The organism is Sinosporangium album (assembly GCF_900100605.1).
Classification (GTDB): Bacteria; Actinomycetota; Actinomycetes; order Streptosporangiales; family Streptosporangiaceae; genus Sinosporangium; species Sinosporangium album.
Window position 1 is genome coordinate 227,267 of record NZ_FNCN01000004.1, and the last position, 95,675, is coordinate 322,941.

A 95,675-nucleotide genomic window follows, 5' to 3' on the forward strand; every position below is an offset into this window, starting at 1 on the left:
GGGTGATGGTGGTGGGCGCGGCCCTCGGCGTCGCCGTCGCGGCACTTGCGGTGGTCACCCTGCCCGACGTCTACACTGGCAAGGCGACCGTTCTCGTCACCCCTGAAGACCCCGAGAGCCGTAACACCGAGATCAACCTCGACACCGAGTCGGGGCGTGTGCGCGGGGTCGAGGTGGTCAAGCGGGCGCAGGCGATCCTCGGCACCTCCGAGGGCTTCGAGACGCTGATCGAGCGGGTCACGGTGAGCGCGCCGCGCGACTCGTCGCTGCTGGCCATCTCCTACACGGCGGCCGATCCCACGCGTGCCCGCGACGGCGCCAACGCCTTCGCCAACGCCTACCTCGCCCACCGCAAGGCGCGGGCCGAATCACGCCTGAAAAGGCAGGTGAACAGCCTCCAGAGCCAGGTCGACAAGCTCAAGGAGAGGCTTGAAAGGGCGCCCAAGGACGACCTTGACGAACGCAACCTGATCAACGGCGAGCTCCAGGCGTACTCCTCCAGACTCGCCGATGTCCGGATCGATGCCGCCGATGTGTCGGTGGGCGAGATGCTCACCCTGGCCGCGATGCCGAAGCAGTCGTCGTTCCCCGACCCGATGATGTTCCTGCCCGCCGGGTTGTTCGGCGGGATCCTGCTCGGCGCGGCCATCGCGCTCATGGTCGACCGGGCCGACAACCGGGTGCGTGCGGCCTCCGACGTGCGCCGGGTGCTCGGCGCGCCAATCCTGCTCAACCTCCCGCGCAGCCGCAAAACGGCCGCGCTCGGCATCCAGTCGGCCCGCAGCCGCATCGGGCAGCGCTTCCACGAGTTGAGCCACGCGATCACCGCCCGGCTCGGCGACGGGCCCGGCAATCAGGTCATCCTGGTGACCGGTGCGAGTGAGGGCATGGGCTCGAACATCGTGGCCGTCAACATTGCCGCCGCGCTGGCCCGGACCGGCTCCGACGTCATGCTCGTCAACGCGGACCTGCGGTCGGAGGTGAGCAGCAGGCTGCTCGGGGTGGCCGAGCAGCAGGGCCTGTCGGAGGTGCTGCTCGGCACCTCCACGCTGTCGGAGGTGGAGACGCGGGCCGCGATGCCGCCCTCGTTGCGTGTGTTGTCGCGCGGGCACGAGACCGAGCTGGTGGTGGACATGCTGCAAGGTGAGCGCATGTCGCGTCTCGTCGACTCGCTGCGCGACAGGTCACGCTATGTCGTGATCGAGGCGCCTTCGACCTCGGCAGGGGCCGACGCCCAAGCGCTCGCCCAGCTCGCGGACCTCGTCCTCATGGTGGTCGAAGTACCGAAGACCCGCTTCACCGACATCCGCGATGGCCTGCGGCAACTCGATCAGGTCGGCGCTGAACTGCCCGGCGCGGTGGTCATCCCGTCGCAGTCGGACGAGGGTCTGGCCGGCGCCGTACCGCCCTCGGTCATGACCTACGAGGGGAACGAACCGGGCGGTAAGAAGGCCGGCAAGCGCGGCAAGCCCGGAAAGAGGGACAGGGAGCTGATCGAGGACATCGTTGAGCGGGGCGCGGTCGGCTCCGACGAGGACGGCCTCAGCACCGCGACCTTCCCCGCCGTGCGGAACGGCGACCTGTCCATCATCAAAGACCACGTCAAACGCTGACACCCAAGGCGAGGGCCCGGCGGACGAGCGTCCGCCGGGCCCTCGTGTTCTCGTGTCCTCGGCGCGGGGGCTAGCCGATGCGCCAGGTGTCTCCGGACATGAGCAGGTCCGACAGCGTGCCGGCGCCGCGCTCGCTCTTCGCGGCCTCGACCTGCACGGACATCTCATGGTCGTAGGACGGCCGCTCGACGCTGCGGAACACCCCGACCGGCACGTGCGCGAACCACGGCTCGTCGAGCCGGGACAGCGCGAACGCCACCGAAGGGTCGGGGTTGTGGGCGTCATGCACCACGATCTCGGACTCGTCCACGCCGTCCCGGTCGACCACCTCAAGGGAGCCGTCCGGTCGGCGGCGCACGGCCTTGACCGCCGAGACGATCGGCTGACCGTGCTCCAGCCGGAGCGTGATGTTGTCCCGGACCTCCGGGTCCTTCAACGGCTCGAAGGCGTTGTCGTTGAAGATGTTGCAGTTCTGGTAGATCTCCACCAGCGAGGTGCCCCGGTGGGCGGCGGCCTCCCGCAGGACCGACTGCAGGTGCTTGCGGTCAGAGTCGATCGTGCGGGCGACGAAGGATGCCTCGGCGCCGATCGCCAGCGAGATCGGGTTGAACGGCTTGTCCAGAGACCCCATCGGCGTCGACTTGGTGATCTTGCCGACTTCGGAGGTCGGGGAGTACTGACCCTTGGTCAACCCGTAGATCCTGTTGTTGAACAGCAGGATGTTGAGGTTGACGTTGCGGCGCAGCGCGTGGATCAGGTGGTTGCCACCGATCGACAGCGCGTCGCCGTCACCGGTGATCACCCAGACCGACAGGTCGGGCCTGGAGGCGGCGAGCCCCGTCGCGATGGCGGGGGCGCGCCCGTGGATCGAGTGGAAACCGTAGGTGTTGAGGTAGTACGGGAAGCGCGACGAGCACCCGATGCCCGAGACGAACACGACGTTCTCCCGGCGCAGCCCCAACTCGGGCATGAAGCTCTGCACCGCGGCCAGGATCGCGTAGTCACCGCACCCCGGGCACCAACGCACCTCCTGGTCGGACTTGTAGTCCTTCATGGTCTGCTTGGCGTCGGACTTGGGGACGAGGGCGAGGCCCTTGCCGTTGAGAGACTCAGTCACTGTCGATCACGTCCTGGATCACGCCGGCCAGTTCCTCCGCCTTGAACGGCAGGCCGCGCACGCGGTTGTAGCTGATCACATCGACGAGGAAGCGCGCCCGCAGCAGCAGCGCGAGCTGGCCGAGGTTGATCTCGGGCAGCAGCACCTTGTCGTAGGCCCGCAGCACGTCGCCGGTGTTGGCGGGCAGCGGGTTGAGGTGGCGCAGGTGCGCTTGGGCGACCTTGCCGCCGGCCTTGCGCACACGCCGTACGGCTGCCGCGATCGGTCCGTAGGTCGACCCCCAGCCGAGCACCAGCACACGGGCCTCGCCGTCGGGGTCGTCGACCTCCAGGTCGGGCACGTCGATGCCGTCGACCTTCGCCTGGCGCAGCCGCACCATCAGGTCGTGGTTGTTGGGGTCGTAGGAGATGTTGCCCGACCCGTCGGCCTTCTCGATGCCGCCGATCCGGTGCTCGATGCCCGGCGTGCCGGGAACCGCCCACGGGCGGGCCAGGGTCTGCGGGTCGCGCTTGTAGGGGAGGAAGGTCGTGCCGTCCTCGCCGTTCGGCTCGGTGGCGAACTCGACGGAGATGTCGGGCAGCTCGTCGATCTCCGGCAGTCGCCACGGCTCCGATCCGTTGGCCAGGTAGCCGTCGGAGAGCAGCATGACCGGCGTGCGGTACTTCAGCGCGATGCGCGCCGCCTCGATCGCCGCGTGGAAGCAGTCGCTCGGCGTGGACGGCGCCACGATCGGCACCGGGGACTCGCCATTGCGCCCGAACATCGCCATGAGCAGGTCGGTCTGCTCGGTCTTGGTCGGCATGCCGGTCGAGGGACCGGCCCGCTGCACGTCCACCAGGATCAGGGGCAGCTCGGTCATCACCGCGAGGCCGACCGTCTCCGCCTTGAGCGCCACGCCCGGGCCGCTCGTCGTGGTCACGCCGAGCGCTCCGCCGAAGGCGGCGCCGAGGGCCGCGCCGACTCCGGCGATCTCGTCCTCGGCCTGGAAGGTGCGAATGCCGAACCGCTTGTGCTTGGACAGCTCGTGCAGGATGTCCGACGCCGGAGTGATCGGGTAGGACCCGAGGAACAGCGGCAGCTTCGACTGGACGGACGCCGCGATCAGGCCGTAGGCGAGGGCCTGGTTGCCCGCGATGTTGCGGTAGACGCCGGGGGTGAGCTTGGCCGGCTTGATCTCGTAGGAGACCGAGAACGCCTCGGTCGTCTCCCCGTAGTTCCAGCCCGCGTTGAAGGCCGCGACGTTGGCCTTGGCGATGTCCGGCTTCTTGGCGAACTTGCTCTCCAGGAACTTCACCGTCGCGTCGACCGGCCGGTGGTAGAGCCAGGACAGCAGGCCGAGGGCGAACATGTTCTTCGCGCGCTCGGCGTCCTTCTTGGAGATGTCGAAGTTGTCCAGCGCCGTGACCGTCAGCGAGGTCAGCGGCACCGGGTGGACCCGCCATTCGGCGAGCGTGTCGTCCTCCAGCGGATTGGTCGTGTAGCCGACCTTCTGCAGGTTGCGCTTGGTGAACTCATCGGTGTTGGCGATGATGTCGGCGCCGCGCGGCAGGTCGCCGAGGTTGGCCTTGAGCGCGGCGGGGTTCATCGCGACAAGGACGTTCGGAGCGTCACCGGGGGTGAGAATGTCGTGGTCGGCGAAGTGGAGCTGGAAGCTCGACACGCCCGGCAGGGTGCCTGCCGGGGCGCGGATCTCCGCGGGGAAGTTGGGGAGCGTGGAAAGGTCGTTGCCGAATGAGGCCGTCTCCGCGGTGAAACGGTCTCCAGTCAACTGCATGCCGTCGCCGGAGTCTCCGGCGAACCGGATGATGACCCGGTCGAGTTGCTGAACCTGCTTTGTCACAGCTCGGTCCTCCTCGACGCGGTGAGGCGCCGATAATCGTGGCACGTTCTTGGTTCCATGCTAGGTCCCTTGGGGTTTCGCGCTTGTGGGGTCACATTCCAGTCGGCGTTGTCGCATGGTGCTTTCCATGCGATGCACGCTGTGAAGATCTCGCCGGGTGGCGGACTGGATGGCAGCAGGGCGCCGATAAGCGGCGCGGGACGGATTGCGGCAGCACGGGCCGGGTGGGGACAGCCATCGGCGGACTGCGATCGGCGGGTGTCAGCGCTCGCTCACGACCGGAAGTGGTTAGCGCGACACAGTCCAGACGCGAGCCGGCACAGGTCAACGTGCAGACGGGCGAAGAGGACGGTAAGGGTCACCTGCCCAACTATATGTCCCCGTCGCGCGTGACTGAGCGGGGGTCACACCACCACCTCGCACCGCAGGTCACGCGGTGGTGGGCGGGCTGAAGCCTCTTCTGCCCGAAAAGTGCCACATGAATGGGCATACGATTTAGGCGCTTGTTGTCGGAATCGACGATCCCTGCCTTAGGTGTTACAGACCGTACCTGCCGCAGGGTTTCCGGGCCCTATCCAGGACTGTCGCCTCCGCTGTGCCCACCATGCCCACCATGCCCACCATGCCCACCATGCCTATTGTGCCCTTGATCGCTCGTGCGGTCGGGCGCCTCCCGCGGTGGGGCCTGCGTCGGCGTCACATGCGGACCCGCCGCGTAGATCCGGCCCGGCTCCATCACGGCGTTGCCGTACAGCTCAGGGATGGTCACGAACGCGTAGCCCTGGTCGCCGAGCTCCCTCAGGATGTGGGGCAGCGCCTCCACGGTGCCCGGCTGCGTATCGTGCAGCACGACGATCGAACCGTTCCGCGTCTGCTCCGTCACGGCCTTTCGGATCGTCGCGCTGTCGTAGCGCGGCAACTTGTGCGTGTCGATGTCGCCCGTCACGATCGCGAGCCCCATTCCCCTGGCGACGTCAGCCACCTCTTGGTCCACCTTGCCGTACGGCGGGCGCAGCAGCGCCGGCCGTTCCTGGGTGGCCGCGGCCACCGCGTCCTGGGTGCGCTCCACCTCGTCGAGGATCTTGCTCGCCGGCATGGTCGTAAGCGTGCGGTGCGACCACGAGTGATTGCCGATCAGATGGCCCGCGTCACGCATCTGCCGGAGTATCGCCGGATGCACCGACGCGTTGGGCCCGTTCACGAAGAAGGTCGCCCGTGCGTCGCGGGTCTTCAACGCCTTGAGGATCTTCTCCGTGGTCGGCCCCGGGCCGTCGAAGGTGAGAGCGACGCACTTGGTCGCGCGGCAGTTCACCGAACCCGCGCCGGAGCTCTTGGACGGCGGGCGCGGAGTGGCCGCCCCGAAGGCGCGTTCCACCTCGCCGGGAGAAGGTTCGCCCTGCGGCAGGTCGCTTCCGGCTCGGGAAGCGCTGGCGCGCTGTCCGGCCGTCGACAGCAGCGGCGCGATCTCCTGGCGGTCTATGGCGACGGCCACGCGACCGGTGCTCTTTCCCGACACCTGGTAGTCGTCGAACTCCACGATGAGGTCGCCCCTCCGGTTGAAGACCAGGGAGTCGAACATAGTGCGGCTCGCCACGACCCTTCCGGGAGTGATCTGCGCATGGCGCTTTCCCCCCTCGGTCCGCACCATCCTGGCCAGTTCGCTCAGCGCCTGGCCTTCTTTCAGGAGGTCGGCGGAATCGAGCGGCTTGTCGGCGGACTTGTCGTACCAGATTGTGCGGTGAGAGTTGAACCAGCGCCCGTCGGTGAATTGGCCGGTGCGCAGGCGGATGCCCACCATGGAAGGGGAAAGGCCCACGATGCGCCAATCCATGGTCAATTCCGGAAGGGTTTCCTGGCCGGCACGTGATTTCGCCGCGGTGAACGTGGCGACCTGGCGTTCGATCTCGGCCTGGAGATGTTTGTTCAGGGCGGCGGTGTTCTTGAACTGGGGATAGGAGATATGGATGTGACTGCCCTTGTCCCTGGTGAGCTTGACCTGTGATGACAAACCCTCGACCTCGGTGGGGTCGATGTAATTGATCAACGTGGGGTCTGAAGGGACCGGGCGGTTTTCGGGTTCGGATACATCGGTTGCGCTATAGGCCACTGCTGTGATGGCTATCAGCGCCAGTCCGCCGATGCCGAGCAGTCTGCGCATGCTCGCCACGTTAACGGTGAAATATGCGTTTTTACTGGTCTTTGAGGGGAAGGGGGGGTGGTCTTTGACTGCGTACCGTGACGCCTAGGTCACGGCGGCTCACCGGGTTAAGATCCGAGCATGAGCTCCTATGCTCCCGTGATCGCCCTGTTCGCGATCGGCGTGGCCGTCTTCGCCGGGGCTCTGCTCGTCAACCGGCTCCTGCGCCCCACCCACTCCACGCCCGACAAACTCACGACCTACGAATGCGGCGTCGACCCCGTCGGCGAAGGCTGGGCGCAGTCGCAGGTCCGCTACTACGTCTTCACCTACCTCTATGTGGTCTTCGCCGTGGACGCGGTGTTCCTCTTCCCCTGGGCCACGGTGTTCGCCCGCCCCGGCTACGGCATGACCACCCTCGTCGAGATGTTCGTCTTCCTCGGCGTGATCGCCCTCGGCATCGTCTACGCCTGGCGAAAGCGCGTGCTCACCTGGACCTGACCCGGCCACGGACCCACACCGGCGCCCCGCGCCGGACCGGGGCCACCCGCGCCGGACCCGGACGGGCGACTCGCCTTGACCTGGGAGGGAGAGGAGAATGCGAGATATGGCGGATCTCCCAATGCCCACCGTTCGCGTGGGGCCGCTCTCGCGGCTCGCTCCCAAACCCATGCGCTTCATCCTCAACTGGGGACGGCGCTACTCCCTGTGGGTGTTCAACTTCGGCCTCGCCTGCTGCGCCATCGAGTTCATCGCCACCTCGATGAGCCGCCACGACTTCATCAGGTTCGGAGTCATCCCCTTCGCCAACGGCCCCCGCCAGGCCGACCTCATGATCGTCTCGGGCACCGTCACCGACAAGATGGCCCCGGCCGTCAAGCGTCTCTACGAGCAGATGCCCGACCCGAAATACGTCATCTCATTCGGAGCCTGCTCCAACTGCGGCGGGCCGTACTGGGACTCCTACTGCGTGACCAAGGGCGTCGACCAGATCATCCCCGTGGACGTCTACGTGCCGGGTTGCCCGCCCCGGCCCGAGGCCCTTCTGCACGGCATCATCAAGCTCCAGGAGAAGATCGCGGCCGAGTCCCTCGACGAGCGCTACGCGAGCCGCACATGAGAGCCGCCCTCGAAGAACGGTACGGCTCGCGCGTCCGCCTGGCCGAATCCTTCGGCGAGACCACGGCCGACGTCGAACCCGCCGACTGGTACGGCGTGGCGGAGTTCGCCAGAGACACGCTGGGATGCGTGTTCTTCGACTGGCTGACCGGCGTCGACGAGCCGCCGGAGGCCCTGTCGGTCGTCGCCCACCTCTACGATCCCGCCGGGCACCGCCACCTGCTGCTCCGCACCCGGGTGCCCTCCGCCGACCCCGTGCTCCCCACCCTCACCGGGCTCTACCGGGGGGCGAACTGGCACGAACGCGAGACGTTCGAGATGTTCGGCGTCGTCTTCGACGGCCACCCGAACCTCGTGCCGCTGCTCCTCCCCGACGGGTTCGAAGGCCATCCCCTGCGCAAGGACTTCATCCTCGCCTCCCGGGTCGCCAAACCGTGGCCGGGAGCCAAGGAACCCGGCGAATCCGGCCATGGCTCACCCAGCCGCCGCAAAACCCTGCCGCCGGGTGTGCCCACCGACTGGGCGCGCGAACACCCCCGCCCTCCCGCGGGCGGTGACCCGGAGAACGAGCCGCAAAGCTAGGAGGAAAGTGGCCGAAGTCCTCGACCTCGCGATCAGGCTCATCCTGATCGTCGCCGCCTTCCTGGTGCTGCCGCTCGTCATCGGGCAGACCGAGCACAAGGTCATGGCGCACATGCAGTCGCGCCTCGGCCCCATGTACGCCGGAGGCTTCCACGGCTGGGCCCAGCTCATCGCCGACGGCGTGAAGTTCATGCAGAAAGAGGACGTCATCCCCGCCGCCGCGGACCGGCGGATCTTCGCCATCGCCCCGGCCGTCGCGCTCGTGCCGTACCTCGTCGTGCTCGCGGTCATCCCCGTCGGCCCGGGACTCGTCGGTGCGGACCTCAACGTGGGGCTGTTCTTCGTCCTCGCCGTCATGGGGGTCGGCGTGCTCGGTTCGATCATGGCCGGATGGTCGTCGGGCAACAAGTTCAGCCTTCTCGGCGGCATGCGGTCGGCCGCCCAGCTCGTATCGTACGAGCTGCCGCTGGTGCTCGCCACCTCCTCCGTCGCCATGGCGGCCGGCACCCTGTCCCTGCCCGGCATCGTCGAAGCGTGGGAGTGGTGGTGGCTGCCGTGGCAGGCGATCGGGCTCGCCGTCTTCTTCATCGCGGGTCTCGCCGAACTGCGCCGCCCGCCGTTCGACATGCCCATCGCCGAATCCGAGATCATCATGGGGCCGATGACGGAATACACCGGCATCCGGTTCGCCCTCTTCATGCTGGCGGAATACGCGGGAATCGTCGTGCTGTCGGCCCTTACCACCGTGCTCTTCCTCGGAGGCTGGCACGGCCCCGTCCTGCCCGGCCCGGTCTGGACACTGATCAAGGTCTTCGCGCTGGCCTTCATCGTCATCTGGGTCCGGGTCAGCTACCCGCGGCTTCGCGAGGACCAACTGCAGAAACTCGCCTGGGTCGGCCTCGTGCCCCTCGCCCTGCTCCAACTCGCCATCACCGGAGTCGTCAGAGTGTTCACGGCGTGAGCCGATGAGGCTGGTAGTTCACGATCCACGCCAGGTGCGACATGATGAGTAGCGTGGCGCATATCCCAGGAGAAGGGCTGGCCAAAGGGTTGGCTGTGACCCTGCGGCACATGCTCGACAAATCGGTGACCCAGCAATACCCCGAGGTCCAGCCGGATCTGCCTCCCCGCAGCCGGGGCGTCATCGCCCTGGTCGAGGAGAACTGCACCGTGTGCATGCTCTGCGCGCGCGAGTGCCCGGACTGGTGCATCTACATCGACTCGCACAAGGAGACGCTGCCCGCCCCCGAAGGTGGCCGGCCACGCGCCCGCAACGTGCTCGACCGGTTCGCGATCGACTTCTCGCTGTGCATGTACTGCGGGATCTGCATTGAAGTGTGCCCGTTCGACGCCCTGTTCTGGGCGCCGGACTTCGAATACGCCGAGCACGACATTCTCGACCTCCTCCATGAGAAGGAGCGGCTGGGGTCGTGGGTCGAATCCGTCCCCCCGCCGCCCCCGCACGAGGTGGGCGCCGAGCCGCCCAAGGAGGTCGCGGGCGGTGGCCGTCCCGCCCGCGAGAGCCGTACGGCCCCGGCCCGCGCGGCCCAGAGCCCCGGCGCGTCGCAGCCCGTCGAGCAGCCTTCCGCGGAGGAGGCGGCCTCCCCGCGGGAGCGGCCCCGCGCAAGGACCGCCCCCCGCGACGTGCGGGGCATCCGGCCGCCGGGCGCGTTGCCCGCCAAGCCTGCGCCGGACGAGTCGGTGCCGGACGAGCCTGAGGCCGCCAAGCCTGCGCCCGCACCGCCGTCTGACCGGGCGTCCGGTGAGGAGCGGCCTCGGCGGCGTCTGAGCCCGCGGGATGTGCGGAACATCCGCCCCCCGGGCGCGTTGCCCGCCAAGCCGCCCGCCTCGGAGCCCGAACCGCCCGGCGGATCCGGCCCACCTGACCCCGGGGCCTCGAAGTCCCAGGAGCCGCCGGAGGACTCCACGACATGAGCGAGGCGCCGTCCTACCTCTCCCCGACCGGGCATGAGATCGTTTTCCTGCTGCTGGGCGTGGTGGTCGTAGGGACGGGGCTGCTCGTGGTGACGACCCGGCAGGTGGTCCACGCGGCGCTCTGGCTGGTGGTGTGCCTCGGCGCGCTGGCGGGGTGCTACCTGGTGTTGACGGCGGAGTTCGTGGCGTGGGTCCAGGTGTTGATCTATGTCGGCGCGGTGGTGGTGCTGCTGCTGTTCGGCATCATGCTGACCCGGGCGCCGATCGGGCGTTCGCCCGACCTGGACAGCCGGAACAGGCCGGTGGCCGCGGTGGTGGCCCTGGCGACGGCGGCGGTGCTGGTCACCGTGGTGGTGGATGGCTTCCGCCATGCATATGTGGATTTGTCGCCTGGGAAGGGGACGGCTGAGGAAGTCGGCGTGGCGGTGTTCCGCTACTGGGTGCTGCCCTTCGAGGCGCTCTCGGTGCTCCTGCTCGCCGCGCTGGTCGGTGCCATCGTGATCTCCCGTACGGACATCAGGGGGAGATAAGTGCACATTGTCTATCCGGTCGTGGTCTCGGCGCTGCTGTTCTCGATCGGGGTGTACGGCGTGCTCGCCCGGCGCAACACGATCCTTGTGCTGATGTCGGTCGAGCTCATGCTCAACGCCGTCAACCTCAACCTGATCGCCTTCGACGTGTGGCTGGGGGACCGGCTCCACGGCGGCCAGGTGCTCACTCTGTTCGTCATCGTCATCGCCGCCGCCGAGCTGGGACTCGGCCTCGCCATCGTCCTCGCCGTGTTCCGCAACCGGCGGACCGTGGACCTCGACAGCCTCCGGGACCTCGCCGAGCCCGGCCCCGATTGCGACGCGGCGGGCCCTGATCGCGGTGTGGCGGGCCCCGCCCCCGCGCCGGGGCCGCGCCGCGGGACCGGCCAGGAGGGGGCGGCGACATGATGGTCATGGTGGCCTGTGCCGTACTCCTGCCGTTTCTCGGGGCGGTGGGCGGACTGCTCGGCCCGAGGGCGGTGCGGTTCGCGGCGCGGCGGGCGGCGTGGCGGGCGGTGCGGTTCGCGGCGTGGTTCGCGGTGGTGCCGACGGCGGTCGCCGCCATCCTGGCCGGGGTGGCGGCCGTGCGCGTGCTGCGCGGCGGGACGGGCGGGACGGCGGTGGCCGGAACGCTGACCGTGGTGGAGACCGGCTCCCTGCCGGTGGCCGTCGGGCTTGAGGTGACGCGGCTGTCGGCACTGACCGGGGTGCTGGTCACGGTGGTGGCACTCGCCGTACAGGTGTACTCGGTCGGCTATATGCGCGACGACCGGCGGTATCCGTCCTACAGCGCCTTCATCAGCCTGTTCACGAGCGCCATGCTCCTGGTGGTCTACGCGGCCGACCTGATCGTGCTGTACGTCGGCTGGGAGATCATGGGCCTGTGCTCGTATCTCCTGATCGGGCACTGGTGGGAGGACCGCGCGAACTCCCGGGCCGCGGTGAAGGCGTTCCTGGTGACCCGCCTCGGCGACGTGGGCTTCCTGTTCGGGATCTTCGTCCTCGCCGTCGGTGCCGGCAGCTTCCGCATCGACGACGTGGTCACGAAATATCCGGCGATGTCGACGACTGTCCTCACCGTCGGCACCCTCCTCCTGCTCGTCGGTGTCGCCGGCAAAAGCGCCCAAGCCCCCCTGCACACCTGGCTTCCCGACGCCATGGCGGGCCCCACCCCGATCAGCGCCCTCATCCACGCCGCCACCATGGTCGCCGCCGGTATCTTCATCGTCGCCCGGCTGTTCCCCCTCTTCCTCGCCGCGCCCACCACGCTCGCCGTACTCGCGATCATGGCCGCGCTCGGCATGCTGGGCGCCGCCCTCGCCGCGCTGGCGCAAGACGACCTCAAACGCGTGCTCGCCTACTCGACCATCAGCCAGCTCGCCTTCATGGCAGGCGCGCTCGCCGCCCGCGACGACGACGCCGCGATCTTCCACCTGTTCACCCACGGCGCGTTCAAGGCCCTGCTCTTCCTCTGCGCGGGCCTGATCATCCACCGCGCCGCCACCAACCTCATGAGCGGCATGGGGGGCCTGCGCCGCGCCATGCCGATCACCTTCGCCACCACGACCATCGGCTTCGCCGCCCTCATGGGCCTGCCGCCCGCCAGCGGCTTCTTCAGCAAGGACGCCGCCCTCGCCGCCATGGGCGCCGCGCCGGGTGCCGCGCCCGGCACGGCGCCCGGTGCCGTGCCCAGTGCCGTGCCCAGTGCCGTGCCCGGTGCCGTGGGCTGGATCCTGTACGGCACAGCCCTCGCGACCGTCGCCGTCACCGGCGCCTACGCGACACGCGCGTGGTTGCGCACGTTCTTTGGCGAACCCCGCGCACAGACAGGCGACCACGCCCGAGAGGGCCCCGCCTCGATGCTGTGGCCGGTGATCCTGCTGGCGGTGCCCGCCCTGCTGCTCGGCTTCGCCGTACCCGCCGCGCCGCACTGGGGGACGGCGGCGCTCAGCGTCGCGCTGGCGCTGCTTGGAGCGGGCGCCGTCTACGCCACCTGGCGCGGCGCCCCCGACGCCGACCCGGCCCGCCTGCTCGGCCCGCTACGGCGCGCCTGTGAACAGGCGTTCTACGTGGACACGGCCTACAACGCCCTGTTCGTGCGCCCGGTGCGGTGGCTTGCCCACGCGGTCGTGCGCGCCGACGACACGGTCGTGGACGGGGCCGTGCGGGGCTCCGGCCGTACCGCCCGAGGGCTGTCGGGCGTGCTGCGCCTCGCACAGAACGGCAACGCGCAGATCTACGTCAGCGGCCTCGTGGCCGGACTGCTGATCATCGTGGTGGGGGCGGTGGTGCTCGGATGACACCCGTGCCGGCCCTGGCCGTGCCTGTCCTGATCGTCTCTGTCCTGATCGTGCCCGCCCTCGGGGCCGCCCTGCTGCTCGGGCTCCGCCTCCAGGTCAGGGCGCTCAAGATGTACGGGCTCGCCGTCTCCGGGCTCACCCTCGTGCCCGTCGTCGCGATGGCCGTCACCTTCGACTACCGGCGGGCCGCGCAGATCCAGCACGAGGTGGACCTGCCCTGGATCCCCGGCCTCGACCTCAGATTCCACCTCGGCGTGGACGGGATCTCCCTACCGCTCGTCGCCCTCACCGCCCTGCTGACCTTCCTGTGCTTCGTCTACCTGTCCGGCGATCGGCGAACCGAGCGGCTCAGAGCGATGATGTCCGCCCTGCTCCTGCTCGAAGTCGGGATGCTCGGCACATTCCTCGCCCTCGACCTTCTGCTCTTCTTCGTGTTCTTCGAAGTCGTGCTGATCCCGATGTACTTCGTCATCGCGATCTGGGGAGGCCCCGGCCGGCGCGCGGCGGCGCTGAAGTTCATCCTTTACACGCTGCTCGGGTCCGTGGTCCTGCTGCTCGGCCTTCTGCTCATCTGGTCGCAGACCGGCACACTCGACATCGTCGCCCTAGCCCACAGCCAGGGGGCGGCCCTGCCGCGCGCCGTGCAGATCGTCGCCTTCGTCACCATCGGTCTGGGCCTGGCGGTCAAAACCCCGATGTGGCCGCTGCACACCTGGCTGCCCGACGCGCACACCGAAGCCCCCACCGTCGGCTCTGTCCTGCTCGCCGGGGTGCTCCTGAAAATGGGCACGTACGGCTTCGCCCGCATCGCCATCCCCGTCCTGCCCGACGGCGCCCACGCCGTCGCCCCCTGGCTCGGCGCGTTCGCCGTCGTCGGCATCGTGTACGGCGCGCTCGCCTGCCTGGCCCAGCGCGACCTCAAACGGATGATCGCCTACTCGTCCGTCGGCCACATGGGCTTCGTCCTGCTGGGCTTCGCCACCCTCACCCCCGTCGGCGTCAACGCCGCCCTGTTCGGCAACATCGCCCACGGCCTCATCACCGGCCTGCTGTTCTTCCTCGCCGGCGCCGTCAAGGACAGGTACGGCACCGCCGACATGGCCGAGCTCGGCGGAGGGATGCTGGGGCGTCTGCCGTACCTCGGCTCACTCCTCACCTTCGCCTGCATCGCCTCACTAGGGTTGCCGGGCCTTGCGGGGTTCTGGGGGGAGATGTTGGCGCTGTTCGGCGCGTTCGAGCCCGCCGAAGGGCTGTCCCGGCCGCTGTTCCTGGTGTTCATGGCGGTGGGTGGCCTCGGCACGGTCCTCACCGCGGCCTACTTCCTGGTCATGCTGTCCCGCGTCACCCACGGCCCGCCCGGCCCCCTCACCCCCTCGGCCGTCGGGGACGTCCGCACGTTCGAGCTGAGCGCCTGGGTGCCGCTCGTGCTGCTCATCCTGGTGTTCGGCCTCTGGCCGAAAGCCCTCCTCGCGATCACCGACCCGGCCGTGCAGACCTTCCTGGAGGCGCGATGACCACGACCTCCGCCACCCACGCCGCCTCCCACGTCGCCTCCCATGCCGCCACCGCCTCACCGCACGCCGCCACCGCGGTCCAGGCCATCGACTACGCCGCGATCGCGCCCCCGCTCGCCCTCGCGCTCACCGCCTGCGCCGTGCTGCTCCTCGATGCTTTCCTCCCGCACAGCTCGCGCAGCTCGCACGGCCCGAGCGTCAGAGGCGCCCTCGGGTTCACCGCCCTCGCCGGCGTGATCGCGGCCGGCGCCCTGCTGGTGGCGCAAGCCGTACACGGAGGCACCCTGTCGACCTTCTGCGTGCCCGAGCCGGCCGCCTGCTCATACGTCGTCGACCACATCACCCTGGTCTTCGGGGGATTAACGCTGGTCGCCGGAGTCGTGGTGATCCTGATGTCGATGGGCCAACTGTCCGACGGCGACATCCCGGTAGGGGAGTGGTACTTCCTCCTCCTCTGCGCCCTCATCGGCGCGATCACCCTGCCCGCCTCGCGCGACCTCGTCATGCTCGTCGTGGCTCTCGAACTCGTCTCCCTGCCCGTCTTCGCCCTCACCGCCCTGCGCCGCTACGACGGCCGCGCCTCCGAGGCCGCGGTGAAACTCTTCCTCGTCTCCGTCGTCTCCACCGCGATCACCCTGTTCGGGATCTCCCTCCTGTACGGCGCGAGCGGCACACTCCACCTCAGCCACATCGCCGGAGGCCTCGCGAAAAGCCCGATCCCCGAAGCCCACGGGGTCGTCACCGCCGCCGTCATGCTGGTCATCGCCGGGTTCGCGTTCAAGGTCGCGGCAGTGCCGTTCCACTCATGGGCGGCCGACGTCTACCAGGGGGCGTCCGTCCCGGTGGCGGCGCTCCTATCGGTCATCTCCAAAGCCGCCGGATTCGCCGGGCTCATCCTGGTGCTCGCCGTCACGCGACCCCTCTACTCCGAGGTCTGGGTGCCCGTCGTCGCCGTGCTCGCCGCCCTCACCATGACCATCGGCAACCTGCTGGCCATGCGGCAACGCCACGCCGTACGGCTGCTCGCCTGGTCGTCGGTCGCGCAATCGGGCTACATCCTCGCCCCGCTGGGCGTCGGCCCGGAAGGCGCCGGCGCGGCCGTCGTCTACCTCGTGTTCTACGCCGCCATGAACCTCGGCGCGTTCGCCGTCGCCATGCTCGTCGCCCGAGGCGGCAGCCTCGCGGACTACCGCGGCCTCGTCTTCCGGCGGCCCGCCGCCGCCCTGGCCCTCGCCTTCTTCCTCGTCTGCCTGGCCGGCCTTCCCCCCGGCCTCGCCGGGCTGTTCGCGAAGGTCGCGGTGTTCCGCGAACTGGTCGACGGCGGCGTGGGCTGGCTCGCCGTGGTCATGGCCGTCAACACGGTCATCGGCCTGTACTACTACGTCACCTGGGCCGCCGCGCTCTTCACGCCGGCTCCCGCGCCGGTCGAGGCTCGGGAGGCTCCCGCCGTACGGCTCGCGCCCGTCGCTGTGGGCGTCGCCGTCTCCGTCGTGATCACCGTGGTGTTCTCCGTGGCCCCTCAGGTCGTCTTCGACGCCGGTTTGCTCTCCGCTCTGGGGTGACCACTGCGGGGAACGTTATCTTGCCGGACAGACGTTGTAGCCGATGAACCCAGACCTCGAAAGGGGGACAATGCACCACAACGGCCTGCGCACAGCGGTCCTTCTCGGAGCGATGTCCGCCCTGATCATCGGGCTGGGCGCCTGGCTCGGGGGCGGCGGCGCGCTCCCCGTCGCACTGCTCGCCGCACTCGGCATCACCGGTGCCGCCTACCTGTTCGGCGATCGCATCGCCCTCACCGCCCTCCGCGCCCGGCCCGTCGGCGAGGTCGAACAGCCCACGCTCTACCGCATCGTGCGCGAGCTCTCCACCGAGGCCAGGCAACCTATGCCCCGCCTCTACATCTCGCCCACCATGCAGCCCAACGCCTTCGCGACCGGTCGAAACCCCCGCAAGGCCAGCATCTGCGTGACCTACGGCCTCACCGGCCTGCTCAACGAGCAGGAGCTCCGCGGCGTGGTCGGCCACGAGCTGTCCCACATCTACAACCGGGACACCCTCATTTCATGCGTCGCCGCGGCCCTCGCCACGATGATCACATTCGTCGGCTACGTCGCCGCCCTCTTCGGCGGCTCGGACGACGACGAGGGCCCCGGCTTCCTCGGCGCGGTGCTCATGATGGTGCTCGGTCCCGTCGCGGCCGGCCTCATCCAGTCCGCCATCGCCCGCGCTCGCGAATACCAGGCCGACGAGGCCGGCGCCTTCCTCACCGGCGACCCGCTCGCCCTCGCCTCCGCACTGCGCAAGATCGAGATGTACGGCCGCCGGCACCCCCTGCCCGAGAACGCCCGCCTCGCCTCCGCCGCCCATCTCATGATCGCCAACCCGTTCCGCGGGCGCGGCCTCGGCCGCCTCTTCGCCACACACCCCGCCACCGCCGAACGCGTAGCCCGCCTCGAACGCATGGCGGGCTACCGCCGCTGACACCCGCGGCCGACCGCCGCCCGTTCCCCCTTTTTAGCCTTCTATTCGCCTGGCAGCTGAAGCCAGGAGTCGCCGGCCTTGTCGGGAATGCCGAAAGAGTCCTTCTTTCGGGTATCGCCGTTCCTCGGGTCGACCGCATAGCGCGCCGCCCCCGCGAATGCCCGATCGCCAGTCGACAGCCTCGTCCACAGAGTGAGGTTTCCCGAGGCGTCGAAATAAAGGCTGTGCGGATGTTCCTGCCGCGGATAACCGAGCTTGACCGCCGACGAAAATACACCTGTCGACAGGTTGTAATGCCGCAGCCCCGTCTTCGCCCCGGCCCGCGAGTATCCGACCACCAGCGCGACCGTCGCCCCGTCCTCCGCCAGCGCGACCGGGCCGTTGCTCGCCACCTCCCGCGGAACCATACGGCTCACCTGCTTGCGGCCGTCCGCGCCGAACACCGCGAACTCCGCCGCGCCTTTCGATGTGAACCGGTTCACCAGCAGACGAGAACCGTCGGGGCCGAACCCGAGGATCTCGTAGGCCGCCGGGATCTCGGCGTGCGTGCCCCGTTCGAGATCGACCAGCACACTTGGCCTCGTGCCCTTCTGGTCGCCCCTATCGTCCCCGTAGTCGAGCACGAGATACCGCCCGTTCGGGGAGAGCCTCGGGTCGATGTCCATCATCCCGAGCCCCTTGGGAGGCTTGGCCACCGCATCGGGAAGTGCCTCCACCGCGCCCGTCGCGACGTTACGCACCACCATCGTGTCGTCCGCCTCGCGGAAGTAGTGGATGAACCGGCCATCCCCACTGACCGCCGTCGGCGCCGGCCAGTACTTCACCGACGTGCCCTTCGCGTCCTTGGCGATAACGCGGACATCCGCGAGCTTCACCACCTTCCCCGACCGCAGCGTCATTTTCCACGGCCCGCAAGGAGCGGTGAAGGTGTTCTTCTCGCATGCGTCGGCCCAAGTGAAGCGCACAGTGTCGTCCGCATTCGCGGTGAAAAGCGCCTCTGGCATGGAAAACGCTCCCGCTTCGGCGGGCACACCCAATGCCATTCCCGCCGCCACGACCACCCCGAACACCACCGGCCTCTTCCCCATGGCTCCTCCTTTTCGCTTGTTCGACCATCACCTTGATGGACGCGAAAAAGCCCGGGAAAGTTGATTACGGACCGGCTACGGCATTGCATTCTCAGCCATCAACGGACCGCTGATCACAGCCTGATCGGCCCCGGCATGCAGGGCGAGATTCCACACGCAGGTGCCGCCGGCCGCCTCCGGCGGCGCGAGCCGTACGCCGCACCGGGCCGTCCCCCGGGGGCGGTGGCCCGAGGCACACGACGGCGTGCGCCCTCGTGGACGACGCTCCCGGCCGTGTGCCCCGGACATGCCTACAAGACCCCGTACGGCGGCAGCCGCCCCCTGAGCCTTGCCCACCCCGCCGACTAGCGATAGTTCGTGAACTGGAGGGCGATGTCCAGGTCCTTGCCCTTCAACAGGGAGATGATCTCCTGCAGGTCATCCTTCTTCTTCGAGCTCACCCGGAGCTCGTCCCCCTGGATCTGAGCCTTGACCCCCTTCGGCCCTTCATCCCGGATGATCTTCGAGACCTTCTTCGCATTGTCTTGGTCGATCCCCTCCTTGAGGGCGACCCCCAAGCGATACTCCTTCCCCGACAGCCGCGGCTCGCCCGGGTCGAGAATCTTCAGCGACAGACCCCGCTTGATCAGCTTCTCCTTGAACACATCGAGAACCGCGTTCGCCCGCTCCTCGGAGTTCGCCCTGATCTCGATGTCCTTCTGCGCCCCCGCCCGGGCGATATTCGCCCCGGTGCCCTTGAAGTCGAACCGGTGCCCGATCTCCTTGAGCGTCTGGTTCAGCGCGTTATCGACCTCCTGCTGGTCGATCTTCGAAACGATGTCGAACGACGAGTCAGCCATACACGACCTTTCCGAGAAGGAAAAACACACCCCCGGCGCCCCCGCCCCCACACCGTCCAACAAACAGCGCGAAGCCAACGCCAGGCCACCCGCATGCACCACACGCCACGGGCCTGATCAGCCTAGCTACCATCCCGCTTACACGGGAGCCGCCGTCCCCACCATCCACCGGCCCCACCGGCCCCTCGTCCCCCACCGTTATGGATGTCACGCCACGCCCAGAAGTCCGCTATTCTTCTACCTGTCGCCGCGAGAGCGGCACACCCCAGGCAGGTTGCCCGAGCGGCCAAAGGGAGCGGTCTGTAAAACCGTCGGCTCAGCCTACGATGGTTCGAACCCATCACCTGCCACCAGCAGGGAAAAGAGCCCCTGACCAGCGGAGACGCGGTCAGGGGTTCTTTCGTTGATATCCGCTGTCCACGGCTGTCGGCGGCTCCCTACGGCTTGTCACGGCGAATGTGCGGCCAAGCTCTCGTTATGCCGGCCAAGTGAGGCGGCTCGATCGCCGACTTCAAGATCACGGTCGGCGGAGAGTCGCTGAAGGCCGTTGCCGCGGAGGTGTCGGACAGGTGGTTTGTCCAGAGCATCTTGCCGTATGCCCCTGGAGAGGTGCCGGTCTGGGCGGATCCGAAGCGGGAGAAGCGCGCAGAGCAGCAGAAGCCCGCAAGAGGCGATGGCTGCGGCACGTCGTGAAGCCCACGTTCGCCGCACGTGTGAACAGGGAGCGACCGGCGCCGCCCGAGGCATGTGGCGCCGTTCGCGGCCTCCTGTTGATGAGGGCGTCGAAGTCGCGTTCGATGCCGTTGGCGAACGAGCGCAGCGGGGCGACGTCGGCGGCGTGGACGGCACTCAGCCAGGGCTTGAGGGCGGCGGCCCGTGCTGTCTGTGCGAACAAGGATCTTGAGCGGCGGCCTGGGATCAGGTGAATGCGCGGTCGACGTTATTCGAATTCGCTCGACGGAGGGGACTCGTGCTGTGCTCCCCAGTCCCACAGTGCTTGGAGCACAGGGCCGAGACGGCGTCCGTGTGCGGTGAGTGTGTAGTGGACCCTGGGCGGCCAGCTTGGTAGGCGGCGGCGTTCGAGCACTCCGGCATTTGTCAGGTGAGCCAGCCGGTCGGAGAGGACTTTGTCCGACAGTGCGGGCAGGGTGTGGCGGAGCTCGGTGAAGGTGTGGTCGCCTCGCAGGAATTCCCGGATCAGCAGGGTCGTCCAGCGGCCGTGCAGGGTGGCGAGGGTGATCTCCACAGGGCAGGAGGGGGTGGGTTCGGTGACGTTTGCACGAGGATCGTCGGGTAAGCCCGGTTGGGCTGTGTAACCAACCGTTTGGTGAGTCACGAAGGCGTCTCCTAGCGTTATCGCGTCCGATTGATGTCGCCCTGCTGGAAGGACGCACATCGATGCTCTGGCAGCTCGCTGAACGTCCTGAGTGACGTGCCCATGGTATTCGCCGAGAGGTTCAACGCCGGTGATGCGGCGGTGGCGCCGGTCCGCAACGCGGCGACACGGCATCTGACGGATTGATGATCTTTCGTACGGGGGCCTGAAGTGGCCCGGACATCGTCCGGGCCACTTCAGCACATCTCCTGTGTCACGCTACTGCGCTACCGACAACGCGTCGGAACGCCGGACGTAGACGCGGCAAGACACCGTTGCCCTGCTTCGCTAGCCCTGTTTCGCTAAAGGCCAGAGCGACACGGCCGCGTGCCACACATCGGTCAGCCCTTACGCGGTGGCGCCCTGCTGCTGACTGATCACGAAATCCTGGAGGATCAAGGACTTGTCCTGTGCGAGAAACACACCGCCGCGAGCGGCAGGATCCCAGCCATTCGCGAGAGCATGCTCGACGACCGCCCGCACATCCCTTGGGGTAGGGAATGCCGTGTCGGTTGCGCAATATCCCCAGGGCCCACCTTCGTAGGTCGAAACCAGGTCCGCCTGGAGCCTCTGACCGTTCTTTCCTCCGCCCCAGACCCGGAGACGGACACACCGCCGACAAGCCCCATCGCCCGTTGTATGGCCGATACGCGCCGTCCAGACGAAGACCTGGTTGCCAATGCGCAACGTCCGCATCCTGCTCTTCACGCACACGCCTCCGAAGCTTAAGGAGCACTCACGGGCCCGGCACGGCTTCAACGCTAACGCACGGGATGTACGCAGGATGCTCTCTGAGGGAGAGGAACGGGATTCCCGCTTATCCGATCAAGGTGATGGTCGCCGGCGAGGGCATCGACTCGACGTTTTGTTCGCTGACCTCGGTAGCTGGGCAACGGCAGGGCCGCGTCAGTCCGACTCGCCTAAACATCCTTAAACGCTCTGATAGGTATTGGGTAGCAGGTCGACTACTCGCATTAATCACTGAAATAAGCTAGTGCAGCGGTTTGCATCATGCAGTAGGTGCATCTACTACATAGTCCTATCAGGTGATATTTCCCAGTCCGGTCCTCGAAATGGTTGGTAGCCGGGCGCTAGGAAACCGGAAAACTCGACGCGCAGTCGCAGGTTAGGTGGGGCGTCGGCTCCGTTGATCTGAGCCACGTGGAGATCGGCGAGGTTGTGGTTACGCACTGCGTGAACGTAGTCGAGCAAGAGGTCGGGGACCCAGCCCAGCTCCACGCCATCCCCGGTGACCAGCAGCGCGCGGGGGTTCGCGGGATTCTCCGGGTTATCACGCAGCTCGAGAAGCTCGCCGATCCGGAGTTGGGAGATCCGTGCCTCGTGTCCAGATAGGTGGCGCAAACCGTGTACGAAGAACGTTGCTGAGGTTTGGCCGTTCTCATTCACATGAGGTTCCGGCACCAGGAAGATCGCATCACCCGCGCGTCGTCCCCCAGAGCGGCCCAGGATCGTCAGCTCGGAAGAGTTGGCGCTCAGCCCCAGCACGTTTAGATACTGTTGGTAGTCCGGTCGACGCCGATTCATGATCCTCTGGCTGAACAATGGAAAGAGATTCTTTGACCGGTAATGGCGGGTCAGATCGGCGAAACCGAGCAGTGGCCTAAAGCCAGGAATGTCGCGAACCCGTTGGAGGTAGGCGAAGACGAACCCCGCAGGGGAAGTCCGCAGGACCCCTACCGGCGAGATGGAGCGAGTCTTAGGATCTTGCCGGGCGACGATCAATCGGGTCGACCCCCCTCGCGAGCGAGCTTTGCTAGACGAAGGCGGAGCGGCAATGGTCACTGGGCTATCCATCGAGCAGCCTCCTCCGGTTGGTGTCCATGAGCTCCACTGCGAACGTACGTGCCTCCACTGACATTTCCGGGGTCGTGGACGCCAGCATGTTCAGATGATCTTTACCCAAGTCTCGCACTCGGTCCCTCCAGTATGCGCGAACAGCCTCACTGAGCATCTCTAGCCCCCGCCGCGCGAACTCCACGAGAGTCACCTTCCTGCAGTCCTGGAACCGATGCGCAGTGCCGTTCCGCAGGTATGCCTCCCACTCGACGGGGTTGCCGAGCTTCCTCCTCCGATGATCATCGGTCAGATGGAAGCCGAGGCTTGTCGCGTGATCGTATGTGGGACATAGGCCGCGGTCCGTCTCTTCCGGCCCCAGGAGGACCGCCCAGTTGGCCGAGTGTCGGTCGCGGTTAGCGATCACTGCGTCGAGCACTAAGTAGCCGGCAAAGAGATCGAAAGCATTGAACCGAGGTGGGAGGTTGGAGTTTGGCGGTGGTCCGAACTTATGCAAGACCGTGCGGATGTTGTCGAGGGTATGTCCGGCACGGTGCTTATCCCTTGGGTCATGAGTGCCCAGGTGGTCGGAGAGGAGCACATGTCCGGGCTGGAGCTCCCAAAATTCGGGCTTGACGTCGTAGGAGACGCATCCTCGTTTTCCGTTGCGGACGGCGAGGTCAATCCGCGCCGCGGGGACGCCCAGTCGCTGGGCCACCTCTGAGGCGAGTTTCTCTGGCCAGTGATCTGCCTGCTCGGCGGTGTCATTGCGGACGTTCGGCTTGAACAACGCCGACAGGCTGGTATTCGGGTCGATCAGCCAGATCTTCTCATCAGACCCGTCTGCTTCAAATTGGTCGACATCCCAGCCCGTGACGTCAACCACCGGGAACATCTTGGCCATCCCATTACAGTACCAAGTGATCTGATCACTCTAAGTTAGAGTCGACCAAGCGGTCCATCCAACTGCAGTGGCTTGGACCCAAAGGTTCTACCATAACGTGATCTCAGTAAATTGCTGGTGATGCTCACCCTTCCTGCGTGTGAGGCTAACCGCCGGGCTCTCGATGTCGCCGAATTGGCTGAGGCCGACACCCAATTTTGACGCAGGGGCTGGTGGACCCGATCCATCCCGTGACGCAGGTACGCCGAGGTTCGTTATGGATAAGGTGTTTCCGCATCATCGGGGGCGTGGGGGAATGTACGGCTCCGGACGGCAGCCGGTTTAGGACCTGCTGCCGCCGCGGAGGTGGACCGGGTGCCGGCCCGGCCCGGCCGCGGTTGTCTCAGGCGTGTGCAACGCGAGCCTGATCCTGTCGCTGGGGCTAGCGAGTCGGGGCGATGGCGTCGAACTCGATGGGGAGGTGGCGGGGGCCGCGCAGGGCCGGGTTGGGGCGGTACGGCGGGGGCTCGGCGACCAGTCGGGGGTTGACCAGCCGATGGGCCAGGGCGGAGAGGGCCACCTGGGTTTCGACCCGGGCCAGGGGGGCGCCGTAGCAGTAGTGGATGCCGCTGCCGAAGCCGAGGTGGGCGTTGTCGGTGCGGTCGGGGTCGAAGCGGTCAGGGTTGGTGAAGCGGTTGGGGTCGCGGCTGCCGGCGGCGAGGACGAGCGTGAGGGGTGAGCCCTGCGGGATGGTGGTGCCGGCGAGGTCGATGTCCGCCAGGGTGCTGCGACTGGTCAGCATGTGCACCGGTGGTTCGTAGCGGAGGAGTTCCTCGACGAGCGGGGTGACCAGGTGGGGTTCGCGGCGCAGCCGTTCGAGCGTGTCGGGGTGGCGCAGCAGGGTGAGTATGCCGTTGGCGACGAGGTTGACGGTGGTCTCATGGCCGGCGATCAGCAGCAGCGAGGCGGTGTTGAGCACGTCGGCGCGGGACATCGGCCCGTGCGGTCCGGCGTCGGTGAGCATGCCGGAGATCAGGTCGTCGCCGGGGTGGAGGGCGCGGGCGTCGGCGAGGGTGTTGAAGTACTCGCCCAGTTCGCGCCTGAGCTGGGTTCTTCTGCGCTGGCGCTCCTCGAATGTTCCGGTGGTGGGGTCGATGGTCTCGACGGTGGCGTCGGCCCAGAGGTGGAAGCGCGGCTCGTCTTCGCGTGGCACGCCGAGCAGGTGGCAGATCGCGGTTACGGGGAGCGGGTAGGTGAACTCTTCGACGGCGTCGATGCGGTTTTTTCCGGCGAAGCCGTCGATCAGGTCGTTGGTGACCTTGGTGAGCCATGGGCGGAGCGCTTCGATGCGCGCGGGGGTGTGAGGCGGCCCGAACGGGCGCATGGCCAGTTCCCGCAGCCGGTCGTGGTCGGGTGGGTCCAGGCCGATGAAGGGGAGGAGCAGCGCGGATGACTCGTCCTCGCCGGTCAGGCGGGGGTGCTTGCGGGGATCGGAGCTGACCCGCGGGTCGTGCAGCAGCGCGACGATCTCGTCGTAGGTGCTGACCACGTAGGTGCCGTCGGCTTCCCGCGTCACCGGGGTTTTGCGCAGCTCGGCGTACAGCGGGTACGGGTTCGCCCGGTTGGTGGGGTCGAGGATCTGCTGGAAGAGGCTGGCCTGTGCCATGACGATGCCTTTCGTGAGCGTCGCCCATGCCCGGTCGCCGTTGGCGCGTTGGGCGGCGCTCTGGCGAGAGGTCGGGTCAGTGGTGACGGATGAGTTCGGCGCGGCGCTCGCTGGGGTCGTGGCCGGTCACGATGACGGTGGCGTGCAGGTCACGGACCGGCTGCTCGGGCATCTGCGCCGACATGGGTTCCCGTTCGGCCGGCCGGTCGACGACATCGTGCTCGGGCGGGAACGGCGCAGCCGCCTCGATCAGGCGCTGGTAGAACTCCAGCCACTTGCCCTGGTCGAACGCGACCGCGGCGATGATGCGCCCGGCATGCCCGTAGGCGGCCACGAAGCGCCGCTCGGCGAGGGAGCCCTGGGTGATGACGACCTGGTCGGCGAAGGTCGGTACGCCTACCGACTTGATGGTGATGCCGAACTGGTTCGACCAGAACATCGGGCTGGCCAGGTGCGGCCACCGGTCGGCCTGGGCGCTGACCATGTTGTGTGCGGCGACCTGGGCCTGGGTGACCGCGTTGCCCCAGTGTTCCAGCGCTAGGAACTGGTAGTTGTAGAGCGGATGCGGGAATCGCGCGACGTCCCCGGCCACGAAGACGTCGTCGGTGGTCACGCCGTTGATGTCGAACGCCCGGCAACCGGCGTCGCAGGCCACTCCCCACACGCCGGCGGCCAGTCCCGAGTCGTGCAGCCATTCGGTGTTGCGTACGGCGCCGAGCGCCACCACGGCCACGTCGGCGTCGAGTGCGGTGCCGTCGGACAGGTGGGCGCGGCGCAGCCGGCCGGAGTCGTCGCCTTCCAGGCGTGTGACGGTGAGGCCGCAGCGCAGGTCGACGCCGTGCTCGCGCTGCAGGTCGGCGGCCACCGCGCCGATCACCCCGCCCAAGGCCCCCACCAGGGGCGCCTGGCCCCGTTCGACGACTGTGACCGCCAGGTCGCGTTGGCGGCAGACCGAGGCGACCTCGGACCCGGTGAACCCGGCGCCGATGATCAGCACTCGCCGGGGCCGGCGGTCCAGTAGGCGCCGCAACGCGGCGGCGTCGTCGCTGGTGCGCACCACGACCACGCCGTCGAGCTCGGCCTCGGCCTCGTTGAACCACGGTCGGGCACGGGTCCCGGTGGCGATCAACAGGCGGTCGTAGTCGACCGAGCCGCCGTCAGCGAGCAGGACCTGCTTGGCGACGGGGTCCAGCCCGGTGGCGCGGACGCCGAGCAGCCACTGCGCGTTGACATCGTCGCTGAACGGCAGGCGGGTGCGGTCGGCGGTGATCCAGCCGTCGATGACGTGTTTGGACAGGGGCGGGCGGTCGTATGACCTATGCCGCTCTTCCCCGATCATCGTCAGCGAACCGGTGAAGCCCTCCCGGCGCAGGGTCGCTGCGGCGGTCAGGCCCGCCAGCGACGCACCGACGATCACAATGTGACCTTCGCGCCGCAGGCGCTCGATCGCCTGGTCCACCGTGCCCACCGCGGCTGGGCTGTGCGCTGCGCGCCGCGCCGGGATCGCCGCGGCCACCCCTGTGGGTGCTGTGGCGGAATCCTCTCCGTCGATCCGGTCCACTCGGATGGCCTGCACCGGGCACGCCGCCGCGGCCCGCAGGACGTGCTCACGCTGCGCCTCGTCGGGTTCGGGGTCGTACATCAGCGCCTCGGCGCCCTGTAGCCGGAACACCTCGGGAGCCAGAAAGGCGCACTGCGCATACCCCTGGCAGCGAGTCAGGTTCACCACAACCCTCATGACCTCCACCTTCCCGCCTCATGTGGCCTCACGCTGTGCTTTCCACCAGGTACCAGCCAAACCTCCGCAAGCCGCCTTAAAGCTCCCCCTCGACAGGGTGCGTGCGGCCGACCCGAGGGAGGTGGCGAGGTTCGCGGGCCGGGGACAACGCGCGGGCCGGGGACATCGCGCGGATCAGGAGCAGGAGCCTCGCTCGGAGGTGGTGGGGGCAGGGATGGGGGCTGGGGCCGTACGAGTGGGGTGGTGGGGGGATCCACGGGCGGCCGGGTGATGGGCCGGCCACCAGTGGATGATCTACGAGGCATCGTCAAGGCTTGAGAAGCTTGTCGATGATGTAGACGTTGGCGTTGGCTGTCATGATGGCGCCGCAGGTGACGTTGGCGTCCTTGACGGTGATGGTGCCGTTCCCCTTGGTGGTCAGGGTTCCGCCTTCAAGGGTGGTGAGCGTGGCGCTCTTGAGGTCGGCCGGCTTCTTGCGGCCTTCCACCACGTGGTACTTGAGGATCTTCCTGAGCTTCTCCTTGTCGCCGAGGAGCTCGCTGAGCTGGTCCTGCGGCACCTTGGCGAATGCTTCGTTGGAAGGGACAAACACCGTGATGTCCTTGGCGTCGTTCAAGGTGTCGGTGAGTCCTGCCCGCTTGACGGCGGCGGCGAAGGTGGTGAGGCTCGGGCTGCTGGCCGCGGCGGCGACGACGGGTTTGCTCGCCATGTCGGTGAGGCTGCCCGGGCCGGAGCTCGGGATGGCCTTGCAGGCGGGGCCGACGGGTGGGACGATCGCCGGCGGCGTTCCGGTCGGCGTCGTCGTGGCCGTGCCGGTGGGCGTCGGTGTGGTGGTCTGGGCCTCGGTGGGAGTCACCCCCGGGGTGCCCGTCTCCTCTCCGGGCGGGGGCGCGGTGCCTCCGGGGACCCCGGGTTCGGTGCCGCCGGGCGCGGGTGGCGCTTCAGGTCCCGGCTCGCCTGGCGCTTGGCCGGGTGGTGCCTCTGTGGCGGGTGCGGCCGCCGGCTGCGCTGCTTGCTTGGCGATCCGTGTTTGGGCTGGCGTTGTGCCGCAGGCCCCGGTGAGGGCCACTGCGGCCAGCGCCGACGCGAGTAGAGCGGTCCTGTTCATGCGGTCGTTCCCCCCGTTTTTATCGACCACAATGGGTCTGCTGTCGCACCCGGGCATAAAGGACGTTCGCCCGGCGACGGGTATATACCCAGCCAAAACAGGCGAGATGGTCATGCTGGTTGTCTGTGGTGCATGTGTCGTGTACCGGTACAGGTGGGATTCGGCTTAGTGTGTGGCCTCATGGAGAGGCGTTGGGTCGGGCCGGATGGCTACGAGATCACCTCGGCCATGCGCGCGGGACGCCAAGTGCTCCGTATCCGTAGGCATGGCCGACTCGTGGCCGACTGCGTATCGGTCGAGCAGGTGGCGGGATTCGTCGACCTCGCCGATCTCTGTGAGGTCATCCCGCTGCCCAGACGGGATTCAGGCCGACGAATGGCCGTTACATAGCGCTGGGGCATCCGAGAAGAGTTCCCCGTGGCACGGTCCATGCGGGAAGGCGACTGCGTTGAAGAATTCTGTACCGATCCTTGCTCCGGCCATGTCTCTGGCGGCGGGTCTCGCCCCTCGCGCCGTCAGGGGGCCGTCACAAGGTCGCCGGACGGCTGTCACGGGGCCGCCCATCGGCGGGCCTTTCGGCGAGTACGGCAGGAGCCGCGAGATCGGCTGCGGGCACCGTACACCGCCATCGTCACGTTGAGTGACTTCCGGGGCGGGGTTAAACCCTGCTTTGCCGCCGAAGGGGACTTTCGCGCGTCCAGCTCGGCGGCAGGCCCTGCCGAGGGGGCGCTGAGCCCTGCTGAGGGGGCGCTGCCGCCGTCTCGTGACGGGTACGGCGGGGCCCCCGGTGTGGTGATCCAGGGCCCCGTGGTGTCCTGTGGTCGAAGGGGGACGCAAGTCTGACGTTCGGGGGGAACATTATGAGGTGGACTATTGGCCCGATTGCGCTGTTTGTGCTGGTCGGCGCATGTGGGAGTGGTAGTGGAACGCGTGTGGAGCGCAAGACCGCACCCTCGCCTTCGCGTGCGATGCCGGTGTATGTCGTTGCCTATATGGGCCGGCCGCTCCAGCGTCCGCCCGCCATGGGGCTGAACAAGGTCTCCGCCATGACCAAGATCCAATGGCGGTCGTGGGGAGGTGCCACCGCGGTCGGCGTGGGGGAGGTGAACGGCTTGTGGTGCCTGCCTCAATGCGAGACCAAGGGATATCCCGCGACGATCACACTCAGTAACATTCGCTGGGGGAAGCGGGGCGGGTTCTACGCCGGTTTCACCGTCAACGCCCCGGGGCTGCCCGAGGAGCAGGCCAAGCGTCTCACCGATCAGAGATTCAGCTCGCGCGAGCGGTGACGTGATCAGGGCGGGTCTCGCGGAGGGCGATCCGGTGGACAGGCTCGGGTGACGAGTGCGGCGCGGCCGGCGCCGTTGGCGCGGTCGTCTGTCACGGTCGTCTGTCGGGCTCCGGATCGCCCTCTCCGCCCTCTGGGGCTTGGGGCGGTGCTGGTCACGCGGGTGCCGGGAGAGGGGGAGCGTGTCGGTGCCGGGGGAACTTCAGATGATTCGCGCACGGGGCGAGCCCGGTGTATGGTTACACCTGTCCGCAGCGCGGACGAGGCCCCGTTAGCTCAGTCGGCAGAGCGTCTCCATGGTAAGGAGAAGGTCTACGGTTCGATTCCGTAACGGGGCTCCACTCCTTTAAAGGGCCTGTCCCGGGTTTTCCGGAGCGGGCCTTTTCGCTTAGATGAAGTATTGATTTACGGTCTGCGGCGTTCTTGCGGCATACTGGGGGGGTGCCTGGCCCGCTCCGGCGGGGCTGGAGCGATGTGCGAGACACTCGCTCGGGTCGGGTATCCTTTCGTGGCCGGTTTAGTTTGCCGGTCCAAGGCGGAGTAGCTCAGTCAGGCAGAGCAAACGGCTCATAATCGTTGTGTCGCCGGTTCAAGTCCGGCCTCCGCTACTACCCTCCTCAGCCACCTCGCAAGGGTGGCTGACGTGGGTTGTCCCTAGTCCCAAACGTAGAAAGGCACTCCCACGTGGCTGCCACCGACGTTAGGCCGAAGATCACGCTGGCCTGCCAGGAGTGCAAGCACCGCAACTACATCACGCGGAAGAACCGGCGCAACGACCCGGACCGGCTTGAGCTGAAGAAGTACTGCCCCAACTGCAAGACGCACCAGCCGCACCGCGAGACCCGCTAGGTTCTCCCGCAGGTCCCTGATCGCCGAGGCCGTCGTGCCGCTCCGGTGGCAGGAGTGCTTGCTGTTGCAGTTCATCACGCATCATCACGCAGGACCGGTGTGCCGCTGACGGCACCCGGTCTGTCGTGTTTCCGGACCTTGTTCGGATACCTCGTTCGGGTGCCTTGTTCGGGTGCGTGAGAGCGTTCCTTTGCGTGGCGGTGGGTTCGGGGCGCGGCGCGCCGAATCTTGAGCGTCGATGCAGGCGGCTCCGCCCGCGTACAGTCTTGCTGCCCGCCTTGCTGCCCGCACAGCGTTGAAGGAGTCGAAGACACGATGGCGTTGAACCGCGATTTCATCGGGCGCGTATACCCGCCCTCAGCCCCCTATGAGGTCAGCCGGGTGAAGATCCGCGAGTTCGCCACCGCCATCGGCGACGCGAACCCGATGTGTCTCGACACCGAGCTCGCCCGGGCCGCGGGACACTCCGACGTGGTGGCCCCGCCGACCTTCCCGATCGTGTTCTGCCTCCCGAGCGACGCGCTGATCGACCCCGAGCTCGGCCTCAACTACGCGATGGTGGTCCACAGCGAGCAGCGGTTCGAATACCAGCGTCCGATCGTGGCCGGCGACGAGCTCGTCAGCACCGCGACGATCACCGAGATCCGCAGCATCGCCCGCAACGAACTGATCACCATCAAGACAGACATCGTCGACGTCCACGGCAAACTCGTCTGCACCGCCTACAACAGCATCGTCGAGCGCGGAGGAGCGGCATAACCATGGCTGCCACGGTCAAATACGACGACGTCGAGGTCGGCCAGGAGATCCCCGCCGCCGACTACCCCGTCCGCCGCGTCAACCTGGTGATGTACGCCGGGGCCTCCGGAGACTTCAACCCCATCCACTGGAACGAGCGCTTCGCGAAGACCGTCGGTCTGCCTGACGTCATCGCCCACGGGATGTACACCATGGCCCAGGGCGGCCGTTTCATCACCGACTGGGTGGGAGACCCGGGCGCGGTCATCGACTACGGAGTCCGTTTCTCCTCCATGGTGGTCGTGCCCGACGACGACCAGGGCACCGTCATCCGGGTGAGCGGTGTGGTGAAGGAGAAACTTGAGGACAAGCGCGTGGTCGTGGCGCTGACCGTCAAGTCCGGCGACTCGCGGGTCCTGTCCCGGGCCCAGTCGGTCGTCCAGCTTGCCTGACTTCCTGACCCGCAATCACTCGAGCCGCGAATGCGGCACGGAACGCCGGATGACCGTTTCTTCCGCCCCGACCCCATAAGCTGGCAAGGCTGGACGGGTACCGCTGGGTTGAGGACACGCATGGCTGACCGGATAGAGGGCGTACGGCTTGCGCCGTACACCACACTGAAGCTGGGCGGACCGGCTCGCGCGTTCACGGAAGTGAGATCGGCCGAGGCGCTGGTCCACGTGATCGGCGAGGCCGACCGGAACGAAGAGCCGGCGCTCCTGCTGGGCGGCGGCAGTAACCTCGTGGTCTCTGACGAGGGTTTCGACGGGCTTGTCGTGCGCGTGGCCTCCCGCGGCGTCACCGCGGCCGAGGCCGGCGACATGGTCCTCGTCACCGTCCAAGCGGGCGAGGACTGGGACTGGCTCGTCGAGCGGGCCGTAGCGGAACAATGGTCGGGCATCGAATGCCTGTCCGGCATTCCCGGCCTGGTGGGGTCGACGCCGATCCAGAACGTCGGTGCCTACGGGCAGGACGTGTCGCAGACCATCGCCCGGGTCCGGGTTTTCGACCGCACCACGCGAGACATCCTCGACCTCGACGCCGAGCGCTGCGGCTTCTCCTACCGCTACAGCATGTTCAAGGCCCAGCCGACACGCCACGTGGTCCTGTCTGTCACCTACGCCCTCGAACGGTCACCCCTGTCCGGCCCGATCGCCTACAAGGAACTCGCCCTCACCTTGGGCGTCGAGCTCGGCGACCGGGTGCCGCTCGCCGACGCCCGCAAAGCCGTACTCGCCCTCCGGCGCTCCAAAGGCATGGTGCTCGACACCCGCGACCCCGACACCTTCAGCGCCGGCTCGTTCTTCACCAACCCGGTGTTAACCGAAAAGCAGGCCATCGAGCTCGAAGTACGTGCCCCAGGTCACCCACGCTGGGACATGTCGGACGGCACCGTCAAAGTGCCGGCCGCCTGGCTCATCGAACGGGCAGGCTTCGCCAAGGGCTACAGCCGGGGCGCCGCACGCATCTCCACCAAACACACCCTGGCCCTGACCAACCCCGGCCTCTCGGCGACCACCCACGAGCTCCTCGCCCTCGCCCGCGAGGTCCGCGACGGCGTCCGCAGCCGCTTCGGCGTCACCTTGGTCAACGAGCCGGTCCTGGTGGGCCTGGCGTTTTGATGGCGACGCTTCGCGTCGCGGGGAATGGGCTCTTGATCCGGTGTTTTCCCTCCTCGTTGAGGGGCGGGCCCTGGTTGGCCCATGCCTGGGGGGCTGTTAGCATGCAAGCGAAACACCGAAGGGGAGTAGTCCCAATCGCGTGATCGACATGCTGGCACGCAGTGCGTGCCCGGTCGCGCGGGCCTTCACGGGCGGACGAGACCTTCGGCCTGGCGGTTATGCACAACTGCTGCCGGGCCGAAGTCGCGTGCCGCAGAGCAGTTTCCCTCGGTTTCGCTTCCGCTTCCGGCCCGGTCGCACGGCGCAGAGAGGCGACCTTGGAAGCGTTCTGGATCAGCCTGGTTGTGATCTTCGTGGCGGAGCTCGGCGATAAAAGCCAGCTCATGGCCATGACTTTCGCGACCCGGTTCAAAGCATGGCCGGTTCTGGCCGGCATCACGCTCGCGACGACCGTTGTGCACCTGATCAGTGTGGCCCTCGGCGGGCTCGTCGGTGACGTGCTCCCCACAACGGCGATCAGCATTGTCGCCGGCATCGCGTTCCTCGGGTTCGCGATCTGGACTCTCCGTGGGGATGAGCTCACCGACGAGGAGGCGCGTAAGGCGCAGAGCACGACAAGGTCTGCGCTGATCGCGGTGACGGTCGCGTTCTTCCTCGCCGAGCTCGGGGACAAGACGATGCTCGCCACCATCACCCTCGCCACGCAGCATGGGTGGTTGGGCACGTGGATCGGTTCGACCGTCGGCATGGTGGCGGCCGACGCGTTGGCCATCGTCGTGGGCCGGATGCTCGGCAAGCACCTCCCGGAAAAGATCATCCGGTACGGCGCAGCCGCCGCGTTCGCCGTCTTCGGCGTCATCTTGATCGTGCAGCCGCTGGTCGGCTGACGGCGGTGCCGGGAGGCGACGCGGCTGTCAGCTCAGCAGGACGCGGTCATCAGCTCAGTAGGGAGAGGCGGTGGGCCGCCGCCGCTGCCTCTCCCCGCGTGGAGACGGAGAGCTTGCCCAGGATGTTCGACACGTGGACACTCACGGTTTTCGTGGAGATGAACAGTTCCCCAGCGATGTCCCGGTTGGACCTGCCTTGGGCAACAAGGCGAAGTACTTCCCGTTCGCGAGGGGTGAGCGTGTCGCCGCCTGCGGCGGCGGGCGGGTTCGGGCCGCCGGTCAGGTTGACCCCGACCCGGCGGGCGAGGCTCTCCGCGTCGGCCATGAGCGGGGCCACACCGGCGGCTTCGGCGATCGGATGGGCATGGCGGAGCCGTACGGCTGCCGCCTCGCGGTCGCCCCGCTGGGCGGCGGCGTCGGCGGCGAGGTACAGGGCTCTGGCGTGCAGGTGGGGCCGCTTGAGCGACTCCCAGACGGAGGCGGCCTGGTCGTATCCCCCCTGGTAGAGGAGGCTGTAGCCCTCGGCGACGGGGCTGTTGACGGTCATGCGGGAGACGGTCGTGTCGGCGAGGGCGCGGATGGCGGCGGCGCGTGCGGGGTCGGTCGCCGCGGCGCGGTTGCAGGCGGTGCTGACGGTGGACAGGAGCCGCCAGCCGAGCAGGGGCTTATTCGCCGAGGTGGTCTTCATGGCCTCCTCCGCGGTGCGGAGGGCGGCGTCCAGGTCGTCTTTGAGCAGATGGAAGCTGATCATCAGCCGGGAGTTGGCGTTGAGTTCCTGGATGAAGTCATCGGTGACGGGTGTGTCTCCGCCGATCTCGTTGAGGATCGTTTCGAGCAGGTCGATCTCGCCCCGGGCGACAGCGACATCCGCGCGGGTGCGCAGCAGGTGGTGGCGGCTGCGGAGGGTCGGGTCCATGCTGAGGGCTTTGTCGATGACCTTGGTCGCCTCGTCGAACCGGCCGAGGGATTCGAGGGCTTCGGCCCGGTTGTTGGCGATGAAGACGCCGGAAACCCGGTAGAGGCCGTAGTCCCGGGCGAGCTGTTCCCCTTTGAGCGCGATGGCGAGGGCCTCTTCGGAGCGGCCGAGGTTGTTGAGGGAGTCGACGGTGTTGCCGATGGCCCGGAGGGTGAGCCTCGGCATGCCCGCGCGTTCGCCTATCCGCTGGGCGCGCTGGTTGGTGGCCTGCTGGGCGTTGAGGTCGCCGCGCATCGCCTGGCCCACGCCGAGGTTGAGCACGAAGTCGGCCTGGAGCGCGTCGTCGCCTTCGGCGCGGGCGATCCGCAGCCCTTCCTGGGTGAGGGCGGTGCCTTCGATCACGTCGCCGCGGAAGATGAGGAAGAAACCGAGCTTGTTGAGCACGTGGGCCCTGGCCAGGCCGGGGAGTGGGACCAGGCTCTCGGCGTGGCGGAGGTCGTCGAGCGCTCCGGGCCGCCGCTTCTGGATCTTGCATTGGGAGATTCGCACGACGAGTTCGGCCACCCGCTCCGGTTCGGCCGTCTCGTCGAGCTCCTCCAGAGCGGCCTTGGCGAAACGCATGCTGCGGTCCATGTCGCCGCCGGAGTCGGCCGCCGCGGAGGCGCGTTCGAGGACGCTGGTGTGGTCGGCGCCGATGCGCTCGGCGGCGTCGGGGATCTTGTCCCACAGGCTGAGGACGCGTTCGAGCATCTGGACCTGCTCGGTGTAGGCGAGTGCGGCGCCCGACTTCTGTGCGGCCTGCCAGGCCGAGGTCAGCGCCCAGAGGTCGTTGCGGGCGGCGTACCAGTGGTGGGCGATCTCGATGGCGGCCCGGCCGGGCGGGACGAGCGTCCGGTCGCGTTCGATCTCTTCGGCGAAGCGGGCGTGGAGCCGTATGCGCTCGCCGGGCAGTAGTTCCTCGTGGACGGCTTCGCGGATGAGGGCGTGCCGAAACGTGTAGGCGCCGTTGTCGGTGACCTGGATGACGTTGGCGGCGATGGCCGGCCGTAGTGCGGCTTCGAGGTCGATGTCGGAAAGGCCGCTGACGGCGGCCAGCAGCGCGTGGCCGATCCGGGTGCCGCCTGAGGCGGCGATGCGCAGGACCTGCTGGGTGGCGTCGGGGAGACGTTCGACGGAGCCGATGATCACGTCGTGGAGGGAGGTGGGGAACGAGCAGTCGCCGCCGCACTCCATCAGGCCCTCGACGAACAGCGGGATACCCTCGCTGCGGTTGAAAACCTTGGTGACCAGCGCGTATTCGGGTGTCTGCCCCATGATCCCCGCCATCTGCGCGGAGACCTCATCCTTGGTGAAGCGCGGCAGTTCCAGGCGTGCGATGCCTTCGAGCCTGCTGAGCTCGGCGAGCACGGGTCGGAGCGGGTGCTGCCGGTGAAGGTCGTCGGAGCGGTACGTCAGCACCATGAGCACCGGTGCGGCCCGCAGGTTCCGGCTCAGAAAGGCGATCAGGTCGCGGCTTGAGCGGTCGGCCCAGTGGATGTCCTCGATGACGAGGAGCACCGGGCGGTGTTCGGCGAGTCGCTCCAGTAACGTGAGGAACTGCTCGAACAGCCGCGCCCGGCCGATGCCGGTTTCGACGTCCCCATCGGGTGTGCCGAACTCCGGCAGTAGCCGGGCGAAATCGCGGGAGGCTCCCTCGGGCAGCAGCGCCTGGATGCCCTCGGTGCCGGTCTCGCGGACGAGTTGGCGCAGCGCCGCCGTGAACGGAGCGTAGGCCAGTCCTTCCGACGACAGCTCGACGCAGCCGCCCGCGAGGACGTGGGCGCCCTCGCGCGCGGCCTGTTCGGAGAACCGCTGTACCAGTCGGGTTTTACCGATGCCCGCCTCACCGCCGAGGAGTACGGCGGAAGCGGTGTGGCTTCGGGATTGCTCGAGAGCTTCGGCCAGGCTGGACAGCTCGCTCTCTCGCCCGACGAAGACGGGGCTCACCAGCCGACCTATCACGTCGTCCAGCATGGCATGCCTTTATCGGATATTTCCTCTTATTTTTCCGTGAGCGGGCCGCTGAAGAGCAGGTCAGGGGGGTTTGGTGGCCCGGCCGCGAGGGAGGGTGCGGCCGGGCTCACATGGCGGCGTCATAGGTTCGCAAGCTTGCCGAAGAGCGACCGTCGCCGTACGGCGACGCCGCGACCCGTCCTGACGCATTCCGCCTCTCGCACCGTGTGGTGGCGGGCGGCCTGCGCGCGTAGCTCCTCCGCGCGGACGAGGATCAGTTGATAGTGGAGCTCAGGAGCCATCCGTGTGCCTTTCGATGTCGCCGAGAACCTGCCTTCTCCGACACCTTCAACGGTGCGGCTAAGGCCCCCTTCGCCACATCGGACGGATGCCTTATCTCTTGCCCAACCTTCGACTCCCGACTACCTAGGACACGCCGAAGTACCGCCTTGGACCAGCGACGATGATGCTCCGTGAGAGCTTTCACGATCATCTCGCCGACCTTCGCGCCGCTCGCGCGGGGCGGCGGCTCGCGCTCTCGTACGGCTGACGCCGAAGCGCCTCCGTGGCCGGGAACGGTCCCGGACGTGGAACACCGGGGATCGAAGTGACATGGGCGAAAGCTGATGAAAAGTCGGGACCGCCGCGGTCCAGTTCCGGTTTGGAATCCATCACCTGGGTCGGCATGCTAATGAGGTGTCAACAGTGACTACCTCACTCGTGGACGTGGCGTCCTCCGACGCCACATTGCGAGGATTCCTGCACGGCTTGCCCGGCGTAGACCGAGTGGGCGCCGATCAGCGGGCCGCGGCGCTGGCCACACGTTCGATCAAGACAGCGGCCAAGGCCCACGCCATCGACCTGGCGATCTCCATGGTGGACCTCACCACATTGGAGGGCGCGGACACCCCCGGTAAGGTCCGGGCGATGTGCGCCAAGGCCGTACACCCGGATCCCACCGACCCGTCCGTTCCCCGTGTCGCCGCCGTCTGCGTGTATCCGGACCTGGTGGCCGACGCCGTACGCGCCCTCTCCGGGAGCGGGGTGAAGGTCGCGAGCGTGGCGACCGCGTTCCCCAGCGGACGGTCCTCGCTGGAGGTGAAGGTCGCCGATACGGCGCTGGCGGTCGCCGCCGGAGCCGACGAGATCGACATGGTGATCGACCGAGGAGCGTTCCTCGCCGGAGACTATCGGACGGTGTACGAGCAGGTCGCAGCGGTCAAGGCCGCGTGCGGAGCGGCTCACCTCAAGGTGATTCTGGAGACCGGCGAACTCGCGACCTACGACAACGTGCGCCGGGCCTCCTGGCTCGCCATGCTCGCCGGAGCCGACTTCATCAAGACCTCGACCGGCAAGGTGTCGCCCGCCGCCACACTCCCGGTGACCTTGATCATGCTGGAGGCCGTCCGCGACTTCCGCGAGCGGACCGGGCGTGTGGTCGGCGTCAAGCCCGCCGGCGGGATCCGCACGACCAAGGACGCCATCAAGAACCTGGTCCTGGTCAAGGAGACGGCGGGGGAGGATTGGCTGACGCCCGACCGGTTCAGACTAGGGGCCTCCTCGCTCCTGAACGACCTGCTCATGCAGCGTCAGAAGCTGACCTCCGGCCGCTACGCCGGCCCCGACTACTTCACCGTGGACTGAGGCGCCTCATGTTTGAATACGCACCGGCGCCAGAGTCGCGCGATGTCGTCGACATCAAACCCTCCTACGACCTTTTCATCAACGGCGAATGGGTCGAATCGCTCGGCTACGAGCGGATCAAGACGGTCGACCCCGCCTCGGAAGAGATCCTGTCGGAGGTCGCGCACGCGACCGAGGCCGACGTCGATCGCGCCGTCCAGGCGGCGCGCAAGGCATACGACGAGGTCTGGGGTGTACTGCCCGGCCGGGAACGGGCCAAGTACCTCTTCCGCATCGCCCGGATCATCCAGGAGCGGGCCCGGGAACTCGCCGTCCTCGAAACCCTCGACAACGGCAAGCCGATCCGCGAGTCGCGGGACGTGGACATCCCACTCGTCGCGGCGCACTTCTTCTACTACGCGGGCTGGGCCGACAAACTGAAATACGCTGGCTTCGGGGAGCGGCCGAGGCCGCTCGGCGTGGCCGCGCAGGTCATCCCGTGGAACTTCCCGCTGCTCATGCTGGCCTGGAAGATCGCCCCCGCGCTGGCCTGCGGCAACACCGTCGTGCTCAAGCCCGCCGAGACCACCCCCCTGACCGCGCTGGCCTTCGCCGAGATCTGCCGCCAGGCCGACCTGCCGCCCGGTGTCGTCAACATCGTCACCGGCGCCGGGGATACCGGTTCGGCCCTCGTCCGCCACCCCGACGTCGACAAGGTCGCCTTCACCGGCTCCACCGAGGTCGGACGGCTTATCGCCCGGCAGGTCGCCGGGACCGGCAAAAGGCTCACTCTCGAACTCGGCGGCAAGGCCGCCAACATCGTTTTCGACGACGCGGCCGTCGACCAGGCCGTCGAAGGCATCGTCAACGGCATCTTCTTCAACCAGGGACACGTCTGCTGCGCCGGATCGCGGCTCCTGGTCCAGGAGTCCGCCGCCACCGCCGTGCTGGACGCGTTGAAACGCCGCATGGCCACCCTCCGCCTCGGTGACCCGCTCGACAAGAACACCGACATCGGCGCGATCAACTCGGCCGCCCAGCTCGCGAAGATCCGCGAACTGTCGGACGCGGGAGAGGCCGAGGGCGCGGAACGCTGGGCGCCGGCCTGCCCGCTCCCGGAGCGGGGCTACTGGTTCCCCCCGACGGTCTTCACGGGCGTGGCGCAGTCGCACCGCATCGCCCGTGAGGAGATCTTCGGCCCGGTGCTGTCCGTTCTCACCTTCCGCACCCCCGCCGAAGCCGTGGAGAAAGCCAACAACACGCCTTACGGGCTGTCGGCGGGCATCTGGACCGAGAAGGGCTCACGCATCCTGTGGATGGCCGACCGCCTGCGGGCCGGCGTCGTATGGGCCAACACGTTCAACCGGTTCGACCCGGCGTCGCCGTTCGGCGGCTACAAGGAATCCGGCTACGGCCGGGAGGGTGGAGTGCACGGATTGGAGGCGTATCTCGATGTGTGATCACCGTAGGGCCCGGCGCGCGGCGCGGCGGGCACAGAGCACCCGCGGCCACGGATACGCCAGAGCGGGCCGTCCGCGGCTCCGGGGATGGTTCGCCCACCGTTGCGGCGTGAGCAGGTGCGCTCACGTCTTCGTCCCGGAGCGGTCGGCTGAGCAGAGCATGTGGAGAGGACGCGGCGATGAGTAGGGCTTCCCGGGGCGACGCCGAGCGGCCTGCCCGACTGAGCGTGCGCAAGACCTACAAACTGTTCATCGGCGGGGCCTTCCCGCGTTCGGAGAGCGGAAGGGCATACGCCGTGTCCTCCACGAAGGGCGACTTCCTGGCCAACGCCTCCCGCGCCTCGCGCAAGGACGCGCGCGACGCGGTGGCCGCCGCCCGCAAGGCGTTCCCCGGCTGGTCGGGCGCCACGCCGTACAACCGGGGGCAGATCCTCTACCGCGTCGCCGAGATGCTGGAGGGGCGCCGCGCGCAGTTCGCCGCCGAACTCGACGGCGTGCCGTCGAAGAAAGCCGGCGAGCTCGTCGACGCCGCCGTCGACCGGCTCGTGTGGTACGCGGGGTGGTCGGACAAGATCGGCGCCGTGCGCGGCGCCGCCAACCCGGTGGCGGGGCCGTACTTCAACCTCTCCTCGCCCGAGCCGACGGGCGTCGTCGCCGTGATCGCCCCCGACGAGCCGCTTCTCGGCCTCGTGTCGGTCATCGCCCCCGCCATCGTCACCGGCAACACGTGCGTGGTCGTCGCCTCCGAACGCGCGCCCCTGCCGTCCATCACCCTGGCCGAGGTGCTCGCCACCTCCGACCTGCCCGGCGGCGTCGTCAACATCCTCACCGGCTTCACCGGTGAACTCGCCCCCTGGCTCGCCTCCCACATGGACGTCAACGCCATCGACCTCACCGGGGTCACCGACCCGGACCTCGCCCGCCGCTGCGAGGGGGACGCCGCGGAGAACCTCAAACGGGTCCTGCGGCCGAAGCCCTCCGACTGGTCCGAGGAGCCCGACCTCACACGCATGACGGCCTTCCTGGAGACCAAGACCGTCTGGCATCCGATCGGCGTCTGAACCGCCTGAACACCCCTTGTCCACAGCCTGTGGACAAGGGGTGTTCGCATCTCACGGGCAATGCCCCGACGATCCAGTCGCACAGCCACGGGAAGGCGGTGGGCGAATGTGCAGGCCGGGGTTGCCGCGCCAGGCACGATCACGACCTGCCCGCCGTCCGGACTCCACAAGGCACGCGAATTTCAGATGTGGCTTCATGAGCCATCAATAACCGGGCCTTAAGGCCGGATACGGCCCAAAAGTATTTGGTGGGGAAGTGATGTACGGCTGCGCCGTACCGCCTTTTCCCCAGGGTGTGGACAAAAACGTGAGCCCGGGTCAGCGGCTTTGGAGGGCGTCCAGGGCGATGGCCATCGCGATGACAAGGCGGCGGTCGAGGCGAGGCTCGTTGATGGTGACCACATAGCGGTCGGTCACGCCCCAGCGGCGTTCACACGAGAAGGCGACGCCGTTCCCGGACTGAAAGTCGAAGTGGTACGGCAGCCAGGACAGCCAGCCGACGACGCGGCGAATGAGGGCGACGGCGAGTCGGCGTTCGACGCCGGTGAGGGTGGGCAGGCCGGCCTGCTCGTAGTGCCAGGTGGAGCGGAGCAGGGAGGAGGCGAAGTCCTTGCGGAAAGAGCCGATGGGGGCACCGCCGTGGTCGACGACGTCGTAGCCGCTGCCGAGGTCTATGACGTTGCGGGCTTTAAAGCCCGTCAGGACCTGCTGCCGGGAGTCGTCGGTGTAAATCGTGACCTGTTCCTTGAAGGCCATCCGCTTTTGTTCGGCGAAGGCGATGGCGGGGCCTTCGGAGCCGTCGGGCTCGACGAGGTGAACCGTGTAGCGGTTGACCAGCAGAGTGATTTTCTGGCGGACGATCAGCCTTTGCTGCGCCTGGAGGTCGATGGATTTCAAGGATCTCCTCGCGGGGGTTGTTTCAGGGTTCAACGAAGGTCAAGAAGGGAAGTTCCCAACGTTTCTGGATGTGTCGGATGACGCTGGCACATGTGCGCGTCAAGCACAATGGTCGATGTGTCAAATGAGTCTTCACGCCCCTCGCACTCCGAACCGGATGATCTTTCCCATATCGATCCACGTGACCAGCCTGCCGAGTTCGGTTCGACGGTCGGCTTGACGGTCGGGGCGGCGGTGCTGATCACCGCGGTGATCGCCTTCTTCGGGACCCCCGGCGGACCGGGAGGCGTCAAGTGGATGCTCCTGGGCCCGATCGGCCTGGTGCTGCTGGAAGTGATCGTCCACGATGTGTGGTGGCGACGCTGGTGGGGGGCGCTGCCCGGCGCGGTCGCCGGCCTGGTGATCTACTTTGAGGGCCGTGCCACGATCTCCGACATCCTCGGGGAGTCCTGGGCGGGCCATGTGGCGTACGTGCTGGCCTGGGCGGCCTTTGCGGCGATCTTCGCCTACGCCAGCCGGTGGCCCCGGACCGACTTCTCCGCCCAGACCCGCTGAGCAGCCACGCCGTACAGCGTTTGCAGGTGGGTTACAGGAGGCCGAAGCTCACGGCGCCGATGATGATCAGCCCGAGGACGATGCGGTAGACCACGAACAGGGTGAACCTGTGTGAGCTGATGTACTTCAGGAACCAGGCGATGGCCATGTAGCCGACCGCGAACGACACCAAGGTGGCGACGATCGTCGGCCCCCAGTTCGGAGCCCGGCCGCTGCCGATCTCCGAGAGCTCGTACAGCCCCGACATCAGCACGGCGGGGATGGCCAGCAGGAACGAGTAGCGGGCGGCCTCCTCCCGGCGGTAGTTGAGCAACAGTCCCGCGCTGATGGTGCCGCCCGAACGCGACACGCCGGGCACCAGAGCCAGCGACTGGGCCAGGCCGTACGTGAGCGCGTGGCGCATGTTGAGGTCGCGGTGCAGTTCGAGCCGGTTGCCCGCCAAACGGTCCGCCAGCCACAGGAACAGGGCGAACACGATCAACGTCACCCCGATGATCCGAAGGTCACGGAACGTGGTCTCGATCGTGTCCTTGAACGCGATGCCCAGCACGCCAATCGGGATGCTGCCGAAGATGACATACCACCCCATGCGGGCCGCCGGGTCCTTCCTCAGGTCCGGCGTCCAGAGAGACCGCGTCCAGGTCGAGACAATGGTCCAGATCTCGCGCCTGAAATAGATCAGAACCGCCGCCTCCGTGCCCAGTTGGATCACGGCGGTGAAAGCCGCTCCGGGATCCTGCCACCCGAAAAACGCGGAAACCACCCGGACATGAGCACTCGACGAGATCGGAAGAAACTCCGTCACGCCCTGCAGGACGCCGAGCACCAGCGCCTCGAACCAGCCGATCACCCTCGGCCCCTTTCCCCGATGAGGAAGCCTTTGACCACGCAGAGTGACCAATGGAACGTGAGGTTAGCGGAAATATGTGAACGCCTGTCGTCCTCACGGTGACGGCTCAGGCGTAGTCATCGGTGAAGTACCGAAACGGAGGGCGGGCGCGATGAGCGATGGGTTCGCAGACTACGTGGCGCAACGCCACGCACGGCTGTGCCGTACTGCCTATCTGCTGACCCGCGACTGGGGAACCGCCGAGGACCTCGTGCAGACGGCGCTGGCGAAGGCATGGGGGGCGTGGCGGCGGATCGAGGGCGACCCCGACCCCTATGTCTACCGGATCATCGCCAACACACACGCCTCCTGGTGGCGGCGGCGCTGGCGGGGCGAGGTGCCGACCGAGGTCATCCCCGACGTGGTCGAATCTCGCGATTTCACCCATGAGGTGAACCAGCGGGACGCCCTGTGGACGGCGATCGGAGGGCTGTCCCGGCGGCAGCGCGCGGTGGTCGTTCTGCACTACTTCGAGGAGATGACGCTTCCGCAGGTGGCGGAGGTGCTCGGCTGCTCTCTCAGCACGGTGAAGACCCAGGCGGCCCGGGCCCTGGCCCGGTTGCGCGTCAACGGCGGGGTGCGGGAAATACGGGAGACGGTGAAGGGCTGATCAGGGATGAGCTATACGGAACAAGATCTGCGGAAAGTGCTCGCCGAGCGCAGCACGGGCGGTGACGGGGGTCCCGCCCGGCTGGACGCGATCGCCAGGAAGGGGCGCGCTCTGCGACGGCGGCGACGCTGGGCCGCCGGGTTGACCGTCGTGGCGGTGGCGGCGACGGGGGCGTCCCTGCTGTCACCGCTACTCCGGGATACCGCGACAGTGGAGGTCGCGGCGCCGGTCACGGCGCAGCCGCCGCGTGAGGAGGGGAAACGGCTGGCGGGGGCGCGTTATGAGACGGCGGGCGAACTGCGTCGGGTGACGTTGACCCCGCTCAGTGCCAAGACCTCTTTCCGCGTGAGCTGCATCGCCGGGCTGCGGGTCTTCATTCGCCAGGAGAACGCGGTGCAGTCCGATCTGTGCGGCAGCCTGACCAACGGCGGTCCGCAGTTGCACATGATGGGGTCGTTGACCACCCGCCCCGGCGTGCCGATCACGGTGGACGTCGTGGCCCTGCCCGCGAAAGCGGTCGATGGAGATCCACAGGACGGCGCGGCGGAGATGGAACGGCTGCTGAAAGCGGTACGGCCGACGCCCTCCCTGTGGGAGGTCGCCGTACACGACGGCGGCATCTCGACCCGCTCCTGCTCCCCGGACATCTGCGACTCGGGAACCCTGCCCGCCGGGGGCGGCGAGGACAACCTCGCGGGGCTGCCGCCGAGCAACGGGACTGTCCCGAAGTCCTCCTCCATGGTGGGCAAGGCGGTGAAGGTGGTGGACGCGGACGGCATGGCGAGCAGGACCGTCATCCGCTGCCCGGGCACCGACCTGCACGCCTACCTGTGGGAGAAGGACCGTCTCGTGATGTCGGCACCGTGCGGTGCCACGCCCGCGATCTGGGACGATCCACGGCCAGCCTCGCACACGCTGCGCGCCATGGTGGTGCCGAAGGCGCTGGTCCGGGACGGTGACGCCCCGGAGCCCGCCGATCTCCAGCAGCGGGTCAAGCCCGAGACCGGGCCCAGGTGGACGGTGGCAGTGCAGCCGGTCCCTGCCGGGCCGGTCGCGCCGCCACCGGTCGGCGACTGACGTCGCCGGGAGGGCCCGTGCCGGTTGTACGGCACGGGCCCGTGATCTTGGCGTTGGCGTCCGCTTCGCGGGGCGTACGCCGTCGGCGAAGGATCAGTGCGCGGCGTGTTCGGGGATGGCGCGGGGGGCGGACGCCGCCTCCGCGGCGGGGGCGTTCCGCGGGGGGATGCCGGACAGGTCGTAGGCGTATGTCGCCGTCGCGGCGGCGACCGCGTCGGAGTTCACGTCGAGGGCGGTCGTGTTGACGTTCGCGATGCTGTCGCAGGGGGTGTGGTAGCAGGGGTCGAACGGTGCTCCGGCGGTGCCGCCGAACAGTGCGGCCTGTTCGGGGGTTTTGATGCCTTCGCCGCCGGTGAACAGGCCGCCGGCGGGGATGCCGGTCTCGATGAACGGCCCGTAGTCCGAGCGTCCGCTGAAGTCGGTGCCGGCGAAGGGCAGCCCGCGCTTCTGGTAGAAGCGCTCGAACGTCTTCTCGATCTGGGCGGACCCGGGTGGGCCTGCGGGGGCCCCGACGGCGTCGGAGTTGTCGCCGTCGTAGATGAAGTAGCCGAAGTTCGGCGAGCCGATCATGTCGAAGTTGAGGTAGAGCTTGATCCGGTCGTGCTCGGCCCGGGACAGGCCCTGGACGTATTGCGTGGAGCCCAGAAGGCCCAGCTCCTCGGCTCCCCAGAAGGCGAACCTGACCTTGTGGCGCACGGGGAAGTGGCGCAGTTGCAGGGCCGTTTCCAGGACGCCCGCGGTGCCGCTGGCGTTGTCGTTGATGCCGGCGCCCTCGTGGACGCTGTCCAGGTGTGCCCCGACCACGACGACCTTGTCGGGGTCGCCGGTGCGCGTCTCGGCGAGCACGTTTTTGGTGCGGCCGACGTCGACCCTGGTGGTGGTTTTCACGTGGAGCCGGGTGCCGGGGGAGGCGGCGAGTTCGTTGCCGACCGCGAAGTCGGCGAAGACGACGGGGAAACCGTACCGCCATTCACCGATGTCGAAGGCGTAGGAGTCGGTGCGTCCGGGCTGGCCTTCGTTGAAGAAGACCACGGCCGCGGCTCCGGCCGCCTTGGCGTTGTCGGCTTTCTGCTGGTAGGGGCAGGTGCCGCGCTGGATGAGGGCGATCCGTCCGGGCATGAATCCCGCGAAGTCGGCGGCCTCGCATCCCGCGGTGGAGGTGTTCGGGTTCGGGCCCGGAGGCAGGACCGCGTCGATGACCTGGACCTCGGCGGTGACGTCGCCGGAGCCCGAGGAGGTCACGGTCAGGAAGTCGACGCCGGGCGCGTAGGTTTTGGCGTTGGGGGAGACCTGTTCGAGCACGGGAGGAGCGAGTTCGGCCCAGCCGGTGGGGAACTCGACGTCCGTCGTGGTGACACGGTATCCAGCCTTGCGCAACTTCGAGGAGACATACTCGACGGACTTGTCGTAGCCGGCGCTTCCGGCCGCGCGGTTTCCACCGTTCGCGTCCGCGATTCTCTGGAATTCCCGCAGGTGCTTGGTGACGTTCGCGCCTTTGACTTTCTTTGTGAGAAGTACGGCGACCGCGTCGGAGACGGGGCTCGCTTGGGCCGCCGGGGCCACGGCGAGCGGGAGGGTGATAACCGTTGCCAATGCGAGAGCATGAACCACGCGTCGTCGGAGGTTCAGGCGCATGTGATCTCCTCCAGGAAGAAGTGAGATGACGATCCCCCGAGATGAGCCTTTCCCCAAGGCTCAGAGTGCCTATGGGAACTTATCCTGATAAAGCGTGATCGCATAGTGCTTTGGGGTGATTCTCGACCGTTTTATCAGGCTCGGAGTGCGGGTCGGAGTCAACCCCCTGTACGGTCCCCGCGTCGGGCGCCCTCTCCGGACCACATCACCGGGCGCGGCCGGGGAGGGGCAAGATGGTCGGCATGAGTGAGCGTCCGCTGCTGCTGGTCGACGTTGACGGCGTGCTCAACCCGCTGGGGCGGCCCTCGCCCGAGTTCCGGCGATACCAGTGCCACGTCGAAGGCGAGACCTACACCGTGTACCTCAACTCCAAGCACGGCACGCGGCTGCTCGCCCTCGCCGTGGAGACGGGCGCGGAGCTGGTGTGGGCGACCACCTGGGAGCACTGGGCCAACGACTGGATCGCTCCGAGGATCGGACTTCCCGCGCTGCCCGTGATCAAGCTGCCCCCGAACGTGCGGGGCGAGTTCGGCGAACTGTTCAAGACCCCGGCCATCGCGGAATACGTCGCCGGGCGGCCCTTTGTGTGGTTCGACGACCAGGTCTGGGCGGCCGACGAGGACTACCTGCGCGCCCACCCGAGCGTGGGGGATTTCCTGCTCGTCCAAGTGGAGCCCGGGGCCGGCCTCACCGCGACGGACCTGGACTACGCGAGGAATTGGCTGCGCGACCTACCCTGACAGGGTTTTCTCAGGGGTGCCGCCTGGAACGCCGAGCGCCGGTTCTCAGTTGAACAGAGTGAGACAGGTTCCCATCCGGCCCGGATGAGAGCGCTCAACTCCTGAGGGAGCACGAGGTGCATAGGTCCAGAAAGCACAAGATCTTCGGTGGCGTGTGTGGTGGGATCGCGGAGAAGTTCGGACTTCCGCCCACCTTGGTGCGCATCCTGTTCATCCTGTCCTGCATCATCCCCGGACCGCAGTTCCTGATCTACATCGCCATGTGGATCTTCATTCCCAAGGCCCCGGCAGGCCCCGCGCACCACTACTGATTCACACGTAATAGGTGCTGATCAGGCACGATGAGTCCTCGGCCCGCCGCTGGGCGGGCTGCGGCGGGGCAGCCGGAAAGCCCCACGTATGCTGACGTCCATGACGAACCGGCCACAGACCCGGCCGCTGTCCCTGGTCATGGACGACCTGGTGGACTACGACGCGGCCATGGAGCGCATGGACGGCCTCGTGGCCGAGCGCCAGCGCGACGAGCGGCCCGACACGCTCTGGCTCCTCAGCCACCCGGCGGTCTACACCGTCGGGCGGCGCACGGCCGCCGAGCACCTGCCCGACCCGAGCAGGGGCATCCCGGTCATGACGACCGGGCGCGGCGGCCAGCTCACCTACCACGGTCCCGGGCAGCTCGTCGGCTACCTGATCGTCAAGCTCGGCCAGGGTGAAGGCATCGTCGACTACGTGCGCGAAGTCGAACTGCGGCTCGTCGACGCCCTTGAGGTGCTCGGCCTGCCCGCCGAGCGCCGCGACACGCCTGAGGGTTCGGAGCTGCTGACCGGCGTCTGGACCAAGGCCACCCAGCGCAAGATCGTCTCTATCGGTATGCGGCAGAGTCGGGGCGTCACCAGCCACGGCTTCGCCCTCAACGTCGACGGCGACCTGTCCCCGTGGAATTGGGCGGTGGCCTGCGGCATGCCGGACGTCGACATGACCTCGCTGATCCGCGAAGGCACCGACGCCACCATGGACAGGGTCAGAGAGGTCATCGCCGTCGCCTTCGACGCGCAGTCTTGACCTGAGGACCTGGGCTGAGGGCCTGACACGACGGCCTGGCCTGAGGGCCTGACACGAGGGCCTGGCCTGAGGGCCTGGCACGAGGGCCTGGCCTGAGGGCCTGACACGAGGGCCTGGCCTGAGGGCCTGACACGAGGGCCTGGCTCAAGGGGTCGGCCCGAGGATGCACCGGGCGTTCATCGGAGGCGCCGCCGCGCGGCGGCGAGCAACCGACCCGGGCCGGGATAGTCTCGGTCCGGCCTCGGCATTCAACCGTGCTCATCCGCGTTCAACCGCGGTTTTAGGGCCGATTAGCGTAAACCATGCTTCCCCCAGAGGCCGCGCCTCCGGCGCCGAACGGCGGGAAAACCAGCCGCCGATCCACTAATTCGCTCATGGTGCTCTGTCAAGTGGTGGATGCCCATGATCTCTTTTCGTTTTCCACCCCGTGGCGCCGGAGAATTCCGGATGCCCATTGTGGGGAGGACGGGCGTGTGCTCCCCTGGTCGGGCATAACCATCCGGACCAGAAGGCCGCGTGTAGGAGTTCGGCTGGGAGCTTTACTGCCCGGCGGAATACGGCTTGACGCTGTGGGATTCGCTGATGCGGGCGGGGGAGCCGTACGGCATGCGCCCGGCGGGCTGCCGCGCCCTCGACTCGATGCGGTGGGAGAAGGGCTACCGGGTGCGGGGGCTCGACATCAGCCCGGAGACGACGCCGGTGGAGGCGGGGCTGGGCTTCGCCGTACACGTGGAGAAGGACTTCATCGGACGTGACGCGCTAGCGGGGGAGCCTGTGCGGAGGCTGCGGCTGCCTTGTGCTGTCGGATCCGGAGCTTGGTCTGTGTGGGCGGCGAGCCGGTCCGCGCGCGGGGTGTGCCCGCGTCGAGGGTTACCAGCGGGGGGTATGGTCACCGGGTGGACGCGTCGATCGCCTATGCCTGCCTGCCCGTCGACGTTGAGGTCGGTGAGCAGGTCGAGGTGGGTGTGTCGGGCATGTGGGTGCCCGCGGTGGTGGCGGTGGAGCCGCTCTACGGCCCCGAGTACCTGAGGGTGCGCACGCCGCCCAGGTAGGGCATACCCCCCGGGGGTTGCATCCTTCGGGAAGACGTGGCAATGTGTGTCTTGTTGGTACCCCCAAGGGGTATATGAATTTGGAGGGAACATGACCACCACCACGTATCAGGTCGAAGGCATGACTTGCGGACACTGCGTGTCGTCCGTGACCGACGAGGTCACCAAGGTTCCCGGCGTCACCGCTGTCGACATCGACCTGGCGACAGGGGCCGTCAAGGTCACCAGCTCCGCCCCCCTCGACGCCGCCGCCGTCGGTGCGGCCGTGAAGGAAGCGGGCTACAGCGTGAGCGGCGGCGCCCCCGCCGCCGCCGGCGGCTGCTGCTCCGCGAGCTGACGCCTCGACTACCCACCGCGGCCCCGGGCCGCGCACTATGTGAGCGAAGCAGGAGGATAAGTCCGTGACCACCACTACCAGACCGCCCGTCGGCCAAGGCGGAGAGATCGAGCTGGCGATCGGGGGAATGACCTGTGCCTCCTGCGCGGCCCGGATCGAGCGCAAGCTCAACAAAATGGACGGCGTGACGGCGACGGTCAACTACGCGACGGAGAAGGCCAAGGTCGCCTACTCCGGTGACGTGACCCCCGATGCCCTGGTCGCCGAGGTCGAGAAGGCCGGCTACAGCGCCGCGCTGCCCGCCACCCCCGAGGCCAAGGCCAAGGCCGAGCAGGCCGGGCAGGAGGAGGCCGACGAGCTCGCCCCGCTCCGGCAGCGCCTCTACATCTCGATCGCCCTCGCGGTCCCCGTCATCGCGATGGCCATGATCCCGGTGCTCCAGTTCGACAACTGGCAGTGGCTGTCGCTGACCCTCGCCGCCCCCGTCATCGTCTACGGCGGCTGGCCGTTCCACCGCGCCGCCGCGATCAATCTGCGCCACGGCGCGGCCACCATGGACACCCTGGTGTCCCTCGGCACCATCGCCGCCTTCCTCTGGTCCCTGTGGGCCCTGTTCTTCGGCACCGCGGGCGAGCCCGGGATGCGGCACGGGTTCGAGTTCACGGTCATGAGCGGCGACCACGGCGCCGGCAACATCTACTTCGAAGTCGCCGCAGGCGTGATCGCGTTCATCCTCACCGGGCGCTACTTCGAGGCCAGGTCCAAGCGGAGGGCGGGCGCCGCGCTGCGCGCCCTGATGGAGATGGGCGCCAAGGAGGTCACCCTGGCCTCCGGCGAGCGCATCCCCGTGGGCGACCTCAAGGTCGGCGACCTGTTCCAGGTGCGCCCCGGCGAGAAGATCGCGACCGACGGCGTCGTCGAAGAGGGCTCATCCGCCGTCGACGCGTCCATGCTGACCGGCGAGTCCGTCCCCGTCGAGGTACGGCAGGGCGACCCGGTCGTCGGCGCCACCGTCAACGCCGGCGGCCGCCTCATCATCCGCGCCACCCGCGTCGGATCCGACACCCAGCTCGCCCAGATGGCCCGCATGGTCGAAGAGGCGCAGAACGGCAAGGCCGAGGTCCAGAAGCTGGCCGACCGCATCTCGGGCATTTTCGTCCCGATCGTGATCGTGCTCTCGCTCGGCACCCTCGCCTTCTGGCTGTTCACCGGCGGCGGGGCCACCGCCGCGTTCACCGCCGCGGTCGCCGTACTGATCATCGCCTGCCCCTGCGCCCTCGGCCTCGCCACCCCGACCGCCCTCATGGTCGGCACCGGCAGAGGCGCCCAGCTCGGCATCCTGATCAAGGGCCCCGAGGTGCTGGAGTCCACCCGGCGCGTCGACACCATCGTGCTCGACAAGACCGGCACCGTGACCACCGGCCAGATGACGCTGGTCGACGTCTTCACCGCACCCGGCGAGAACCGCGCCGACGTGCTCAAGCTGGCCGGCGCGCTGGAGGACGCGTCCGAGCACCCCATCGCCCAGGCCGTCGCCAAGGGCGCCGCCCAGGAGGGGCCGCTCGGCACCGTAGAGGACTTCGCCAACGTCGAGGGCCTCGGCGTGCAGGGCATCGTCGACGGACACGCCGTGCTCGTCGGACGGCCGCAGCTGCTGGCCGAGTGGTCGCAATACCTGCCCGTCGAGTTGGAGCGGGCGATGGAGGAGGCCCAGGCCAAGGGCCACACCGCCATCGCGGTCGGCTGGGACGGCAAGGCCAGGGCCGTGCTGAGCGTGGCCGATCAGATCAAGCCGACCTCCGCCGAGGCCATCACCCGCCTCCGGGCACTCGGCCTGCGGCCCGTCCTGCTCACCGGCGACAACGAGACCGTCGCCAGGACCGTCGGCCAGGCGGTCGGCATCGACGAGGTCATCGCCGGTGTGCTCCCCGCCGACAAGGTCGACGTGGTCAAGCGGCTCCAGGCCGAAGGCCGGGCCGTCGCGATGGTCGGCGACGGCGTCAACGACGCCGCCGCCCTCGCCCGGGCCGACCTCGGGATGGCCATGGGCACCGGCACCGACGTGGCCATCGAGGCGTCCGACCTCACCCTGGTCCGGGGCGACCTGCGGGTCGCCGCCGACGCCATCCGGCTCTCGCGGCGCACCCTCGGCACGATCAAGGGCAACCTGTTCTGGGCCTTCGCCTACAACGTCGCCGCGATCCCGCTGGCAGCCGCCGGGCTGCTCACGCCGATGATCGCCGGAGCCGCCATGGCGTTCTCCTCGGTCTTCGTGGTCACCAACTCGCTGCGGCTGCGCAGGTTCAAGCCGCTGACCTGATCCACCTTCGACACGCGTGCGACGCCGTACGGCGGAGGCCACGGGGGCCCCGCCGTACGGCGTCGCCGTGCCGTTCGGCTGTGCCGTTCAGCCCTCTCGTTCGCCGTGTCAGTCGTCGGACACCGTGATGACCTGGCACGGGCAGAAGGACTCCGCCTTGCGAGCCGCGGCGTGCAGCTCCTCCGGCGGTTCCGCTATGAGCAGGACGACCCTGCCGTCCTCGTCGTCCTGGTCGAACAGTTTGGGCGCGGTCAGCGCGCACATCCCCGAGCTGCAGCAACGCTCGCGGTCGACCGTGACCTTCACTGTCTCACCTCCTCCCACATCACCGGCAACCTGTGGACACCATAGATCGCCATATCGCTTCTCATGGGAACTTCGTCCGCCGGAATCGCCAGCCGCAGGTCAGGGAAGCGTTCGAACAGCGCCCGGTATCCCACCCGCATCTCGATGCGCGCCAGTTGCTGGCCCAGGCACTGGTGCACACCGTGCCCGAACGCCAGGTGCCCGGTGTTCGGCCTGGTGATGTTGAGCTGTTCCGGATGCTCGAACCGCTCCGGGTCCCGGTTCGCGGCCGGCACCGAGATGAGGACGCCGTCGCCCTTCTTGAAGTGGTGGCCGTCGAGGTCGACGTCCTCCAAAGCCGTGCGCTGGATTCCGATCTGGATAATCGACAGATAGCGCAGCAGTTCCTCCACCGCACCGTCCACCAGCGTCGGGTCGGCCCGCAGCGCGGCGAGCTGTGCGGGGTTGCTGAGCAGCGCGAAGCTGCCGAGACCGAGCATGTTGGCCGTCGTCTCGTGCCCGGCCACCAGGAGGAGGAAACCGATCGTGACCAGTTCTTCCTGGTTCAGCTCGCCGCCCGTGATCAGCCCGCTGAGCAGGTCTTCGGCCGGTGACGCTTTTTTGGCCTCCACCAGCCCGTCGAGGTACTCGTTGACCTTGCCGATCGCCCCGTACACCTCCTGCGAGGTGCTGTCCAGGCGCAGCATCGTGGAGGTGTGCTGCTGGAACACCTCGCGATCGGAGTACGGCACGCCGAGCAGTTCACAGATCACCAACGACGGGATCGGCAGGGCGAACGCCTTGACGAGGTCGGCGGGCGGACCCTGCTCGGCCATCGCGTCGAGGTGCTCGGCGGTGATGCGTTCGATCCGCGGAACGAGAAGGTTCATGTGGCGCACGGTGAACTGCCCCGTCAGCAGCCGCCGATAGCGCGTGTGCTGGGGAGGGTCCATCCGGATGAACATTCCCGGGTCGGCGGGGCCCATCTCGCCGTCGGCGAGGCGGTTCGGGATTGGAATGTGCCGCAACTCCTGTCGCGCGCTGAATCGCGGATCGGCCAGTACGGCACGGGCCAGCGTGTAGTTCGTGATCAGCTGGCCGATGTGGCCGTCCGGGAACCGTATGGGGGTGATCGGTCTTGCCTTGGCCTGTTCCGTCACCTCGGGCGGCGGATCAAAGGGACAGCTGCCTCGTGCGGAGAGGGTGATCTCACTGGGCAACGTCTCAGTCATGTGACGCTCCTCGCGGTGGTGCCGTGGTCTACGTGGCCTTGCAGGACTTACGTGGTGTGACCAGGCTGGACACGGAATCCGCGTTCGCCGTACTCCTCACGCTACATTGATTTCACAAAGAGGTGAAGTAAAAGAAACATATAAATCAACCTGGCGGCGAGGGGCGGCACGGTGGGCGGCGCGACGTTGTGGGACGCGCCGGGCGCATGCGTGGAACAGACCCAGGACATGCCCGGAGGGCGCCCAGGTTCACGCCGGGGGCATGTCCCGGACATGTCCGGGACATGCCTGGGGCAGCACAACGCCCCTCCGCCGGCACCGGCGAAGGGGCGTCCCTGCGGAGGTCACGGCTTACGGGCTACCCCCGCGTAGTACCACGCGCTCGTCGGGTCATTCGCCGGCGACGCGCTCGACTCGCCCGAGTGCCAGGACAGCACCGGCGCCACACCGGGACCGACCACCTCAAGCCCCGTGAAGAACCTCTCGATCTCGGTCTTGCTCCTCGGCACCAACGTGATCCCGGCGGACGTCGCCGCCTCCACCGCCTTGCCGGTCGCCTCCGGGGCGAAATCAGCAGTCGGGTGGGTGATAGTCAGGTAGCTGCCGGACGGCAGGGCGTCGACCAGCGTGCGCACCAAGCCGTACGGATCATCCGAATCCTTGAAGTACATCAGGATGGCCACCAGCATCAGCGACACCGGACGGTCCAGGTCAAGCGTCGCCCGCAGCGTCGGATGCCGCAGAATCTCCTCCGGCGTGCGGAGATCGGCCATGATGAACTCGGTGCGCCCCTCCGGGCTGCTCGTCATCAGCGCGCGGGCGTGCGCCAGCACGATCGGATCATGGTCGACGTAGAGCACCCGGGTCTCGGGGGCGATGGCCTGGGAGACCTCGTGGATGTTGCCACCGGTGGGGATTCCCGTGCCGATGTCGAGAAACTGCCGCACGCCCACCTGCTCGGTCAAATACCGCACCGCCCTGCCCAGGAAGGCGCGATTGGCCCGTGCCATGATCGGCAATGTGGGGATCGCCTGCACCATGGCATCACCCAGCGCGCGGTCGGCGGCGAAGTTGTCCTTACCGCCCAGCCAGTAGTCATAGACGCGGGCCGAGTGCGCGACAGTGGTGTTGATCTGGGGCGGGATGGAATCCGATGGCATGATCAATTCCTAACATGTGGGGCCAAGTCCGCATCGTAACTTGATCTTCAGGTGGCACAGGGCCCAAGTGGCGCAAGGCGCCAGGTTTGCATATGGACATGCCGTCGGGACGTTGTTAGGGGGAAAGCCCGCCAAAGTTCACTTTGCGGGCTTCCTTGTGCTTCCCAGGGCTTTCTCATGCTTCCTACGGGTCTCCGGCGGCCTCCATGCGGCTTCCGCGTGGGCTCCGTACGGCTTTGTACGGCTCTGTGCGACTTTGTACGGCTCTGTGCGACTTTGTGCGGCTCTGTGCGACTTTGTGCGGCTCTGTGTGGAGGAGCTCATGCGGCCGGGCGAGACGGGCAGGACTGCGGGAGGCGGCGCTGACGGGGCTTGTGCCGTACACATGGTTGTCAGTAGTCCTTGAGCCGGATCTCGTCGTGCAGCCGCGCGCCACCGCGCTGGAGCTTGGACAGCGATCTGATCAACCCGGTGGGCAGGGCGTTGGCCAGCCGGGCGGCCTGCACCATCGCCCACAGCCTCCCCGCCGAGTCGGGCACGAGAGTCCGAGCGGTGCCGCGGGCGAAAGTGCGACTTGCCAGGACGGGGGCATGCATCTCCCGCTCGTAACTCGTGAACGCCTTCACGTGGTCGCCGCCGGCCGCCGCCAACTCGCCGGCGAGCACGTATGCGCCGACGATCGCCAGGCTGGTGCCTCCGCCGACGGCCGGCCCCGGCGAATAGCCGGCGTCCCCGACCAGCGTCACCCGGCCGCGCGACCACGATTCCATGCGCACCTGGGTGATCGAGTCGAAGTAGAACGCGGGGCTGTCGGCCATGTGCTCCAGAAGGCGGCCGACCTCGCCCCCGAGGGAGGCGATCCTTGAGCGGAGGATCTGCTTCTGCTGCTCGATGTCGCGATAGTCGTAGTCGATCTGTTCGCCGTGGAACAGGAAGATCGCCCGCGCGTCGCCAAGGTGCCGGTCACCGTAGATGCCCGCCAGGCGGCCCACGTCGACATATGTCAGTACCTGGCCGTCGAGGTTCAGGTAGTTGGGCAAGGAGAAGACGCCCAGGTAGGCGCCAATGAAGGTGGTGAACCGCTCCTCCGGACCGAAGGTGAGCCGGCGCACCGTCGAGTGCAGCCCGTCCGCCCCCACCACCAGGTCGAACCTGCGGGGATCACCTCGCTCGAACGTCACCTCGACCCCGTCGGAGACCTCGACGATCGAGGCGATCGAGTCGCCGAAGACATACTCGACATGCTCGCGGGTGGCCTCGTAGAAGATCGTGCTCAGCTCGTCCCGCATCACCTCGATGTGCTCGTCGGAGACGGCCGCCGTCAAGTTCGCGACCTTGACGTCGACCCGCCGCCCCGTCCTTGGGGCCACCAGCGTCACGATGTCCGTCCCGGTCTTCTTCGCCTCGATCTTCTCGCGCAGGCCCATGCGCTCGACGACGCGTACGGCGGGCCGGAACAGGTCGACCGCGTGTCCGGCGGTCTTGCGCAGCGACCCTGCCCGCTCCACCACCGTCACGTCGAACCCGTACCGCCGCAGCCAGTACGCCAGGACCGGCCCGGCGACGCTCGCCCCCGAAACGAGGATCCGCATGATCCACCACCCCTTCGTTATTTACTTACCGGATGGTAAGTGAACTCGGGTGTGACCGGCAATCCCTTACCTGTCGATAGATCGGTCAGCGCGTAGGATGCGCTTCGCGCCGTCGCGGCGCGGAGTGGGGAGGCGAACAGTGGCGCGAGCAAGACCGTCGGACACCAGGGCCAGAATCCAGGCGGCCGCGCTGGACCTGTTCACCGAGAAAGGCATCCAACAGACCAGCCTCCGTGAGATCGCCGACCGGCTCGGCGTCACGAAGCCCGCCCTCTACTACCACTTCGCATCCCGTGATGACCTGGTGCGGAGCCTTATCCAGCCCCTCGTCGACGACTTCGAGACGTTCATCACCGAACAGGAGGCGGCTGCCCCCGTGGAGCCGCGCGCCCTGCTCGCCGCCTACTTCGACGTCCAATACCGGCACAGGCAGCTCATGCTCCTCGTCATACGCGATGTCAGCGTGCTGTCCTCCCACAACCTCGGCGCCAAAATCCACGAATGGCGAAACCGCCTCCTCACCCTCCTTATAGGCCCGACCCCATCCCTCGCCGACCTGACCCGGGCCATCGTGGCAGTCGGCGGCCTCGCCGACTGCACCATCCAGCTCTTCGACGCTCCCCGGGACGATCTGCGAACCGCGTCCGTCAACGCCGCCTGCGCCGCCTTCGGCATCTGACCGAGACCGCCGAGGCGTCGTCGTGGGCTACGGCCAGGCGGTGAACCATAGCCGTTTGCGGCTGGTAACAGTTCTCACCTGCACCTCATGAAGGTCGGGACCCATTCCGCCCTTTGTTACGTCGTGAGAGTTCTCCGGTATGCCGAAGGGCTGGTCCTATATTCACGGGTGAACGCCGTGCTGAGGGAGTATGCGGAGGAGTATCCGACTCGTGCTGCGATGGTGTCGAGTGTGGTGTATGGGTCGGTGAGCATGTCTCGGGCGAGCGAAAGGCGCCACCGGGTGAGGTAGGTCATCGGCGGCGTACCGATCTGGGCGGTGAATCGCGCGGCGAGGCCGGAGCGTGACACGCGCGCGTGCGCGGCGAGGGTGTTGAGCGTCCATCGCTGTTCCGGCCGTGTATGGATGACATCCAGCACCATGCGCACAGGCTCGTCGTCGATTCCTGCCAGCCATGCCCCTGCGGAGCTGGTGGTGGCCCATGTGCGGACCGTCGTGATCGTGATCGCGTCGATGAGCCGGTCGAGCATTGCGGTCTGCCCAGGCGAATCAGCATGCAGTTCGCCAAGGAGAACTCCGATCAGCCCGGGGAGGGCCGTGCCCGAGGGAGCTTTCACGACGGTGGGGAGAACGTTGAGGATGCGCTCGCCGACGCTGCTGACCGTGGTGTAGCTGGCCACAATGGCCTGGTCAGGACCGTCCGAGTCGTTTCCCCAGTGGCGCAGACCATGGCGATACGTCAGGTCGAGTGGTTCACCCGTGGGAGACCGGCAACGTTGGTGTTCGTCGATGATCGCGATGTCGTCGCTTCCTTCCGCGTCGGTGACGCGATACGGATGCGGTCCTTTGACCAGTGCGACATCACCGCAGGTAAGAAGCTCTGAATCAGCGCCATTGTCCGGCGCGAGGCGGCAGGCCCCCCGTGTCACGAGAACCAGGGTCAAAGGGGCACGGTCGTTGACGTTGACAGCCCACGGCGTGCGCATCGTCATCAGCAGGGAGAACGCGCATGATGCCCGAGGGTGTGTGAGGAGTCGCGATAGTGGATCCATGGCCTCCCACATTAGACGATTGCGTATCTATCATGGATGCGAAGATATTCATCGTCCAGCCGTTGTCGGGTGGAATGGCCGGTATGAGTTCACGAGAGATTCTGATCACTGCCCCTACCGGCCGTACCGGGAGTCGTGTCGCTGCCCGCATCGAGGGTGCGGGCTTCGTTGCCCGACGAGCCTCACGCTCCACGGAGGTCCGTTTCGACTGGCACGATGAGACCACGTGGAATGACGCGCTGGCCGGCGTGCACGCGGCCTACCTGTGTTACAGCCCGGATCTCGCGATCCCGGGTACCGACCAGATCATCGCTGCTTTCGCCGAACGGGCGGCCGTTCACGGCGTCGACAAGCTGGTTCTGCTGTCCGGGCGTGGTGAGGCCGGTGCGGAAGCCTGCGAGCGGGCCGTGTTCGCCGCCTCGCCGTCCGCGGTGGTGCTGCGGTGTGCATGGTTCCAAGAGAACTTCAGCGAACACTTCCTGACGTGGCCGGTTCGGCAGGGGAGGATCGCGGTGCCGGCCGGGCAGACGCCGGAGCCGTTCATCAGCCTGGACGACATCGCCGACATCGCGCACCTCGCTCTCACTACGGGCGCCCATGCCGGCGAGGTTCTGGAACTGACGGGACCAGAAGCTCTCACATTCGCCCAAGTCGCGAAGATCCTCTCGGAAGCCCGCGGACAGACCGTGGTGTATGAACCGCTCGAGACGTCGGCGTTCATCAGCGAGCAGTGCGAGGCCGGTCTCGACCGTGAGAGCGCCGAAGCGCTGGCGTGGTTGTTTGCCGAGGTCCTTGACGGGCGCAATGTCGACACCACCGACACCGTGCAGCGGGTCCTTGGACGGCTGGCACGTCCCTTCGCCGGCTACGCGCGCGCCGCGGCCGAAGCGGGAGCATGGGCCTGAGTTCCGTGGTCATCGGGCGAGAAAGAAGGCACTGATGGGCGTCGCTTCCACATTAACTAGGGACCGAAATCGGTAGATCCCGTAAATGCACGATGTCGAGGCGTGAGACGGCACGTGTCAGCACCACGTAGAGCCGATTGAGTCCCCGCTCTTCGGCTTCCGCGATCTCGGCGGGCTCGACGACCACGACGTGGTCGAACTCCAGTCCTTTCGCCAGTGTCGCCGGCAGCACCGTGACCCGGCCGTGTCCGCCATCCGACCGGTCAGGAGTGTGCGGCTGCGGGGGCACCGTCTGAGCTGTGCCGCCCGGGCGGCGACTGCTGTCGGCATGGGTGGGTGAGGGGAGGGCTGAGTGCCTCTCCTGAACCTTGGGAAGTGTGCCGTCAGGGGGATCGGCCGTGGCCGGTACGTCGAGTCGCGGCCTGTCATGTGAGGTCCGCGGGTCGGCCACTCGGTCGCCTCCGCCCGCCCAGATGGCATGCGCTGCTTCCGAGGTGTTGTTGCCGGGCGGATTCTCCTCCCTATCGTGGGTGCCCGTGGCCGGTTGAGCCCTGTCGAGTCCGAACGGCTCAGTGTGGGCGATGCCGGCTGCGCTCAAGTCCGCGACCAAGGTGGGGAGCCTAGCGTCGGCGGCGATGACGGCGATCGAGCCTTCGTGGCTGAGCGCGTCGCGCACTGCCGCGACAGTTGCCCTGTGAAGGCCATCGGCCCGTTGTGTGCGGAGCTGTCCGTCGGAGCGGAACGACCGGGTTTGCGGCACGTCGACGCCCAGCACACTGAGAAGTCGGTTGGCCATGGCGACGACCATGGAGGGAACGCGGTAGCCGGTGGTCAGGGCCACCACGCGCGCGTCGGGCTTGCCCAGATGAGCGAGCTGATCAGGCCAGTTGCGGGCGGACCACGGAGTGGTGCCCTGGGCGAGGTCGCCGAGCACGGTGACGGAACCATGGGCGCTTCGCCGGGCGACGGCACGACACTGCATGGGTGACAGGTCCTGGGCCTCATCGACGATCACATGACCGTATCCCCGAGGTCTTTCGAGCAACCCCGCCACCTCGTCGATAAGCACGGCGTCGGCCGCCGTCCAGGCGACCCGCTTGAGGCTTCGCGGTGGACTCGGCCATGCGATCGCGGTCTGCTCCTCCGGGGTGAGCAGGCCGTCGGCGGCCTTGGCGAGTGCCGACGTGTCGCCGAGCAGGTCGGCCACGACCTGCTCGGCCCGCACTGCGGGCCAGACGACCGCCAGAAACGGCGCGACCGCCCGCTCCATCTTGCGCTCCCAAGCCGCGTTGGGGCTGCGCCCTCTGATCTCCGCCTGCCGCCGCAGCAGGGCCGCGAGCCGGGAGAGCACACGCTCCCGGCCCACGGAGTATGTGGTCGCCTCACGCCTGGTGTCGTCGACGACACGGCGAAAGTCCTCCTCCGGGATGCGCCAGCGGTATGAGCCGTCGGCGACGACGACGGGCTCATTCGGTTTGCGAACCCTGGCGTAGAGGGCACGGCGCAACACCTCCGCCATCCGCGCATCGTGCTTGATGGACGCGGCCCGGTCGACTTCGCCGAGGGAATGGGAACTCGTCCCCGCGCTTCCGACCGTGTTTCTCCCGACATGGGGCGGCACACGGACGCCGAGAATGCGGTCGACCGTGGTCTGCTCCACATCGACCTCCCCCAACGCGGGCAGCACCGCTGAGATGTAGCCGAGAAAGGCCCGGTTGGGCCCAAGCACGAGCACGCCTCCGCGTTCAAGCCGCTGCCGGTAGGCATAGAGCAGGTAGGCGGCTCGGTGAAGCCCGACCGCCGTCTTGCCCGTGCCCGGCGCGCCTTGGACGCACAGCGACTCGTCGAGCCCGCTTCGGACGAGGTCGTCCTGCTCGGGTTGGATCGTCGCGACGATGTCGCGCATCGGGCCGACACGCGGGCGTTCGATTTCGGTCGCCACGATGCGGCTTGTCTCCCCGAGGTCTTCACCGCGGTCGAGGCGCTCGTCCTCAAAGCCGCTGAGGACGGACTCCGACCAGCCGAAGCGCCGCCGCCTGGCGATGCCGAGCGGGTCGCGTGCGCTCGCCCGGTAGAAGGCGCGCGAGACCGGCGCCCGCCAGTCGATCACTATGGGCTGACCGCCGGGTTGGCCGGAGATGTGGCGACGGCCGATGTAATAGCGCCGCCCGCGATGATCTCCGGTGGCGAAGTCGAGGCGCCCGAAGAACGGAGGGCCGTCCGGCTCCTCGCCGAGCTCCTTGGCGAGGCTCTTGAGGTGGCGCCCCAGCCGTTCGGCGCTGTATCGATCGCCCGCGACCCGCTCCCCGACGATCACGTTGTGGCGTGCGCCGTCGAGCATCGCCCGCAACGCCTCCCGGCATCGCATGACGTAGGCCCTTTCGTCGTCCAGCTCAGCCATGACGCCCCCACGAAGTTAACTCGGTCAAGAGATTGACCAGGTTAACACTCTTGATAGAGTGCACGGCATGGCAGGACTGAGAGATCTCAAGAAGCAGCGCGTGCACGACGCGATCTCGTCGGCGGCGATCACCTTGTTCCTGGAGCGGGGCTTCAGTGACGTGTCCGTCGCCGAGGTGGCGTTGGCGGCGGAGATCTCCAAGCCGACCCTGTTCAAATACTTTCCGACCAAGGAAGACCTGGTCCTCCACCGCATAGCCGACCACGAAGGGGAAGCGGCGCGGGTCGTGCGGGCGCGCCCGCGGGGAGAGGGCGCCCTGGCGGCGCTGCACCGCCATTTCATGGCCGGCCTCGACCGGCGCGACCCCGTGACCGGGCTCAACGACACTCGCGAGGTGATCGAATATCACCGCATGGTGTTCTCCGTGCCGAGCCTGGCCGCCCGCCTCTTCCAGCACATGGCCGCCGACGAGGAGAGACTCGCGGAAGCGCTCACCGAGGTGACCGACGATCTCACCGCGCGCCTCGCCGCCGGTCAGGTCCTCTCCACTCAGCGGGTGCTGGCCCGGCACAACTGGCACAAGCTCGACCAGGGCGGCACGGTGACCGAGGTTCACCCCCAGTCCGTCGCAGCCGCCGATCACGCGTTCGCCATGCTCAGAGACGGGCTTGCCTTAGCCTGAGAGCGGGTCGGTGTCCGTTCGAAGCCGAGCCTAGAAGCCCGCGCTCAGGCTCACGTGGCTGTGCCGTGGGCCTTGAGCGCCTCGCCCATCGGCGCTGCGGTGCCGCACACCGCGGGCACGTTGCGCGGTCCGTCAGCCTTGCCGGACAGGACACCGCCGGAGGTAGGACGTCACTTGAAAAAGATGTAGAACGCCGCGTCGCGTGCGAGCAGGAAACCGACGATGCCGAGAGCCCAGCCGACCATCGATTCGGAGTTCTTCGTGATCCAGTTCCGTAGCCTCTCCAGCTTGGGGGCAAGCCACCCTCCGACGATGCCGCGCAGGCCCATGAGCAGCAGCGGGGGTGTGATCATGACGAGCACATACGCGGCCAGGATCGGCAGCCACTGCGTCGCGGGCAAGGAGGCGTTGGTCATCATGCCGATCGCGGCGAGATAGGGCACCATGGTCGCCACTTCCAGCACACCGGCGGTCAATGCGAGCGCCACCATGCCTCCTGGGCCGCCCAGACGGGGCTCCAGCCGCCGCGAAGGCTTTCCCTGCTTCTCCCGACGCTTCGGGTCGAACTTAAAGCTCAGCGCGAAGAGTCCCACGCCCAGCGCCAATTGCACCCAATATGCCGTACGGCTCTGCAGCGCATCCTGGAAGTTCTCCATGAATGCGGTCAAACCGAGCAGCAGGGCCACGCCGATCAGAAAGTAGAAGGTGGCGAGCGTCCCCAGATAGACGAACATCCGCGATGCCCGGAATCGGTCGGCGACCACCAGCATGTACACAGGGATGCCGAGGGTGCCGAAGCTCATGCTGTCGACCAGTGCCAGAGCGATCAGGGTGAGTAACAGGGCGGTCGTCACATGACGATTCTTGGGCGGGTCGACGCACCGAGCATCCTCCCCGACATCGAACCGTCCGTACACCTTTTGTCGTACGCCCAAGGGCCTCCCCGGCATCGACTGGGGCGCTACGCCCGCGCCCTGCGGCTGTCAAGCCGCGCCGTGATCACGCCTCGCTTGGTCGACGTTCGTCTGGGTAGGGCACCAGCGGGGGAATCATGGGGGAAGCGGTAAAGATCAGCCCATTGGACACTGCGCGCCTGGCCGCCGTGGTGCTCACGCCACCAATCGCTCAGGGCGTGCTCCGTCGAAGACCACGGGTTGTGGCCGCCATGCGCACCCTCGACGCTGATCGCCGTGCCGTACTCCTGCTCCGCGACCTCAGAGACAAATACGGCACAGGCCCGCTTGTCGCGGGCACACAACTCCGGCCCCTGGCCGTGCCGCTCTCAGCCCACGACGTGGTAAGGGTGCTCGACGGGGCCCCCGAACCGTTCTCCCTGGCCCCCGCGGAAAAACGCGGCGCGTTGGCGCACTTCCAGCCGCACGGGCTGCTCTTGTCTCGTGGCGGCACCCGCGAAACGCGCCGTCAGTTCACCGAAAGCGTCCTCGACACCGACCACGATGAGCACCGTCTCACCGCCGACTTCACCCGCACCATCGACGAGGAAGCCGCGTTCCTCACCGAGCGCGATCACATGAACTGGCCGATATTCGCCGACACCTGGTGGCGAATCGTTCGGCGCATCACCCTCGGTGACGCGGCGCGAGACGACCGCAGCCTCATCGGCATTCTCAATCGGCTGCGCTCACACGCCAACTGGTCATATTTTCACCCGCGCCACGACAGCCTTCTGACCCGATTCCAGTCGCGCGTCACCCACTACCTCGACAGAGCGGAACCCGGAAGCCTCGCCGCCGAAGCCTCCCAGTGCGCGACGGTGAACGACATCCGTCCGGTCGACCAGATCGCCCACTGGCTGTTCGCCTTCGAAGCCGCCGGAATCACGGCCTATCGGGCTCTCGCCGTACTCGCGGGCGACGCCGCAGCGGCTGACGACCGCCACATCCGAGCAAGCGTCCTGGAAACCGTGCGGCTCTGGCCCACCACCCCGCTCATCCTCAGGGAAAGCACTACCGTCACCACCTGGGACAAGAACACCACCGTCCCCGCGAAAACTCTTTTCCTCATTCACAGCGCGTTCATCAACCGCGACCCCGCCACTCTGGGCACCGCCGCCGATCGGTTCACCCCCGACCTCTGGCAGGACCCGCCCTTCCTCGTCCCTTTCAGCGCCGGCCCCGGCCGCTGCCCCGGTGAACCTCTCGTGCTCCTCACCGTCAGCACACTGCTCGCCGTACTCCTCTCGCGGAGCCGCTTCCAGCCAAGCCCTCAGCCCGACATCGCAACCCCCCTGCCATTCACATTCGACCACTTCGAGCTGACGTTCGCGATCGGCGATAAGTCCTGATGCCCTCCCCACCACTCGGAGTGACGCGCTTCTCCAATACGGCTACGGCGCCTGCTCGACCCAGAGAAATACGAGCGCGAACAGCGGAGAACAGGAACCGCTGGCACGTCTTGAGCACGCCGGGCCTCCCTCCACTGACCGCCCACCGCGCGATCCCGACATCGCGGATTAGGCTTCCCGGCGTAATAAGGCTGGAAGGGGGCATGTTCCCCGTGTTTGTATGGGCTCCATGGTTTCTACCGACCGCTTGCTCGCCTTCGCCGCCATGTCGTTCCTGCTGATCGTGATTCCTGGCCCCAGCGTGCTGTTCGTGGTAGGACGAGCGCTGGCGCAGGGGCGCCGCGCAGCACTGACCACGGTCGTGGGGAACGCGCTTGGCGCTTACGTGCTGATCGTGGCTGTCGCATTGGGAATCGGGTCCATCGTGGAACGCTCCGTTCTCGTCTTCACGATTCTCAAGCTGGCCGGTGCCGCCTACCTGGTCTATCTCGGCATCAAGGCCTGGCGGGAACGCCGTAGGCCGCAGGGCGCGTTCGCCGCCGGCGGGGCGGCGCATGGCGGCCTGCGCACGCTCTGGGAGGGGTTCGTGGTCGGCGTTTCGAACCCCAAGACCATCGTGTTCTTCGCTGCGGTGCTGCCGCAGTTCATCGATCCCGGTCAGGGGAATGTCGCGGTTCAGATGCTCATGCTCGGCCTGGTCTTCAACGTCATCGCGGTCGTCTCGGACTGCGTGTGGGGCCTGGCCGCGGCCACCGCACGGGGTTGGTTCGCCCGCTCGCCTCAGAGGCTCTCCCTGGTCGGCGGAATCGGCGGGCTCACGATGATCGGCCTTGGCGTCACTGTGGCCGCGACCGGGCGTAAAGACTGAAAACCCCAACCGTCGCTGAGCGTCGTCGACCTGTTCTCAAGTGCTCGGCAGGCCAGGGAGTCCGCACTGATTCATTAGGCCAGTACGGCCTCAGCCGGACGGACGGAAGCGGCGGGGCGGGGTGTGGATGTCGAAGTGCAGCCGAGGCTGGATCAGAATCGAGTGCGGTGATATCTCCGAAGTGATCAAACCGAGACGTTCGAAAACCGGGAAAGTCGCGGAGTCGGCCGCGAAATATCGTGGGCGCATCGGCGGGTGCCAGATGCTGTAGGTGCCCACCTGTTCGTTTCTGCGCCGGTACCAGCCTTGAGTGGGATGGGTGAGCAGTTCCATCCAGTGGGACTCGCCGGTGAAACCGTCCAGCCGTGGAGGCTCGGGGAGTTCGGCCGCCTCGCACGTGGTGTCTCCGGCCAGCAGCCTCCAACGCGGCGGAGTGTCGTCCCACTCGGCCTCAATGCGGATGCGCTCGCGACTCCAGGGCATACCCCACAGGTGCCGCGGGAGCACGACCAGGGGGTGATCCAGGCTGGTACCGAAGAACCACACACCCGGCTTGCCGTACGCGGTGACATAGGCGCGATAGTTGATCTGTCCACAGGTGATGGCCGCCGGTGGGCAGAACCGGAAGTGAAAGTCCCGGTCCCGGAAGGCGACGGCGGAGACAAGAGCACCTTCGCCGTCGTCGAAGGCGAATTTCATCGGGATGAATCCGCTGGGCAAGTACCGGGCGAGCGCATCGGCCGGCACCCGGTAGCTGACAATCGCGAAGTCGTCTAACTCGGTCTGCGCATGGTGCCAACGTGGACGCGGCCGGGAACTGCCTTGGAAGGTCATATCCGGAAAGACTATTCGGAGCCTTCGCGCTGAGATCGGATCGGCCACCTCCGCCTGTTCTGGCACGGATCTGGCATGTGATTAAGGCTCTGATCTCGTGCTCTGTCATGGTCACGAACCGGGGCCTGGTGGGCAGGGAACGCTTCGGGGTTCTCGTCGGGGCCAACGGTGTCGGCCTCGCCGCAACCGGAAGGGCTCGACACCTGACGAACCTCAACCCGCTTTCACTCGGCCGGTGCCGAAGGGGTACAGCTGCTGTATCGCCGCGACGATGTCCTGTGCCGGAGGTACGCCGAGTTCCCGGAACAGAATTCGGCTGAATTTCTCATACTGGCGTAGTGCGCTGCTGGGGTCGCCACGGCGGGCGTGGATCTCCAGGAGGGTGCGGTTCGCGCTCTCCGACCACGGCTCGGTCTGCACTGCGGCCAGGCCGTACGGCAGAGCCTCGGCCGGTCGGCCAAGGGAGAGCAACCGGGCGGCAGCGCTCTGCAGCGCCTGTGCGGTGAGCATGCGCAGTCGCTCACGGCTGTCGATGACCCAGTCATCGGACCAGCCGGCCAGCAGCGGGCGGTCGACGTCGGCGGGCGGGCCCGTCAGCTCCCCGGCGGAGGAGCCGACGCCGTAGATGGTGTCGTTGATCCAGCGCGTCAGCATTTCGACGTCCACTCCCGTGCCTTCGGAAAGGCTGAGGACGTCGCCGTCGGAGTCTACGATGTCACGAGTTTTCCGGGACAGTCTGGACAGGGTGGTGCGGAGGTTGGACAGTGCCTGTTGCTCGGTCCGGTCCGGCCAGAGCAGCCCGGCCGCCTGTGAGCGGGACATCGCCCCAATGATCGCCAGTGCCGCCACCAGCCTGGCCACCCCATAGGGCAATTGCAGCGCAGAGCCCCCGCGGAGTAGCCGAAACGGACCCATGAGTCGCAGTTCGTGGACTGTCTCAGGCACCTTCGCCTCCTTCCTGCGGCCCCATCCCGCTTGAGCGTATCCAGGCATATGTGGAACGGCGGGCAGCAAGTCATGGCAGCGATTACGTGCCGCGTCCAGAGCGTGATGAGGGCTCGCGAGTGGCAGTTCAGTACGGCAGCGTCCGCCGTACATGACGTGTCGGTGCCCTGTCCGAAGCGGTCTCGTTGCGCTGACTGAGGGCGAATGCCCGGTATCGGGGTGGCGAGGTGCCGTCTGCGCATGTGGTGAAGACGGCATCGTTCCGAGGCTGTCCCGCATAGGTGCTGATGCATCACACATGGGCTACGTGACTGTCACGCCCGCATGCATCCGCGTGCCGCGGACGACAGGATTCGTCGGCGCTACGGAAACGGGTCGCCAAGTTCACTGTTGGTCATCAGCCCGCTCTGATCCGCAGGAGGAACGATGAGCGACCAGTCCATTTCCACCGCCGACGCGGCCGCGTTCGCCCAAGCGCTGAAGGTCCCACCGATGCCGCCGAAGCTGCGGGACGCCGCGGCGACCACCGCAGCGGTACAGCAGACCACCGGCGAGAGCGCTTCGGTCGTTGGCAACTCGATGGTGGCGTTCACCGCCGACGTCTCACCCCAGCACAAGGACGACCTGCTGAACTCGTTCGGCCTGGCGCAGCTCTCGGCCGTCGCACAGGGGGCCGATGCGGAGGCCGACCCCGTCGACTACTACCGCAAGGTCGTCAAGGTGCTGACCAACATCGGCTATACAGGCCAGGCGATCAACTTCGCGAAATACGCCACGCAGACCGCCACCGTACGGATCGACCAGGTCGTGATCGACATCATGGCCGCGTTGGTCACCGGACCCGAACTGGAGATCGTCAAGGCTGCCCTGACGGCGCTGAAGTCCTCGGCCGACGCCAACGGAGCGCCGTGGCAGCTCTACCACAGTCAGTCCACTTCCGACACCAACGGGAGCTTCTCGATCGGTCTGGCCAACGAGACCAATAACAACGTCGCCGTCAAGTTGTCCGCCTTCCACTTCACCGGTAACGAGACCGCGACCAAGTTTCTGTGGATGTCCTACTCGTCGACGTCGGTGGATATCCAGCAGGGCCAGACCACGCTGGTCCTCAACGATTCGGTCTACAGCGGAGTCCGGAACACCGTATTGAAGAAGATGAGCAGCCACGCGAGCAGCTACATCGACAATCTTCCCGAGCTATAGGCAAGCCGATGAACACCATGACCGCGCTGCTCGTAGACGGCGCTTTCCTGCTGGTCGATGGTGCGCTGACGCCACAACAGAACCGGGACGTCGTCAACTCGGTCCTGCTGGCCAGGCTCGTCGCGGCGCAAGCCGCGGCGGGTGACGCCGGCAGCTATGTCAATGCGTTTCTGCAGGTACTCGGCAACGTCGGGTGGACCGGCACGGACATCACCAAACGCACCACGCAACTGGACGGCGCCAAGGGCCCCAAGGGTGTGGGGCTCGCACCTCTGACGATCATCACGCAAGGGATGACCGAGCACGTTTCCAGTGATCTCATCAATCGGCTGGTGGCCGAGGTCTCCAGCCTGGAACAGGCGAGTTCGGCGGTCCGCCAGGCATGGGCGACTACGGCAAACCGGCCTCAGGCCCAGGCATGCCTGCTGATCGTCGCCACGCTGGTCGACGGCGTCCCCATGCTTGTGTACGACTACGCCGAGCTCACGTCGGTGAAACAGGCCACGGGATACCCGTGGTCCCCGTTGACGGGGCCCGGCACGCTAACCCAGTTCAGTGGTGTCGTCGCGATGAACCGGACGGTGTTCACCGCCGACTTCAGCGCCGCTCTGGCGAACAAGGTGACGCCGACACGCTCGGCCGCGGTCATCCCACTGCACCCGTGACCCATGGGCCGCCCACCGGAACCGTACACATCACTCCGTTCCGCTCAGAAGGAGGCTCACCGCGATACGGCATAACGCAGAAAGTGGCACAGAAGGGAGAGAGTAATGCAGCTTACCCAGCAGTCGACACCCGCACCCGCCCAGGATCTGCCCGGAGGGGACAACACAGTCATAACCGGACCTATGGGCGACTGTGTTTCCGTGGTCGTGCTCTGGAATCCGGACGGCAATGGCCGCTATCAGAGCGTCCGCGGCTATCACGGGTCCGGAGGATTCCAGGCCATCAATCTGCCCTCGCTGTTCAATGCGGTGCCGAACGTCGTAGCTACGCGCATCATCGGCTTCTTCACCACTCAGTCGCTGTCATCAAACGATCGCCAGCGATTCCAGGACTACTGCGTCGCGCACTTCGCCAACGCGGTGTGCACCGTCGCACAGGGAGGCGGCAACTATCGCGTGGACAGAACCGGCGCGTGGGCCGTCCAGCAGTGATCTCGGCGACTCCCCGAATGTTCTCCGCCTAGCTCCGCTGCTTCCACAGGCCGTGGCAGGGATGGGGGCGCTCCTTTTCGGCTACGCCGTTCGCCCGAGCCCGCCTCTCAATATCGGCTCCGGCGCCGACAGGTCGCTCACCTGCAGGCGCCGGGCCGATCGAGTAGATCGATGAATGGACCGAAGCTCGCCGCTACATGCGTTTCGACATGCCGGCGCCGGCGATCTTGCCCGAGCTGGACGGCAGGCGTTCCGGGATCTGAGAGTCCCTGGCGAGGGTGTAACTGCGGGTCACCGCGATGAGGTCGCCGTCCTCCCTGGTGGCAGCGACCAGGTTGGGAGGTCTGGAGACGAAGCCCGGCACCGTACTTAGTCCGTCGGTCTCAGCGATGGCGGTGAGGCGAATCCGGTCCATGTGCGGTATGCGCACGGTGATCTGGACTCCCTGGGCGGGGATACCGCGAAAACGGATTTCTGAGGGCCAGGTACCGGCTCGGGTGCCGGTGACGGGCACGCTCGCCGACCCGAACCGGCCGGCCGATGCGATGGCCTGGGTGATCGGCTGGTCGAACCGTAGTGTCACCGAGCGCGCGCGCTTCCCGGCGGTCACGTGCAGCTTGAGTGCGTCCCCGCTGTGGGCCAGGATCTCGACTCGCGGACCGCCGACGGCGATCACCTGTGCGGGACCCGTCCACAGCGTGCCCCGTGCGTACCCGGCGGGCAGCGCGGAGGTGTCGTGGCCGGACACGTACTGCCTGGTCCACTGCGCCGGGTCTGCGTCGGAGCTGACCCAGTGGGCGGTTCGGGTGTCGGCGTCCATGACGTACGCCAGATGCGTGCGCTGCGGCCGGTCGGCGTCGAAGTCGTCCACCACCAGCCCGGCAGCGACCAGTCCCGCCGCGAGGAGAAGAGCGGTCAAAGGTACTGCGAGGACCGCGGCACGTTTCGGCCGGGTGGCGAAATCGGGCAGGAACAGCTCCGAGATCGGCACTACGACCAGCCCGAACAATGCCAGCGCCAGCGCGCTCATCCCGCCGAGCGCCAGCCCCATCCCGTCGAAGACGTTTCCGGCCAGCGACGGCAGCAACATCGCGGCCGTGATCGGACCCAGCATGGCCGCGACCATCCGTACCCAGGCAGGCGTACGGAGCAGAACTGCGGCCAGCCAGCCGAGCGCGCCCATCAGCGCTGGTAGGGCGAACAGGAAAGACGCCCCGGGAGCGACCTGGGCGCATAGCACGCCCAGCCCGGCGAGCCAGGTCAGCGCCCCGACCGCCAGTGCCGCCGGGCCGAGCCTGCGCCGCAGCACCAGGTACCAGCCAAGGACCGCCAGCGCGCACAGGACCGCGATCGCCGCCTGGTACGGACGTGGGCGGTGCAGTAGCCCGCCCATCAGGTCATAGGCGGGCCGCCAGGCCACCAGCAGTTCCCACAGGCCTTGAGCCAAGGCGGCCGACACCACCAATGGCACCACGGCCGATGCCGTCGCCACGATCAGCCGGGGCAGGCTCAGCAGCCGCCTGACGCGGGCCAGCAGGGCCAGGCCCGCCACCGCGACGACGGCCAGTACCGCCAGCGGCCAGACGAGCTGACCCGGATATGTGATCATGGTGCCGAGTGCGCGGAAATAGGTGATGTCGTGATCTGCGGCCAGCGTCCGCAGGTCCGCGTCGCCGAGGGCGCGCGCCAGCGCCAGCATGTTGGTGCCGTGGTGTTGCAGGCTGCCCCGGTCGAGGTTGGCGATGGAGTCGCTCGCGGTGTGATACAGCGAGGAGCGCTGGATATAGGCGAAGTTCATGCCGGTGAAGCCGGCCTTGGTCAGCGGGGTGAAGTCGGTGTTGTTGGGCAGCAGCCGATACAGCTCCACCATGGCGGAGTGCCCCCGCGGAGCGGGGACGGCGTTGACGAAGGTCTCGACCAGGCGGGCGTTGTTCGTGGAGGTCTCGAACATTAGCGAAGGGCCGCTGACCCCGCGGGCCTCCCAGTTCAGTAGCACGCCTCCGGCCTTGCCCAGAGAGTGATTGCGAACAAAGGCTTCGGCGCCGAGCACGCCGTCCTCCTCGCCGTCCGACATGAGCAGCACGATGTCGTTACGCAGGCCGGGACCGGCGCGCAGCGCCCGGACGGTCTCAATCATCGCGGCCACCGCCGCGCCGTCGTCGGAGGCGCCCGGTCCCATGGCTGCGGAGTCGTAGTGCGCGGCGATGAGCACGGTGCCGGTTGAGCCCGCTCCCTGCAAACGGCCCACGATGTTGTCGACCTGGCCGAACGTCGCCAGCCCCGCCGCGGACCGGGCGCCGACCGAACGCTGGATCTCGACCTGAAGCCCTGCCGCGCGCAGTTGTCCGGCCAGATAGTCCCGGGCCCGGTCGCTCGCCGGGCTGCCGATGGGCCGCGGTTCAGTGGCGAACTTCTTCAGGTGAACGAGCGCGCGCTCGGCGCTGAACTGCTCGTTGGGCGCGGTGGCCGGCAAGGGTTGCATGGTGCTGTCGGCCATGGCGGACAGCAGGATCACCACGGCCAATGTGAGCAGGGCCGCCAGCCCGGCCAGCGGCCGCCATGGGACGTTGAATCCGATCACAGCCAGGAACGGTAGGCCGAGCGGCTCATCTGGCGGAATGAGGTGCCCATCCGTCTGTATCTGTGGTTCTCCGCAGCCCCGAAACGGCCACGCGCCTCATTCCAGACTGACCGTGATCATTCATAGCCTCTGTGGCATGACAGATTGGCTGATCGAGCTGATGGAAATTTTCGGAGCTCCGGGTGCAGGTCTGGCGATCACGCTGGAGAATCTCTTTCCGCCTCTTCCCAGCGAGGTGATCCTTCCGCTGGCGGGCTTCGCCTCCTCCAGGGGCGAGTTGAACCTGCTGAACGTGCTGGCCTGGACCACAGCAGGCTCGGTCGTGGGCGCGCTGGCGCTGTATTGGGTAGGCGCCCTGCTCGGCCGCGAGCGCACACTGGCCCTGGCCGCCCGGATCCCGCTGCTGAAGGTCTCCGACATCGCCAAGACCGAGGCGTGGTTTCTCAAGCACGGCCGCAAAACCGTGTTCTTCGGGCGCATGATCCCCGTCTTCCGCAGCCTCATCTCGATCCCGGCTGGGGTGGAACGTATGCCGCTGGGTGTCTTCACGCTGCTGACCACGGTCGGCAGCCTCATCTGGAACACGATCTTCGTACTAGCCGGCTACGCCTTGGGCGAGAACTGGTCGGTGGTCGAAACCTACGTCGGGGTGGGCAGCAACGTGGTGATCGGCCTGGTGCTACTGGCCATACTCGTCTTTGTGGGCATCAGACTGGCCGAACGGCGCAAGGGGCAGCATGCGCTCCGTGGCTAAGGGGCTGCACCTGCTGGGGGCGGTGATCCTCGGAACTGTCACCGCCCTGCTTGACCTTGTCTTTCTCCTGTCGGCACTGCCATTCGCCCACCGTGGCGCCGTGCGGGAGGCGGCCCGGCGACTGGCCGTGCTGGACGCCCGCCGCTTGCGGCTCGACCCCGCCGCCTTGGGGCTCGATGCGGCTCGCGGCGACGGGCGGGAGATGCGTTACCTTGCAGCCAGGGTGCCGGTAGGCGTCCTCGGCGGTCTGACCGTCACCTTGCTGGGCGTCGGCGTCGGGGTGGCCGGAGTTCTAGCCTGGTCGTGGGGAAGGGGACTGCCGTTCGACGGCATGCTACCGACAGCGCCCCTGCTAGCCTACGCCGCCCTGGGAGGGACTGTGCTGCTGTTCCTGAACCTGTCGGGCTTGGTGGGTGTGCACGCGCTGGAGCGGCGGCTTGCGCAGCGCATGCTCGGCCCCGACCCCACCGAGGCGCTGCGGCGCCGCATCACCGAACTGGCCGAAAGCCGCGCGGGCGTGCTGGTGGCCGTTGACGCCGAACGGCGTCGGATCGAACGGGACTTGCACGACGGGCTGCAGCAGCGGTTAGTGGCGCTGTCCATGCTGGCCGGGCGGGCACGCCGGGGACGGCCTGAACTGCTCGCCCAAATACACGAGCAGGCACAGCAGGCGGTGGGCGAACTGCGCGAGGCGGCCTGGCGGATCTACCCGTCGGGGCTGGACTCGCTCGGCCTCGCCGACGCGCTCGCCGGCGTGGCCGAGCGTGCCGGCGTCCCGGTCAAGGTCGTGTGCGAGCTGCCCGCGCGACCGCCGATGGCGGTGGAGACGGTGTGCTATTTCGTGGTCAGCGAGGCGGTTACCAACGCGGCCAAACATGCCCGTGCCACTGCGGTCACCGTCGAGGTTCGCGAGCATGACACTGTGGTCGTCGTGCGCGTGCAGGACGATGGTGTGGGCGGGGCGGACCCGGGGGGCGGCGGCCTGTCAGGGCTGGCGCGGCGGGTGGCTGCGCTGGACGGTCGTTTCACCGTCACCAGCCCCGTCGGCGGGCCCACCACGATCATGGCGCGGCTGCCGTGCGCGTGATCCTGGCCGAGGACTCCACCCTGCTGCGCGAGGGCCTCGTGCGGCTGCTGGAGGAGGAGGACCACGAGGTACTCGCCGCCGTCGGCGACGGCCAGGCGCTGGTCGAGGCGGTCGAGGTGCGGGAGCCCGACGCGGTTGTCGTGGATGTGCGGATGCCTCCCACGCACACCGATGAGGGCCTGCGCGCCGCCCTTGAGATCAGGCGCCGCTGGCCGCACGTGAAGGTGCTCGTGCTGTCGCAGTACGTGGAGAAGAAGTACGCCACTGAGCTGATGAGCGGGGACGTCGATGGCATCGGCTACCTGCTCAAGGACCGGGTGGCGCAGGTCGGCGACTTCCTGGACGCGCTGGAGCGGGTGGGTGCCGGGGGTACGGCTTTCGACCCGGAAGTGGTGCGGCAGCTCCTGGCCCGCAGCAGCCACGCCGACCCCCTGGCCCGGCTGACCGGCCGAGAGCGCGAGGTGCTGGAGCTGATGGCGCAGGGCCTCACCAACGGCTCGATCGCCCAAGCGCTGCATGTGTCACAGAGTGCGGTGGAAAAGCACGTCAACGCGCTGTTCGACAAGCTGTCGCTATCCCACGCCGCCGGCTACAGCCGCCGGGTCCTGGCCGTCCTGCGTTACCTCGGCTCCTGAGACGCCGCGCGGTGCGCACGCCTCCGCCTCAGGCCCTTACCTCAGCCGGCTACGGCCGGCCACGAGGAGCGTGCCTTTGGCGTTCACCCCGGAGTCGGAGCGCCCCCGCCGGAGGCGGTCATTCAGGAAAGACGACAATGCCGTCCTCCCTGATCCATGGCCGTTCGGGTTCGTGCCCGAACGCTTGCCGGACCGCATGTTCTGTGGCGAAATTCTGGCATTCTTGTCTAATGTTTCTGCCTCCGAGCTTCGCGCAGACCCTGCGACTTGAATGCATCCGGATCGATGACTACTCGAACTCGCATCGTTGGGTCAGCGTCCCGGGAAAGATCGTCGGCACTTGGTGCGGCTCGGAAGCCACAGAGGTTATCGACCTTGTCGCCGGCCTGCAACCGAGCGAGATGACGCGCTGTTTCCTGCCTGGATACGGGATCCGAGCCCATGGGGCGGATCATCTTCTGTTCGAGATCGCCTTCTGCTTCCAGTGCCACAACGCGCTTCTTCTCGTTCCGGGCCCTAAGGGCCAGCGCGACCTCGTCGGCTTCAATGCGGAGAGTCAGTGCGCGCAAGAGCTGCTGAATCGATTTCGGACTTTTTGAGCGTCGGATGCGATCAGGCCTGCTATAGGCTCATGGTGGGTGGAATCCGTCGCGGGCTGCCGATCGCGCCTCACGACGAGTCCACGTGGTACGAGGGCGGCGACGCCCGCTATCTCACCTACACCCCGTACCGGCACACAGTCTGAAAACAGCCGGGACGATCCGGCGAAGAACGCGATGCCGGTCGCACTCCTGTCTGGTTGCGCCGGTCGCCCGGCTCCAGGGCGTGCTCGAAGACGTCGCGCAGGAACTCCTCGCGGTGCACGTCCCCAGCCGCGGCTGGAACAGTGCCTCGAAGGTCGCCGGGTCCTCGTGAGGCCAAGGCTGACAGCGGTCGCACACTATGGCGCACGGGGGGGGCTTGTGGCAAGACCCGGGGCGTGCTGCAGAATCTCCGACCTAGGCAAGAACCCGCGGAAATGAGGAAAGTCGTGATCTCGACTGAGGAACGATATCGGAAGCGTCGTATTGAGGTCGATGGACTTGAAATGGCATACGTCGAGGAGGGAGACGGTGATCCGATCGTCTTTCTTCACGGCAACCCGACTTCGTCGTACGTATGGCGGAATGTAATCCCGTATCTGGCGGACAAAGGGCGCTGCATCGCCCCGGACCTGATCGGGATGGGCGAGTCCGCGAAACTTCCGGCAAGCGGGCCGGGCTCATATCGCTTCGTCGAGCATCGCCGCTATCTCGATGCGTTCCTTCAGGCCCTCGGCGTACGTGAGCGGGTGGTCATGGTGCTGCAGGACTGGGGTTCGGCCCTGGGTTTCGATTGGGCGTACCGTCAGCCTTCCGCACTCCGGGGTATCGCCTACATGGAGGCGTTCGTGGCTCCGATCCCCTCGTGGAGCGACTGGCCGGAGCCTGCGGTTGCGCTCTTCCAGGCGATCCGCTCCACTGCAGGTGAAGGGATGGTCCTTGACAAAAACTTCTTCGTCGACGACGTCTTGCCTGCAGAGGTTCTGCGCGGGCTGTCGGAGGCGGAGATGGCCGTCTACCGTCGTCCCTACACAGAACCGGGCGAGTCACGCCGACCGACGCTGACTTGGCCGCGCGAGGTTCCCGTTGCGGGCGAACCACGCGATGTTCACGATGTCATCACGCGTTATGCGGAATGGCTCGCTAAATCTTCGGTTCCCAAGCTGTTCATTGAGGCGGTTCCAGGAACGATGTTTGAAACACACCGGGCCATCGCCCGGTCGTGGCCGAATCAGGCACACATCACGATCACGGGTGGCCACATGGTTCAAGAAGACGCTCCCGATCAAATCGGAGCGGCCATCGCCTCCTGGATGCGAGATCTCTCCTGAAATGGGCGGTGGCGCCCGCGCCCTGCCACATCTCCACGATCACCGGGGAGCGGTGATGTCCGTGATCGGGTCGCCCTCCACTCAGATCGAGGGCCGGGGGAGCCAAGATGGCGGCGGCTCTGCGGGAGAGCTCTCATCAGTGAGCTAATTGCACGCGGGTTGCACGGAAGATCGACGACACCCTGGCAACGATCAAGGCCCGGGTTGGGAATCACTCCCTGACCTGGGCCTTGTGTTGAGTAGGCGCGTGTTGAGTAGGCACGTGTTGAGTAGGCACTGGAGCGGGTGACGGGAATCGAACCCGCGCTGTCAGCTTGGGAAGCTGATGTTCTGCCATTGAACTACACCCGCGTCGGCCGACTGTGAAGCCGATCGAGCACTACTGTAGCGGAAACCCGGGGTGGTTCTCTCGTTCGCGGGGTGGATTGTGGTCGGCGGGAGGTTGGCGGGGTTGGTAGGTTGCGTCACGTGCTGCTTTCCGACCGTGACATCCTCAACGAGATCAAGTCCGGGAGGGTCGGACTCGACCCTTTTGACCCGGAAATGGTTCAGCCGTCCAGTGTGGATGTGCGCCTTGATCGCTACTTCCGGGTGTTTGAGAACCACCGCTATCCGCACATCGATCCGTCGGTGGAGCAGCCGGATCTGACGAGGATGGTGGAGCCGGAGGGGGATGAGCCGTTCATCCTGCATCCGGGGGAGTTCGTGCTGGCGTCCACGTATGAGGCGATCCGGCTGCCGAACGATCTGGCCTCCAGGCTGGAAGGGAAGTCGAGCCTCGGCAGGCTGGGGCTGTTGACGCATTCGACGGCGGGGTTCATCGATCCGGGTTTCGAGGGCCATGTCACGTTGGAGCTGTCCAATGTGGCGACGCTGCCGATCAAGCTGTGGCCGGGGATGAAGATCGGGCAGCTCTGCCTGTTCCGGCTGAGCTCGCCGGCGGAGCATCCGTACGGTTCGACGAAGTACGGCTCTCGCTATCAAGGCCAGCGTGGGCCGACACCGTCGCGATCGTTCCTCAATTTCCACAGGAGCGTCGTCTAGGCGGTGAGTTCCCACTTGCCCCCATGCGGGGCTGAGAGGCCGACTCAAGCCTGTAATGGTGTGCGGTGGGGGCGAGAGTCCGGGAATGAGCCTGTCGCCCGTTACGGGCTTTTGGGGCCCGCATAGGCCGATCCCGGCATCCACGTGCCCATCCCGATATATCCGCCACCATCCCGCCGACAACGTGCCAATCCCGCAATGTCTGGCACGTTCCCCCTCAGACCGGCCAACGTGCCATGTGCCCGGCGCAGTAGGCCATGTCACCCGATGTCCCCCGATGTCCCCCCTTGCCCCGCCCCTGCTCAGCGTGTCGCTGCGACGTATGTCGGAACTGACGGGAAAGCAGTGATCAAAGACATCCCAAGCACCCAATGTGGCTGGTGTGCGGGCGGATGCGGAGGGTAGCGACAATGGGAAGACCGGGTGACAACCATGGGTGTGGACGGTGAAGTTCGCATTTGCGCTGGTAACCCGTACCCTTCTCTGCGGACTATCCCCGCACATCTGGAGTACGACGTGCGCCTGCGTCTCACGCCCCGTGAGGACAGCTACTACGAGTTGTTCGCGTACTCCGCGAACAACCTGGTGACTGCGTCGCGGCTGCTGGTGGAGATCATCAGTGATGGGTCGGATAGGGAGGCTCTCGCCGAAAAGATGCGCGCGTGCGAACACGCGGGCGACGAGCGGACCCATGCGATCATGAACCGGTTGAACGAGAGCTTCATCACACCGTTCGACCGCGAGGACATTTACCGCCTCGCAGCCAACCTTGACGATGTGATGGACTACATGGAGGCCGCGGCCGACATGATCGTTCTCTATCAGGTCGAGCACCTCCCGAAGGAGGTGGTTCGACAGGTCGAGGTGTTGGAGAGGGCGGCCGAGCTGACCGCCGAGGCTATGCCGAGGCTCCGCTCGATGAAGAACCTGACCGAATACTGGATCGAGATCAATCGACTCGAGAACCAGGCGGACCAGGTTTACCGCCGACTGCTCGCCCGCCTGTTCGGCGGGGAATATGACGCCCTCACCGTCATGAAGATGAAAGACATCGTCGAGCAGTTGGAAATGGCCGCCGACGGCTTCGAGCATGTGGCGAACACGATCGAGTCGATTGCGGTCAAGGAAAGCTAAGTGGAGCTCGCACTCGTCATCGGCGTCATTGTCATCGCGTTGATCTTCGACTACACCAACGGTTTCCATGACGCCGCGAACGCGATCGCCACCTCGGTCTCAACCCGCGCTTTGACTCCCCGGGCGGCGCTGTTCATGGCCGCGGCCATGAACTTCATCGGCGCCCATCTGGGCACGCAGGTCGCGCAGACCGTCGGTAAGGGCATCATCGATCCTCCGGACGGAAGCCATGGCCTCATCATCGTGGGGGCGGGCCTGGTCGGCGCGATCACCTGGAACATGATCACCTGGTATTTCGGCCTTCCCTCTTCCAGCAGTCACGCGCTCATCGGCGGTCTGATGGGTTCCGCCCTGGCGGCGGCAGCCACCGTTCACTGGGACGGCGTGGTCACGAAGGTCGTCGTGCCGATGATCCTGTCTCCGCTGGTCGGGTTCTCCTTGGCCGGCGGGGTGATGATCGCAATCTACTGGATCTTCAGGAAAGCGCAACCGGGCCCGGCGAACCGTGGTTTCCGTTACGCGCAGACCGTGTCGGCTGCGGCGATGGCCCTCGGGCACGGCCTGCAGGACGCGCAGAAGACCATGGGCGTGATCTTCCTGGCCCTGGTCGTGGGCGGGTTCGCCGGCCCCGATGATCCGATTCCCCAGTGGGTGATCCTGGCGGCTGCGGCGGCCATTTCGCTCGGCACCTACGCGGGTGGCTGGCGGATCATGAGGACCCTCGGCCGGCGCATCATCGCACTCGATCCTCCGCAGGGTTTCGCGGCTGAGTCGGCGGCGGCGACCGTGCTGTACGGCGCGGCCATCGGTTTCGGCGCCCCCATCTCCACGACGCACACCATAACCAGCGCCATCATGGGCGTGGGCGCGACCAAGCGCCTGTCGGCCGTGCGCTGGGGCGTGGCGGGCAACATCGTGCTCGCGTGGATTCTCACGATCCCCGCGTCCGCGCTTGTCGCCGCGTTGACCTACTACCTTTTCCACTGGATTCTGGAATAGTTTTCCAACCCCGATGCGGAAGCCGGTCGGGTGGGGCTCGGACACAGCTCTTCCGCATCGGAGGTCAGTCCTCAAAAGCTTGAGCCGTGTACGGCGAAGCCGGTTTGCCCGGCTCCGCCGTACACGCTTTTTCAGGCCTTGTCGAAGGTCGTGCCGTACATCACGTCGGTGTTCCACCGCGCGAATCCGAGGGATTCGTAGAGCCGGATGGCCGGCACGTTCTCCTCGTCGACATAGAGCATGACCTGGCTGAGCCCGAGGGCACGCAAATGGTTCAACCCGGTGAGGGTGAGGGCGCGTCCGAGGCCGCTGCCCTGCTCGCTCGGGTCGACGCCGACGACGTAGACCTCGCCGATGGGGTCGTCGGCGTGTTCGCCGTCGCGGTGGACCTTGGTCCAGTGGAATCCGGCGAGGCGGCCGCCGCGTTCGGCGACGAAGAAGCCGGCCGGGTCGAACCACGGTTCCTGTTCGCGTCGTTCCAGGTCGGGGCGGCGCCAGGAGCCCTGTTCGGGGTGGTGGGCGAAGGCGAGGGCGTTGAGAGCGATCCACGCGTCCTCGTCCTGGCCCGGGACGAACGTGCGCAGCCGTACGCCGTCGGGCACGGTGGCGGTGGGGATCGCGGCGGACAGGGAGCGCCGCATCTGCCAGAGGGACCGCGCCCGGGTGAGTCCGAGGGAGGCGGCGAGCCGGACGGCGCCGGGGTGGTCGCCGTGGGCCCACAGGCGCAGCCGTCCGCCGGTGAGGTCGAGCGCGGCCGACAGGAGGGCGCGGCCGTGGCCGCGGCGGCGGTGGCCGGGGGCGATGACGAGCTCGCCGCTGGGACCTTCGTCGGGGTCGGCGAGGTCGATGTGGGCGTAGCCGACGAGGGTGGTGTCGTCGTAGAGCAGTACGGCCCGGGCCTCGCCGCCGCCGCCGTACCTGAGGTGCAGCATGGCGTGCTCGTTGAGCGGTCGCACGCCGTCGCTCTCCGCGGCGGCCTCGACCAGGGCGAGCACCGCGCCGACCTCGTCGTCTTTAAGTTGCCCTCGTGTTTCTACGCGCGCGTTCATAGTTCTTGACCTTATGCGCGCCCGCGAGGTGAGCTCGTGCGCGCCCGCGAGGTGAGCTCATCCTGGCCCGACCGCGCGCTGACCTCCCAGGACCACGTCAAAGAATCGTTACCTCGCTGTCGTCCGCCGTCCGGATCGCCGATCTACCCTCTGGGGTCATGACGTCACGTTCCCTCATCCGGATAATCCTGTCCGGAGCGGTGGTCGCGAGCGGTTTCGCCGTCGCCACCGCACCCGCTGACGCTGGCCGAACGGCCTCCCGGACGGTGCCCGTCCGCCTGCTTTCCCTCAACGACTTCCACGGACACCTGGAGCCCCCGACCGGTTCGGCGGGGCGCATGGTCGACGAGCACGGCGCGACCGTGGACGCCGGCGGTGCGGCGTATGTCGCCGCACACCTCGACCGGTTGACGAACGCCGACACCCTGAAGGTCGCCCAGGGCGACCTCATCGGGGCGACCCCGCTGATCTCCGCCGCCTACCACGACGAGCCGTCCGTCGAGTTCCTCGGCAAGGTCGGGGTGACGGTGTCGGCGGTGGGCAACCACGAGTTCGACGAGGGATACGACGAGCTCAAACGGATCATGTACGGCGGGTGCCACCCTGTCGACGGCTGCTCCCCGGCTGGCCGGTGGCAGGGCGCCGAATACGACTACATCGGGGCGAACGTCCTCTTCAAGCAGCCGAGCGCCGCAGCGGAGCGGGCGGCGCTCACCCAGCTCCAGAAGGCCCCGGCGTTCAAACCGGACCTTGTACGGCGGGTGCTGCGCGACTACGGCATCCCCGCTCTGCCGCCGGTCGCCGTGCGGTGGAAGAACGGCGTGCCGATCGGGTTCATCGGCCTGGTCACCAAGTCGACCCCCTCCATTGTGACGTCGGAGGGGATCAAGGACCTGAGGTTCATCGACGAGGTCAAGGCCGCGAACGTGGCCTCCAGGCTGCTCAAGCTGGTCGGAGTGAAGGCGCAGGTCGTGCTGGTGCACGAGGGCGACCAGGTGACGCCGTCCCAGTCGCCCGACGCGTGCAGCGCGGTGCCGGGGGAGGGCAACCGGATAGCCACCCAGGTGGACCCCGAGATCGACATGGTGTTGAGCGGCCACTCCCACCAGGCGTATCTGTGCAACCTGCCCGACCCGGCCGGGCGCGACCGCCTGTACAGCCAGGGCGGTTCGTTCGGCCGCGTGATCACTCAGGTCGACTTCCGGGTGGATGCCCGCAGCCGGGACATCGTCCGTACGAGTGTCGTGGCCGACAATCACGTGGTGACCCGGAGTGTGACACCCGACCCGGAGATCGCGGATTTCGTCCAGACGTGGAAGGAAAGGGTGGCGCCGGTCGCGAACCGGCAGGTCGGCAGCGTCAGCGCCGACATCACACGCGTACCGGTTCCCTCGGGGGAGACGCAGCTCGGCAATCTGATCGCGGATGCTCAGTTCGAAGCGGTGAAGACCGGAGGGAATGCCGAGATCGCGCTGATGAATCCGGGTGGTGTCCGGGCCGATCTGACGTATGCGCCCGACGGGGTCGTGACCTATGGCGAGACGTTCACCGTGCAGCCGTTCAACAACCTCACGCAGGTCGTGACGCTGACCGGGGCGCAGTTGGACGCTCTGCTTGAGCAGCAGTTCCAGGTCAACCGGGTGCTGGCGCCGTCGGCGTCGCTGACGTACACGGTGAGCGCGTCGGCGCCCGTGGGGTCCCGCGTGTCGAACATCGCGATCAACGGGCAGCCGGTGGCGGAGACGCGGCAGGTCCGCGTCGCGGCCAACAACTTCCTGATCGGTGGCGGCGACGGGTTCTCGGTCTTCACGCAGGGCACCGACCTGTGGAGCGGACCGCTCGACATCGACGCGCTGGTGGACTATCTCGGGGCGCGCTCACCGGTCGCTCCGCCGGCGACCGACCGGATCACCCTCGTGCCCTGAACGCCGCGAACGCCCTGAACGCCGCGAACACCGACATGGGCCCGCGTTCTCCAAGGATGCGGGCCTACAGGTGTGCGGGCCTACAGGTGTGAGGGCGCGGTGTGGCGGCCGTCGCTCTGCTCGCCGCCCCGGTCGGGCACGAAGCGGTAGCCCACGTTGCGCACCGTGCCGATCAGTGCCTCGTTCTCGGGGCCCAGTTTGGCGCGCAGGCGCCGTACGTGGACGTCGACCGTGCGGGTGCCGCCGAAGTAGTCGTAGCCCCACACCTCCTGGAGGAGCTGGGCGCGCGTGAACACCCTGCCGGGGTGCTGGGCGAGATATTTGAGCAGCTCGAACTCCTTGAACGTGAGGTCGAGCACCCGTCCGCGCAGCCGCGCGGTGTAGGTCGCCTCGTCGATCGACAGGTCGCCGCTGCGGATCTCGCCCGGCACCTCCTCGGTCTGACCGGCCGAAAGGCGCCCGAGCGCCATGCGCAGCCGCGCCTCGACCTCGGCGGGGCCGGCGCTGTCGAGCAGCACGTCGTCGACGCCCCACTCGGCCGTCATGGCCGCGAGCCCGCCCTCGGTCACGATGACCATGAGCGGGCAGTCGATGCCGGTGGTGCGCATGAGCCGGCACAGGCCCCTGGCCTGGGCCAGCTCCTTGCGGGCGTCGACGAGCACGGCGTCGGCGGGAGGCGCGTCGATCAGTGCGGCCGCCTCGGCGGGGGCGACCCTGACCGAGTGCAGAAGGAGTCCGAGCGCCGGGAGCACCTCGTAGGAGGGCTCCAGGGCGTTGGTGAGGAGAAGCAGGTTGCTCATACGGTCACCTCACTGGCCGCTGTGGCCTGCGACGCCGCGGCCGGGTGGGTACGCTCACTCACATCGGCCTCCTTCCGGATGGCGCAGCCGCATGAAACACATATGGCCGTAGAAACACGTAAAGGACCCGGGGGCTTCGTTGCCCAGGTCCCGTATAGCCGAGGATAACCCACGAAAATTACGGGACCGGTGCGTGACCACGGGATTAACGCCCATCTCCTGTTGCTTCCATGTAAGCAGGTCCGCACAGGGGAGCAGGGTGCGAAGTGAGGATTGGTGAACGGCTTATGCCCACGGTGACCATTCGCTACTGGGCCGCGGCCAAGAGCGCGGCGGGCGTCGCGGAGGAGACGCGCAAGGCGGCCACGCTGGACGAGCTGTTGAGCGCGATCAGCGCGGGCCGCGACGAGCTCGCCCGCGTGGTGAAACTGTCGTCTTTCGTGATTGACGGGGCGCCGGTGGGCGTGCGTGACCGGGGGGCCGTGAGGCTGAGCGAGGGAGCCGTGGTGGAGGTGCTTCCGCCGTACGCCGGGGGCTGAGACGCGGCGGGCTCACGGAGCGCGCGGTTCAGGGCGCGCGGAGTCAGGGGCGCGCGTGGTTCAGGGCGCGCGGTTCAGGGGACGGCGCCGGGGAATCCCTACGTCGCGCGTTCGCGCGTTGTGGATGCGCCAAGGCTAAGGTAACGCGCAGGCATTCCCCGAAGGAGCCCGATGCGCAAGCTGATCGTTTCCCTGATCCTGCTGGCTGTCGTGCTCGCCGTCGTCGACCGCGTGGCCGTGTCCGGCGCGCAGAGCGAGATCGCGCGCCAGGTCGCCGCCGCCTACGACCTCGGCAGCGAGCCCGAGGTGACGATCCAGGGCATCCCATTCCTCACCCAGGCGGTCTCCGGCCGTTACGAGGAGATCACCCTGAAGACCGGGCCGATGACGCAGCGAGGCGTGCGCCTGTCCGGTGTCGAGGCCACGCTGTACGGCGTGAAGGCCCCGCTGCTGGCCCTCATCCAGAACATCGGCGGCAACGAGATCCGCGCCGAGCGCGTGGTCGGCAGCGTCATCGTCCCCCACGAGACGCTGAAGTCACGCGCGCCGGAGGGCATCGAGCTCAAGAGCGAGGGCGACCGGCTGAGCGCCACGGGCGACGTCACGGTCGCCGGCGTCAGGGTGCCGGTGAAGGCGTTCATGAAGTTCGACGTCGTCAAGGGCGGCGTACGGCTGACGCCGGAGAACGTGACCCTCGCGGGTGGTGTGCCCGTGCCCGAGAACTTGACCAGGTCCCTCACGTATACGGTCCCGGTCCGCAATCTGCCGCTGGGGCTGAAGCTGACCGATGTCCGGGCGGCGGACGGCGGCCTGCGCGTCAGCGGTGAGGCCGAAGACGTCCCGCTCCGCGGTTAGACGGCCGGCGACCCGTGTGGCAGAGCATGTGAAAGATTCCCCTGGGGAAGCTGAACCTCTCCGCGAAGCTCTACGTCGTGAGGGTGTGAGCCCAGCCGGAACCGCCGACGAGCAACTGATCAAGGCGCTCTTCGACGATCACGCGGGGCCTCTCTACGGCTACGTGTTGCGACTGACGGGCGACACCGGACGAGCGGAGGACGTGGTGCAGGAGACGCTGCTGCGGGCCTGGCGTCATCCAGACGCGCTGGCCGGCAAGCCGATCCGCGCCTGGCTGTTCACCGTCGCGCGGAACCTCGTCTTCGATCAGCACCGCGCGCGCCGATCGCGCCCGCAGGAGACCGGTGACGAGGCTCTCGCCGTCATGCCCGCCGACGACGAACTGGAGCGGGCCGTCGAGTCCTGGGCCGTCGCCGAGGCCATCGCGGCCCTGCGTCCCGAGCACCGCGAGGTGCTCGTGCACGTCTACTATCAGGGAAGATCGGTCAGGGAGACCTCCGACGCCCTCGGCATCCCGGCGGGCACGGTGAAATCACGCACCTACTATGCGCTTCGCGCGCTCAAGCTCGCGCTTGAAGAGCGGGGGCTCGCGCCATGATGACCTGCGAGGAGGTACGGCTGTCGCTCGGCGCGCACGCCTTCGGCGCGCTTGAACCCGACGAGGCCGTGCTGGTCGAGGCGCATTTGGCCGAGTGCGTGGCGTGTGCGGCTGAGTTCGATGAGTTGTCGGCGGTGTCGGGGCTGCTGGGCAGGGTCGGCCACGTGTCCGAGAGCGACGTCGCCCAGGTGGTGAGCCCGCCGGTCGTCGTGCTCGACCGGCTGCTCAAGGTGTCGGCGGCGCGTCGCCGCAGGTCGAGGCTGCTGCTCGCGCTGGCCGCCTCGGTGGTGCTGCTGGCCGGAGGCGGCGCGGCGTGGGGCGTGCTGAGCGGTTCCGGCGGGGAGGACGCGTCCATCGCCGCCGAACAGTATGCCGCCTCGTCGCCGGCTCCCGTGGTGTCCGGCGATGGTCCGGCGTCGGGTGCCGCCGAGGACTCGGCCGTGCTGGGGAAGGAGTCCGCGAAGCCGGAGACCGGGCCGGGCGCGGAGGGGGCCGAGGAGCCCTCGGTCACCGCGCAGGTCCCCGCGGCCAGCTCTCCGCCGCAGACCGCGCGGGACGGCGGCGACGTCCGGGTGCTGGAGTCGGCCTCGCCGCGGGAGTCGGTGATGAAGGCTGCGCCCGATGTCGTCATGTCCGGGGTGGAGGGCAAGGTCACGGCGACGGTGCGGGCGGCGGCCCGGGCGACCGGGGCAGACCTCACCGTGACCGTGAGTGGAGCGGACCTCGGCGCGGTATACCGGCTGGACGTCGTCGGGGCGGACGGCACCAGGGAGAAGGCGGGCACGCTGGAGGTCGCCTCGGCCGCCGACGCGGTCTTCCGCGCCACGACCACGATGCCGTTGACGACGGTCGTGCGCTTCGAGCTTCAGGGCGATGGCGACGTGGTGATACGGATCCCGGTGAAGTCCCGTTAAGGCAGACTTGCGGTGTGACCGGGCCGACCATCGACGAGATCGGCGGGCCCCGCGGTGAGCGGGCCACGCTGGTGCTCTTCTCGACCGCCTTCTGCGCGCCGTGCAGGGCGACCCGCCGCGTGCTCAACGAGGTGGCCGCGATCGTGTCCGGCGTCGCCGTCGTCGAGGTCGACGCCGAGTCCCGGCTTGACCTGGTGCGCGGGCTCGACGTGACGAGCACCCCCACGGTGCTCGTGCTCGACGGGGCGGGTGCGATCGTCAAGCGGGCCTCGGGACAACCGAGGAAAATCGATGTGATCGCCGCGCTCGGTGCCGTTTGACCACCGCGTGATCCGTAAACTCGGCGGATTGTTGCCCGAAACACTGTCTTAACGGTGATAGATGGGGGGAATTGCCTGCTGAGAGAGGCCGTGAAAGGTCTCATAAGGCAGAATTTTTCGTCTCACGAATCGGACAGGATGTGACAGACACCGAGGCGCCATGTAGTCTCTGGGCCATGAATCCCTGGACAGAGCTGCTTACCAAGCGACGGGCGGTCGACTTCTGCCGCGTCGCCACCGCGCTCTGTCGTGCTTCCTAAAGGGCGATCCGTGCGGCCTTGAGCCGCCTCTTCGACAAGTCCCCTTCAGGAGCATCCCGCGATGCAGGTTGATCCCCAAGGTTCTCGTTCCAGCGCGGCACTAGACAATCCCGGCTCCGGCGCTCGTCCAGACGTCTGGGCCGTGGTCGCCTTCCGCCGCAGCCACGGTGGCCGACCTGCTTCGATCCCTGAATCTCGCACCTCACGGTCTCCAGTCCATCACGACGGCCGATTCGTCGGCCACGGAGCCGGAGCCCGCGGAGCCACCGCGTTTCGCGCAGGTGGTGGGCCTGTTCTTCGCAGTCGCAGGTCTTGTCGGGTACCTCACGGAGACACCGCCGGTCGCGTTCGGCGCGACGGCAGCCGCCCTTCCGACCGCCGCCCTGGGCTCACGCCCCGGCTGCGACACGTATCTGATCAATCGCCCTCAATTGCCCGCCGCAACCCGATAACCCGGAGGATTCCATGAGCCGCTCCGCCGTACTGGTGGACGCCGACTGGGTCGAGGCCAACCTCGACACCCCTGGTGTCGTTCTCGTCGAGGTCGACGAGGACACCAGCGCCTATGACAAGGGCCACATCCGTGGCGCAGTGAAGATCGACTGGAGGCAGGACCTCCAGGACCCGGTCCGTCGCGACTTCGTCGACCAGGCCGGCTTCGAGGCCCTGCTCTCGGCTCGCGGCATCGCCAACGACGACACCGTGGTGCTCTACGGCGGCAACAACAACTGGTTCGCCTCCTACGCCTACTGGTACTTCAAGCTCTACGGCCACCAGAACGTGCGTCTGCTCGACGGCGGCCGCAAGAAGTGGGAGCTCGACTCCCGCGAGCTGGTGAAGGACGCCGTCGAGCGCCCCGCCACCACCTACGTCGCCAAGGAGCAGGACCTGTCGATCCGCGCCTTCCGCGACGACGCGGTCGACGCCATCGGCAAGCTCAACCTGGTCGACGTGCGTTCGCCCGACGAGTTCACCGGCAAGCTGCTGGCCCCCGCCCACCTGCCGCAGGAGCAGGCCCAGCGCGCGGGCCACGTGCCGACCGCCCGCAACATCCCGTGGTCGAAGGCTGCCAACGACGACGGCACGTTCAAGTCCGACGACGAGCTGCGCAAGATCTACTCCGAGGCCGGCGTGGACTTCGACAAGGACACCATCGCCTACTGCCGCATCGGCGAGCGCTCGGCGCACTCGTGGTTCGTGCTGCACGAGCTGCTCGACCAGGCGAACGTGAAGAACTACGACGGTTCGTGGACCGAGTACGGCTCGCTCGTGGGCGTGCCGATCGAGTTGGGGGAGGCTCGCTGATGAGCGTTCAGGGTTGCGCTGCTCCCGAGCAGACTGTCGCGCTTCCGGCCGGGGTCGACCTTTCCACCCAGGCCGTGATCCAGGGTGTGGTGACCGGCACGGGCACCGCTTACGCCCGCCTGCTCGACGGCTCCGGTGAGTTCACCGGCGAGGTCGTGGTGTCAGACGAGGGGATCTTCCGCTTCTTCGCGGCACCGGGCGACTGGACCGTCCGCATCATCGCGGGCGGCGGGGTCACCAAGGACATCAACGTCCAGGCCCGCCTCGGCGAGGTGTCTCAGCTCCAGGTCGCCGTCTGACCTGCTGAGCGAGCAATACGAAGCCAAGGCGCAAGCCGGCAAGGCACCGACAAGGAGGCCGGCCCCCGCGAGGGGGCCGGCCTCCTCGCGTTTCCGCGGAGCGCGGGGGCGTACGGCTAAGCCGGGAAGATCAACAGCACGGTGATCGCCAGGGCCAGGAGAAGCCCCAGAACCACCAGAATCCATACGGCCTTACTCCGAGGCGGCTTGGGCCGTTCCGCGTCTTCCAGGGCGCGTCCCGCGTCTTCCAGGGCGCGCTGAGGGCCTCGCTGAAGCACCCTTTGAGGCACGGTCGGGGCGGTCGGCGTGGCGTAGGGGGCCGTGGGGGCGCGGGCGGCGGCGACGTCCTCGGCGGACAGGGCGTCCGCCGTACCGGCCGACTCCGGCCCAGGGGCGCCGGCCCGGGCCGGCGCCTCGGGCTCGGGAGCGGGGTCGACCGTGACGATGGCGTGCGGCGGCAGAGGCGGGCGCGGCGGCGCGGGCGGCCGGGCCGGGGGCGGCACCTTGGCGCGGGGCTGCCCGTCGGCTGTGACGGCGGGGATCGGCACCGTGGACGGATCTCCCGCTTCGGGAGCAGCGGGGGGCGGCCAGACAAGGGTGTCGGGCCGGGGCTGTCTCGACGAGGATGGGGTGAACCAAGAAGAGGAGTCGGCGGCGGCTGGGCGGGACCACGCGCCCGTCCTGTCGTGTTCGCTGCTCATGCGGTCCTCTACCTCGAAGACGTCATGTAAAGAGATGGTAATGGCTTAGGGAGCTGCCGTCCGTCGTGTTGATCCTCGGAGGTCCGTCGAGAGCATAGAGATCGCTGAGAAATCTGGCTAGTTGGCCAGAACTCTGCCCGAATGGGAGGTGCAACTCTTACGCTGTCACGGAGGCGGAGTGGCTAATGCGGCGGAGGGCCGGTGGCGGACGTGCGTCCCGAGCATGCGCAGCTCCAGGCGGACCGCATCTACCTGGGCTGGCAGTATGTTTTGCCGTACCCGGACCCTGGACCGCCTCCCAAGCGCCCCTCACCGGGCGAGACCCCGGCCGCGGGGTCGTCCGAGCCCGAGTGGGCGCGGCGCGCACGCCTGCAGGAGCAGCTCCTCAACCGGCCGATGAAGGTTTTCCGCGCCTTCGTCGCGGCCGTGGCCTTGCTCATCCTCATCCTCGCCATCAGTGGGACGCTGTCGTGGGCCTTCGCCGCCATCGGCCTGATCGCGGCGGCCGGAGCGGCGATGATCTGCAGTTACGCCATCCGGCAGGGAGACCAGGCCCTGCGCTACCGCCTGCGCGAAAGCCAGGCGAAGGCCGACCGGGAGCGTGTGCTCCGCGACCGGGAGCTCCACCAGGCGCAGGAGGAGCATGCTCAGCGCTACCGCGAGTGGCAGCGGAATAAGGAACGTTTCGATCGGCAATTGAGCTGGTACGCCGTCTCCGTCCCCGACGAGATCGACCGTATCGATGTGGCCGGTGGCACGCTCCCCGGATGGTCGGCCCTGGTGACCCTGCTCGGGGCCACCCGGCTCTACAGCGGCGGCCACCTGACCGTCCTCGACCTGTCCGAGGGGGCGATCGCCAAGGACCTGATCGAACTCGCCAAGCGCGGCGGCGACGAGCCGCTGGTCTGGGTGCTGCCGACGGATCTGCCCAGGCTCGACCTCGGTGCCACACTCGCCCCGGAGGCGTTCGCCGACGTGCTCGCCCATGTGGTGAGCGTCAGCGAGGAGCACCGTACGACCCGCGACCTGTCCTTCGACAACGCCATTCTTGAGCGGGTCCTTGAGGTGCTCGGTGAGAGCGCCACCATCAACCAGGTCACCGCGGCCCTGCGGGCGCTCGCCCAGGTCGGCGACCCGCGCCGCGACCTCGACTCCGGCCTGTTGACGGCCGACCAGTTCGAGCGCCTCGGCACGCTGTTCGGCCGGGGCGTCAGCGACCGCGTGGTGATCGAGCGGGCCTGGGCCCTGGAGTCCCAACTGCGCAAGCTGGAGACGCTCGGCTCCGAGGCCGTACGGCTGCCGCCCGCCCGCCTGCGCGTCGTCTCCATGGACCGCCAGGCCGGGGTGTTCGGCAACCGTGTCCTCGGCACCTACGTGGCGACCGCGCTCACCCACATCCTCCGGCAGTCGCCCACGGCGGGCCGCCCCTGGTACCACACGCTGATCGTGGCGGGCGCGGACAAGCTCCGCGGCGATGTGCTCGACCGTCTGATGGACGCCTGCGAGACCTCGCGCACCGGGCTGGTCCTCACCTACCGTTCGCTCACCCCGACCGTGCGGGAGCGGCTAGGGCGGGGGCACGCGGCCGTGGCGTTCATGCGCCTCGGCAACGCCGAGGACGCCCGGGTGGCCAGCGAGCACGTCGGCACCGAACACCGCCTCGAACTGGCCCAGCTCACCGAGACCATCGGAGCGTCCGTGGCCGGCCTGTCGGCCGACTACACCTCCACCGTCGCCACGGCCGAGGACGGGGGCGACGAGCGGGACGCCCGGCAGGCGGACCTGAAGGAGGACATCACCGAGTCCACCGAGTGGGGCCGCACCTCGACCAAGATCGAAGAGACCGAGCGCGTGCTTCAGCGCTCCCGCGAGTTCCTCGTCGAACCGCACCAGCTCCAGCAGCTTCCGACCACGTCCGTGATCGTCACCGATGCCACCGCGAGAGGCCGCAGGGTGCGGCTCGCCGACGCCAACCCGGCGATTCTGGCCTTCCCCAAGACGACGCTCGCCGAGTTCGAGGACGCGGCCCCGGCCGCGGCGATCCGTCCGGCCCCTCCCGAGCAGGAGCGCCCGGTGACCCGCAGGCACGAGCGTCCCGCCCACGCGCCCCCGGCTCCCGCGCCCCCGGCTCCCGCGGCCCCCATGTCGCAGGCGGACCCGCGTCCCGAGGACGACGAGCCGCAGGCGCAGGTCTCGGTCGACGACGCTCCGCCGCCGAACCTCGGCCCGCCGCCGCCCCGGCTCGACTGGCGCAGACAGCGCTGAGGCTTTTCCACGGGCGCCCGTATCCACGCGGATGCACATTGCTCGGTAATGGAATTGCCAACAAGCTTGTGGGAGCTTGATCGTCGAAAGACTTTAGCTCGGGGGCCGTGCCGTCCCCGATCGATGGTGGGAGTCCGATGCAGCCGAGCATGTCCCCCGAGGTACCCAGTTCGCCTCTGACACTGCGCGGGCCGTGGTTCCGGGTGCAGTCCATGACCGCACCCTCGCGCAGTTCGTCGGCCGAGTGGGACTTCGTCACGGTCCTGCCCGCCATACTGTCCGCCGCCCAACGCGGCCAGGCGTTCGTCATCGGCTGGCTGTCACGCGGGGCCGGCGCGCCCCTGGAGCTGATCACCAACGCCGGTCCGCTCACCCCGCCCCGCCCGCCGCGGCGCTCCGCAGCCGCGCCGCCGGAATCGCAGGCGGCCGGCCCCCAGCCCCTCCTGTTCCCCGGAGGCGCCCGAGGCGTCCGCGTCGGAGACGAGTGGCTCGACGACCTCGCCGATCTCGTATGGACGCATTGCCCCGGCCGCCAGGCCCCGCCACTCGGCGGCCGACGCGAACCCGACCCCGACGAACTGCGGCGTCCCACCCTGTTCGAGTCCACCCTCGTCACGCTCATGTCCCGCCCCTTCGCCTGGCTCGTCGTGGCCGAACCCACCGACCTGCTCGACGCCGAGGTGGCCGACCTACGCACCCAGCTCAACGTGCTGAGGCAGTACGGCGACGCCTCTGAACGATCGCGTTTCGACGCCGAACGGGCCGAACGCCGCATGCAGGAACTCGACGCCTTCCGCGAAGCGGGCTTATGGAGCGTTCGAGTGCTCGCCGGGGCGGCGAACGCCGCCGAACTCCGGCAGATCGCCCCCGTCCTCGTTGGGTCGGTGGAGATGAGCCACCACCCCTACCGGCTCGGTACCGCCCTCCCCGGCCTCCGCGGCACCGCCCCCGAACGCGTCCACACCCTGGCCGACGCCCTGGCCGCCACGCTGCGCGAGCCGTCCTCGGAAGGGCCCGCCACACCGTTCGCCGCCACGGCCGGCGCCCTTGCCGCCCTCGCCGGACTGCCGCGCCGCGAGGTGCCGGGGATGCGGGTGCTCGACGCCGGCTACTTCGACGTCACCTCCGAAGCCGACACCTCGGTCGGCGAGGTGATCGAACTCGGCGAGATCGTCGACGGCCAGGACCGGGCGGTCGGAACGTTCCGTGTGCCGCTCGCCTCACTCAACCGCCACGCCTTCATCACCGGCGCCACCGGCTCGGGGAAATCCCAGACCGTACGGCACATGCTCGAACAGCTCACCCACGCCGGCATCCCGTGGCTCGCCATCGAACCCGCCAAGTCCGAATACGCCGCCATGGCCGCGAGGATCGAGCGCCTCGCCCCCCTGACCGTGATCAACCCCTCGGCGCCCGACAACGTGCCCTTCAGCGTCAACCCCCTCGAACCAGAGCCGGGCTACCCCGTACAGGCCCACATCGACATGGTCAGGGCGCTCTTCATGGCCGCCTTCGACGCCGAGGAGCCCTTCCCGCAGATCATGTCGCTGTCGCTCCAGCGCGTATACGAGGCCAACGGCTGGGACGTGGTCACCGGAGGCGGGCTTCCCGGGGCCGCCGTGCGCCCCGCCGTACCCACCTTGGAGCAGCTCCAGACGCAGGCCATGGACGTGATCAAGGAGATCGGCTACGGGCGCGAGGTCCAGGCCGACGTGGAGGGCTTCATCTCGCTGCGGCTGCGCTCCCTGCGCGTCGGCTCGGCGGGACGCTTCTTCGAAGGCGGCCATCCGGCCGACATCGGCGGCCTGCTCCAACGCAACGTCGTGCTCGCTATCGAGGACGTCGCCAACGACGAGGACAAGGCGTTCCTCATGGGCACGCTGATCATCCGCATCGTCGAACACCTGCGCATGAGGGCCAGGCAAGAGCGCTCCACCGGACTCCGGCACGTCATCGTCATCGAGGAGGCCCACCGCCTGCTCAGGGACAGGGGAGCGGGCCGCGCCTCCACCCACGCGGTCGAACTGCTCGCCGGTATGCTCGCCGAGATACGCGCGTACGGCGAAGGCATCGTCGTCGCCGAGCAGATCCCGACCAAGCTCGTGTCCGACGTGGTGAAGAACACCGCGCTCAAGGTGGTGCACCGGCTCCCAGCCGAAGACGACCGCCACCTCGTCGGCGCGGCCATGAACCTCAGCGACGAGCAGTCCCGCCAGGTCGTCTCGCTGCAACCCGGGGTCGCCGCGGCCTTCGCGGACGGCATGGACAGGCCGCTGCGGGTCCGCGTGCCGCTGGGGGAGGACCGCGAGCGGCCCATGCCCGGCCCGATCCCGCCCATCCGCGGTCGCCGCTCGGCCGGTTGTGGCACCGCATGCCGCACCGGCAAGGCGTGCACCCTGGTCGAACTGCACGAGGCCGACGTGCTCGCCGACGCGCCCGAATGGGCGTGGATGCGCGTATGGAGCGACACGGTGGTGCTCGCCTTCTGCACCGACCGCACCCTGCCCGGCGTGCCGCGCGCCCTGGCCGACCTGTGGTCGGGGCTACCCGCGCGACGCCGCGAATGCCTGCTCGCCACCCTTACCGAGCGCGCGGTGAACCGCCGCGCGCGGTCGCTGCGCTCGTGGACCGACCCGGCCCTGCTCACCGAGAAGGGCACGGCCGTCGCCGCCGCCCTGCTCGACCCGGTCGAGGGCGGCCCGCGGGCGGGCGACCGGCCCGGCCGGTCGTGGGTCATCCCGCAGGTGCGCTGGCTCCACGAGGTCGACAAGATCTTCCCCTACGGCCATCCCGCCCCCGACCTCCGCAGCCAGGCGCCGGACCTCGAATACCCCCTGTTCGGCACGGACGCGTCAGGTCGTCCGTACCCTCGCCCCGGCGCGGACGCGGGCGGCGGCGAGAGCCGCGTCGAACTCCTCGGGCACCGCGCGAGGTCGCTGCGCCGCCACCCCCTCTCCATGGAGATCGAACGCAATCGCGCGCTCGCGTGGCGGGCGATCCTCGGCGACGACGAACACGAGGCCACGACGGCCGACATCATGACAATCGCCATCGGGGTCGAGCCGGAGGATCGGATACGGCACGTGGCGCAGACCATGGGCGCGGGGTGGCTGGAGACCGTGCTCTCCTGGCCGCGCCGCTTCGTGCTGCCCTTCGATGCGGGTGAGCGGGAAACCGAGATCTCCTTCGCGGAATGACGCCGGGCGACCAGGCCCTTCGTCATCGAATCCGCTGGAGTTCCACGTCTTGGCCACGGAGGCTGCGAGGACGCGGACATGCATCCTGCCGTACGATCGGCTGAGTGTGCCGCGTATCCGGGAGATCCCGCGAGGGATCGTGCCGCTTCCCCTTCCCGTGGCTGACGACGCCCGGGATCGCAACGCTCAGGGAGTGCAGATGAGCCAGCTACCGCTGCGGGCGCAACTCGCCAGTGCCCTCGGGCGCACGGCGGCCACGCTGTCCCGCGTCACCGGCCGCGGGGACGGGTCGGTGATCGGCGGCCGGGTCGGCCTGGTCCTCGAACCGGATCTCCTGCGCCAGCTCGCCCGCGACCGCAAGCTCGCCCTCGTGAGCGCCACCAACGGCAAGACCACCACGACCCGGCTCATCGTCGCGGCCCTGCAAGAGCTCGGCGACGTCGCCAGCAACGTCTTCGGGGCCAACATGCCCGCGGGGCACGTCTCCGCGCTCTCCCAGGCCAGACACGCGCCCTACGGCGTGCTGGAGGTCGACGAGAAATACCTCCCCGAGGTGCTCGACACCACCGAGGCCGGGGTTCTCTGCCTGATGAACCTCAGCCGCGATCAGATGGACCGCGCCGCTGAGATCTGGCTCCTGGCGCAGAAGTGGCGAAGAGCCCTGGAGGGCAAACCCGCCCACGTCATTGCCAACTGCGACGATCCCCTGGTCACTTGGGGCGCCTCCACGGCCGCCAAGGTCACCTGGGTCGCCGGCGGGCAGCGCTGGAAAGAGGACTCCTGGTGCTGCCCCGAGTGCGGTGGCCCCCTCGACCGGAAGAACGCCGACTGGGCCTGCCGTGAGTGCACCTTCCACCGGCCCGAACCCGACTGGGTCCTCGACGACGACGCGGTGATCGACCCCAGAGGGCACCGCTGGCTCCTCGACATCGAACTTCCCGGCCTCGCCAACCGTTCCAACGCGGCCATGGCCCTCGCCGTCGCCGAGGCCTTCGGGCTGCCCACCGAGCTCGCCCTTCCCCGCCTGCGCGGCGTCCGCTCCGTGGCGGGCCGTTACACGACGGTCGAACGCGAAGGCAGGCAGGCCAGGCTCCTGCTCGCCAAGAACCCCGCCGGATGGCTTGAGGCGTTCGACGTCAGCGACCCGCAACTGCCGATCATCCTCTCCGTCAACGCGCAGGGCCCCGACGGGCGCGACACGTCCTGGCTGTGGGACGTCGACTACCGCATCCTGCGCGGACGTCCCGTCTTCGTCACCGGCGAACGCCGCCTCGACCTCGCGCTCCGCCTCGACGTGGCCGAGGTCCCGTTCGAACTCTGCGGCAGCTTCGACGAGGCCCTCGTCTCGCAGCCCTCCGGCCGGGTCGATGTGATCGCGAACTACACGGCTTTCCAGCAGATTCGATCGGAGTTCGGGCGTGCAGTCTGACAGCGGATACGGCAACGCCGGCGCGTTCGGCGGCCCCGGCCGCTCCGGTGGGCCCCAGCCTGAGCAGCGCTCTCCCGAAGGGCTGGTCGCCAACGGCCACTCCTTCACCTCCCCCGGCGACACCTCCGCCGGTCAGGCACACCACGCCACGGCGACGGATTCGTACGGCACCGCCGCCCCCATGGAGCGCTACGGCGAGCCCGTCCTCCCCGCTGGGGAGGCCCACCCCGGCGGCTACGGGGCACACGTCGCGCCCGGGGGCGGATACGGCGACGCCGGGTTCCCAGGGGCGGAGGCCGGGCACAGCGGCGGCCATCCCGGCCATCCCGGCGGCCACACTGGTCCCTTGGACGGCTACGCGGGTGGTCAGGCCGGGATCGGTCACCCCGATGAGACGGAGGCCTACCCGGCCGGTCAGGGCGGTGGTTACGGCGGCGGGCACGCGGGTCCGGGCGGTGGTTACGCGTCTGCTGATTCGGGTCCGACGACCGCGTATCCGGC

The 95,675-nt window shown here is 67.9% G+C and carries 89 protein-coding genes, 4 tRNA genes and 2 pseudogenes (1 of these 95 cut by a window edge); 64 read left to right on the top strand and 31 right to left on the bottom strand.

Annotated elements, in window-relative coordinates; genetic code table 11:
- Window positions 1-1,613, top strand: the 3' portion of a protein-coding gene (locus BLQ73_RS05995) for a tyrosine-protein kinase domain-containing protein (protein ID WP_143020146.1). Its footprint begins 70 nt before the window's first position; 1,613 of the gene's 1,683 nt are visible here — the last part of the coding sequence; its start codon lies off the left edge, out of view; the stop codon is at window positions 1,611-1,613.
- 70 nt (window positions 1,614-1,683) lie between these two features.
- Here BLQ73_RS05995 and BLQ73_RS06000 read toward each other — a convergent pair whose 3' ends face one another.
- The 4 genes from BLQ73_RS06000 to BLQ73_RS06010 form a co-directional block, all read right to left on the bottom strand.
- The gene (locus tag BLQ73_RS06000; protein ID WP_245690825.1) at window positions 1,684-2,730 is read right to left on the bottom strand and encodes a 2-oxoacid:ferredoxin oxidoreductase subunit beta; all 1,047 of its coding nucleotides are present in this window, start codon (window positions 2,728-2,730) and stop codon (window positions 1,684-1,686) included.
- Window positions 2,723-4,570: a 2-oxoacid:acceptor oxidoreductase subunit alpha gene (locus tag BLQ73_RS06005; protein WP_093169087.1), complete on the bottom strand. Its 1,848-nt coding sequence runs from the start codon at window positions 4,568-4,570 to the stop codon at window positions 2,723-2,725. The genes BLQ73_RS06000 and BLQ73_RS06005 overlap by 8 nt, the downstream gene beginning before the upstream one ends.
- 272 nt (window positions 4,571-4,842) lie before the next feature.
- Window positions 4,843-4,932 carry a putative leader peptide gene (locus BLQ73_RS34935; RefSeq protein ID WP_420819993.1) on the bottom strand — a complete coding sequence of 30 codons (90 nt, stop codon included), beginning with the start codon at window positions 4,930-4,932 and terminating at the stop codon, window positions 4,843-4,845.
- A 209-nt stretch (window positions 4,933-5,141) separates the two neighbouring features.
- A complete protein-coding gene (locus BLQ73_RS06010; protein ID WP_093169089.1) occupies window positions 5,142-6,728 on the bottom strand; it encodes a polysaccharide deacetylase family protein in 1,587 nt (528 codons plus the stop codon).
- Window positions 6,729-6,848: 120 nt separating this feature from the next.
- Between BLQ73_RS06010 and BLQ73_RS06015 the strand changes: the two genes are divergently transcribed.
- The 11 genes from BLQ73_RS06015 (at window position 6,849) to BLQ73_RS06065 (ending at window position 17,171) form a co-directional block, all read left to right on the top strand.
- Window positions 6,849-7,208 (top strand): NADH-quinone oxidoreductase subunit A, encoded by a 360-nt coding sequence (locus BLQ73_RS06015; RefSeq protein WP_093169091.1) that lies wholly within the window; start codon window positions 6,849-6,851, stop codon window positions 7,206-7,208.
- A 106-nt stretch (window positions 7,209-7,314) separates the two neighbouring features.
- Complete coding sequence (locus BLQ73_RS06020) at window positions 7,315-7,827, top strand: NADH-quinone oxidoreductase subunit B (protein WP_093169093.1); 513 nt, start codon at window positions 7,315-7,317, stop codon at window positions 7,825-7,827.
- Window positions 7,824-8,408 carry an NADH-quinone oxidoreductase subunit C gene (locus BLQ73_RS06025; RefSeq protein WP_093169095.1) on the top strand — a complete coding sequence of 195 codons (585 nt, stop codon included), beginning with the start codon at window positions 7,824-7,826 and terminating at the stop codon, window positions 8,406-8,408. Before BLQ73_RS06020 ends, BLQ73_RS06025 begins: the two co-directional genes overlap by 4 nt.
- A 7-nt stretch (window positions 8,409-8,415) precedes the next feature.
- Window positions 8,416-9,369 carry an NADH-quinone oxidoreductase subunit NuoH gene (gene nuoH, locus BLQ73_RS06030; protein ID WP_093169097.1) on the top strand — a complete coding sequence of 318 codons (954 nt, stop codon included), beginning with the start codon at window positions 8,416-8,418 and terminating at the stop codon, window positions 9,367-9,369.
- Between the two features lie 53 nt (window positions 9,370-9,422).
- A complete protein-coding gene (locus tag BLQ73_RS06035) occupies window positions 9,423-10,343 on the top strand; it encodes a NuoI/complex I 23 kDa subunit family protein (RefSeq protein WP_093169099.1) in 921 nt (306 codons plus the stop codon).
- On the top strand, window positions 10,340-10,873 hold the full coding sequence (locus BLQ73_RS06040; protein ID WP_093169101.1) for an NADH-quinone oxidoreductase subunit J family protein: 534 nt from the start codon (window positions 10,340-10,342) through the stop codon (window positions 10,871-10,873). Before BLQ73_RS06035 ends, BLQ73_RS06040 begins: the two co-directional genes overlap by 4 nt.
- Window positions 10,874-11,281, top strand: coding sequence for an NADH-quinone oxidoreductase subunit NuoK (gene nuoK, locus BLQ73_RS06045; RefSeq protein WP_093169103.1), 408 nt, complete (start codon window positions 10,874-10,876; stop codon window positions 11,279-11,281).
- Entirely contained in the window at window positions 11,278-13,173 is a 1,896-nt protein-coding gene (locus BLQ73_RS06050) for an NADH-quinone oxidoreductase subunit 5 family protein (protein WP_093169105.1), read from the top strand. The genes nuoK and BLQ73_RS06050 overlap by 4 nt, the downstream gene beginning before the upstream one ends.
- The gene (locus BLQ73_RS06055) at window positions 13,170-14,687 is read left to right on the top strand and encodes a complex I subunit 4 family protein (protein ID WP_093169107.1); all 1,518 of its coding nucleotides are present in this window, start codon (window positions 13,170-13,172) and stop codon (window positions 14,685-14,687) included. Before BLQ73_RS06050 ends, BLQ73_RS06055 begins: the two co-directional genes overlap by 4 nt.
- Window positions 14,684-16,249, top strand: coding sequence for an NADH-quinone oxidoreductase subunit N (locus BLQ73_RS06060; protein ID WP_093169109.1), 1,566 nt, complete (start codon window positions 14,684-14,686; stop codon window positions 16,247-16,249). Before BLQ73_RS06055 ends, BLQ73_RS06060 begins: the two co-directional genes overlap by 4 nt.
- A 70-nt stretch (window positions 16,250-16,319) precedes the next feature.
- Window positions 16,320-17,171: a M48 family metalloprotease gene (locus BLQ73_RS06065; protein ID WP_093169111.1), complete on the top strand. Its 852-nt coding sequence runs from the start codon at window positions 16,320-16,322 to the stop codon at window positions 17,169-17,171.
- A gap of 41 nt (window positions 17,172-17,212) precedes the next feature.
- Here BLQ73_RS06065 and BLQ73_RS06070 read toward each other — a convergent pair whose 3' ends face one another.
- Window positions 17,213-18,244 (bottom strand): hypothetical protein, encoded by a 1,032-nt coding sequence (locus BLQ73_RS06070; protein ID WP_143020147.1) that lies wholly within the window; start codon window positions 18,242-18,244, stop codon window positions 17,213-17,215.
- 359 nt (window positions 18,245-18,603) lie between these two features.
- A complete protein-coding gene (locus BLQ73_RS06075; protein ID WP_093169115.1) occupies window positions 18,604-19,098 on the bottom strand; it encodes a YajQ family cyclic di-GMP-binding protein in 495 nt (164 codons plus the stop codon).
- Between the two features lie 268 nt (window positions 19,099-19,366).
- On the opposite strand from BLQ73_RS06075, the gene BLQ73_RS06080 reads away from it, so the two are divergent.
- Window positions 19,367-19,451 (top strand) — tRNA-Tyr (locus BLQ73_RS06080).
- Window positions 19,452-20,038: 587 nt separating this feature from the next.
- On the opposite strand, the gene BLQ73_RS06085 is transcribed toward BLQ73_RS06080, so the two are convergent.
- From BLQ73_RS06085 to BLQ73_RS06110, 6 genes are all read right to left on the bottom strand, one after another.
- On the bottom strand, window positions 20,039-20,344 hold the full coding sequence (locus BLQ73_RS06085) for a winged helix-turn-helix transcriptional regulator (protein WP_245690826.1): 306 nt from the start codon (window positions 20,342-20,344) through the stop codon (window positions 20,039-20,041).
- A 1,158-nt stretch (window positions 20,345-21,502) separates the two neighbouring features.
- Complete coding sequence (locus BLQ73_RS31010; protein ID WP_143020148.1) at window positions 21,503-22,216, bottom strand: HIRAN domain-containing protein; 714 nt, start codon at window positions 22,214-22,216, stop codon at window positions 21,503-21,505.
- Between the two features lie 64 nt (window positions 22,217-22,280).
- Window positions 22,281-23,171 (bottom strand): HipA domain-containing protein, encoded by an 891-nt coding sequence (locus BLQ73_RS06095; protein WP_093169121.1) that lies wholly within the window; start codon window positions 23,169-23,171, stop codon window positions 22,281-22,283.
- A 421-nt stretch (window positions 23,172-23,592) separates the two neighbouring features.
- Window positions 23,593-24,816 (bottom strand): cytochrome P450, encoded by a 1,224-nt coding sequence (locus BLQ73_RS06100; protein ID WP_093169123.1) that lies wholly within the window; start codon window positions 24,814-24,816, stop codon window positions 23,593-23,595.
- 76 nt (window positions 24,817-24,892) lie between these two features.
- Window positions 24,893-26,554 carry an FAD-dependent oxidoreductase gene (locus BLQ73_RS06105; RefSeq protein WP_093169287.1) on the bottom strand — a complete coding sequence of 554 codons (1,662 nt, stop codon included), beginning with the start codon at window positions 26,552-26,554 and terminating at the stop codon, window positions 24,893-24,895.
- Window positions 26,555-26,861: 307 nt separating this feature from the next.
- Complete coding sequence (locus BLQ73_RS06110; protein WP_143020149.1) at window positions 26,862-27,662, bottom strand: fasciclin domain-containing protein; 801 nt, start codon at window positions 27,660-27,662, stop codon at window positions 26,862-26,864.
- A 992-nt stretch (window positions 27,663-28,654) separates the two neighbouring features.
- Between BLQ73_RS06110 and BLQ73_RS06120 the strand changes: the two genes are divergently transcribed.
- The 8 genes from BLQ73_RS06120 to BLQ73_RS06155 all read left to right on the top strand — a co-directional run bounded on the left by BLQ73_RS06120 (window position 28,655) and on the right by BLQ73_RS06155 (window position 33,046).
- Entirely contained in the window at window positions 28,655-28,951 is a 297-nt protein-coding gene (locus BLQ73_RS06120) for a hypothetical protein (protein ID WP_143020150.1), read from the top strand.
- A 264-nt stretch (window positions 28,952-29,215) separates the two neighbouring features.
- Window positions 29,216-29,291, top strand: a tRNA-Thr gene (locus tag BLQ73_RS06125).
- A gap of 193 nt (window positions 29,292-29,484) precedes the next feature.
- Window positions 29,485-29,558: transfer RNA gene (locus BLQ73_RS06130), tRNA-Met, on the top strand.
- Between the two features lie 76 nt (window positions 29,559-29,634).
- The gene (rpmG, locus tag BLQ73_RS06135) at window positions 29,635-29,799 is read left to right on the top strand and encodes a 50S ribosomal protein L33 (RefSeq protein WP_093169131.1); all 165 of its coding nucleotides are present in this window, start codon (window positions 29,635-29,637) and stop codon (window positions 29,797-29,799) included.
- A 315-nt stretch (window positions 29,800-30,114) separates the two neighbouring features.
- Complete coding sequence (locus BLQ73_RS06140) at window positions 30,115-30,558, top strand: MaoC family dehydratase N-terminal domain-containing protein (protein WP_093169133.1); 444 nt, start codon at window positions 30,115-30,117, stop codon at window positions 30,556-30,558.
- Window positions 30,559-30,560: 2 nt separating this feature from the next.
- Entirely contained in the window at window positions 30,561-30,989 is a 429-nt protein-coding gene (locus tag BLQ73_RS06145; RefSeq protein WP_093169135.1) for a MaoC family dehydratase, read from the top strand.
- Between the two features lie 120 nt (window positions 30,990-31,109).
- A complete protein-coding gene (locus tag BLQ73_RS06150; protein ID WP_093169137.1) occupies window positions 31,110-32,159 on the top strand; it encodes a UDP-N-acetylmuramate dehydrogenase in 1,050 nt (349 codons plus the stop codon).
- A 317-nt stretch (window positions 32,160-32,476) separates the two neighbouring features.
- Entirely contained in the window at window positions 32,477-33,046 is a 570-nt protein-coding gene (locus BLQ73_RS06155) for a TMEM165/GDT1 family protein (protein ID WP_093169289.1), read from the top strand.
- A gap of 49 nt (window positions 33,047-33,095) precedes the next feature.
- Here the strand turns inward: BLQ73_RS06155 and BLQ73_RS34470 are convergent, their stop codons facing one another.
- Together BLQ73_RS34470 and BLQ73_RS32125 are read right to left on the bottom strand one after the other, a co-directional pair.
- The gene (locus tag BLQ73_RS34470) at window positions 33,096-35,975 is read right to left on the bottom strand and encodes a helix-turn-helix transcriptional regulator (protein WP_093169139.1); all 2,880 of its coding nucleotides are present in this window, start codon (window positions 35,973-35,975) and stop codon (window positions 33,096-33,098) included.
- Window positions 35,976-36,094: 119 nt separating this feature from the next.
- Window positions 36,095-36,256 carry a hypothetical protein gene (locus BLQ73_RS32125; RefSeq protein ID WP_176955297.1) on the bottom strand — a complete coding sequence of 54 codons (162 nt, stop codon included), beginning with the start codon at window positions 36,254-36,256 and terminating at the stop codon, window positions 36,095-36,097.
- A 403-nt stretch (window positions 36,257-36,659) separates the two neighbouring features.
- Between BLQ73_RS32125 and deoC the strand changes: the two genes are divergently transcribed.
- The 3 genes from deoC (at window position 36,660) to BLQ73_RS06175 (ending at window position 40,098) form a co-directional block, all read left to right on the top strand.
- Window positions 36,660-37,598, top strand: a complete 939-nt coding sequence (gene deoC / locus BLQ73_RS06165) for a deoxyribose-phosphate aldolase (RefSeq protein ID WP_093169141.1) — start codon at window positions 36,660-36,662, stop codon at window positions 37,596-37,598.
- An 8-nt stretch (window positions 37,599-37,606) separates the two neighbouring features.
- Window positions 37,607-39,037 (top strand): aldehyde dehydrogenase family protein, encoded by a 1,431-nt coding sequence (locus tag BLQ73_RS06170; RefSeq protein WP_093169143.1) that lies wholly within the window; start codon window positions 37,607-37,609, stop codon window positions 39,035-39,037.
- A gap of 179 nt (window positions 39,038-39,216) precedes the next feature.
- Window positions 39,217-40,098, top strand: a complete 882-nt coding sequence (locus tag BLQ73_RS06175) for an aldehyde dehydrogenase family protein (protein ID WP_093169145.1) — start codon at window positions 39,217-39,219, stop codon at window positions 40,096-40,098.
- A 318-nt stretch (window positions 40,099-40,416) separates the two neighbouring features.
- Here BLQ73_RS06175 and BLQ73_RS06180 read toward each other — a convergent pair whose 3' ends face one another.
- Complete coding sequence (locus BLQ73_RS06180; RefSeq protein ID WP_093169148.1) at window positions 40,417-40,995, bottom strand: LURP-one-related family protein; 579 nt, start codon at window positions 40,993-40,995, stop codon at window positions 40,417-40,419.
- 117 nt (window positions 40,996-41,112) lie between these two features.
- On the opposite strand from BLQ73_RS06180, the gene BLQ73_RS06185 reads away from it, so the two are divergent.
- A complete protein-coding gene (locus tag BLQ73_RS06185) occupies window positions 41,113-41,550 on the top strand; it encodes a hypothetical protein (RefSeq protein ID WP_143020151.1) in 438 nt (145 codons plus the stop codon).
- Between the two features lie 31 nt (window positions 41,551-41,581).
- Here the strand turns inward: BLQ73_RS06185 and BLQ73_RS06190 are convergent, their stop codons facing one another.
- Window positions 41,582-42,400: an undecaprenyl-diphosphate phosphatase gene (locus tag BLQ73_RS06190; protein WP_093169151.1), complete on the bottom strand. Its 819-nt coding sequence runs from the start codon at window positions 42,398-42,400 to the stop codon at window positions 41,582-41,584.
- Window positions 42,401-42,551: 151 nt separating this feature from the next.
- On the opposite strand from BLQ73_RS06190, the gene BLQ73_RS06195 reads away from it, so the two are divergent.
- Both BLQ73_RS06195 and BLQ73_RS06200 read left to right on the top strand, forming a co-directional pair.
- Window positions 42,552-43,049 carry a SigE family RNA polymerase sigma factor gene (locus tag BLQ73_RS06195; RefSeq protein WP_093169153.1) on the top strand — a complete coding sequence of 166 codons (498 nt, stop codon included), beginning with the start codon at window positions 42,552-42,554 and terminating at the stop codon, window positions 43,047-43,049.
- 6 nt (window positions 43,050-43,055) lie between these two features.
- Window positions 43,056-44,126, top strand: a complete 1,071-nt coding sequence (locus BLQ73_RS06200) for a hypothetical protein (protein ID WP_093169155.1) — start codon at window positions 43,056-43,058, stop codon at window positions 44,124-44,126.
- 93 nt (window positions 44,127-44,219) lie between these two features.
- Here the strand turns inward: BLQ73_RS06200 and BLQ73_RS06205 are convergent, their stop codons facing one another.
- The gene (locus BLQ73_RS06205; RefSeq protein WP_245690827.1) at window positions 44,220-45,719 is read right to left on the bottom strand and encodes a M28 family peptidase; all 1,500 of its coding nucleotides are present in this window, start codon (window positions 45,717-45,719) and stop codon (window positions 44,220-44,222) included.
- Between the two features lie 284 nt (window positions 45,720-46,003).
- On the opposite strand from BLQ73_RS06205, the gene BLQ73_RS06210 reads away from it, so the two are divergent.
- From BLQ73_RS06210 to BLQ73_RS06235, 7 genes and pseudogenes are all read left to right on the top strand, one after another.
- Window positions 46,004-46,501, top strand: a complete 498-nt coding sequence (locus BLQ73_RS06210) for an HAD domain-containing protein (RefSeq protein WP_143020152.1) — start codon at window positions 46,004-46,006, stop codon at window positions 46,499-46,501.
- 116 nt (window positions 46,502-46,617) lie between these two features.
- Window positions 46,618-46,812, top strand: a complete 195-nt coding sequence (locus BLQ73_RS06215; protein ID WP_093169159.1) for a PspC domain-containing protein — start codon at window positions 46,618-46,620, stop codon at window positions 46,810-46,812.
- Between the two features lie 100 nt (window positions 46,813-46,912).
- Window positions 46,913-47,563: a lipoyl(octanoyl) transferase LipB gene (lipB, locus tag BLQ73_RS06220; RefSeq protein WP_093169293.1), complete on the top strand. Its 651-nt coding sequence runs from the start codon at window positions 46,913-46,915 to the stop codon at window positions 47,561-47,563.
- 582 nt (window positions 47,564-48,145) lie between these two features.
- Window positions 48,146-48,241: pseudogene (locus BLQ73_RS33830) on the top strand (hypothetical protein); the annotation flags it as partial.
- A 176-nt stretch (window positions 48,242-48,417) separates the two neighbouring features.
- Complete coding sequence (locus BLQ73_RS33835) at window positions 48,418-48,615, top strand: glycine cleavage T C-terminal barrel domain-containing protein (protein ID WP_245690828.1); 198 nt, start codon at window positions 48,418-48,420, stop codon at window positions 48,613-48,615.
- A gap of 91 nt (window positions 48,616-48,706) precedes the next feature.
- Window positions 48,707-48,952, top strand: coding sequence for a heavy-metal-associated domain-containing protein (locus BLQ73_RS06230; RefSeq protein ID WP_093169163.1), 246 nt, complete (start codon window positions 48,707-48,709; stop codon window positions 48,950-48,952).
- A 127-nt stretch (window positions 48,953-49,079) separates the two neighbouring features.
- Window positions 49,080-51,272, top strand: coding sequence for a heavy metal translocating P-type ATPase (locus BLQ73_RS06235; RefSeq protein WP_176955306.1), 2,193 nt, complete (start codon window positions 49,080-49,082; stop codon window positions 51,270-51,272).
- Between the two features lie 108 nt (window positions 51,273-51,380).
- On the opposite strand, the gene BLQ73_RS06240 is transcribed toward BLQ73_RS06235, so the two are convergent.
- The 4 genes from BLQ73_RS06240 to BLQ73_RS06255 form a co-directional block, all read right to left on the bottom strand.
- Window positions 51,381-51,578: a ferredoxin gene (locus BLQ73_RS06240; RefSeq protein ID WP_093169167.1), complete on the bottom strand. Its 198-nt coding sequence runs from the start codon at window positions 51,576-51,578 to the stop codon at window positions 51,381-51,383.
- On the bottom strand, window positions 51,575-52,789 hold the full coding sequence (locus BLQ73_RS06245) for a cytochrome P450 (RefSeq protein ID WP_093169169.1): 1,215 nt from the start codon (window positions 52,787-52,789) through the stop codon (window positions 51,575-51,577). Before BLQ73_RS06245 ends, BLQ73_RS06240 begins: the two co-directional genes overlap by 4 nt.
- Window positions 52,790-53,133: 344 nt before the next feature.
- Window positions 53,134-53,949 (bottom strand): SAM-dependent methyltransferase, encoded by an 816-nt coding sequence (locus BLQ73_RS06250; protein WP_093169171.1) that lies wholly within the window; start codon window positions 53,947-53,949, stop codon window positions 53,134-53,136.
- Window positions 53,950-54,341: 392 nt separating this feature from the next.
- Window positions 54,342-55,541 carry an FAD-dependent monooxygenase gene (locus tag BLQ73_RS06255; RefSeq protein ID WP_093169173.1) on the bottom strand — a complete coding sequence of 400 codons (1,200 nt, stop codon included), beginning with the start codon at window positions 55,539-55,541 and terminating at the stop codon, window positions 54,342-54,344.
- A gap of 139 nt (window positions 55,542-55,680) precedes the next feature.
- On the opposite strand from BLQ73_RS06255, the gene BLQ73_RS06260 reads away from it, so the two are divergent.
- Window positions 55,681-56,220 carry a TetR/AcrR family transcriptional regulator gene (locus tag BLQ73_RS06260; RefSeq protein WP_093169175.1) on the top strand — a complete coding sequence of 180 codons (540 nt, stop codon included), beginning with the start codon at window positions 55,681-55,683 and terminating at the stop codon, window positions 56,218-56,220.
- 116 nt (window positions 56,221-56,336) lie between these two features.
- Here the strand turns inward: BLQ73_RS06260 and BLQ73_RS06265 are convergent, their stop codons facing one another.
- On the bottom strand, window positions 56,337-57,284 hold the full coding sequence (locus BLQ73_RS06265) for a cupin domain-containing protein (RefSeq protein ID WP_093169177.1): 948 nt from the start codon (window positions 57,282-57,284) through the stop codon (window positions 56,337-56,339).
- Between the two features lie 20 nt (window positions 57,285-57,304).
- Between BLQ73_RS06265 and BLQ73_RS06270 the strand changes: the two genes are divergently transcribed.
- A complete protein-coding gene (locus BLQ73_RS06270) occupies window positions 57,305-58,177 on the top strand; it encodes a Rossmann-fold NAD(P)-binding domain-containing protein (protein WP_245690829.1) in 873 nt (290 codons plus the stop codon).
- 52 nt (window positions 58,178-58,229) lie between these two features.
- Here BLQ73_RS06270 and BLQ73_RS06280 read toward each other — a convergent pair whose 3' ends face one another.
- The gene (locus BLQ73_RS06280; RefSeq protein WP_245690830.1) at window positions 58,230-60,578 is read right to left on the bottom strand and encodes a HelD family protein; all 2,349 of its coding nucleotides are present in this window, start codon (window positions 60,576-60,578) and stop codon (window positions 58,230-58,232) included.
- Between the two features lie 67 nt (window positions 60,579-60,645).
- Between BLQ73_RS06280 and BLQ73_RS06285 the strand changes: the two genes are divergently transcribed.
- Window positions 60,646-61,260: a TetR family transcriptional regulator gene (locus BLQ73_RS06285; protein WP_093169181.1), complete on the top strand. Its 615-nt coding sequence runs from the start codon at window positions 60,646-60,648 to the stop codon at window positions 61,258-61,260.
- Between the two features lie 170 nt (window positions 61,261-61,430).
- On the opposite strand, the gene BLQ73_RS06290 is transcribed toward BLQ73_RS06285, so the two are convergent.
- Window positions 61,431-62,114, bottom strand: a complete 684-nt coding sequence (locus tag BLQ73_RS06290; RefSeq protein WP_176955300.1) for a GAP family protein — start codon at window positions 62,112-62,114, stop codon at window positions 61,431-61,433.
- A 224-nt stretch (window positions 62,115-62,338) separates the two neighbouring features.
- Between BLQ73_RS06290 and BLQ73_RS06295 the strand changes: the two genes are divergently transcribed.
- Window positions 62,339-63,565, top strand: a complete 1,227-nt coding sequence (locus BLQ73_RS06295) for a cytochrome P450 (RefSeq protein ID WP_218125637.1) — start codon at window positions 62,339-62,341, stop codon at window positions 63,563-63,565.
- Window positions 63,566-63,794: 229 nt separating this feature from the next.
- Window positions 63,795-64,433, top strand: coding sequence for a LysE family translocator (locus BLQ73_RS06300; RefSeq protein WP_093169295.1), 639 nt, complete (start codon window positions 63,795-63,797; stop codon window positions 64,431-64,433).
- 90 nt (window positions 64,434-64,523) lie between these two features.
- On the opposite strand, the gene BLQ73_RS06305 is transcribed toward BLQ73_RS06300, so the two are convergent.
- Window positions 64,524-65,267: a DUF2071 domain-containing protein gene (locus BLQ73_RS06305; protein WP_093169187.1), complete on the bottom strand. Its 744-nt coding sequence runs from the start codon at window positions 65,265-65,267 to the stop codon at window positions 64,524-64,526.
- 213 nt (window positions 65,268-65,480) lie between these two features.
- Window positions 65,481-66,212, bottom strand: a complete 732-nt coding sequence (locus BLQ73_RS06310) for an AfsR/SARP family transcriptional regulator (RefSeq protein ID WP_176955302.1) — start codon at window positions 66,210-66,212, stop codon at window positions 65,481-65,483.
- Between the two features lie 426 nt (window positions 66,213-66,638).
- On the opposite strand from BLQ73_RS06310, the gene BLQ73_RS06315 reads away from it, so the two are divergent.
- The 3 genes from BLQ73_RS06315 (at window position 66,639) to BLQ73_RS06325 (ending at window position 68,572) form a co-directional block, all read left to right on the top strand.
- The gene (locus BLQ73_RS06315; RefSeq protein WP_093169191.1) at window positions 66,639-67,415 is read left to right on the top strand and encodes a hypothetical protein; all 777 of its coding nucleotides are present in this window, start codon (window positions 66,639-66,641) and stop codon (window positions 67,413-67,415) included.
- 8 nt (window positions 67,416-67,423) lie between these two features.
- Window positions 67,424-68,080 (top strand): hypothetical protein, encoded by a 657-nt coding sequence (locus tag BLQ73_RS06320; RefSeq protein WP_093169193.1) that lies wholly within the window; start codon window positions 67,424-67,426, stop codon window positions 68,078-68,080.
- A gap of 105 nt (window positions 68,081-68,185) precedes the next feature.
- On the top strand, window positions 68,186-68,572 hold the full coding sequence (locus BLQ73_RS06325) for a hypothetical protein (protein WP_143020154.1): 387 nt from the start codon (window positions 68,186-68,188) through the stop codon (window positions 68,570-68,572).
- Between the two features lie 193 nt (window positions 68,573-68,765).
- On the opposite strand, the gene BLQ73_RS06330 is transcribed toward BLQ73_RS06325, so the two are convergent.
- Window positions 68,766-71,153, bottom strand: a complete 2,388-nt coding sequence (locus tag BLQ73_RS06330) for a M20/M25/M40 family metallo-hydrolase (RefSeq protein WP_245690831.1) — start codon at window positions 71,151-71,153, stop codon at window positions 68,766-68,768.
- Window positions 71,154-71,289: 136 nt separating this feature from the next.
- On the opposite strand from BLQ73_RS06330, the gene BLQ73_RS06335 reads away from it, so the two are divergent.
- The 5 genes from BLQ73_RS06335 to BLQ73_RS06355 all read left to right on the top strand — a co-directional run bounded on the left by BLQ73_RS06335 (window position 71,290) and on the right by BLQ73_RS06355 (window position 75,541).
- Window positions 71,290-71,907, top strand: a complete 618-nt coding sequence (locus tag BLQ73_RS06335; RefSeq protein WP_093169199.1) for a DedA family protein — start codon at window positions 71,290-71,292, stop codon at window positions 71,905-71,907.
- Window positions 71,891-72,994, top strand: a complete 1,104-nt coding sequence (locus tag BLQ73_RS06340; protein ID WP_093169201.1) for a sensor histidine kinase — start codon at window positions 71,891-71,893, stop codon at window positions 72,992-72,994. The genes BLQ73_RS06335 and BLQ73_RS06340 overlap by 17 nt, the downstream gene beginning before the upstream one ends.
- On the top strand, window positions 72,985-73,629 hold the full coding sequence (locus tag BLQ73_RS06345; RefSeq protein ID WP_093169203.1) for a response regulator: 645 nt from the start codon (window positions 72,985-72,987) through the stop codon (window positions 73,627-73,629). Before BLQ73_RS06340 ends, BLQ73_RS06345 begins: the two co-directional genes overlap by 10 nt.
- A 230-nt stretch (window positions 73,630-73,859) precedes the next feature.
- Complete coding sequence (locus BLQ73_RS06350) at window positions 73,860-74,228, top strand: hypothetical protein (RefSeq protein ID WP_093169205.1); 369 nt, start codon at window positions 73,860-73,862, stop codon at window positions 74,226-74,228.
- A 431-nt stretch (window positions 74,229-74,659) separates the two neighbouring features.
- Window positions 74,660-75,541 carry a haloalkane dehalogenase gene (locus tag BLQ73_RS06355; protein WP_093169207.1) on the top strand — a complete coding sequence of 294 codons (882 nt, stop codon included), beginning with the start codon at window positions 74,660-74,662 and terminating at the stop codon, window positions 75,539-75,541.
- Window positions 75,542-75,818: 277 nt separating this feature from the next.
- Here the strand turns inward: BLQ73_RS06355 and BLQ73_RS06360 are convergent.
- Window positions 75,819-75,892, bottom strand: a tRNA-Gly gene (locus tag BLQ73_RS06360).
- Between the two features lie 117 nt (window positions 75,893-76,009).
- Here BLQ73_RS06360 and dcd point away from each other — a divergent pair.
- From dcd to BLQ73_RS06375, 3 genes are all read left to right on the top strand, one after another.
- Complete coding sequence (gene dcd, locus BLQ73_RS06365; RefSeq protein WP_093169209.1) at window positions 76,010-76,585, top strand: dCTP deaminase; 576 nt, start codon at window positions 76,010-76,012, stop codon at window positions 76,583-76,585.
- A gap of 516 nt (window positions 76,586-77,101) precedes the next feature.
- Complete coding sequence (locus tag BLQ73_RS06370; RefSeq protein WP_093169211.1) at window positions 77,102-77,719, top strand: DUF47 domain-containing protein; 618 nt, start codon at window positions 77,102-77,104, stop codon at window positions 77,717-77,719.
- Window positions 77,720-78,718, top strand: a complete 999-nt coding sequence (locus tag BLQ73_RS06375) for an inorganic phosphate transporter (RefSeq protein WP_093169213.1) — start codon at window positions 77,720-77,722, stop codon at window positions 78,716-78,718.
- Between the two features lie 131 nt (window positions 78,719-78,849).
- Here the strand turns inward: BLQ73_RS06375 and mshD are convergent, their stop codons facing one another.
- A complete protein-coding gene (gene mshD, locus BLQ73_RS06380) occupies window positions 78,850-79,767 on the bottom strand; it encodes a mycothiol synthase (protein WP_093169215.1) in 918 nt (305 codons plus the stop codon).
- Window positions 79,768-79,925: 158 nt separating this feature from the next.
- On the opposite strand from mshD, the gene BLQ73_RS06385 reads away from it, so the two are divergent.
- A complete protein-coding gene (locus BLQ73_RS06385; protein ID WP_093169217.1) occupies window positions 79,926-81,692 on the top strand; it encodes a bifunctional metallophosphatase/5'-nucleotidase in 1,767 nt (588 codons plus the stop codon).
- A gap of 80 nt (window positions 81,693-81,772) precedes the next feature.
- Here BLQ73_RS06385 and BLQ73_RS06390 read toward each other — a convergent pair whose 3' ends face one another.
- Entirely contained in the window at window positions 81,773-82,492 is a 720-nt protein-coding gene (locus tag BLQ73_RS06390) for a winged helix-turn-helix transcriptional regulator (protein WP_093169219.1), read from the bottom strand.
- A gap of 287 nt (window positions 82,493-82,779) precedes the next feature.
- Here BLQ73_RS06390 and BLQ73_RS06395 point away from each other — a divergent pair, with 287 nt between their 5' ends.
- From BLQ73_RS06395 to BLQ73_RS06430, 9 genes are all read left to right on the top strand, one after another.
- Window positions 82,780-83,031: a MoaD/ThiS family protein gene (locus BLQ73_RS06395; RefSeq protein ID WP_093169221.1), complete on the top strand. Its 252-nt coding sequence runs from the start codon at window positions 82,780-82,782 to the stop codon at window positions 83,029-83,031.
- 171 nt (window positions 83,032-83,202) lie between these two features.
- Complete coding sequence (locus BLQ73_RS06400) at window positions 83,203-83,886, top strand: LmeA family phospholipid-binding protein (RefSeq protein WP_093169222.1); 684 nt, start codon at window positions 83,203-83,205, stop codon at window positions 83,884-83,886.
- 85 nt (window positions 83,887-83,971) lie between these two features.
- Window positions 83,972-84,484, top strand: a complete 513-nt coding sequence (locus BLQ73_RS06405) for a sigma-70 family RNA polymerase sigma factor (RefSeq protein WP_218125638.1) — start codon at window positions 83,972-83,974, stop codon at window positions 84,482-84,484.
- A complete protein-coding gene (locus BLQ73_RS06410; RefSeq protein WP_093169227.1) occupies window positions 84,481-85,398 on the top strand; it encodes an anti-sigma factor family protein in 918 nt (305 codons plus the stop codon). Before BLQ73_RS06405 ends, BLQ73_RS06410 begins: the two co-directional genes overlap by 4 nt.
- 14 nt (window positions 85,399-85,412) lie before the next feature.
- A complete protein-coding gene (locus tag BLQ73_RS06415; RefSeq protein ID WP_093169229.1) occupies window positions 85,413-85,718 on the top strand; it encodes a TlpA family protein disulfide reductase in 306 nt (101 codons plus the stop codon).
- Between the two features lie 176 nt (window positions 85,719-85,894).
- Entirely contained in the window at window positions 85,895-85,978 is an 84-nt protein-coding gene (locus tag BLQ73_RS34940) for a putative leader peptide (protein ID WP_420819995.1), read from the top strand.
- Between the two features lie 167 nt (window positions 85,979-86,145).
- On the top strand, window positions 86,146-86,430 hold the full coding sequence (locus BLQ73_RS34945) for a DUF4395 family protein (protein WP_218125639.1): 285 nt from the start codon (window positions 86,146-86,148) through the stop codon (window positions 86,428-86,430).
- A gap of 13 nt (window positions 86,431-86,443) precedes the next feature.
- Window positions 86,444-87,283: a sulfurtransferase gene (locus BLQ73_RS06425; protein WP_093169233.1), complete on the top strand. Its 840-nt coding sequence runs from the start codon at window positions 86,444-86,446 to the stop codon at window positions 87,281-87,283.
- Window positions 87,283-87,582: a DUF1416 domain-containing protein gene (locus BLQ73_RS06430; protein ID WP_093169235.1), complete on the top strand. Its 300-nt coding sequence runs from the start codon at window positions 87,283-87,285 to the stop codon at window positions 87,580-87,582. Before BLQ73_RS06425 ends, BLQ73_RS06430 begins: the two co-directional genes overlap by 1 nt.
- 116 nt (window positions 87,583-87,698) lie before the next feature.
- On the opposite strand, the gene BLQ73_RS06435 is transcribed toward BLQ73_RS06430, so the two are convergent.
- On the bottom strand, window positions 87,699-88,283 hold the full coding sequence (locus BLQ73_RS06435; protein WP_143020155.1) for a hypothetical protein: 585 nt from the start codon (window positions 88,281-88,283) through the stop codon (window positions 87,699-87,701).
- Window positions 88,284-88,484: 201 nt separating this feature from the next.
- Here BLQ73_RS06435 and BLQ73_RS06440 point away from each other — a divergent pair, with 201 nt between their 5' ends.
- The 4 genes and pseudogenes from BLQ73_RS06440 to BLQ73_RS06455 form a co-directional block, all read left to right on the top strand.
- Window positions 88,485-90,548: a hypothetical protein gene (locus BLQ73_RS06440; protein ID WP_245690841.1), complete on the top strand. Its 2,064-nt coding sequence runs from the start codon at window positions 88,485-88,487 to the stop codon at window positions 90,546-90,548.
- A 212-nt stretch (window positions 90,549-90,760) separates the two neighbouring features.
- Window positions 90,761-93,745 carry an ATP-binding protein gene (locus BLQ73_RS06445; RefSeq protein WP_245690833.1) on the top strand — a complete coding sequence of 995 codons (2,985 nt, stop codon included), beginning with the start codon at window positions 90,761-90,763 and terminating at the stop codon, window positions 93,743-93,745.
- A gap of 199 nt (window positions 93,746-93,944) precedes the next feature.
- Window positions 93,945-95,174 carry a MurT ligase domain-containing protein gene (locus BLQ73_RS06450; protein ID WP_093169299.1) on the top strand — a complete coding sequence of 410 codons (1,230 nt, stop codon included), beginning with the start codon at window positions 93,945-93,947 and terminating at the stop codon, window positions 95,172-95,174.
- Window positions 95,164-95,675, top strand: a pseudogene (locus tag BLQ73_RS06455) (hypothetical protein); the annotation flags it as partial. The gene BLQ73_RS06450 and the pseudogene BLQ73_RS06455, both read left to right, overlap by 11 nt.

Coding starts and splice junctions, on each gene's coding strand:
- BLQ73_RS06020 (WP_093169093.1), top strand. CDS start 7,315: ATGGCGGATCTCCCAATGCCCACCGTTCGCGTGGGGCCGCTCTCGCGG.
- BLQ73_RS06450 (WP_093169299.1), top strand. CDS start 93,945: ATGAGCCAGCTACCGCTGCGGGCGCAACTCGCCAGTGCCCTCGGGCGC.
- BLQ73_RS06010 (WP_093169089.1), bottom strand. CDS start 6,728: ATGCGCAGACTGCTCGGCATCGGCGGACTGGCGCTGATAGCCATCACA.
- BLQ73_RS06280 (WP_245690830.1), bottom strand. CDS start 60,578: ATGGCTGAGCTGGACGACGAAAGGGCCTACGTCATGCGATGCCGGGAG.
- BLQ73_RS06195 (WP_093169153.1), top strand. CDS start 42,552: ATGAGCGATGGGTTCGCAGACTACGTGGCGCAACGCCACGCACGGCTG.
- BLQ73_RS06255 (WP_093169173.1), bottom strand. CDS start 55,541: ATGCGGATCCTCGTTTCGGGGGCGAGCGTCGCCGGGCCGGTCCTGGCG.
- BLQ73_RS06040 (WP_093169101.1), top strand. CDS start 10,340: ATGAGCGAGGCGCCGTCCTACCTCTCCCCGACCGGGCATGAGATCGTT.
- BLQ73_RS06400 (WP_093169222.1), top strand. CDS start 83,203: ATGCGCAAGCTGATCGTTTCCCTGATCCTGCTGGCTGTCGTGCTCGCC.
- BLQ73_RS06350 (WP_093169205.1), top strand. CDS start 73,860: ATGTTTCTGCCTCCGAGCTTCGCGCAGACCCTGCGACTTGAATGCATC.
- BLQ73_RS06320 (WP_093169193.1), top strand. CDS start 67,424: ATGAACACCATGACCGCGCTGCTCGTAGACGGCGCTTTCCTGCTGGTC.
- BLQ73_RS06145 (WP_093169135.1), top strand. CDS start 30,561: ATGGCTGCCACGGTCAAATACGACGACGTCGAGGTCGGCCAGGAGATC.
- BLQ73_RS06100 (WP_093169123.1), bottom strand. CDS start 24,816: ATGGCACAGGCCAGCCTCTTCCAGCAGATCCTCGACCCCACCAACCGG.
- mshD (WP_093169215.1), bottom strand. CDS start 79,767: ATGAACGCGCGCGTAGAAACACGAGGGCAACTTAAAGACGACGAGGTC.
- BLQ73_RS06300 (WP_093169295.1), top strand. CDS start 63,795: ATGGTTTCTACCGACCGCTTGCTCGCCTTCGCCGCCATGTCGTTCCTG.
- BLQ73_RS06200 (WP_093169155.1), top strand. CDS start 43,056: ATGAGCTATACGGAACAAGATCTGCGGAAAGTGCTCGCCGAGCGCAGC.
- BLQ73_RS06110 (WP_143020149.1), bottom strand. CDS start 27,662: ATGAACAGGACCGCTCTACTCGCGTCGGCGCTGGCCGCAGTGGCCCTC.
- BLQ73_RS06390 (WP_093169219.1), bottom strand. CDS start 82,492: ATGAGCAACCTGCTTCTCCTCACCAACGCCCTGGAGCCCTCCTACGAG.
- BLQ73_RS06250 (WP_093169171.1), bottom strand. CDS start 53,949: ATGCCATCGGATTCCATCCCGCCCCAGATCAACACCACTGTCGCGCAC.
- BLQ73_RS34470 (WP_093169139.1), bottom strand. CDS start 35,975: ATGCTGGACGACGTGATAGGTCGGCTGGTGAGCCCCGTCTTCGTCGGG.
- BLQ73_RS06385 (WP_093169217.1), top strand. CDS start 79,926: ATGACGTCACGTTCCCTCATCCGGATAATCCTGTCCGGAGCGGTGGTC.
- BLQ73_RS06230 (WP_093169163.1), top strand. CDS start 48,707: ATGACCACCACCACGTATCAGGTCGAAGGCATGACTTGCGGACACTGC.
- BLQ73_RS06060 (WP_093169109.1), top strand. CDS start 14,684: ATGACCACGACCTCCGCCACCCACGCCGCCTCCCACGTCGCCTCCCAT.
- BLQ73_RS34940 (WP_420819995.1), top strand. CDS start 85,895: ATGAATCCCTGGACAGAGCTGCTTACCAAGCGACGGGCGGTCGACTTC.
- BLQ73_RS06435 (WP_143020155.1), bottom strand. CDS start 88,283: ATGAGCAGCGAACACGACAGGACGGGCGCGTGGTCCCGCCCAGCCGCC.
- BLQ73_RS06245 (WP_093169169.1), bottom strand. CDS start 52,789: ATGACTGAGACGTTGCCCAGTGAGATCACCCTCTCCGCACGAGGCAGC.
- BLQ73_RS06425 (WP_093169233.1), top strand. CDS start 86,444: ATGAGCCGCTCCGCCGTACTGGTGGACGCCGACTGGGTCGAGGCCAAC.
- BLQ73_RS06315 (WP_093169191.1), top strand. CDS start 66,639: ATGAGCGACCAGTCCATTTCCACCGCCGACGCGGCCGCGTTCGCCCAA.
- BLQ73_RS06175 (WP_093169145.1), top strand. CDS start 39,217: ATGAGTAGGGCTTCCCGGGGCGACGCCGAGCGGCCTGCCCGACTGAGC.
- BLQ73_RS06235 (WP_176955306.1), top strand. CDS start 49,080: ATGACCTGTGCCTCCTGCGCGGCCCGGATCGAGCGCAAGCTCAACAAA.
- BLQ73_RS06150 (WP_093169137.1), top strand. CDS start 31,110: ATGGCTGACCGGATAGAGGGCGTACGGCTTGCGCCGTACACCACACTG.
- BLQ73_RS06170 (WP_093169143.1), top strand. CDS start 37,607: ATGTTTGAATACGCACCGGCGCCAGAGTCGCGCGATGTCGTCGACATC.
- BLQ73_RS06305 (WP_093169187.1), bottom strand. CDS start 65,267: ATGACCTTCCAAGGCAGTTCCCGGCCGCGTCCACGTTGGCACCATGCG.
- BLQ73_RS06340 (WP_093169201.1), top strand. CDS start 71,891: ATGCGCTCCGTGGCTAAGGGGCTGCACCTGCTGGGGGCGGTGATCCTC.
- BLQ73_RS06265 (WP_093169177.1), bottom strand. CDS start 57,284: ATGTGGGAGGCCATGGATCCACTATCGCGACTCCTCACACACCCTCGG.
- BLQ73_RS32125 (WP_176955297.1), bottom strand. CDS start 36,256: ATGGCTCCTGAGCTCCACTATCAACTGATCCTCGTCCGCGCGGAGGAG.
- BLQ73_RS06140 (WP_093169133.1), top strand. CDS start 30,115: ATGGCGTTGAACCGCGATTTCATCGGGCGCGTATACCCGCCCTCAGCC.
- BLQ73_RS06050 (WP_093169105.1), top strand. CDS start 11,278: ATGATGGTCATGGTGGCCTGTGCCGTACTCCTGCCGTTTCTCGGGGCG.
- BLQ73_RS06025 (WP_093169095.1), top strand. CDS start 7,824: ATGAGAGCCGCCCTCGAAGAACGGTACGGCTCGCGCGTCCGCCTGGCC.
- BLQ73_RS06285 (WP_093169181.1), top strand. CDS start 60,646: ATGGCAGGACTGAGAGATCTCAAGAAGCAGCGCGTGCACGACGCGATC.
- BLQ73_RS06065 (WP_093169111.1), top strand. CDS start 16,320: ATGCACCACAACGGCCTGCGCACAGCGGTCCTTCTCGGAGCGATGTCC.
- BLQ73_RS06095 (WP_093169121.1), bottom strand. CDS start 23,171: ATGGCCAAGATGTTCCCGGTGGTTGACGTCACGGGCTGGGATGTCGAC.
- BLQ73_RS06055 (WP_093169107.1), top strand. CDS start 13,170: ATGACACCCGTGCCGGCCCTGGCCGTGCCTGTCCTGATCGTCTCTGTC.
- BLQ73_RS06105 (WP_093169287.1), bottom strand. CDS start 26,554: ATGAGGGTTGTGGTGAACCTGACTCGCTGCCAGGGGTATGCGCAGTGC.
- BLQ73_RS06270 (WP_245690829.1), top strand. CDS start 57,305: ATGGATGCGAAGATATTCATCGTCCAGCCGTTGTCGGGTGGAATGGCC.
- BLQ73_RS06410 (WP_093169227.1), top strand. CDS start 84,481: ATGATGACCTGCGAGGAGGTACGGCTGTCGCTCGGCGCGCACGCCTTC.
- BLQ73_RS06445 (WP_245690833.1), top strand. CDS start 90,761: ATGACCGCACCCTCGCGCAGTTCGTCGGCCGAGTGGGACTTCGTCACG.
- BLQ73_RS06015 (WP_093169091.1), top strand. CDS start 6,849: ATGAGCTCCTATGCTCCCGTGATCGCCCTGTTCGCGATCGGCGTGGCC.
- BLQ73_RS06325 (WP_143020154.1), top strand. CDS start 68,186: ATGCAGCTTACCCAGCAGTCGACACCCGCACCCGCCCAGGATCTGCCC.
- BLQ73_RS06395 (WP_093169221.1), top strand. CDS start 82,780: ATGCCCACGGTGACCATTCGCTACTGGGCCGCGGCCAAGAGCGCGGCG.
- BLQ73_RS06430 (WP_093169235.1), top strand. CDS start 87,283: ATGAGCGTTCAGGGTTGCGCTGCTCCCGAGCAGACTGTCGCGCTTCCG.
- BLQ73_RS06210 (WP_143020152.1), top strand. CDS start 46,004: ATGAGTGAGCGTCCGCTGCTGCTGGTCGACGTTGACGGCGTGCTCAAC.
- BLQ73_RS06335 (WP_093169199.1), top strand. CDS start 71,290: ATGACAGATTGGCTGATCGAGCTGATGGAAATTTTCGGAGCTCCGGGT.
- lipB (WP_093169293.1), top strand. CDS start 46,913: ATGACGAACCGGCCACAGACCCGGCCGCTGTCCCTGGTCATGGACGAC.
- BLQ73_RS06075 (WP_093169115.1), bottom strand. CDS start 19,098: ATGGCTGACTCGTCGTTCGACATCGTTTCGAAGATCGACCAGCAGGAG.
- BLQ73_RS06120 (WP_143020150.1), top strand. CDS start 28,655: ATGGGCCGGCCGCTCCAGCGTCCGCCCGCCATGGGGCTGAACAAGGTC.